Origin of the sequence: Xanthomonas sp. WHRI 6108, assembly GCF_040202385.2 — a bacterium.
GTDB lineage: Bacteria > Pseudomonadota > Gammaproteobacteria > Xanthomonadales > Xanthomonadaceae > Xanthomonas > Xanthomonas arboricola.
Window position 1 is genome coordinate 3891095 of the sequence record NZ_CP168198.1, and the last position, 115343, is coordinate 4006437.

Genomic DNA, 115343 nt, shown 5'->3' on the forward strand with positions numbered 1-115343 from the left:
CCAGCGTATCGATCGGGCCGCGATCGGCCGCCAGCGCATCGTTGATGGCGGTCTGCGGGCCGCTGCCGAAGCGGCTGGCGGCGACGTAATCGGTGGTCAGCGTGCCGGCATCGACGATGGTCGGGGTCAGGGTGACGCCGAGCTTGCCGTCGCCGACCGCGAACTCGGCCTGGACCGGCATTTCGATATCGTCCAGGCGACCCAAACCGTCTTCGCCATCGCGCGAGCGGTACAACGCGCCGCCGGCGAGGTTGTCGCTGTTTTCCGACTGCACCGCACGCAACTCGTCGAGCACGCCGTTGCCGCTGCCGAGCGGCGGCAACGCCTGTGCGGCGGGCTTGGTCAGACGTGGACCGGCGTCTGCGGCGATCGGTGCGACTGCGCGCGCGGCAAGCAGCCCGTCGCCGCGCGACGAACCGCGCATGCGGCCGCTGGAGACCGGCAGCATGGCGGGCGCAGCGCCGGCGCTGACCGGCGGCGACAACGTATCGCCGCCGTTGTCGGCAGACCCACCGACCGGCGCGGCAGTGGCGAACCGTGCAGAGCCCGGCGACGCTGCAGCCGGTGCAACCGGTGCAACCGCCACGTCGCCATAGGCGCTACCGGCATCCATGCGCTCGGACAACACCGCCGGCGAGCGCGGCATGCCGCCGGTCATGCCGGAAAACGGATTGAGCGGGCGGCTGGAGGACGCGACCGCGGACGGACCGCGCGCGGACGGCAGGCCATTGTCCAGTTGCCCGGCCTGACGCTGCTGGGCGGCCAGCGAGGCACGGAAATACTGCTCGGCCTTGCGGTTCTTGCCGGCGCTGCGATACACGCGGCCGGCCGCGGCCAGTACCTCCGGCGACTCCGGTGCCTGCGCCAGCGCGCGTTGCAGGTAATGCTCGGCATTGCGCAGGTCCGACTGCGCGGCCGCGCTGTTGGCGGCGGCAGTGAGCGTGTCCAGGTCGTCGGGATGACGCTGCAGGATCTGCTGGTAGATCGCCAGCGCCTGACGCTGGTCGCCGGAGGCGGCATACAGCCGCGCGAGCGCGGCCTGCGCATCGCGACTGTCCGGTTGCTGGGCCAGGATCGGCGACAGCGCGTCGTAGGCGCCTTCCAGGTTGCCGAGTTCGCGCAGCGCATCCACCTGGCGCAGCGTGTAGGCGCTGCGCAGGCGTTGATAACGACGCAGCTGTTCCGGGGTCAGGGTGGTGGCCTGCAACTGGCGCAGCACCGCCGACAGTTCGGCGTCCTGGTGCGCGCGCAGCAGCACGCCGGCATATTGCAGGCGATCTTCGCTGCGCACCGTGGCGCCGGTGACCAGGCGCTGGGCCAGGGTCAGCGCGCGCGTGGCGTTGCCGGCATCGGCATGCGCGCCGGCCAGTGCGGCCAGCAACTGCGGGTCGTCGAGCTGATTGCCCAGCGCGGTTTCGGTGCGCGCCAGCAACTGCTGCGCGTCGCCCGGCCGGCCCTGCTCCACCAGCAAGCGTGCCTGACGCGCCTGCAGTTCGATCCAGGCGGTGGTGCGCAGCTGGGCCATTTCCGGCGTGCGCGAGGCGACCGGAATGCGCTCCAGGCTGTCGTAGGCGCCCTGCCAGTCGCCGCTTTCCTGCGCCAGCAAGGCGTTGGCCTGCAGCGCTTCGGGTTGGTCGCCATGCACGGCGAGCAGGCCATCCATCACGCTGCGGGCCTGGTCGGGGCGGCCGGCCTGTTGGTACAGGCGGGCCAGATCCAGACGGATCCAGGCATCGCCCGGGCGCTCGACCATCGCCGCTTCCAGCTCGGTCTGCGCGCTGACCGCATCGCCGGCTTCCAGCGCCTGGCGGGCGCGCGCGCGCTGCACGTTGGAACGCAGCAGGGCTTGCCCGCCGGCTTTGGCACGCTCTGCGGCAGGCAGGCGATTGAATACGTCGCTGGCTTCCTGCATGCGGCCCTGGCGGCTGTACAAACCGACCAGGCCCTGCAGCGCGCCGGCATTGTCGGCGTCGTGCGACAGCGCCTTGCGGTAGCTGGCCTCGGCGGCGGCCGGGTCGCTGGCGGCCTGCAAGCCGCCCAGCGCCACCTGCGCGGCCGGCTCGTTGGGCAGCAGCTGCACCGCCTGCTCCACCAGCTGGCGCGCCTGGGCCAGATCGCCACGTGTGCGTGCGGCCTCGGCCTGCTGCAGCTGCAGCCAGTAGCGCGCGCTATCCAGCGCACCTTTCCATTTGCCGTTATTCGCCGCGGCCGGGCGCAGCAGCTCCTGCGCTTCGGCAAAGCGCTGCTGACGCAGGCGCACCGAGCCCAGGCCGCCGAGCGCTTCCGGATCACGCGCACGTGCGCGCAACACCTGCATGAAGCGTTGTTCGGCAGCGCCCAGATTGTTGGCGCCCAGCGCACGGAAGCCTTCGCCCAGCAGCACGCCATTGGGGTCGGCCGGCGCGGCGGCGGCGGCGCTGCGTTGTTCGCGCAGCTGGCCGAGTTTGGCGGTGACTTCCGCATCGGCCGGGGTGCCGGCCAGGAATGCCTGGTACAGCGGCGCATCGGCCATGCCGGCGTTGAGCCACAACAGCGCCTGGCGCCAGCTGGTGCGCGCCGGCCCGCCGACATCGGCGCGTTGCGCCAGCGTGCGCAGCTGCGCGATGCCGTCGCGGCGGGTGGGTTCGCGGTAACTCAGCACCTGCGCCAGCGCCAGTTGCACGGACGGGTTGCCCGGTTCGCTGGATTGCAGGCGTTGCAGGCCGTCGCGCGCACGCTCCCAGCCGGTGGGGGTGCCGGCCAGCGACTGGTAGTACTCCAGCGCCAACGCCGGCGGCGGCGGCTTGCCGGCGAACAGCGCTTCGTAATTGCGCGCGGCTTCCACATAGCGCCCGGCCGCGGCGGCGCGGCGTGCGTTGCGCAGGTTCGGATCTTCGCCGGCAGCGCTGCTGCCACGGGCGCCGATCGCCACGCGCAGGCGCTGTGCCTGCGGCGATTGCGGGTGTGCGGCGTCGAGTTGCTGCAGGCGCTTGCGTGCTTCGGATTGACGGCCCTGCGCCAGATCGATCTGCGCCAGGCCGAGCAAGGCGTCGGGCTGATCCGGATCGACGCCGAGCAGCTTGCGCCAGGTGTCGGCGGCCAGATCGTCGCGGCCCTGGTCGTGCCAGTAATTGCCCTGCCCGACCAGTTGCTGGGTGGCGCTGGTCTGCGCCTGCACCGGCGAGGCGAGCAGGCACAGGTCGATCATGCCGACGAGGTACAGCGGGGTCAGTTTTTTGCGGAGCATGCAGGCGTTCTCCAGGCGGGCAGCAGGCGCCCGTCTGCGGCAAAGCGGTAGCGGTTCTCAAGCCAGCCCTGTCCGAACAGGGCCAGCGTGCGTTCGAAGTACGGCAGCGCAGCGGCTGCGGCTTGCGCGGCTGCGGGAACGCGCTGCGCCTGCGCCTTGAGCAGCGCGGGCTGGCCCATCGCACTCAGGTAGGGCAGCAGCGCGGCAGAAAACCCGACCGGCAATGCGCCGCTGCCCACGCCGCGCGCGGTGTCGATCTTTTCCGCAAACGGGGTCTGTGCGGCGAGCAGGTCGGCCGGGCCGGACAGGTCGCGCAGCAAGCCGCTGCGCAGCGGCTCGCCGGCATCGAGCATGCCGGCCCACAGATACACGCGGATCGCGTCGTAGCTGCCGACGTTGCCGCGCTTCGGATCGGGGCTGAAGCGCTCGCCATCCCATACCGTCCAGTCCGGCGCAAAGCCCACCGGCGCGCTCTCGCGCAACACGCGCGCGGCATTGCTGGCGATCGCCGCCCACGGCCCCTTGGGGTCGGCGTTGGCGCAGCGCCGCAGCACCTGGATCGGCAGGTAGCTGGGATTGAGCGTCCAGCGCTGCTTCTCGGCAAAGCCGGTGCGGCCGGGCAGCAACATCGCGCCCAGGCCCGGCAGCGTGGCCACTTCCTGCTGGCGCATCAGTTGCAGGATCTGCTGGCCGGCCTTGCCGTAACCGGGCCGGCTCCACAGCCGGCCGGCTTCCAGCAGCGCGTAGGCAATCCACAGCTCGCCATCGCTGGCGGTATTGGCATCGAGCACGCGCCAGCTGCCGCTGCCATCGCGCCCCCACAACCACGCCGGCAGGTTCAGGTCCGGGCGGCCGCCGCACAGATTGTGGCGGGTCCAGCCCAGCACCTTCTCGAACAACACCTGGTCGTTGTTGACCAGGGCGAAGAACAGCGCATACGACTGACCTTCGGAGGTCGAGCGCTGGTCCGGATTGAGGAAATCCACCACCCGCCCGTCGGGCTGGATGTGCTTGTCGACGAAGGCATTCCACAGCGGCCACGGCCCGCATTGGCCAGCCGCCGCCGCTGCGCGCGTGGGCAGCAGCGCGGCCAGGCCGGCCAGCGCACCGGCGCGCAGCAGGCTGCGGCGTGTCATCGCTGCGGCGCTGTCGTGCGCGCTCATGCGCTGCCGCCGTCGGCGAGCCGCTCGGCGGCATGCCGGCGCAGCAGCACGCGCGCGGCCAGCGCCAGCAACAGCGCCAGCAGCACCACGGTCAACGCCAGCCACACCGGGTGGTGCGAGAAGTACCAGCGCAACCAGGTCGGGAGCGGCAGATGGCCGACGTAGTAGGTCTGGTTGCCGACCAGGCTGATGACCTTTTTCTGCTGCAGCAACACCACGCTGCCCTGGAAGTCCTTGAGCAGGGTCGGGTCGAACCAGGCATCGAACAGCCGGCTCATGTTGGCCGGGTCTTCGCTCTGGAACGCGACCACGCTGCGGCCGGACTTCAACGGCGATTCGAATCCCATCAACAGCACATCGTCCGGCTGCGGTTGCAGGGCGATTTCCGCGGTGGTCGGCAGGTCGGTGCGGCGCGCGTCGAAGGACAGGAAGCCGGGCAGCTTTTCCAGCACCCAATCGGTCAGCGCAAAGCGGGTCGCCTGCCCGTCCTGGCCCACCGGCAGCTGTGCGCGCCACTGCTTGAACAGCGGCTGCGACTGCGCACTGCCGAGCAGCAACAGATCGCGGTCGGCGTGTTGCTGCACCGCGCCGGCGCCGACGATCTGCGCATGCAGCGCCGGATACCCGGTGGAGGCGCCGAAGCGGCCAAGCAGGGTCAGCACATTGCTCAGGTCCTGGTCGCCCGGATTGTCGGGCAGCACGATGGTGGATTCGGACAGATCGGCCAGGCGCGTGAACGGGTAACCGGCATTGGCGAACGCGGCCAGGTTCGGCATTGCCATGTAGTGGTGGAAGCCGCTCAGGTCGATGCTGGAATCGGCATCGATGGCGCCGGACACGTCCGGGAAGGTGTTCTTGCACTCTTCACCCTGCGGGCGATCGAAGAAGAAGTGGAAGCGCAACTGGCTGTTGGCCGAGAACGCACCCACCGGCAATGTCAGATCCTGATGCACCGGCATGCTGCCGCGTGCGCCCAGGCTGTTCCACCAGCGCCTCGGGGTGGACTCGGCGAACGGGCGGCCGGTCAGCGGCAGCGTGGTCACGAACGACTCGTTGATGCTGACGTTGAGCGCAGACTTGTTATCCACGTCCGGCACCGTGTAGCGGTATTTCAGCGCGACCGGAATGCCGTCGCGCTCCCACACGAACAGGTCCGGCGGCAACTGCAGGCCGATCCGGATCAGGTCCGGATGATAGCCGCTGACATTGAGCTGGCCGGGCTGGGTCACCAGATCGCCGAAGCGCACCGGATGCTCGCTGGACACCCACTTGGGCGCGTCGTACGGCTGACGCGGCGCCGGCGCGCTGATCTCGCCGATGCGGGCGACCGCCCCGGTCAACGGCGCGCGCAAGGCCAGCGCGGTGGCGGCGCGTTGCAGGTCTTCGCTGTTGCGGCCGAGCACCAGCAGCAGCTTGCCGTTGGGATCGGTCGGGTTGACCACCACTGCCACGGTCGGGCCACGGATATCGGCCACGCCACTGTCGGCGGTGGCGAACTGCTCAGGCAGCGTGCTGGGCGTGGCGAACACCACTGCGTTGCCGGTGGCCGGCAGCGCTTCGGTCGAGGCCGGGAACAGCGCGCCGCGGTAGCCGGCCAGGGCGCCGAACCACGAGGCGACCACGCCGGCCGCCTGCAGCGTGGCGTTGTCCGGGCGCTGCGGAAAGTAGAACGGCAATTCCAGCCGGCGCGTGTCGCGCACATCGAAGAACGGCACCGGCAACAACGCCAGGTTATTGGCCAGCGCCAGCGGCGTGGTGGTCAGCGACAGGCTGGTGGCCGCGTCCACATTCGCCCACAGGCTGCTGTGGTCCGGGTCTTCGCACTCGCGCGTGTAATGGCCGATCAACTGCAGGTTGAGCTGGTTGTAATCGGTGACCAGGCGCGGGTCGATCGGCAGATCGGCCGAGAGCAGCTTGCCGGCATTGGCCTTGTCGGCGGGCAAGGTGCCCACGGTGACGCCATTGATGGTGACCTTCAGATGCGACAGGTCCGGCAGCAGCGCGGGCGAATAGCTGTATTTGAGGTTGAGCGTGGCGGCGGTGACGATCTCGTCGCTGCGCACGCTGAAGGGCACGCCGGCACTGCCCTGCACGCCGCGCAAGGTGATCTCGTAGTCGATGCCGAGCTCGCGCAGGCTGGAGGTGCGGGTGCTGCCGGCCGGCATCGCTGCCGGTGCGGGCGGCGCGCTCGCGGCGGTGCCGTCCTGCCCGGTCGGCGTGGTCGTCGCCGTTGCCGGCACGGCCTGCTGCGCCTGCGCCAGGCCGGTCAGCAGGGTGAGCACACAGGTCAACACGGCCGGGGACATTCGCATCGGTGGCTTCTTGGCAGGGAAAAGGGAAACGGCAGGCGTCACGCTCACGACTCCAGATCCAGCGCGCGCGCCGGGCGGAAGCCCTGACGCGCACTGAGCGCGATATGCCCGCCCAGGCGTCCGAAGCCGCGCGCGCTGGCGGCCAGCACCTGGCCCAGCGAGCGCCAGAACGCATCGCGGTCGTGCTGGCCCCATTGCGACAGCCAGATGTCGGCGCGCGCAAAGGTCGAGGCCACCAGCCAGCGCTCCTGTTCCATCGACATCGCGGTGAACTGCACGCTGACCTGGCCGTCGCGGTCCTGCCGCACCACCGCCGGCAAGGTCTGCTCCACGCCGCGATGACTGAGGCCGATCTGCACCGGCAACCCCGGCTCGATCGGCTGCGGCTGGGCGAGCCTGATCGCCATGCCGCCGGTGGAAAAATTCAGCGAGCGACTGGGCAGCACGCTGCCATCGGGCAGATACAGATTGACCGGGACATCCAGCGGCACGCGATGGGCGCTGCGCACCTGGCGGGTTTCGCTGGCGGTGGCGATGGTGGCGCCCAGCAGCACCATGTTGTAAAGCGTCCAGGCCAGGTTGAACCAGATCGTCTGCTGCTCGCCGCTGCCGCCGACATAGATCAGGCGCAGCACGCCGGCAGCCACACCGGCCAGGTTGAGCAACAGCAGGAACAGGTATGGCTTGGCGATTTGCGCATCGAAATAACTGCGCGCCACCAGCCCGCCCTTGGGCGTGACATTGAACTTGCCCAGCTTGGGGTTGAGCAGCGCGACCAGGGTGGGACGGAAGATGTACCAGGCCAGCGTGGTCTCGTAGACCTCATTCCACAGCAGATGGCGGAAGCGGCTCTGCACCCGCAGGTTGGTCAGATTGGCCTGCAGGATGTGCGGCAACGCATAGGCCAGGATCATCAACGCCGAGGCCTGGATCACGTGCGCGCCGAAGAACAGATAGGCCAGCGGCGCAGTGAGGTAGATGATGCGCGGCAAGCCGTAGAAGAAGTGCAGCATCGCATTGAGGTAGCACAGCCGCTGCGAGAGCCTGAGCCCGCGCCCCAGCAGCGGATTGTCGATGCGCGCGATCTGCGCCATGCCGCGCGCCCAGCGGATGCGTTGCGCCACATGGCCGGACAGGCTCTCGGTGGCCAGGCCTGCAGCCTGCGGCACCGCCAGGTAGGCGGTGCGATAACCGCGACGCTGCAATTTGAGCGCGGTGTGGGCGTCCTCGGTGACGGTTTCCACCGCCACCCCGCCGACCTCTTCCAGCGCGCTGCGCTTGATCACCGCGCAGGAGCCGCAGAAGAAGGTCGCATTCCACTGGTCGTTGCCATCCTGCAGCAGGCCGTAAAACAGCTCGCCTTCGTTGGGCACCTTGCCATGCGTGCCCAGGTTGCGTTCGAACGGGTCGGGCGAGAAGAAATAGTGCGGCATCTGCACCAGGGCCAGCCTGGTGTCGCGCAGGAACCAGCCCATCGCCACCTGCAGGAAACTGCGGGTGGGAATGTGGTCGCAGTCGAAGATCGCCACGTACTCGCCGCTGCACTTCTTCAGCGCGGCATTGATGTTGCCCGCCTTGGCGTGCGCGTTGTTGGTGCGGGTGACGTAGTTGATGCCGACCTCGGCACAGAAGTCGCGGAACGCGTCGCGGCGGCCGTCATCGAGCAGATGGATGGTGATCTTGCCGGCCGGCCAATCGATCACGCTGGCCGCCAGCACGGTGGTGCGCACCACCGACAATGGCTCGTTGTAGGTGGGAATGAACACGTCCACGCTCGGCCACAAGGCTTGGTCGGCCGGCAACGGCACCGGCTTGCGATCGAGCGGCCACAACACCTGGAAATAGCCCAGCACCAGGATCACGAACGCATACAGCTCCGCGCCCAGCAGGCCCAGGCCCAGGATGAAATCCACCGCGCTGCCCACACCCATGGTCTGGGTCGTGCGCCACCAGATGTAGCGGCACGACACCGCCAGCGACATGCCCATCATCGTCAGGATCACCACCCGCCCGCCGCGCTTGCGCACCGCCAGCGCAACGGCGAACAGCACCCCGGAGAACACCAGTTGCTGGATGACATCCATCGGCACGGCGACCACGAACACCAGCAGCAAGCCGCCCAACAACCACAGCGCCCAGGTCGCCAGCATGGGCAGCGGTGATCCGGAACGGCGGCTGGCAGCAGTCATCAGATAATCCTTCAAGTGTGGCGGCGTGCGGCAAAACGAGGCGAAACGGGCGAGCGCAGCGGCGCTTGCCGAAGGTCACGCGGTGGTGCTGATCAACGCGAGCGCAGTCGCTGCAGCGGGCTTTGCGTCGCGCTGGGCGCATCGGCCTGCAACAGCCGCTGGAACAAGCACTCCAGCGGCGTCTGCGCCTGGCGCTCGCCCGGCTGCGCTGCAGGCGCTGCAGGCTCGTCGAGCTGGCGCAATTTGCGTAGCGGCGCGAGCGCATCGAGCGGCGTGCCTGCCGTCTCTTCGGCAGGCACGGACCGGTGCGCCGCCGGCACTGCCTGCATGGCGATCGAAACGCTCGGCGCTGATGCGGCAGGCGCCAGCAGCGGCGCTGGCGTCTGCACGGTGTCCGCCGCAGCGGGGGCCTGTTCGACCGCTGCCGGGACCGGCGTTTGCGTCACTTCCGGCCTGCGCGACGGCAGCTGGGTGTGGGCGAAATCCTGATAGCCCGCGCTCGCCGGCGTCCCCAACCGCGCGAACAGGCCGGACACATCGTCGTGCCCGGAGGTTGCCTTGTTGTTCTTCGGTGCCATCACACTCCCCTTGCCCGACTTCAGCCGTTCATGCCGTCCGCAGCAACACGAAGTTGCGCAGATCGACGCTGTCGCCTGGCGCGGTCTGCACCGCCAGGCCTGCCAGCATCCCCAGTTGCTGGAACCATCCTTCGTACACGCCCTGCAGGAACCCATCGCTCCATGCCGTGCCATCCAGCGCTGTACTCAATGGCGCACCGGCGTGCTGGATCCGTACGTGGTCGGCGTGGTCGTGCATCGCGCACTGGCCCCAATCACAGCGCTCCCACACGGCGTTGGCGGCCTGCTGCATCTCGTCCAGGGTCGTGCAGTGCGCCAGCCGGTGCTCGCGCGCGAAGCGCCGGCCGATGCGCGCCATCAACGGGGCCAGATCGTCCTCGGGCAACTCGGCGCCGAACTCGGCGGCCATCGCACGCACAAAGCCCAGCCATTGCCGGGAGCAGCTGCGCGCTCGGTACAGCGACAATGGGTCGGGTGCAGTCATTCGGGCATCGCGTGGGGAGGAGGCCGTCCGTCAACGTCGCGTGCATCAAACGTGAAGTACGCGTGATGCCAATGTTAACGAACCCATGCGGACAATTGAGCGCTGCATCGCATTTTTTTGGCCATTCCCTGACAGGGCCGCCAAATCCCGGCACAAGCTGCCGCTACACGTCAGTCACTGCCGCGCGTGGTCACCTGATTCCGGCATCGGCGGCAGGCCGAATACATCGCGCAGATAGCGCAGATAACCGGCGTCCTCGCACATGCTCTTGCCCGGCGAGTCGCTGAGCTTTGCCACCGGCTGCCCATTGCAGCGGACCATCTTGATCACGATCTGCAGCGGCGTCGGCCCCAGGTCGTTGGTGAGGCTGGTGCCGACCCCGAACGCCAGCCGGCAACGCGTATGGAAGTGTGCGTACAGCCGCATCACCTTGTCGATATTGAGGCCATCGCTGAACACCAGCACCTTGGTGGCGGGGTCGATGCGGTGTGCCTGCAGGTGGGCGATGACGCGCTCGCCCCATTCGAACGGGTCGCCCGAATCATGCCGCATGCCGTCGAACAGCTTGCAGAAGTACAGATCGAAGTCGCGCAGGAACGCATCCAGCCCCACCACATCGGACAGGGCGATGCCCAGATCGCCGCGGTACTCGCGCGCCCACGATTCCAGCGCCGCCACCTGCGAGTCGCGCAACCGCGGCCCCAGTGCCTGGAACGCCTGCAGGTACTCGTGCGCCATCGTGCCCAGCGGGGTCAGGCCGTAATGCTTGGCGAAATACACATTGCTGGTGCCGACGAACTGCTCGCCCAGGCCATCGCGCAGCAACGGCAGCAACTCGCCGTGCCAGTGCCGCGAATAGCGCCGCCGGGTGCCGTAATCGGCGATCTTGCAGCCGGCCGGCATGCTGCGCAGGCTGCTCACCTTCTCGCGCAGGCGGCGACGGCCTTCTTCGTAATCCGGCTCGGAGGTGTTGCGGAACCACACCTCGTTGATGATCGCCAGCAACGGCACTTCGAACAGGATGGTGTGCAGCCACGGGCCGCGGATGGTCAGCTCGATCTCGCCCGGATGGGTGGTCGATGCCGACAGCTGCAGATACTTGCGGTCCAGATGGAACAGCGCCAGGAAGTCGGCAAAATCCGGCTTAATGAAGCGCAGGCCACGCAGATAGGCCACCTCGTCTTCGCGCAGCCGCAGCCGGCACAGCGCATCGATCTCACGCGAGATCTCGTCGATGAACTGGGCGAGATCCACGCCGGGCGTGCGGCACTTGAAGCGGTAGTCGACCTGTGCGGCCGGATGCTGATGCAGCACCGCCTGCATCATGGTGAATTTGTACAGATCGGTGTCGAGCAGCGAATGGATGATCATGCCGCCGGATTATGCCCGCAGCGGCGATCGCGCTGCGTGCAAGCCGCCGATGCGTCCGAGAGGCGATGCGCTGCACGGCGGCAGTGCGCTTCGCCCCGGCAAGTCACCTCGGCAATTGCGCTTGGCATCCTCTTGTTGCCAGGCGCCATCGCTCAGCGCGCCAGCACCTGCTGCGCTGGTTTGCCCTGCACGGTGAAGTCGCTGTCGCCCGGGCCACCGGCCTTGGGGTCGGTATACCAGCACCACAGCGCGATACCTTCCACGCCGTGCGCCTGCAGCACCTTGCGCCACTGCTGCAACACCTGCAGCTGCAGGCGGGTGTCCACTGCAGCGGCGCGTTGCTCCGGGCTCTCCCAGGGCGCGGCCAGGCTACCGCGTGCAGAACGCAGTCCCAGCTCCGCCACCCACACCGGCTTGCCCACGCGCTGGCCAAGTTGCTGCAGGCGCTGCGCGGCGGCATCCATCTCGGCCGTGCGCGCGGCAGCCGCTTCGGACAGCCGCGGATACAGGCTGGTCCCCACCGCATCGAACAAGGACCAGTAACGGAAGCTTTCGGCGTGCTCCATGCCGTCGGCCACATACAGCAGCTTGCCGTGGTAGACCTTGCGCACTTCCGCCACCAGACCAGGCCACTGCGGCGCGTCCTGCAGCTTGCGCAGTTCGGTGCCGATCACCAACGCTTCCGCATGCTCGTCTTCGGCCAGCTTGGCCAAGGGCAGCAATGCGTTCTGATACGCGGCAAACCAGGCTGCCTGGTCGGTGGGCGCGGTGTCGCCGGCCCAATGCCCGGGAATCCACACATGCACCTTGAGCGTGGCCTGCAGGCCGGCGTGGTGGCTCTGCCGCAACGCCGCGCGCATGGCCTCCACGCTGCTGTCGCTGCCCAGCACCGGGTCGTTCGCCTGCGGGTTGGCCTGCCACACAAACGCAACCAGCAAGGCCTTGCTGGCGCCGGTCTTGGCCAGCGCATCCAGCGACTGTCCCGCCGCCTCGCTCTCCCACGGCGCATTGGCCGAGACCTTGACGTTGGCGCCCATCCACGTCGATGCATCGGCGTTGCAGCCATTGACCAGCATGCACGCCCCGACCAGAAACGCGGTACTCAGAACGCGTTTGAACATGCGGCGGATGCCTTGGTGGTGGACGCGGTCGTGGTGTGCGCGCAGTCCATTGCACCGATGACCGCAGTGTTCTTGTCCGGCTGCACGATTGCAGCAGTGGTGGGCGCGCTGACGCCGGACGCGGGCTGCGTGGGCGCGGCCACGTCCGCGGCAGTCGCCACGGTGGGCTGCGCCTGCACGGCATCCGCTGCCGGCGTCGCCGCGCCGGTCGGCAACGACACCGGCGCGCTCACGACCACCGCCTCGCCCTGCAGCAAGGACTGCGCATCGGCAGGCGCCGCACGCATCCAGCTGCCCCAGCCCTGCGGCTGTACCCAGGCCGCACCGATCAGGCCCAGCAACAGCAGGCCGGCGGCCTGACTGCGCTGGTCGGCATGCAGCGCGCGCAGCAGCAACGCTGCCGGCACCCACAGCAGCAGCAAGGCATCAAACCCGGCCCAGCCGAAGGCGAACGACAATGCCGCCGCACAGATCACGGTGCCGGCACTGGCCAGCACGCCGCGCGTGAGCGCACTGCTGCGGCTACGGGCCAGCAACGCCAGCACCGGGAAGCAGACCACCGCCGCCACGCCCCAACGCACGGCCGGCGACCAGCCTTGCGCATGCTCGGCCAGCGGCAACGGCAGCGGATGCGCGCCCTGCCCGATGCTGGACAGCGTCGGCCACGGGGCGTTGAACACGGTCAGATTGACGTAGGCCCACATGCCGACCAGAAACGCGAACGGCAGATAGCACACCAGGTAGAACGAACCCGGCGCCTTGCGCAGCATCTGCGGCGGCATCACCAGCAGCAGCCACGGTGCCACCATCGTCGACAGCGCCAGTGTCTGCAGATCCAGGCACAGCAGGATGCACAACCAGCCGGCGATGCGCAGATAGGTGAAGGCCTCTACCGGCGTCTGCAGGCGGCGCAAGGTGCGGCACAAGCCGTAGAACGCCAGCAGACCCACCGCCTGGCTTCCGCCTGCGGCGATCGGCAGCAGGAACAGCGGATTGCAGCCCACCAGCAGGGTCAAACCACTGGCCCAGCCGCGCCCGAACACGCCGGCCAGATCGCGCCACAGCAGCGACAGGAACAACGCGTTGGCGGCAACCGCCAGGAACGGCCAGACCTGGAACGGCAGGTTCCAGCTGTCCAGCCCCAGATTGATCGCCCACGACAACAGACCGGTTGCCGGCAAGCCGGCTGCTGGTGCGATTGCCGGTGCAGCGGAGCCGACCGACTGCAGCAGCAGCGGCTGGCTCAGCAGCGACAGGGCCACCACGGCAACCAGAAACGCCGGCAGCCCGCTTTGACGGCGCGGAACCGCCGACTCACTCTTCGAGTGCGGCGCGGCGCTCGTTTTCCGAATGCTTGCTGATGCCATGAGTGGTCTTCTCCCAATAGAACGGATTGTGGATCAGCTGCCAGAGCCCCTTGTACGCGGCGATCGACTGCAACACCCAATAAAAGGGCACAGTCAACGCGTAGGGCGCCAGCTTGAAGTAGTCGCGTTTGAACGCAGCCACCAGCGTGATGTAGATGAAGAACGCATTGGCCAACAGCAGATTGACCAACGACACGGTCGCCAGCCACGGCGGGAAGAAGCGCTCGAACGCGGTTGTCCCGGTGACTGCCCAGACCACATACAGCGCCCACAGCACCGGCACGCCCAACGCGGTGAAAAAGCCGCCACCAATGAAGAACTGGAAGCCCCAGAAGCCCTTGAACCCGGTGCTGCGATACAGGTGCACCGGGTCACGCATGTGCACCAGCCAGGTCTGCATGTAGCCCTTGAGCCAGCGCGAACGCTGCCGGATCCAGTTGGGAATGCTGACGTTGGCTTCTTCGAACGTGGTGGAGTTGACCACGTTGACGCGGTAGCCGTTCTGGATCAGCCGCACGCCCAGGTCGGCGTCTTCGGTGACGTTGTACGGGTCCCAGGCGCGCACCTGGCGCAACACATCCAGACGGAAGTGGTTGGAGGTGCCGCCCAACGGAATCGGGATGCGCAGGTATTCCAGCGCCGGCAGGTAGAAGTCGAACCAGAGCGTGTACTCCAGCGTGAACATCCGCGTCAGCCAGTTCTCGTCGGCGTTGTAGTAGTTCAGCCGCGCCTGGATGCACGCCACATCCTTGTCGGCCTTGCGGAACGCGGCCACCACGCGCTTGAGCTGATCCGGCTCGGGCTTGTCTTCGGCGTCGTAGATGGTGAGCAGCTCGCCGCGCGCAAAATGCAGCGCGTAGTTGCAGGCCTTGGGCTTGGTCTTGGGCTGCGACGGCGGCACCCGGATGATTTCGAAGAACGCCTCCAGGCCGAGTTTCTTGGCGGCCTCGATGGTGTCGAAATCGTCCGCCTCCAGCACCAGCTTCACGTCGAGCTTGCTGATCGGGTAATCCAGCTTGCGCAGCGCGTTGGCCAGGATCGGCAGGACTTCCGGCTCCTTGTACATCGGCACCAGCACGGTATAGACCGGCAGGTCGTCGTCGCGCAGCGCGGCCACTTCGTCCTCGGTGACCTTGATGTCGATGCGGTGGCGCGAGCCGAACCACACCAGCAACAGCTTCAGTCCGAAGGTCGCCAGAAAGCCCACCGCCACCAGCACGTTGACGGTGATCAGGGCCGGCACCGGGAACAGCACCATCGCGATCACCATCACCGCGGCGATCGCCCACAGCGTGAACTTCTGTCCGCGCGTCACCACCTGGCGCGCCGAGTACGTCGGCGCATGCGATGCGAGCAGGTTCAGCGCGTTGTCGGTGAGCTGCTCGTCGGCATAGCGCTGCAGGCTCCAGATGATGTCGAACTTGGCGGTGCCGACAAAACGCACGTCCTCGCCGTAGTGCGCGCGCGCCCAGGCAAACACTGCCGGGTCCGGATCGGCCACGGCCAGCACCAGCACACCGTCTTCGCGACGCCACGGCAGCAGCAGGCGCTGCGCGTAACTTTCCAGATCGCCCGGGGTGAGCAGTTCCGGATCCGGCGGCTGCTGCACCAGATCGATGAACTCGAGGCCGAAGTGCGCGGCAACGATGGCGTAGAACCGCTGCGCCGGCACGCCGCGCTGGGCCAGGATCACATCGCCCAGGCGCGAGTTCCAGCGTTGCTGCAACGCCAGCGCCGAGCGCAGCTGTTCGTCGGTGATGACGCCTGCCGTGACCAGCGCGCGACCCAACAGACCGCGTTCGCGGCCGATGTCCGGTGCTCGTCCCAGCGCGTCCATTTCGCAGGTGACCGTCATTGTCGTGGCGTCCTTAGAACCGCCACCAGGCGGCCACGAAAGGCCCACCTGCGGCGCCGGTGTTGCGGCCCATCACTGGCTGCTGATATCCCACCTGCCACTGGCTGCCGCCCGGCGCGGTGTACAGCGTGGACAGCTGCAGCTTGGTGAGGTCGTAGTTGGTGCCGGTGGCGACGAAGCCGGAATCGCCAGGTGTCGAGCCAACGACAAACGCGTCGTTACGCCCGTTACCCAGGCCCTGGATCACGTTGACTTCGCCAAGCAGCAACCAGCTCGGGGTCAGGCTCAGGCCGGTGGACGCGTCCACCCGCACTTCGTCGGAAGCGGCACTGCCGCGCAGGCGCACCGCGCCACCCAGATCGACGTAGCCGTTGCGCCCGCCCAGCGTGTAACCACGGCCGCGGCTGTAACGCAGCTCCAGACCGTAGTCGCCCAGGCCGAGCGCGGGGTCGCGCCCAGGATTGTTCGGGTGATAGGTCTTGCTACGGCCATAGGCCGGGATGCTGACCAGGGCCTGCACCGAGCTACGCCAGACATCGTCGGCCGCGCCTGGCAGTGCGTAGCGCAGGCCGATCTCCTGATCGGCAAAGCCGGTGGTACTGCGGCGTGCCCGTCCGGGCGCACCGTTCACCGGTTCGTCGTTGTTGAAACCGACTTCGGTGAAATAGAAATTGCCGATGAAGCTCAGCTTGTCGCTCAGGCCATGCTCGACGTAGACATTGAGCTGGTCCTGGCGGCTGCGTCCGTTGTTGCCGAAATCGCCACGGTGATGGGCATCGTCGAACCAGCCGGTGCCATCGCTATGCAGCGCCTTGACGATCACCAGGGTGTCGCCCTGCGGCTGGGTCCAGGCGCCTGCCACGGCCGTGTCCGGCAAGGCCGCCATCAGGCAGCTCAGCGCGAGCGCCGACAGCGCAGCTACCGGCGCGCGGGAAGCGATGGAATCAAGAGAAGGGGGCGAGACAACCGGACTGGACTGCAGCGCGGCGGCGCACGGCTGACGTCCCCGCAATTGCGGGTCGTTCTGTAAGGACATTGCACGATTCCTGATGGGGGACCCGGAAGGGACAGGAAGCTAGTGATTGATCACACTTCGAGGCGAAACGTATCACACATAAGTCCCGCCACCCATCACTGATTTATCACAAATTTAACGCGAGCGAACTCATCTCTTTCGCAACAATTTCGGTACCTGGGCAACGGCATGGGTCCAGATCGCCAGCCATACGCCCAGCCGGGTGAGCCACCCGCGCCGGCCCGCCTCGAACTTGCGGAAATAGCGCCACAGGCCGCGGTGCTTATGCCATTCGACAAAGAACGGCCGCGAACGACTGGACACGCCACGCACATGCACGACCCGCAGATCGTTGGCCACCGCCACCAGCGCACCGGCCTGGCGTGCCCGCCGGCACAGGTCCAGGTCTTCGGCATGCAGGCGGTAGGCGCCGTCCCAGCCGTCCAGCCGGTCGAACAGGCTGCGTTGCATCAGCATCAAGGCACCGGAAATGGCGTCCACCACCTGCAGGGGCGCAGAGGGATCGGCCGGCACCGCCAGCTGGGCGGCAGCGCGCGGTGCGCGCAGCATGGCGGCAAAATCCGGATCGCGACGGCGCACTGCGGCATCCGGCTGCCCGTCCTCGTCCACCTGCTCCACGCCCAACAGCACCGCCGCATGGCCGGCCGCGCGTGCGCACAGCTGCGCCAAGGTGTCGCGCTCGACCATCAGGTCCGGGTTGATGAACACCAGCCAGGGCGCCTGCGAGTCGCGCGCGCCCTGGTTGCAGGCGCTCGCAAAACCCGGGTTGTCCGGATTGGCGATGAAGTGCAGCCGCGCATCGGCCAAGGCATGCCGCTGCACGACCTCCAGGGTGTCGTCGCTGGAGGCGTTGTCGACCACCCGGATCTCGCTGATGCCCTCGGCCGCGCGCAGCCGCGACAGGCACGCATCGATGGTGCTGCTGCTCTGATAGGTGACGACGACGGCGGCAATCTGGACGGGAGTCATCCGGTCATTATCCGGTGCCGGGGCGGCGCAACGCCATCGTGCGTCTGCCAGCGCCGACATGGCGGCTGGCAGCAGCAACAGGCATACTGCGCGCCCGGAACCGCCCAGCGGTTTTGCGCAGGCGCCGCCCACGGCGCGCCCCACATTTTTAGTGTCGAGATGACGGCCAGCGACCTTTCGGTGTTGCGCTGCCTTTTCATTCCCTGCAGTGCAACCGCCTGATGGCGGGCGCGCCGCAACGACGGCCTGGCAGCGCCGTCCGTGTTGTCGCCGGCGCGCGCGCCGGGTCCGCCGCTTCGGCACCGATCGACTGGTCTATACCACTGACCCGCACCGCATTGCCGGAGCCGGGCGCATGAGCACCTCGCATCAGGTGCATGGCATGAGCCTGGAGCTGGCGCTGCCGGACTGGCCGGTGTTGACCGCCGACGAAATCCGTCGCGTGCTGCAGCACTTTTCCGCTCCCGTCGGTAGCGAACTGATTCGCTGGCATAGCGCCCGCCCGTTTTCCGCCGCCGCCTGCGTGGACACCGCCAGCGGCACGCTCATCGTCAAGCGACATCACCGCAGCGTGCGCAATGTCGCCGCGTTGCGCGAAGAGCACGTCTTCATGGCGCATCTGCGCTGGGCCGGCGCACCGGTGGTCGAGGTGCTGCACGATGCCGCGGGCCGCACCGCCCTGGCCGATGCGGACTGGGTCTACGAAGTGCAGCGCGCAGGATTCGGCCAGGACCTGTATCGGGATGCCTTGTCGTGGACGTCCTTTACCAGCGCCCCGCATGCGGCGGCGGCGGGTGCCGCGCTGGCACGCCTGCACCTGGCAGCGCAGGGGTTCGATGCGCCGCCACGCCGCAGCAGCGTACTGGTGGCCAACCTGGCCCTGTTCGCGCAGGTCGACCCGCTCCGGGCGGTGGAACAGGCCTTGCTGTCGCGCCCCGGCCTGGCCGCCGATTTTCAGGACCGGCCCTGGCGCCGCGACCTGACCGACCACCTGCTGCCCTGGCACGCCCGGGCCTGGTCGGTGCTGTCGGCGCCTGGCGCGCTGCCGCCGCTGTGGACGCATGGCGACTGGCATGCCTCCAACCTGCTGTGGCGCACACACGACGATGGCGACGTCGAGGTCAGCGCGGTGTTCGACTTCGGCCTGTGCGACCGCAGTTTTGCGATGTTCGACCTGGCCACGGCGATCGAACGCAATCTGATCCCATGGTTGAACCTGGATGCGGGGCAGCGCGCGCAGCCGCAGCTGGAGCAGCTCGACGCCTTGCTGGACGGCTACGCCCGGCACTGCGCACTGGGCGCCGCGCAGCTGCGGCAGCTGGCCGCCTTGCTACCGATCGTGCATGCGGATTTTGCCCTGAGCGAGATCGAATACTTCGCCGGCATCACCCGCTCGGCCGACAACGCCGACATCGCCTATCACCGTTACCTGCTCGGCCATGCGGACTGGTTTGCCAGCGCCGATGGCCAGCATCTGCTCGATCACCTGCACGCGCGCGCGCGTCGGTTGCCATGAGCGTTTTTCCTTCTCCTTTTCGAGCCCTGCGCATGCACCTGCCCGCCCCTCTTCACCACCGCCGCCCGCTCGCGCTTGCACTTGCGCTGTGCATCGCCACGCCTGCCCTCGCGCAGCAACAACCCGGTGCCGAGGCGGTCGAACTGGATGCGGTCAACGTGCGTGGCGAACGCGCCGACGCCAGCACGGCCTTGACCGGCTTTGGCGCCACGCGGCTGCTGGATGCGCCGGCCTCGATCGCGGTGATCGAGCGCCAGCAATTGCTCGACCGTCAGGCTCGCGTGCTCAGCGAGGTATTGCGCGCCGATGCCTCCGCCGGCGACGCCTACGCCCCGATCGGCTACTACGAGAATTTCGTCGTGCGTGGCTATTCGCTCAACGCCGCCAACAGTTACCGCATCAATGGCCTGAGCGCGGTGGGCGAGCAATCCATTGCACTGGAAAACAAGCAGCAGGTGCAGATCCTCAAGGGCCTGGCCGGGCTGCAATCGGGTGTCAACGAACCGGCCGGACTGATCGACTACCGCACCAAGCGGCCCGAGCACGTGCGCAGCGTGACCCTGGGCACCGACGAACAAGGTTCGCGCTATGTGGCCGCCGACCTGGGCGACTGGTTCGGCGCCGAGCGCAGCCTGGGCCTGCGCGTCAACGCCGCGCGCGAAGACATCAACAGCTATGTCGACCACGCCGACGGTTATCGCAATTTCCTGTCGCTGGCCGGCGACTGGAAGATCAGCCCGCAGTCGCTGCTGCAGCTGGATGTGGAGTATCAGCATCGGCAGCAACGCTCGGTGCCCGGCTACCAATTGCTCGGTGGCACACAGGTACCGCGCGACATCGATGTGCATCGCCTGCTCGGCTACCAGCCGTGGTCGCGGCCGGTGGAGATGGATTCGCTCAATGCGCAGCTGCGCTACGCCTACCAATTCAACGACAACTGGCGCGCCACCGCTGAAGCGTCGCGCAGCCGCTCGGTGATCAACGATTTCTCTGCGTTCGCCTGGGGCTGTTATGGCGCGATCAGTTGCGCCGACAGCGTCACACCGAACTTCTTCAGCGCGCAAGGCGAGTACGACGTCTACGACTACCGCAGCCCCGACGACACCCGTGTGCACGATCAACTGCGTGCCACGCTGGAAGGCCGTGTACTCACCGGCGCGCTGGATCACCGCCTGAGCATCGGCGGCGACTGGCTACGCCGCACCATCGATCGCTTCGGTTCGGTCAACGAATTCGTCGGCAGCGGCAGCATCGACCGCGACCCCGAAGTGTTTGCACAGACCGACGTCGCCCTGGACCCGAAGCAACGCCGCCTGGACAGCCGCCAACGTGCCCTGGTGGTCGCCGACAGGATTGGACTGGGTTCGCAATGGGAGCTGTCGCTGGGCGCGCGCTATGTGCGCCTGGACGAGCGCAGCTTCGACCGCGATGGCGTGCTGGAGCGACGCACGCGCAAGGACACGCTGCTGCCGCAGGCCGCACTGCTGTTCAAACCGCAGCAGCAGGTATCGCTGTACGCCAGCTACGCCAAGAGCCTGGCCGCCGGCGGTACCGCCCCGTGGTTTGCCGACAACGCCGATGAGATCCTGCCGCCGACCAATGCCTACCAGCTGGAGACCGGCGCAAAATTCGAGCTCGACGGCCTGCGCCTGGGCGCAGCGCTGTTCGACATCCGCCAGGCCTACCAGTTCACCCAGCCGCAGGTCGATGGTGGCCTGCGCTATGTGCAACAGGGCCGCCTGCACAACCGCGGCCTGGAGTTGTCGGCCGATGGCGCGGCCACCGCGCAACTGCGCATCTTCGCCAGCGTTGCCGCCATCCGCGCCCGTGCCGAAGACACCGACATTGCCGAGTACGAAGGCCACCAGGCCATCAACGTGCCCAAGCTACGCGCCAGCCTGCAGGCCGATTACAGCGTGCCCGGCATCGATGGCCTGGCGCTGCTGGCAGGCGCGCAATACAGCGGGCGCAAGTTCGCCGACCGGCTCGGCAACGCCAGCGTGCCGGCCTACACGGTGGCCAACCTGGGCGCGCGTTACGCCACCGCGCTGGGCGGCCTGGCCACCACTTGGCGCTTGAACGTGGACAACGTGTTCGACAAGCGCTACTGGCGCGATAGCGGCGAATACCAGGGTGATGCCTATCTGTTCCCGGGCGCGCCGCGCACGGCGCGTCTGACCGTGCAGGTGGACTTCTAAACGCAGCCGATGCGGCCATGCGATCCGCTGACGTCCGAGCTGCATGGGTTACGCGACAGCGGTGCTGCGCGGGCTGAGTGCGCTGCCGGTATCGGCTGCAGGCGGTGAACGCGCTCGGCCTGCTCGCACGGTCACGTTGAACTGTTCTGCGTCCCAGCCACCGATCCATCGTTCATCAGACATCCTCCCCTTCCATGTCATTGCTCGAATCTGCCGCCGTCGTGATCAACCTGCTCGGTGTCTGGCTGACCGCGCGGCGCATTCGCTGGTGCTGGCCGGTCGGCATCGTGGCGGTGGCGCTGTATGCCTGGCTGTTCTATCAGTGGAAGCTGTACTCGGACATGCTGCTGCAAGGCGTCTACGTGCTGACCCAGCTGTACGGCTGGTGGCAGTGGCAGCGCGGGATGGCCACACAGACACGCATTCGCCCGTTGCCGATGCCGCAGGCGGAGCTGTGGATCTCGCTGTGCATCGGTGCCGTGTTCGCCGCCGCGCTCGGTGCCTACATGCATCACCGCACCGATGCCGCACTGCCGTGGCTGGACGCGGCGTTGGCCAGCTTCAGCCTGGTCGCCAGCGTCTGGGCCGCACGCAAGCGCATCGCCAACTGGATACTGTGGGTCGTGCTCGATTGCGTCTACGTGGGCGTGTTCGTCAGCAAGGGGCTGTATCCCACCGCACTGCTGTATGCAGGCTTCGTGCTGCTGGCGCTGTATGGATGGCGCAGCTGGAAAACCCAACAGCAGCAGAACCCGGCAGGCCTTGCCTGAGCCACCTGCGGTTTGCGGGCGCGTTCTTCTTTACCATCGCCGCATGCACCTCTCTTATCCGCCTGCCTTGCACCTGCGCCGCAGCCACCGTCGGCGGATCGCCGCATGAGCGCGTCGCGCCAACACGCCATCACCGAAATCGTCTCCGCGCAGATCGCCGCCGGCGAATGGGGCCCGGATCAGCGCCTGCCGGTGGAGCGCGAGCTTGCCGAACGCTTCGGTTGCACCCGCATCACCTTGCGTGAGGCCTTGCAGCAACTGGAAGCGCAGGGCCGCATCTACCGCGAGAACCGGCGGGGCTGGTTCGTCAGCGCACCGCGCGTGCGCTACGACCCCACCAGCATCGCCGGTTTCATGCAGTACGTGGCGGCGCAAGGGCGCAAACCGCGCACCGAGCTGTTGAGTGCCACCCGGCAGGCAGCGGGGGCCGCCTACGCGGCCGCACTACGGCTGGAGACGCCATACGACGAAGTCTTCGTGCTGCAACGCCGGCGCTGGATCGACCGCCGCGCGGTGCTGCTGGAAACCAACGTGGTGCTGGCCGCCTGGGCGCCGGGCCTGCTGGAGCACGACCTGGCCGGCTCGCTGTCGAGCGTGTTCAACCAGAAACTCGGGCTGTTCCTGAGCCGCGCGCAATTGTCGATGCATCCGGCCGGGCTGGACGCCGCGCAAGCCCTGTTGCTGCAGTCCACCACCGGCACACCCTGCTTCCGGCTGCAGCGGATCAGCTTCGCCGAAGACGGCCGCGCGGTGGAGCTGGATATCGAATCCTGGCGCCACGATGCGCTGGATGTAGTGGTGCGGACCGAGGCACCGATGCGGTCGGCGCTTTAGCGCCGGGATTCGGGAATCGGGAATCGGGAATCGGGAATCGGGAATCGGGAATCGATGGTGCGCATCCCGCACTGCTTTTTCGGTGCATATGCAGTGTGTCGTTGCGACCTCTCTGCGGTTGACCACATGTCGCAGAAACGACTGAGGTGGCTATGGGTACATGCTCAAAAAGATGATGCAGGCCGCAGCATCTGTGCCCGCCTAACAACTGCATTGTTGTTCGCGTCAGTGGCTCTTGGTCATTCCATCGCCGCTCCCGCCCAACGCAGCGGGCAGGCTCGGCCGCGACACCGCTATGCGTCGAACAGCGTGCGCTGTGGGTCAGGTGGCGGCAGGTCGGCGAGCAGTTGCGCGAGTTGATCGCGTTGCGCACGCAGCGGGTCGTGCATCAGGAAGTTGGCCAGGCGTGCGTGCCAGGCCGGCCAGCGTGTGGCCAGTGCATCCATGTCGCCATCGGCAGGGCGGCCTTCGTGCGGCGAGGCGACAAAGGCGGTGTCGCACAGCACGTTGCGCCATCCCAGGCCAGCCATGCGCAGGCTCAGGTCCACCAGTGCCGCATACCAGGAGCCATAGCTGCTGGCGTCCAGGCCGCCGGCCTTGCGCCGCGCGCTGCCGCGCAGCAGCACCGCGTGGCCGATTGCCGACGGCAGTTCCGGATGCAATGGCGGCATCGCCGCGCACGCAGCGGCGAGCCGCTCCGGCGCGGCAGGCATCGGATTGAGTTCGCCCAGGCGTGGCCAGCTGCAGGCTTCGCCCACATTGCTCCACGGGGTGGCGGTGGCGATCGCCGCATCACGCGCAAAGCAGGCGTCGAGCTGATTCAACCACCCCGGCAGCGGGCAGGCATCCACACCCAGCACCACCACATCGGCATCGCCGCAGCCGCTGAGCATTTCGTCCAGATGGGCCACCTCGCCGAGCATGCGCTGACGACGGGTGTGATGCGCCTGCAGCCGCGTGCGCGCCAACCAGTGCGCGATCACCGCGCGGCCGCGCGGGCCGGCCTGCGCGTCGTCGGCCAACCACACCCGCGTGCCGGCGGGCGTGGCGGCATCCATTGCGCCCAGACAGGCATCCAGGGCCTCGTCGTCGGTGCCGACCGGCACCAGCACGACGGGCAGTGCCGCACTCATTGCGGCTTCTGGCTGGGTTTCAGCGGCTCCATGGCCTTGAACTTCTGGCCGTATTCGTCGGTGAGATTGCGCGCTTCCTGCGGGTTGCGCACGATCGACGGAGTGATCAGCACGATGACTTCGCGGCGAGTGTTGTTTTTGCCCTTGCTCCCGAACAACCCACCGACGACCGGAAGTCTGCTCAGGAACGGCACGCCGTCGCTTGTGTCGGTCGTGCTGTCATCAATCAAACCGGCAAGCATCATGGTGTCGCCACTTTGCACTGCAGCTTCCGTTTTGACTCGACGCGTATTTATGTCGACATTGCAGGCTGCGCTATTGACGGTCGTAGTGGTGGCAGCGGTACACGCTGCCGGACGCGAGCCGGGAGTGCTAATTTCCTGCACGATGTCCAGGAACACCATACCGTCCTTGGTGACACGCGGACGCACCTTCAGGATCACACCGGTATCGATGTATTGCACCGAAGAGAAGCTGCTATCGCTGCCCAGCCCGGTGTTGATCGATGTGGAATTGATGGGGATACGGGAGCCGACGTTGAGCGTGGCTTCGGCATTGTTTCGGACGAAAACCGACGGCGTCTGTAGCAGGCGCACGTTGGTAACACGATCAAGCGCACTGATGACCGCAGCGGCATTCTTTCCAAGAAATGTCCAGCCAAGACCATTGTTGGTAACCGTCCCTGCTATGTCACCCCAGATATTACGGCCAACTGCCGGTGGCAGACCTGCGCCTCCAGTCGCTGTCGCCGCATTCACCGCATTCTCGAAATACCAATTGACGCCGTAGCTGAGGTCACCGGTCAAATTCACCTCAGCCACCTGCGCCTCGATATGCACCTGCATCGGCATCACATCGAGCTTTTCGATGACGTCGCGGATCGAATTCCACGACTGCGGCGTTGAGCGCACCAGCAAGGTGTTGGTTTCGGCCACCGCCGACACGCCGACCTTGTCGCCTTCCACTTCCAGCGTCACCGCGCCATTGCCGTTGCTGCGCGGCGACAGTTGCAGGCTGCCGTTGCCCAGTCCACCGCTGCTGCTTCCACTGCCACTGCTGCCGCCGAAGCTGCTGCCGGAGGAGCTGCCATCGCTGCTTTCGCCGATGCTGCCGCCGGTGGTGCCCGAGCTGCCGCCCATGCTGCTGTCGCGGTTGCCCAGCGCGCCGCCGAGCACGCTGGTTTCCGAGCCCGGGGCCAGCGAGGCGTTGGAGTCGCTGTTGTTGCCGCGCCCACCGAACACTTCCGACAGGCGGTCGGCCAAGTCCTTGGCCTTGATGTACTTCAACTCGTACGAAAACAGCCGCACGCCGCCGCCGGCGCTGTCGATGCGGTCCAGCCATTGCTGGATCTGGTCCAGGTAGCGCGGCTGCGGGGTGATCACCAGCACCGCGTTGGCGTTTTCCAGCGGCATGAAACGGAACATGCCGGCACTGGGCGTCTTGCTCTGTTCGCCGAACACCTTCTCCAGATCGGCCGAGACCTTTTCGGCCTTGCCGGACTGGATCGGGAACACACCCACCGACATGCCCGACAGCCAATCCACATCGAAGATCTGCACGGTGCGCAGGTAGTTTTCCAGCTCGGCGCGGGTGCCCCCCAGGGTGATCACGTTGCGCGAGGGATCGGTGCCGACGATGGCGTTCGGGCGCGCATAGGGCTCGAGCACCTTCTTCATTTCGCTGGCGGAGATGAACTTCAACGGCACCACGCGCACTTCGAAACCGCGCGCGGCAGACGGCGATGCGGTGCTGGGCGCGACGGTGCCGGCCAGCGCCTGGTCGGCCGGCACGATGTTGTAGCGGCCGCCGCTGAACACCATGCGCGCGTTGTTCCAGCCCAGCACCATTTCCAGCAGGTTCAAGGCCTGCGCCGGCGAGACCGGATTGGGCGTGGCCAGGGTCACGGTGCCCTGCACGCCGGGGGCGATGACGTAGTTCTGCCCGAGCATGTCGCCCAGGATCGCCTTGACCACCGCCTGCACCGACTCGCCTTCGAAATTGAAGGTGGCGCTGCCGCTGCTGGCCATGCCCAGCGTCGGTGCCGGCGCGCTCGCCGCGCTCTGATTGATCATGGTGCCGCTGCCACGCCGGATCACCGGGGTGGGCTTGGCGCTGGCATTGCCCTCGGCGCGTTGCTCGGCACCGGTCTGGGTGGCGCCGGCGGCGCCAACTTGCGGGTCCAGGCGCGCGTCGCGGCGCACGTCCGGCGGCGGAGTGGTGGCGCAACCGGCCAGCAGGCCGATCAGCAGGGACACGGGAAACAGGCGCTGCGTCATGCGTTCACTCATTGGGTCTGACCGGGGGTAGAGCCGCTCTGGCGCTGCTGTTGCAGCTGGCGGCGTCGGGCTTCGATACGTTCGCGGATGGCGCGCATCTGATCATCGGAGGGGCGTGGGGCTTCCTGGGCGCCATCGCTGCGCTGCGGCGGCACCGTCGGCGGTGTCTGCCCACCGGGCTGCTGTGGCGGCGTGGTGGGCTGGGTCTGCGGCGGCTGCGTCGGTGCGACCGCGGCGGCATCGGGCGACGGTAATGGCGGGACGGCGCCGGCAGCGCCACGCGCGCCCGCATTGGCGGTGGGCGGTTGCCCGCCCAGGCCGTTGAACACGTGCAGCTCCAGTGTCTGGGTGCCGCCGGGGCCTTCGATGGTTGCGCTGCGCGGCTGCAGGGCGAGCAGGCGCCAGCCCTTGACCGCTTCGCCGCCCAACTGCACCCGCACCGAATCCTGTGGGTCCAGCGTCAGCGTGGCCATCTTGAAGTTGTCCGTCAGCAGCACGCCGGTCAGGCGCACCGTCGAGGCGGCACTGCTGCCGTCGTTGCCGGACAGGAAGAACGGATGCGGCAGGCGGTCTTCGGCGAAGGCCGGATGCGCGGCGATCTCCGAATATTTTTCGAACGCGCCCAGCCGTTCCGGCGCCGGTGCCGGCAGGGTGGGCAGGCGCTGAACCAGGGCCGGGTCGTCCGGCAGCAGCTCCACGCGCTTACCCAGCCCGGCCACGGCCAGCACGCACACCAGCAGCGCCCAGCCGACCACGGTGGCCAGCAGCCAGGTGCGCAGACCGATCATGTCAAGGCGCATTGCTGGCCTCCGCGGCGTCGGGGGCGGCGGGCGCGGCGTCGGTGTTCAACGGCGCGGCGCTGGCGCCGGGGCGCAGGTAGCCGGCCAGTTCGAAGGCGATGTCCAGGCCGTTGCCGCTTTCGTTGGGCGAGAGTTGGTAGCGCTGCGCCATCACGTTGAGGTTGTCCACGAACAGGCGCGGGGTGCCGTTTTCCAGGCTGTACAGCACCGAGGCCAGCTCCGGCGTGCCGCAGCGCAGGCGCACCTGCACCGCGACGCGGGTGAAGCGGTCCTTGCTTTCCGGCTGTAGCGGCGAGCGGTTGCTGATCGCGCAGCTGCGGTTGCCGGGGCTGGCTTCCACCACCGCGCGTTCCAGCCGCTGCACCAGGCCGGCCGATGCCAGTTCGGCCGAGGTTTCCGGCAGGAAGCCCGGGCGGCTTTCCAGGGTCTGGCGCGCCTGGCGTAGCCGTTTGCTGACTTCCGGCGCCTGCTGCAGTTGCACGCGCACGCGCAGCTCGCGCTCGCGCAGCGCTTGCAGGTCGTCCTGCACCGCGATCATCGGCTGGGTGAACCAGGGGTGCACCAGCACCAGATAGGCCACGCCGATCACCAGCAACAGCAGGCCCAAAGCGATCCAGCGATCGCGCTTAACGCTGCGTGGCATCGGCCGCCTCCTTGGCATCGGGGCCGGCCAGTTCGGCGGTGATGGTGAAGCGGTCGACGTTGCGACCGGCATCGCTCTGCAGCACGCCGGTCAGCGAGGGCGTGCGCCACAGTGGCGAGCCTTCCAGGCGCCGCACCAGCGAGGAGGCTTCGTTGCTCAACCCGATCAACTGCAATTGCCCACCTTCGACCGAGAATTTTTCCAGGTAGGTGCCGCCCGGCAGACGCCGGCTCAGCTCGTCCCAGATTTCCACCGAGGTGGGGCGGGTAGCACGTTGCTGCTGAAAGAAGTTGGCCCCTTCGACCAGATCCAGCAATTGCTGGCGTTCGGCGGCGACCTGGCGCGCACGTGCGGCGTTGGCCTGCACCTTGGCACGCAAGTCGTCGGCGGCCTGGCGGCGGTTGTCCAGCAGCAGCCAGCCGGCCACGGCCAGCAGCACCAGTGCGGCGGCGGCCAGCAACAGATTCCAGCGCTGCATCGGGTCGCTGCGCCGCAGCCGTCGTGCCGGCGGCAGCAGGTTCACGCCCAGTGGCAGGCCCTGCGCATCGGCGACATCGATGCCGGACAAGGCGCTGGCCCATGCGTCGGGTACGCCGTCCGGGCCATCGATCAGGCGCCGCGGCACCACCACCAGTTCGGCATCGAGCTGACCGTCTTCGCGCACGTCCAGCACGCGCGCATCGAAGTACACCTGGTCGGCAGTGAACGGGGTTTGCCGATCGATCTCGAAGCGCGCCACATCCTGCAGGCGCGCCGCTGCCGCAGCAGGCAGGCGCAACGGACGACGCAAGGCATGCGCGGCCGGCAGCAGCCAATGCCGCGGCAGGCCTTCCAGCGCGGTCGGCAGCAAGGCATGGACTTCCTGCGGCTGCACAGGCCACGGCAGGCTGGCGATGGTCTCGCTGCTGTGATCGCGCTGACGCAGCAACTGCAATGCCTGCCCATCGGGCTGCAACAACAGCCGCGACGGCGACAGGCCCAACTGCCATTGCCAGCGCTGCGGCAGCCAGGCCAGCAGCGATTGTTGCCACCAACGCCAGAAGCCTCCGGCTCCCGGCATGGCGCGTACGCCGATACGACCCAAGGTGTCCCGCCATGCGGTCATTGCACTGCTGCTCCCTCTTCCCAACGCAACACGGTATATGCAGACCCAGGTAATGCGGACGCACTTGTGGAGACCACCGCCCGCAACACAGCCTCGCGTCCCTGACTCAGTCGCGCCCGGCTCTCGATACTATAAGTGTCCGACCCACCGACCGTCGCCTCGCTGCCCGGCAAACCCGGCGGCGCGTCACGCTGGGCCAGCAGTTGCCGCGCATCCAGGCCCATCGCGGTCAGCACCGGGCCCGGCGCAAAGCGCGCTTCGGGGCGCGAGCGTCCGCTGTACAGGGTGAGGTTGGGCAACAGCTTGCGATACAGCTCGCCATCCATTCCCAGCACCAGGCGCAACTCGCCCAGCGTTTCGAACGGGCCATCCTTGGCGCCGTACGGCAATCCGGCATCGGCATAATCGCGATCTTCCGCGCCGCCGGCGGGCTGGCTCAGCGAATCGCCATCGCGCCAGTCGACGATCGCACCGGCAATGCGCGTATCGCGGCCCTGTTCGCCACCGACCGCGCGTACCAGGCCGGCCAGCAGCGCGGGCTCGGCCATGTTCAAGTCCACCTTGCCGCTTTCGTCGGTAATGCGGATCTCCACCGTGGCATCGTCCATCTGCCAACGATAGCGCCGGCCGTCTGCAAGCCAGCGTGCCTGGGTGTCGGTGCTTTGCAGGCGGGACAGTGCGTATTCCAGCCCGGAGCGCGCGTATTCCTGCGCCTGCGCGCCATTGCGCAGCATGCTGCCCTGCAGCGCTTCCACCCGCGCGGTCAGCGCAAATGCGCCGATCATCGCGGTGAGCAGCGCAATCAGCCACAGCACCAACACCAGCGCGGCACCGCGCATTGCGCTCATTGCCCCGCTCCCGGGTTGCTGGATTGCGGCAAGGCCACCACCAGCGGCGGCCAGGCGGCACCGCCGCTACGGATCTCGATGCGCACCAGCAATGGCAGACGGTCGTGCCATTCCCACTGCGGCAACCATGCGCTCAGGCGGCCGCTCTGCGGATCCATGCCGCGATACCGAAAGCTCACCTGCTGCACGTCTTCGGCGAGTGTTTCCGGCGGCAGCGTGGTGCCCTCTTCGATCGACTTGCCCGATTGCAGCATGGTCAATGCGATCCGCAGCGTGCGCTGTTCACCATCGCCGGCCACCGACAGATCGTGCAGGTACGGCCCGCCGCGGCCCAGGTAATCCGGTACATCGGCGGCAAAACGCAGACGCTGCGGCTCGCCGATGAACAGCATCGGCTGCTGGCTCTGCGGGTCGATGCCCATTGCGATCGGCAGTGCCGCCGCCAGCCGCCGGCGCAGGAATTCTTCCACCGCACGCACGCGTTCGCTGCGCTGGGCGATCGCCTCGCCGCGCTGGCTGACCGCACTGGCCGAGCGCAAGGTGGCAAACGCCAATGCCAGCCCGCCGACCAGCAACATCGTCGCCAGCAACACTTCGATCAAGGTGAAACCGGCACTGCGCGAGCGACTCATGGCGCGCTGCCCGGTTGCGCCGCAGCCACCAGCCGCAAGGTGCGCCACTGCAGGACCTGGTTGGGCTGCTCGCCCCAGCGCACCACCAGGGTCAGCTGCAGCAACGTGTGCGCACCGGGGGATATCGGCGCCTGCGGATTGCGTCGCGGCTCGTCGTACGGGCGCACATCCATCGACCAACGGAAATGCCCGTCTTCGAAGGTGCCTTGCTGCTGCTCGGGCACCAGCGGTTTGTCCATGCCCTGCGCCGCCAGCAACGATTGCGCATGCAGGGTGGCGCGCGTGCTCTCGTCGGCCGCGCGCACCTGACGCGCGGCACCAGATAGCGATCCCAGCAACAGGCTCAACGCCAACGCCAGCAACGCAAAGGCGACGATCACCTCGATCAGCGTGTAACCGCGCTGGCGCTTCATGGCAACGGCGTCCGCAACTGCCCGGAACGCACTTCGCCGGTGATCCAGCCCACGTCCACGCGCCAGGTCGCATCCTTGACGCGCAGATCGATGCGCCCGCCGGTGGAGGCGCCATCGGGGAAGAACTGGATGGCGCCCTGATCCTGTCGCGACTGCACCTGCCGCGCGCCGGTGAAGCGCACCTCCAGCGACGACGGCAGATCGCCGTGGTGGCCGCCGGGTGCTTCCCAGCGGCGCTGCTGCGGATCGATCAGAAACCGCTGCGGCGTGCCGGTGGCAATCGCCTGGGTGCGCGTATAGCGCAGCTGCGAGGCGATCGCCTTGCCTGCGGTGCGCAGGCGCATGCCGTCGATTCCGCCGTTGAGCGCGGCGGCGGCCAATACGCCGGCCATCGCGATCAGGGCGATGACCAGCAACATCTCCAGCAACGAACTGCCACGCGTGCGGGGACGACCAGGGCCGACCACTCCATGCGGATGACGCAACGGCTGACACGCAACGCGCATGGCAAACGGCTTATTGGTACTTGATGTCCGCGTCGTAACTGCTGCCACCGGGACGGCCGTCCTTGCCCAGGCTGATCAGATCGAACGGCTGGCCATCGCCGGGCGCGCGGTATTCGATGGTGTGGCCCCACGGGTCGTTGAGTTCGGCCGGCTTGGCGTACGGGCCCAGCCAGCCGCTGCTGCCGCCGGGCTGGGTCACCAGGTCGTCGAGCTTGCTCGGCAACTTGCCGGTGTCGAGCTGGAAATTCTCGATCTTGCCAGCCAGGGTCTGGATCTGCGATTTGGCCAGGTTGGCCTTGCCGCGATCGGCACCACCGAGCACACGGCTGCCGACCAGGGTCAGCACCGCGCCGATCAGGACGATGACGATGATGATTTCCAGCAGGCTCATGCCGGCCTGGCCTGCACGCGACGGACTACGGGTGATGGAGCGCTTGATCATGAACGATTTCCTTGCACGTCGATGAAAGATGCTGCCGCCAGAAGATGACACAGCGGGCATTGCAATGGTTCCCGCATGGGTGTCGCGCGGTCACCGGAAAGTTGTTGTGAATCCGCCGCCACGTTATCCGATGGCATTGGTCAGGTCATACAGCGGCACCAGCACCGAAATGATGACAAGCCCCACTACCGAGGCCAGCACCAGCGTGATCAACGGCACCAGCGCGGCCAGCGCGCGGTCGATGGCTTGCGCGGTTTCCAGCTCGAAGGTGTCGGCGGTCTTGAGCAGCATCGTGTCCAGGGCGCCCGATTCTTCGCCGACCTGGATCATCTGCAGGGCCAGCCGCGGGAAGCGCTTGCCGCGTGCCAGCGACATCGCCAAGCCATGGCCGTTCTTGACGTCGTCGGCTGCGGCGTCGACATCTTCGACCAGCGCCAGATTGGACATCACATTGCGCGCAATGCCGATCGCCGCCAGCAGCGGCACGCCGTTGCGCAGCAAGGTGCCCAGCGTCCGCGTCAGCCGTGCGGTTTCCAGGCGCGCGATCAGGCTGCCGACCACTTTCTGCCGCAGCAACCACTCGTCCAGCGCGGCACGGAACGCGGCATTGCGGCGCTTGCGATCCAGCCACAGCCCCAGCACGCCCGGCACCACGATCAGCACCACCCACCAGTCGCGCACCAGCAGGCCCACGCTCAACACCGCCTGGGTGAACCACGGCAAGGCCACATCCAGGCTTTCGTACATCTGCGCGAACTGCGGCACCACATAGCCGAGCAGGAACAGCAGCGCGCAGCCGACCACCGCCAGCAGGATCGCCGGATAGATCAGTGCGTTGATCACCTTGCCGCGCAGCGCACGGCTGCGCTCCAGGTAATCGGCCAGGCGCTGCAGCGTGTCCTGCATGCTGCCGCCGGCTTCGCCCGCACGCACCATGTTGATGTAGAGCTTGGAAAACAGCCCGTGCTGGCGTTCCAGTGCCGAGGACAGCGGCGCGCCGCCACGCACGGTGTCACGCACATCGCCGATCACGCGCCGGCTTTTGTCGTCTTCGGGCAGATCCATCAGGATCGACAAGGCGCGATCCAGCGGCTGGCCGGCACCGATCAGCGTGGACAATTGCTGGGTGAACTGCACCAGCGCGGCGTTGTCGAACGGCTTCTTGCGCAACAGCATGCGCAGCGACGGCGAGTCGTTTTCGCCGGTGGCCAGGCGCGTTTCCACCGGCAGGTGGCCCTGCTCCTGCAGGCGCAGCGCAACGTCTGCGTCGCTGGCCGCTTCCATCTGGCCATCGAGCATTTCGCCGTGGGCGTCGAGCGCTTTGTAGCGGTACAGGGGCATCAGGCTGGACGGCTGGGAGTGGGGAATCGGGATTCGGGAATCGGGAAATGCAGGAGCCTGCGCTGCGTTGGCGCCATCTGGCGCACACGCACACGCACGCGTGCGCGACGCATTGCCGGGACCTTGCCCTGCTTATCTTCCGATCCTGAGCATCCGATGCTCGTTGTGGCTCCGTTGCCTCTCACGCATCCTCCGTCACGCGCAGCACTTCTTCGATGGTGGTTTCGCCGCGCAAGGCCTTGGACAGGCCGTCTTCGTACATGGTGCGCATGCCGGCCTTGCGCGCCAGTTGTTCGATCTCGCCCATGCCGGCGCGGCGCATCACCGCGCGCCGCAATTCGTCGTTCATCACCAGGAATTCGACGATGGTGGTGCGGCCCAGGTAACCGGTCGGCGCGGCAGCCGAGGCACGCGGACGATACAGGTAGATCTCGCCGTCCGGTTGCAGCCGGCGCAGGTTGAAGCGTTCGATTTCTTCCGGCGATGCCAGATAACGCTCGGCGTTGGCCAGGTCGAGTTTGCGCACCAGGCGCTGCGCCAGGATGCCGTTGATGGTGGAGGTGAGCAGATAGTCTTCCACGCCCATGTCGAGCAGACGGGTGATGCCGCCGGCCGCGTTGTTGGTATGCAGCGTGGACAGCACCAGATGGCCGGTGAGCGCGGACTGGATCGCGATGCGCGCGGTTTCCAGATCGCGCATTTCGCCGATCATGATGATGTCCGGATCCTGACGCACGATGCTGCGCAGCGCGTTGGCAAAATCCAGCCCGATCTGCGGTTTGGCCTGGATCTGGTTGATGCCTTCGATCTGGTATTCCACCGGGTCCTCGACGGTGATGATCTTCACGTCCGAGGTGTTGAGCTGGCTCAACGCGGTGTACAGCGTGGTGGTCTTGCCCGAACCGGTCGGGCCGGTCACCAGCATGATGCCGTGCGGTTGCTCCAGCACCTTGCGGAACTGCGGCAGAAACTCTTCGGTGAAGCCGAGCTTGTAGAAGTCGAATACCACCGTTTCGCGATCGAGCAGGCGCATCACCACGCTCTCGCCGTGCGCGGTGGGCACGGTGCTGACACGCAGATCCAGCTCCTTGCCCTGCACGCGCAGCATGATGCGGCCGTCCTGCGGCAGCCGGCGTTCGGCGATGTTGAGCTTGGCCATGATCTTGATGCGGCTGATCACCGCGGCGGTGAGCTTGGCCGGCGGGCTTTCGCCTTCCACCAGCACACCGTCCACGCGGTAACGCACCTTGAGCCGGCTCTCGAACGGTTCGATATGGATGTCCGATGCCCGCAGTTCCACCGCGTGCTGGATCACCAGATTGACCAGGCGAATCACCGGCGCTTCGGACGCCAGATCGCGCAGCGCTTCGATATCGTCGCTGCTGTTGGCATCGCCATCGGCGGTTTCCACGATGGTTCCCATCGCGCTGCGGCCCTGGCCGTACCAGCGCTCGATCAGGTCATCGATTTCCGAGCGCAGGCCGACCTGCAGCAACAGCGGGCAGCCGGTCGCAAGCCGCACCGCGTCGATCGCGTAATCGTCATAGGGATCGGCGATCCACAACTCCAGCCGGCCATCGCGTTCGCCGACCGGGCATAGATGAAATTGTTTGAGGAAGCGCAGCGACAGCCCCTGCACCTCCGGCAGCATTTCCGGTGGGGTATCGCCGAGCTGGCGTGCATCCACCAGCGGCAGACCCAGTACATCGGCGCAGGTCTCCGCATGATCGCGTTCGGACACCAGGCCCAGACGGCCCAGCAAGGCCAGCAGGCCCATACCGGATTCGGTCTGCAGCTGGCGCGCGCGCAGCAGATCGGTGTCTTTCAGACGACGGCGTTCAAGCAGCGCTTCGACGATGCGTGTCTCCGCACTGCGATGCTCAATTGGATCGACGGCAACCGCGTTCACACTCGTCTCCACTGGTCCGGCGCCGACTGTAGCAGTTTGCCGCGACGATCAACCGTACGCATCTGAATCGCCCTGAAAAACGATGCCCCCGGTGATTGGCCGGGGGCATCGGTCACACTATGAGACGGCTTACTGTCGTGCGACGAGCGTCAGCTTCGCGTAGTCGGCAGCGCCCACCAACTTGATGTAGTAGGTGCCGGCCTTGGGGGCAGTGAAACGCACGGTTTCGCTGTTGCCCGGGCGGGTCGACTTGGCGTCGTAACTGGTGGCGCTGGGCTCGGCTTCATGGCTGACGTACACCGACACATCGCCGGTGCCGCCATAGGTCATGAAGCTGAGCACGGCACCGGCCTTGGCTTCGAAGCTGTACAGCGTGGAACTGGCGTAAGCACCGCTCAGGCCGGTCAGCGGGGCCTTGTTGGTCAGCGCGATGGCGGTCGGCGCGCAGCTCTCGGTGGCCGGATCGCAGGGCTCCACCAACACCGCTTCCAGCGCGGCCTTGGCATCGACGATGCCGCTGCCGATCGGGGTGCTGGCCGGCGGGGTCACCGGGAAGCGACGGCTGGTCTGCTTGAGCAGGGCTTCCACCGCGGCCGGGGTCAGCGGGCCATCGCCCAGACCGATCGCCGCGCTCTGCACCAGGGCGACGACACCGGCCACGTGCGGCGATGCCATCGAGGTGCCACCCAAGCCCATATAGGTATAGGTGCCCGAGGTCGGCGTGGTCGCACCGGTGTAGCCGGCCTGCCAGATGTAACCGCCCGGATTGCCGTCCACGCTGCCACCGCCGCCCGGGCCGGACAGGTCGACCTTGCTGCCGTAGTTGGAGTAGTAGGTGATGCCGCCGGTGATGCGTGTGGCACCCACGGTGATGGTGTTGTTGCAGCTGGCCGGCGAATGGTTGGCCGCATCCTCGCCGCTGTTGCCGGCCGCCACCACCACGGTGGTGCCGCGCGCGACCGCGCCGTTGATCGCCAGCTGGGTGGCCGAATCGCAGGGCTCGCCGCCACCCAGGCTCATGTTGATCACCTCGGCCGGGTTGGTGTTGGCCGGCACGCCAGCGACCGTGCCGCCGGACGCCCAGACGATCGCATCGGCGATGTCGGAGGTGTAGCCGCCGCAACGGCCGAGCACGCGCACCGGCAGGATGGTCGCCTTCGGCGCCACGCCAGCCATGCCCACGCCGTTATTGGTCGCCTCGGCCACGGTGCCCGAGACGTGGGTGCCGTGCCAGGAGCTTTCCTGTGCCACCGAGCCGTCATAGCAGACGTTGTCGGCCTCTTCCCAGTCGCCGTAATCCAGCGCGCCCGGCACGCGGGCATCGGTGGGACGACGCGAGACTTCGGCATCGGTGATGAAGTCGTAACCCTGCAGCAGGTTGCCGGCAAAGTCGGGATGGCCCGGCAGGATGCCGGTATCCAGCACTGCCACCACCACGCCCGCGCCCTGCGACAGATCCCAAGCGGCCGGCGCATTGATGCCGCCGTTGGGGTTGCTCAGATGCCACTGGTACTGCGCGTACAGCGGGTCATTGGGGACCAGTTGCGGGGTCACGTCGGTGGCGGCGACGCTCTTCTTGATGTCGACCGGGCGCAGCATGCGATCGATCTGCACGTCGGCCACGGACGGGTCGTTCTTGAGCTCGACCACCACCTTGTCCACCTGGGCGGTGGTCAGCGTGCTGGACAGCTTGATCAGGTCCGAGCCGATGCCGAGCTTGCGCACATACGTCGCCTTGGCGGCGGCTGCGCTGCTGCGTGCGCCGGTGCTCGCACCGACACGGCCGACCGCAGCCTGCACCGCGCTCAGCTTGCTGGCGCGATCGGTCGCGGCAGCAGTGTTGTCCTTGTAGCGCACGATCAGGCGGCTACTGAACGCAGCGCCGGCCGATGCTGCCTGGGTCGGTTCCTTGACCAGCAGTTTCGGGGCAGCAGCGAGCGTGCCCGATGCACCGAGCGCCATCATCAGGATGGCGCCGGTCAGCGGGGAGAGACGGAAATTCTTGTCGATCACGGTGAAGTCCTCTTCGTGTTTTTCGTCGATCAGCTGGGAGCGGCTTCCGAACTGCGGCGCAACTGCGGTGCAGCGCGCTGCGTTCGATCAGCCACTCCTGGTAAGGCCATCACTCCATCGAATCCGTTGGCCGGCCCAGCCACGGTCCTTGCCCGCCCCCTCAGGCCTTGCTCTGGCGCGGCGGCGCACATCGGCGCCGCCGCGTGTCATGCGGCAGCGTGTTACCAGCCGAAGCCGGCACCCACACCGATCGAACTGTCGTCACCGCTGAGTGCGCCGCCCACCGTCAGGGTGGCGCGCGGGCTGATCGCACGCTGGTAGCCCACCGACAACGCCGATTCGCCGTTCTGGAAACCGACGCCGGCACCGACGCGGTTCTGCGTGGCGATGCCACCGACGCTGGCGGCCATGTTCAACATCGCCGAGCTCATCGCGCCCTGACGATCCAGGCGACGGTTTTGCCGGCGCAGGCGGTCTTCGATATCGCCCTGGTAGGTCTCGAAGCTGTCGGCCATCGCGTTGTAGCGGCTGTCGGTATAGCTGTTGGCCGCGGCAACGCCGTTGTCCAGCTGGCCCTTGTTGACCGCATCGGTGGCTCGCGTGCCGGCGGCCACATTGGCCACCTGACGCTCACCGCCGACGCTGCCCACCGACACTGTGTTGGCACGATCGGCAACCGACCCCTGACCCAGCGCGACCGCACCTTGCGCACTCGCACGTGCGCCCTGTCCGATCGCCGTGCCGGAGGCCGCACTGACCTGCGCGCCTTCGCCCATCGCCACCGCATTGGTCGCCACCGCGGCAATCTGCGTATTGGCGCCGACCGCGGTGCTGCCATCGGCATTGACGCGTGCGTTGCTGCCGATCGCGGTGTCGTTGGGGCCATGCGCATACGCGCTGCCGCCGATCGCCGTGCCGGTCACGTGATTGGCCACTGCGGCCGTGCCCACGGCGGTGGACGTTGCAGCCGGGGTGATACTGCCGACCACTGCGGCGGTCGGCGTGCCCTGCACGCCTGCGCCGGTATCGGCAACGGCGTTGCCCGACGGGCTCACTGCGCTCGCAGCCACCGCAGGCACCCCTGCAGTGCGCAGCGACAGCGTGCGTGCCGCGGTGCTGGCCGTTGCGGTACCACCGCGTGCATCCAGCTCGGTGACCTTGCTGTCCAACGCGGTCAATGCCGCACCGACATTGTTGTAGCTGGCACCCTGGATCACGTAGGTCGGCGCGACGAACACGCCCTGCGCACCGATCGCCGCACCACCGCCGAGGAAGCTGGCGGCATTACTCAACGACTGGAACAGCTGGCCGCCGTTGATCGCATCGGTACTGGCACCGGCAATCGCACCGTTGCCGACGTTGACGATGCGGCGCGTGGCCGGGCCGCCGCGGCCATCGCCGCTACCCACCGAGACCACGTTGGCATCGTAGGTACGCGAGCCCGAGCCCAACGCCACCGAGTCGGCACCACTGGCACCGGCATTGGCACCCAGCGCCACCGCATTGGCACCGCTCTGGCGCACGAAGGAGTTGTAGCCCAACGCCACACCGTTTTCGCCGATGGAATTGGTCTGCCGGCCCATCGCGGTGCTGTTCACGCCGCTGGCGCTGCTGTCCACACCCATGGCGCTGGCGCCGGTGGCCGAGGCGCGGCTGCCGGAGGCGATCGCCACGCTGCGTGCGCCGCTGGCGGTTGCGCCGGCGCCCGCCGCAGTGGCGCGATCACCGGTTGCGCTGGCCACCCCTTCACCGGTGGTTTGCACCATGCCGTTGGTGGTCTGCACATCGGCCGCCAGGGCATCCAGCTGGCCCTTGTTGACCGCATCGGTCGCCGCCTGGCCGTCGCTGACATTGACGATGCGACGCGTGGCCGGACCGCCGCGGCCATTGCCGCTGCCGATCGACACCGTGTCGGCTTCGTAGGTGCGCGAGCCCGAGCCCAGCGCCACCGAATCGGCACCGGTCGCACCGGCGTTGGCACCGAGGGCCACACCATTGACCGCGCTCTGGCGCACGAATGAGTTGTAGCCCACCGACACCGCGTTCTCGCCGATCACGTTGACCTGACGACCGACACCGGTGCTGTTGATGCCGGTTGCCGATGCATCCACACCGACCACGCTGGCGCCGACCGCATCGGCGCGGCTGCCGCCACCCAGGGCCAGCGTATTGTCGGCAAGGGCCGCCGCGCTCTGACCGAGCGCGGTGGCATTGACGCCGTCGGCATACGAATTCCAGCCGATGGCGGTGGTGTAGTCGGCCGTGGCCCACGCGCCCGCACCGAATGCAGCAGCGCCGGTGCCGGAGGCACGCGCCGGGATGAAGCCGAAGAACGTGCTGCCGCCGACGGCCACGCTTTCTTCGCCGGTGGCTTCGCTGAATTCGCCCACGGCCACTGCACTTGCGCCGGAGGCCAGTGCGGCGGCACCCACGGCGGTGCTGTAGTCGCTGGACGCCACCGCACCATAGCCCAGCGCCGACGACAGCCTGCCGCTGGATTCGCTGTAACCACCGAAGGCGGCGCTGCCGACATTGGAGGCGGTGCTGCGGAAACCGGCCGCGGTGGCCTGGTTGTCCGATGCCACCGCTTCGCTGCCGAGCGCGGTCGCATAGGTCGAAATTGCCTGCGCGCCGGCACCGTTTGCGCTGGCGCCGACATCGCTGGCCAGGGCATTGCTGCCGACGGCGCTGCTGTTTTCGCCGGTGGCCTGGGCGTTGTTGCCCACCGCCGCTGCGCCGGTTCCGCTGGCCAGCGCACTCACGCCAACCGCCGTTGCGTTATCGACCACCGCCTGCGCACCGGCACCCAACGCCGTGGCGCCGGTACCGGTGGCATTGGCGCCCTCGCCTGCGGCCAACGCGTTGTCGCCCTCGACGTAGGCGCCGGCATCGCTGTCATCGCTGCCGCTGGCCTGGAAGTACTTGCTGGTGGATTGTGCGGTTTCGGCAACGGCGTTGAGCTGATCCAGATTCACCGCGTCGGTGCCCTGCGTACCGGCGGCCACGTTGGTGATCTGACGCTCGTTGCCGGCGCTGCCCACCGACACCGCAAAATCGCGATCGGCCACCGAATCGGCACCCAGCGCCACGCTGCCTTCGCCGGTGGATTCGGCAAAATTGCCGAGCGCGGTGCTGTTGAGGCCCGGTGCCCATGCCGCGCCGCCGAGCGCGGTGGAGTAGTCCCCGGAGGCTTCGGTCGGCAACAGGCCGAGCAGGGCGCCACCGACCGACACGCTGTTGTAGCCGCTGGCCACGCTGCCCTGGCCGGCCGCAACGCTGTAGTCGCCGGTTGCGGTGGCATCGCCACCCACGGCCACGGTATTGGAGCCGCTGGCGGTGCTGAAATTGCCCAGCGCGGTGCTGTTGAAACCGGTCGCACTGGAATAGCCGCCTAAGGCGGTGGAGTAGTTGGAGGTGGCCTCGGCACCGAAGCCGAACGCCGCCGCGCTGGTGCCATCGGCCACGCTTTCTGCGCCGACCGCAGTGGCCGACTCGCCACTGGCGCTGGCGAAATAGCCCACCGCGGTGGTTTCGCTGCCATCGGCCACGCTCAGCGTGCCGGCGGCCAGGGAACCATCGCCATACGCACCTGCCGCCGCACCCAGCGCGGTGCTCTGCGCGCCGGCGGCTTCGCTCTCGCCACCCACGGCCACGGCGTAATCGCCGCTGGCCTGACTGAAGGCGCCGTTGGCAATGCTGCCGTAGCCACTGGCAGCGGCGTTGTAGCCGGCTGCATTGGCGTACTGCGCGGTGGCGCTGGCACCGCTGCCGATGGCGACGGCGCCGATCGCAGTGGCCTGGCTGCTGGAACCGAACGCGCTGCTGTAATCGCCGTCCGCAGTGGCGTTGGAGCCGGCTGCGGTGGCGTCCTCGCCCTGCGCATCGGCTGTGCCGGTACCGGTGCCGGCAAACAGACGCGCAGTGGTTTCGGCGGTTTCGCCGACTGCGTTGAGCTGGTCCAGGTTCACCGCATCGGTACCCTCGGTACCGGCGGCGACATTGGTGATCTGGCGCTCGCCACCGACGCTGCCGACCGCCACCGTATTGTCGCGATCGGCAACCGCGCCGGCACCCAGCGCCACGCTGTTGTCGGCGTAGGCCACGCTGTCGGTACCCAGTGCCGTGCTGCCCTGGCCCCACGCCACGCTGGCCACACCCACCGCAGTGGATGCAGCACCGTTGGCAAGGCTTTCATAACCGAGTGCGGTTGCGCCGCGCCCGCTGGCGATACTGCTGGCACCCAGCGCCGTGCTGTTATCGGCGAGCGCCGACGCATCGGAACCTGCCGCAACGCTGTCGGCGCCTTCGGCAATTGCGGTGCCGTCACCGGTGGCGACGAACGTGCGCGCGGTGTTGGCGGCGCCATCGGACACTGCCGTGAGCTGATCCAGATTGACCGCATCGGTGCCTTCGGTACCGGCAGCGACATTGGTGATCTGACGCTCGCCGCCAACCGTGCCCACCGACACCGTGCTGGCGCGATCGGCCACTGCGCCGACGCCGAGCGCAACGCTGTTGTCGACCGCAATCCGCGCGCCGTCGCCGATCGCAATGCTGTCTGCGCCTTCGACGACTGCCTCGGTGCCCAGCGCAATGCTGCGATCGCCATAGCCGACTGACTGCGAACCGATGGCGATTGCACGCCCACCGCCGGCATAGGCGTTGTCGCCGATAGCGACCGAAACGCTGCCGCTGGCGGCCGAGGTGATGCCCACCGCGACGCTGCCCGCACCGTAGGCGGTGCTTTCCGCACCCACTGCGGTGCTGGTGTCGCCCCAGGCCACGCTGGCAAAGCCGAGCGCGGTGGATTCGAGGCCATTGGCGATGCTTTCGAAACCGATCGCGGTACCGCCACGACCATTGGCCACGCTGGTGCCGCCGACTGCAGTGCCATAGAAGCCCGATGCCGTGCTGTCGGCACCCACGGCGGTGGCATAGCGGTCGCTGGCGATACTGTTGAAGCCGAGCGCGGTGGCATTGTTGACATTGGCCACCGCACCACTGCCGACCGCAGTGGTGTTGACCGCTGACGCCAGGCTGCTCGAACCCAGCGCAGTGCTGTAATCCTCGTAAGCCGATGCATTGGAACCGGCCGCAACGCTGTCCACGCCTTCGGCAATCGCGGTGCCATCGCCGGTGGCCACGAACGTGCGTGCGGTGGTGGCGGCGACGTCGGACACGGCGGTGAGCTGATCGAGATTGACCGCATCGCTGCCTTCGGTACCGGCGGCGACGTTGGTGATCTGACGCTCGTCGCCAGCCGCACCCACCGACACGGTGTTGGCGCGCGTGGCCACTGAATTGGCGCCCAAGGCCACCGAGTTGGCGCCGCGTGCGGTGCTGTAGTAACCCAGCGCGGTGCTCAGCTCGCCGCTGGCCCAGGATTCCGGGCCAACTGCCGTGGCACCTTCGCCAGGTGCATAGGCGAAGTAACCCACCGCGGTGGCTTCGGTGCCGGAGGCTTCGCTGAGCGTGCCCACTGCCGTGGTGTAGCTGCCCGATGCGATCGCACCGGCGCCGAGCGCGGTGGAGGCTTCGCCGCTGGCCTGGGTCTGTACGAAGAAGCCCAGACCCGGGATGTAATCGACCGGACCACCGACAGCGGTGCTGCTGGTGCCGCTGGCGCTGGTCTGCGTGCCCACCGCAGTGGCGTAATCGCCCGCCGCATTGGCTACCGCACCGAACGCGGAAGACTGCGTCCCGGCCGCATACGCACCGACGCCGAACGACGAGGCGGCGAAGCCATCGGCATTGGCGCTGGCGCCGACTGCGGTTCCGCCGACGCCGGCACTGGTGGCGCCGGTGGTGACCGGCACGCCGCCGTTGGTGACCAACGGCTCGCCGTCTTCGTCCACGGCAGCGCCGCCCACGGCCACGCTGCCAGGGCCGTTGGCCTGCGCGTTATGGCCGAATGCCGCGCTGTTCTGCCCGGATGCGAGCGCATTGGCGCCGACCGCAGTGGCATTGTCGGCCACCGCATTGGCACCGGTTCCCAGCGCAGTGGTCGCCGTGCCTACAGCATTGGCCGCATCACCGGCAGCCAACGCGCTATCGCCTTCGACATAGGCGCCGACGCTGTCTTCGCCCGGGGTCGCCTTGAAGAACGTGGCCGTGTCTTCGGCCACGTCGGCCACGTCGCGCAACTGCGCCACGTTCACCGCGTCGGTGGCGTTGACGCCGGCGCCGACATTGGTGATGCGGCGCGTGGCCGGGCCGCCGCGCCCATTGCCGCTGCCGACCGACACCACATCGTCTTCGTGGGTGCGCGAGCCTGCGCCCAGCGCCACCGAGTTGGCACCGGTCACGCCGGCGTTTGCACCCAGCGCGACGCCGTTTTCGCCGCTCTGGCGTACGAAGCTGTTGTAGCCGATGGCCACCGCGTTCTCGCCGATCGCATTGGTCTGGCGGCCGATCGCGCTGCTGTTCACGCCGCTGGCGCTGCTGTCGGCACCGCTGGCGAGCGCACCGGTCGCGCTGGCGCGGCTGCCGGCGCCGACGGCGGTGGCATTGGCGGCAGGTGCCGACGCGCCGCGGCCGATCTCGACCGATTGCGCCATTGCAGAAAGGGGGAGTGCGATGCCGGCGCTACCCAGCGCCAGGGCGATCGCGGCAACCAGGCAACGGCTCTGGCGGCGGTCGATGAATGCGGCGGTGCTCACTGCGCCCGGGCTGTCGCCGCTGGCCAATTCCGATGCCACGGCCCACACGCCTAACGATTTGTTCCAGACCTTGCGATAAATCCGATTCATCGACGCACTGCTCCTGAATGTTGGGACTGGTTTTTTGACGAACACCCACCATCGCGAGGCGTTCCAGCCGCTGCGGTTCCCCGTGGTGATTGGCGCCATGGGCCAAATGGCGGTGCGCGGGAAGCTGCACCCTGAGTAGTCAAAAAGTGAACGCTACCCAACCATAGAACTGAGCGAAGTGTTAACAGCGGTCAAATCAGGCGTCAAGTTTTTGACAGAAAGCGAAGCTGAGCGTGCGTTCCATCACACTTCTGCTTGCTTTTATTCGTTTTTTGATAATTCTTTGGAAAACAGCGATCTAGGTCATGTCTTGAGAGACATTTCCAAGCTGAATGCGCATGTCCGCAGCAGACAAAAAAGCCCGCTGGCAGGACGCCAGCAGGCTTGGTTGCGCAAAACCGCGCGCCGAACAGGTCACGAATCGGACCAGCGCTCCCCGCGCCGACGACTCAGCCCATCACGGTCAACGACGAGAGCGGTTTTACCCGCATCACTGCGTCAGGAAACCGACGTCAGCGCCCCCTCGCGCCGCCATGTGTCGGATCACTGGCGCGCCAACAAGCTCACTCCATCGAAGCCGCTGCCGTCGAGACGGATGAAATAGGTCCCGGCACGCGGTGCGGTGAAGCGCACCGTCTGGCTGGTTCCGCTGCGGCTGGACATGCCGTCGTTGTCGGTCGCGCTCGGCGCGCGGCCCAAGGCGACATACAGCGCCGCCTGCCCGCTGCCGCCGAAGCTGATGAAGCTCAGCACCGCACCCGCGTTCGCCTCGAAGGCGAATACACCGGCATCGCCGGCCACATTGGACAAGCCGCGCTCGGGCACGCTGTTGCGCAGCGTCTGGGCATCCAGCTGGCAGCCCAGATCGCCGCTGTCGCAGCGACGCAGTGCACGATCGATCGCCGCGCCGGCATCCACGATGCCGCTGCCGGCCGGCGTGCTCAACGGCAACTGCACCGGAAACGCGCGTGCACTGCGCTTGAGCAGGCGTTCCAGCGCCGCAGGTGTCAGCGGCGGCCTGCCATCGGCGATCAGCGCGCTCTGCACCAGTGCGGCAGTCCCCGCCACGTGCGGCGAGGCCATCGAGGTTCCGGCAAAGCCGGGCCCGATGTAGTCGAATTGGCCGGACGTGGGCGTGGTCTTGCCGGTGTAGCCGGTCTGCCAGATCCAGCTGCCGATCGGGCCGTCGTACAAGGTGTCGGTTGCCAGATCGCGTGCGCCACACCGGGTGCGGCCAGATCGATCAAGCTGCCGAAATTGCTGTAGTACGCCAGGCCGCCGGTCAGGCGGGTGGCCGCCACCGACACCACATTGGCGCAGTTGGCCGGCACCGCACTGGACACATCCGAGCCGTCGTTGCCGGCCGCCACCACCACGGTGGTGCCGCGCGACACCGCACCGTCGATCGCCGCCTGCGTGACCGAATCGCAGGGGCCAAAGCCGCCCAGGCTCATGTTGATGATTTCCGCCGGGTCGCGATTGTCCGGCACGCCCTCCACATGCCCGCCGGACGCCCACACGATGGCATCGCTGATATCCGAGAACGAACCGCCGCAGTGACCGAGCACGCGGACCGGCAGCACCTTGGCCTTGTAGGCCACACCGGCACCGCCAATGCCGTTGCCGGTGGTCTCGGCGATCGTGCCGGCCACGTGGGTGCCATGCCAGGAGCTGTCATGCGCCGCGGAAAAAATGCCGCACTCGCCGTCTTCGGCTTCCCAGTCGCCGCGGTCCAGCGCACCCGCCACGCGCGCATCGGTCGGACGTCGCGACCGGCCGGCATCGGTGATGAAGTCGTAGCCCTGCAGCAGATTGCCGGCCAGATCCGGGTGCGCCGGCAGGATGCCGGTGTCGATCACCGCCACCACCACGCCCTCGCCCTGCGCGGTCTTCCACGCCGCCGGCGCATCGATGCCGCCGACCGGATCGGTGAGATGCCATTGATTGCTCGCCAGCAGTGGATCGTTGGGCAAGCTGCCGCCGCTGCTCTGCAACGGATAGGCGCGTGCATCGATCTGTGCATGTTCCACCGCCGGATCGGCTTGCAGCTCGCGCACCAGGCGGTCGGCGTCGCTGCGGCTGAGTTGCGTGGGCAACCGGATCAACTCTCCGCCCACCGCCAGGGTACGCACATGCGTCGGCGCCGCCTGCGCGCCGCTGCGCGTGGCCGACGCCAGGCGCACTGCCGCGCGTGATGCCGCCGCAGTGATGGTGGCCGTGGACGCGGCGCCGACGGTGCGCGCGCTCACTGTGCCGCTGCGATAGGTGACGATGATGGCGTCGACCGGCGCATCGCGCATGGCCTGCAGCTGTTGCGCGCTGCGTATGCCGGCGTCCGGCGTGGCCGCGTTGGCGATGCCGCCGGCAAGCGACAGCACGGCGCTGCAGGCAATGGCGAGGGTTCGGGAACGATGGGTCTGAATCACGATGACGTCCTCTTCAAGATGAAATGCAAATGAGTGAGCACGCAGCCGCCGCGAGCGCAGCCGCTGCGATGGCAAGACCTGCGCTACCAGCCGAAGCCGGCGCCCAGGCCGATCGACCGGTCGTCACCGCTGACTGCGCCGCCCACCGTCAAGGTGGCGCGCGGGCTGATCGCACGCTGGTAGCCCACCGACAACGCCGATTCGCCGTTCTGGAAACCGACGCCGGCACCGACGCGGTTCTGTGTGGCGATACCACCGACGCTGGCGGCCATGTTCAACATCGCCGAGCTCATCGCGCCCTGACGATCCAGGCGACGGTTCTGCCGACGCAGACGGTCTTCGATATCGCCCTGGTAGGTCTCGAAGCTGTCGGCCATCGCGTTGTAGCGGCTGTCGGTATAGCTGTTGGCCGCGGCAACGCCGTTGTCCAGCTGGCCCTTGTTGACCGCATCGGTGGCACGTGTGCCGGCGGCCACATTGGCCACCTGACGCTCGCCGCCGACGCTGCCCACCGACACCGTGTTGGCACGATCGGCAACCGCCCCCTGACCCAGCGCGACCGCACCTTGTGCACTGGCACGTGCGCCCTGTCCGATCGCCGTGCCGGAGGCCGCACTGACCTGCGCGCCTTCGCCCATCGCCACCGCATTGGTCGCCACCGCGGCAATCTGCGTGTTGGCGCCGACCGCGGTGCTGCCATCGGCATTGACGCGCGCATTGCTGCCGATTGCGGTGTCGTTGGGGCCATGCGCATACGCGCTGCCGCCAATCGCCGTGCCGGTCACGTGGTTGGCCACTGCGGCCGTGCCGACGGCGGTGGACGTTGTGGCCGGGGTGATGCTGCCGACCACTGCTGCGGTGGGCGTGCCTTGGAGCGCGTTGCTTGCAGCAAGCCCGCTCGCCGTTGCGGTGACGGAGGACACCGCGCTGTCGGCCACGCCGTCAATGGCCAGCGATGTCGACTGCAGGCCATCGGCTGTCGCATCCGGGGTAGTGGCGACAATCGAGGCGTCCGCAGCCGGGGCTGGCGCCGTTGCCGCACGCGCTGCAGCCGAACGCGCCGCAGCGCCAGGCGTCGCGGTACCACCACGCGCATCCAGCTCGCTGACCTTGCTGTCCAGCGCAGTCAGCGCCTCGCCCACATTGCGGTAACTGCTGCCCTGGATTACGTAGGTCGGCGCGACGAACACGCCCTGCGCACCGATCGCCGCACCACCGCCGAGGAAGCTGGCGGCATTACTCAACGACTGGAACAGCTGGCCGCCGTTGATCGCATCGGTACTGCCACCGGCAATCGCACCATTGCCGACATTGACGATGCGGCGCGTGGCCGGGCCGCCGCGGCCATTGCCGTTGCCCACCGACACCACGTTGGCCTCGTAGCTGCGCGAACCTGCGCCCAGCGCCACCGAATCGGCACCGCTGGCACCGGCATTGGCACCGAGTGCGACGGCATCACGGCCACCCTCGCGGGTAAACGCGTTGTAGCCCACTGCCAGACTGTTGTTGCCCAACGCATTTGATTGCACGCCCAATGCCACCGCCGCGCTGCCCGTTTCGCCGACGAACACGCCCACGTTGGCATTGCGCCCGATCGCGATCGCATCGGGCGCATCCGCCTTGGCGTTGGTTCCCAGCGCGATATTGTCGCCATAGAGGATCGACGTATTGGCGCCGCTCCCGATCGCGATGCTCCTGCTGGAGGTGGCACGCGCGTCATAGCCGATGCCGATGCCCTCCGCGCCCTCGGCCGATGCCAATGCCCCCAGCGACACCGTGCGCGGAGCGAACGAAGCCGCGCTATGGCCGATCGCCACCGCGTCGGTATTGTTGTCGTTGGAGAACACGTTGGCGTTGTAGCCAAGCGCAACGGCGTAATCGCCGTCGCTGCGCGCACCTGCGCCGATGGCAACGCCACCGACCCGGAACGCACCCGCCGGCCTGAGCGTGGAGCTGATCAGCGACATGCCGCCGAGCGTCACGCTGCGCTCGCCGGCGGCAACCGCCAGACTGCCCACGGCAACACTGCTCTCGCCAAGACTGGAGGCATTGAAGCCCACCGCCGTGGTCATGCTCGCGTCGGCCCGCGCACCAAAACCGAAGGCCGACGCCGCCGTACTGCGCGCGGTCGAGAACGCGCCCACCGCGGTGGCGACATCATCCTGCGCACGTGCGCTGAATCCCGCCGCCATCGATTGCTCGCCGCTGGCCGCTGCCCCCGTGCCGACCGCGGTGGCGAAGCTGCGCGTGGCAATCGCCCCGCTGCCCAGCGCCGCTGCACCGCGCGCCTGGGCCAAGGTGGCCTGTTCCTGCGCGCCGACGATGGAACCCGCCGCATCGAACACCGGCACGGACGCGACGCCACCCACTGCAACGGCCGAGGCATCGGCCGCGCTGGCGTTGCGGCCGACGGCCACGGCATCGCGCCCGAGTGCCAGACTGCCCGAGCCCAGCGCGTTGGCACCATCGCCGATCGCGTTGCTGGCGCTCCCCAACGCCAGCGCATTGAGTCCGTCGACATGGGCAGCGACTTCGTCCGTATCGGTCTTGCCAATGGCCAGCGTGCTGTCGAGACGGTCGGCCACCGCACGCACGCTGTCGAGTTGGGCGACATTGACTGCGTCATTGGCCTCGGTGCCTGCCGCCACGCTGGTGATCTGCCGCGTCAGCCCCGCCTGCACATCGCCAACCGATACCGTATTGCTGCGGTTCGCGTAGGAATGCGCGCCCAGTGCGACGGCGCTGGAGGCAGAGCGGTTCCAGGCATCGTCGACAAAATCGCCCACACGCGCGCCATAGCCGATCGCCACCGCATCGATGCCATTGGTTTCGGAATCTGCACCGATCGCGGTGTTGTTGCCGTTGAACCACGAGGTGCCGGCACGTGCGCCCAACGCGATGCTGTTTTCAGTGTAGGCGGTGCTGTCGTGACCGATCGAGATACCACCATCGCCCATCGCCAAGGCGAAACCACCCAGCGACACCGTGCGTGGCGCGAACGAACCGGCGCTGTGGCCGATCGCCACTGCATCGGTATTGCCTGGCGCATTGGGAAAGATGTTGGAATCGTAGCCAATGGCAATCGCATAATCGGACTGGCTCTGCGCACCGGCGCCGAGCGCGATGCCACCTGTTCCGGTGGCAGCGGTGATCGAGCCGAAGTTGCTGATGCCACCGACCACCACGCTCTGCACGCCACTGGCCAATGCGGTATCGCCCACCGCGATACTGCTGCTGCCTTGGCTGCGCGCCCGGTAACCGAAGGCGGTGGACGTGTCTCCGCTGGCACGCGAACTGTAGCCGCCGGCGGTGGAAAGAAAACCACTGGCCGTGGACAAACCGCCGATCGCGGTGGCGCCGTCGTTGAAGGTCTGTGCGCGATAACCCAGCGCCGCGCTCTGCACGCCAGTGGCGCTGGCGCCGCTGCCAACGGCGCTGGAAAACGGATCCCCAGCCACTGCACCACCGCCGACGGCAGTGGCTCCCACACCGGACGCTTGCGTGGCCTGTTCGCGTTGCCCGATGACAAATCCGGATGCGTCGTAGTCGTAGACCGTTGCCACGCTGCCGACGGCGGTTGCCGATTCCCCTGCGGCTGACACGTTGTGTCCGATCGCGGTGGCGTCGCGCTCCAAGGCCAGGCTTCCGCCGCCGAACGCGCTGGCCCCATCGCCCAGCGCATTACTCGCATTACCCAGGGCCAGCGCATCCTGCCCATCTGCAAACGCCGGTGCATCGGCATCGGCCGCAGGCGTTGCCGCTGCTTGCGCGCTCGCTGTTGCAGGCGCGGCGCTGTCGCTTGTCGCCACATCGGTGTCGCAACGCTGTTGGCCTTGGACGACCGTGCAATGTGCAAGCGTGTCGGCTTGCGTGGTCGTGGCCTGGGCAACTCCAGCCATGCCGGCAAGCGCCAGCAGCAGTGCCGCCGCCAGCCTGCCGCGGGCATGCCCGGCAGACCGATATAACGCTTGATTTCCCGCATCGCGGGCAAGCCTTGCCGTTCGGCGATGAGCACGCTGCTCACCACCGGCATCCAATTGAATTCGCTTCATTACCGACTGACTCCCCATTGGTCTGGCATGTAAAAACCGACCACCGTGCGATTGCATCGCACGGTCCCCCTGAGGTTTATCGAAAACGCACTCGCCCTGCTTCTGCAGCGGCAACTACCCGCGCAAAAGCATCCACGATCAATCCATAAAGTGCTGCAGAAACGCCATGAATCGAAGATTCATAACGTGGTCTGAATCTATTGAAAAACCAAAAGTTCAATTGAGATTGACGTCACACAAGCAGCATCACCAGATACTTCGACTAAATACCTAGTAGTTTTTATAGTTACTTAAAGTAAACCATGTTTCGACCTTCACTAAATGCAGTTCATCGCAACAGTGCCAATGCGACCGCAGGCGTTCGCCCCCATCGGCAACGCATGCAACGTGATGGCGACAAGCCTTGTGCTGGCCGCAGGCAAGGCTGGAAAACCGCGTTTTTCTCGAGTGTCCTGCCGCTGCGCGCGCTGTATGCAAGGACGTAGCTACCATTGGCAGACGTCGCAGGCGAGCCTGGCTCCTTGGGAGCCTGCAGTCGACCCAAACGCGGCCATGCATTTTCTTGCTCATAAAGCACCACGCATCGCCACGCCGCTCGCGGCAACGATCAAAGGACTCGATACCACTGCAGGCCGTCGCACAGATCCGACACCGGAAACGACAACGGCCGTGTGCATCGCTGCACACGGCCGTCCAATGACACGGTTGGTACGGCGCTTCAGCTCACGCCGCACACCTCCCTACCGTCAACCGCACCAGACCCGCGCGTTGCGGAACATGCGCAGCCACGGCGAATCCTCGCCCCAGTCGGCCGGGTGCCAGCTCAGGTTTGCCGTGCGCGGAGTGCGCTCCGGATGCGGCATCAGGATGGTGGCGCGGCCGTCGCTGCTGGTCAGGCCGGTGATGCCGTCCGGCGAGCCGTTCGGATTGAGCGGGTACTGCGATGCCACCGCGCCATCGCCATCGATGAAGCGCAGGGCCACACGGGCAGCCGCCTGATCCACCACGGTGTCGAACTCGGCGCGGCCTTCGCCATGCGCCACCGCCACCGGGATCCGCGAACCGGCCATGCCGCGCAGGAAGATCGACGGCGACTCCACCACTTCCAGCAAGGCGGTGCGCGCTTCGAACTGCTCGCTGCGATTGCGCAAAAAGCGCGGCCAATGCTCGGCACCGGGAATGATGTCCTTGAGCTGGCTGAGCATCTGGCAGCCGTTGCACACACCCAGCGCGAAGGTATCGCTGCGCGCAAAGAACGCGGCGAACGCGTCGCGCAAGGCCGAGCGCTCCATGATCGAGGTAGCCCAGCCACGCCCGGCACCCAGCACGTCGCCGTAGCTGAAGCCGCCGCAGGCGGCAAACCCGGAGAACTGCGCCAGATCCACGCGGCCTTCGATCAGGTCGCTCATGTGCACGTCGAACGCACGGAAACCGGCGCGTTCGAAGTTGTAAGCCATCTCGATCTGCCCGTTGACGCCCTGCTCGCGCAGGATCGCCACCTTGGGCCGCGCACCGGTCGCCACAAACGGCGCGGCCACGTCTTCGGAGGGGTCGAACACCAGCTTCGGACGCAATCCCGGCGCCTGGAAGTCGCGTGCCTGCGCGCGCTCCTCGTCGGCGGTTTCCGGGTTGTCGCGCAATTTCTGCATGGCGTGCGTCACCGACCACCAGGCGTCGAACAAGGCTTCCCAGCGCCACTCGGCCAGCACCCGGCCCTGCCCGCTCACGCGGATACGCGGCGCGCCGGTGGGGCGTGCGATGCGCTGCGCGCACTCGGTCAGCGCATGCCGCTCGACCAAATCGGCAAACGCGGCGCGATCCTCGCTGGCGATCTGCACCACCGCGCCCAGTTCTTCGTTGAACAGGCTGCGGAATGCATCGTCGCCCCAGGCATCGAGGGTGATATCCAGGCCCTGCCGCGAGGCAAACGCCATCTCGCACAGCGCCGCAAACGCACCGCCATCGCTGCGGTCGTGGTACGCCAGCAACAGGCCGCTCTCGCGCGCCGCGCGGATCAGTTCAAAGAAGCTGCGCAGCCGCTGCGCATCGTCCAGATCCGGCACCTCGCCGCCGAACGCCGGCAATGCCGCAGCGTCGGCATACACCTGCGCCAGCACCGAACCGCCCAGGCGCTGCTTGCCGCCGCCCAACCCGATCAACCACAGCTCGCTCTCTTCGTCGCTGCGCAACAACGGCGTCAACTGCGTGCGCACATCGCCGACCGGCGCGAATGCACTGATGATCAGCGAGACCGGTGAAACGCTCTTGTGGGCGATGGGATTGGAGATTGGGGATTGGGAATTCGCAACGGCGGAAGGCTGCGGCGTTTCGCCAATCCCGACTGCCGAATCACCAATCCCAGCGTCAACCCACTGCGCCTGCATCGACAGCGAGTCCTTGCCCACCGGCACGCTCAGTTCGAGTGCCGGGCACAGCTCCATGCCGATCGCGCGCACCGCGTCGTACAGCAGGGCGTCCTCGCCGGCGTGACCGGCGGCGGCCATCCAGTTGGCCGACAGCTTGATGCTGTCCAGCGTCTGCACCGGCGCGGCGCACAGATTGGTGATCGCCTCGCCCACCGCCATGCGCGCCGACGCGGCGGCGTTCAACAACGCCAGCGGGGTGCGCTCGCCGATCGACATCGCCTCGCCGGCGAAGGTGTCGAAACCGGCCAGGGTGATCGCGCAATCGGCCAGCGGCAGCTGCCACGGCCCGATCATCTGCTCGCGCGCGGTCAGGCCGCCCACGCTGCGGTCGCCGATGGTCACCAGAAAGCTCTTGGATGCCACCGTGGGATGCGCCAGCACGCGCAGGCCGGCCTGCTGCAGGTCCAGCGCGGCGGTCTGCAGCACCGGCCACTGCGGCGCCGGCGGATGCACCGCATCGCGATGCATCTTCGGTGCCTTGCCGAAGAGCACATCCATCGGCAGGTCGATCGGGAGCGGGGATTGGGGATTGGGGATTGGGGATTGGTTGGAAGCAACGGCGGACCCGGCAACTGATGAATCGCTTTTGCGAATCTCCAATCCCGGCTCCCCAATCCCGTCCCCAAACACGCCATAGCCAACCACCAGCCGCTCCTCGGCCGTGGCCACGCCGACGGCGGCAAACGGGCAGCGTTCGCGCGCGCAGATGGCGGCGAATTCGTCCAGGCGTGCCTGCGGTACGCCCAGTACGTAGCGCTCCTGCGATTCGTTGCACCACAATTCCAGCGGCGACAGCGAGGGGTCGTCGGTGAGCACGCGGCCCAGGTCGATGATGCCGCCCACGCCGGAGTCGTGCAGCAACTCGGGGATGGCGTTGGACAGGCCGCCCGCGCCCACATCGTGGAACCAGCGGATCGGGTTGTCGCTGCCCAGCGCCACGCAGCGGTCGATGACCTCCTGGCAGCGGCGCTCCATCTCCGGGTTTTCGCGCTGCACGCTGGCGAAATCCAGCGCCTCGGCACTGTCGCCGGCCGCCACCGAGCTGGCCGCACCGCCGCCCAGGCCGATCAGCATCGCCGGGCCGCCCAGCACGATCACCGCATCGCCGGGCTGCAGGCGCAGCTTCTCGACCTGATTGCGATCGATCGCGCCCAGGCCGCCGGCCAGCATGATCGGCTTGTCGTAGGCGCGGGTCAGGCCCTCACCTTCGGCAAGCTCGAAACTGCGGAAATAGCCGAGCAGGTTCGGCCGGCCGAATTCGTTGTTGAACGCGGCGCCGCCGAGCGGGCCGTCGAGCATGATGTCCAGCGCCGGAGCCATGCGCGGGTTCAGCGCGCGCGGCGCCTCCCACGGGTGCGGCAGGGTCGGGATGCGCAGGTGCGACACCGTGAACCCGGTCAGCCCGGCCTTGGGCTTGCCGCCGCGGCCGGTGGCGCCTTCGTCGCGGATCTCGCCACCGGCACCAGTGGCGGCGCCGGGAAACGGCGCGATCGCGGTCGGGTGGTTATGCGTCTCGACCTTGATCGCAAACGCCGACGGCAGCACCGCCTCGGCACGGTACTCGCCACTGGCCGGATCCGGCCGATAGCGCGCGGCCGGCACGCCTTCCACCACCGCCGCGTTGTCGCTGTAGGCCGACAAGGTGTGCTGCGGGGTCTGCTGGTGGGTGTGCTTGATCATGCGGAACAGCGAGCGTTCCTGCGGCTTGCCGTCGATGGTCCAGCTGGCATTGAAGATCTTGTGCCGGCAGTGCTCGGAATTGGCCTGGGCGAACATCATCAGCTCGACATCGGCCGGGTCGCGGCCCAGCTCGGCGAAGCGTTCGCGCAGGTAGTCGATCTCGTCCTGCGCCAGCGCCAGACCGAGGTCGCGGTTGGCCTGTTCCAGCGCCGCCAGCGGCACGCGCTGCAACTGTCCGCGATCGGGCACGTTGAACAGCGCCTCGGCGGCCGCGGCCGAGCCGAGCAGCGACTGCGTCATCGGGTCGTGCAGCAGCTTGGCCACAGCGGCCTGCATCGCTTCGTCGGCCGGCCAGCCGGCCAGATCGATGCGGGTGCCGCGCTCCACGCGCTGGATCGGCTGCCCAGCCCCACGCACCAGCTCGGTGGCCTTGCTCGACCACGGCGACAAGGTGCCCAGACGCGGCACCACATAGCGCGAGGAGGCATCCTCGGCCCGCGGCGTGGGGGCGGCTTCGGCCTGCAGGATCCGCTGCAAGGTGGCCTGGTCGGGCGCTTGCCCGGCCTCGGCGCGGATGAAGTACACGTGCCAGGCGCCGGTGATGCGCAGCGCGGGAACGAGGGTTTGCAGGCGGGTTTCGAGCCGAGCGCGGCGGAACGGCGAAAGGGCGGAAGCGCCCTCGAGGACCATCATGTCCGGGGAACCGTGTCAGAAACGGGGCTGCAGATTGTAACGGAGCTGATGCGTCGGCGCCGGACCCGGCGTGGGTGGGCCGCCGATCCGTGTGGTGATCATTCGCATAGCCCGGGCCGGATTCGGCGCGTTCCGGCCGATGCGGCAACGGCAAAAGCGGATGGCGATGCCAGCAAGGACTGTCGCGCCCACCTGCCTTGGGGCCGGTCTCAGCGCGGTGGCAACGTCCGCAGCGCTAGCCACCACCGGTCCACCGCCGCTCTCACCGCATCAACCGTGCAGCCAGCCCGACCCTGAAACGCAGGAGGCCGGAATGCATGCATTCCGGCCTCCTGATCGATCACACCGACCGCCGCAGCGGCCGGCATCCCGGCGCCGCTGCCGGATACCTCAGCGGCTGCCGCCGGCAGTGCTGACCGCGCGCTTTTCCAGCGCCTCACGCAGCTGCGCCGGCGGCAGGTAGCCACCGAGCTGGGTGCCGTCCGGCGCAAAGATCGCCGGGGTGCCGTTGACGCCCAGACGCTGGCCCAGCGTGTATTCCATCGACACCGGGTTCTTGCAGTCCTTGGCATTCACCGGCTGCCCGGACTTGGCCGCGGTCAGGGCCTGCTTGCGGTCGGCGGCGCACCACACCGCGATCATTTCCTTGTGGTCCTGGCTGCCCAGGCCCATGCGCGGAAACGCCAGATATTCCACCGCGATCCCCTGCTTGTTGAGTTCGCCGATCTCGCTGTGCAGCTTGCGGCAGTAGCCGCATTCCACGTCGGTGAACACTGTCACGGTGTACTTGGGGTTTGCCGGTGCGAACACGATGCGGTCGGCCTTGGGCACGGTCTCCAGCTGCTTGCGGCGGTAGGCCAGCAGGCCCGGGCTGGCAGCGAACTGCTTGTTCTGGATGTCGAACGGCTGCGCCTGGATCAGGTAACGGCCGTCGTCGCTGACGTACAGCACCTGCCCGCCGACCACCACTTCGCGGAAACCGGGAAACGGCGCGGCGCCGATGTAGTCCGGCTTGAAATCCGGATCCAGCGCCTTGAGCGCGACGCTCACACGCTGGTCCACATTGCCCGCAGCGGCGGGGGCAGCGGCGGCGGCTGGCTTGGCGCCGGCATTGCTTGCCGCAGGCTGCGAGGATTGCGCGCAGGCGGTAAGGCTGATTGCGCCCAGTAGCGCGGCGATGGCAAGACGATACATTCACGCATCCAGTGGAATGGGGTGCCTGGATTCTCGCACAGCGCAGATGAAGCCAGGCAGCGAGCAGGACGCTTTGGTTTACCGGCCGAGCCGCTGAATGGGCCACGGCGGGCCGCCGCTGCGCCTGCAGCCGCAGTCAGCCGCGCGGATGATGGGCGGCGTGCAGCTTCTGCAGGTGCTGACGCGCCACCAGGGTGTAGATCTGCGTGGTGGACAGCGAGCTGTGACCGAGCAGCATCTGCAGCGCGCGCAGGTCCGCACCGTGATTGAGCAGATGGGTGGCAAAGCTGTGCCGCAGCCCGTGCGGGCTGACCGTGGCGGGGTCGATCCCGGCCACCGCCGCATAGCGTTTGACCAGCGCCCAGAACTGCTGGCGGCTGGGCGGCTGCCGCGCTGCATCGATGAACAACGGCACCTGCCCGTCCACTGCCGCCACCGCCTTATGGCTGGCCAGCAGCGGGCGTGCCTGGCTCAGATACCGCTCCAGCCAGTGCTGGGATTCCTCGCCCAGCGGGACCAGCCGCTCCTTGCTGCCCTTGCCGGTGACCCGCAGCACGCCCTGGCGCAGATTGACCCCCACCGCCGGCAGGTTGACCAGTTCGCTGACGCGCAGGCCGGCCGCATACATCAGCTCGAGCATTGCGCGGTCGCGCAGGCCCAGCGGCGTGTCGATCTCGGGCGCGGCCAACAGCGCCTCGATCTGCGTTTCGGTCAGCGCCTTGGGCAAGCTACGGGGCAACTTTGGTGGGTCGATCAGCGCCGTCGGGTCGTCGCTGCGTACCCCATCGCGCAGGCACAGCGCGTAGAACGCCCGCAGCGTCGACAATAGCCGCGCTGTGCTGCGTGGGGAGTAATTGGCCTGAGAGCGCCAGCGCAGATAGTCGAACAACGCCGCCCGATCGACACCCAGCAGGCCGCCGCCGGCACCGTCGCGCCAGCGCGCCAGTCCTTCCAGGTCGCGCCGGTAACTGTCCAGGGTCTGCCGTGCCACGCCCTGCTCGGCCCATAACCGATCCAGGAAGCGTTCGATGGCGGCGGCATCGGCGGCCTGCACCGGTGGCAGGTGTTGCGCCAGTTGGCGACGTTCGGCGGGACTGCTGGCTGACATCGCAACAGCATAGAGCGTGACATGCGATTTGCGGCGCGCCGTGTTGGCCAGGCGCGAGATTGGCGGTGCGGCTTGCCTCGAAAAGCCACCCACCACATCGCTCCCGCCTCGACGCACAGGCCCGGCCCGGCGCGGGATTGCCGCAGCGCGACGTTGCCCGATCGGCTGCGCCGGCTATGCTCGCGGCATGACCTCGCCCCCTTCACCGCGCAGCGCGCGACCGCCCGCCCTGGTGGTCTGGCGCCTGCTGGCCCTGTGCTACGACGCCTGGCCGGTCCTGGCACTATGGATGCTGATCTCCGCCGCGTTCACGCTGGGCTTCACGCTTGCCGGGCACCCGGCCCGCGAAAACATCGCCCCCTTCAGCGGCTGGCAATGGCTGTTGTGGCTGTGCTGCTGGATCGCCGCCGGGGTGTACGCCACCGTCAGCTGGCGACGGGGTGGCCAGACCCTGGGCATGCGCCCGTGGCGGCTGTCGCTGGTCGGGCCGCAAGCCACCTGGCGCGCGCTCTGGGTCCGCTATGCCGTCGGCACGCTGTCGCTGGCCTTGGCTGGCGCAGGATTCTGGTGGGCCTGGCTGGACCGCGACCGCCTGGCCTGGCACGACCGCGCCAGTGGTACCCGGCTGCAGCGCACGCCCAAGCGCTGAAACGACCAGACCGCCCTCTTGCCGATCTCGACGGCAGGCGACAACGGAGTGCGACCGTCATGCGAACCACCCACCAGGCAACTGCTCGCGTGCAGGCAGTTAACTGCGGCGAACCGAGACGGGTGTGGACTCAATGCCCGCGTGCTGAGGGGCGCTCGATCAGCCACTGCACGGCATAGCCAACCAGATACAGCGCCACCAGAAATGGCGGAACCAATAGCAGATAGCTGTGCACCCAGGGCATATCGGTCAACCAGGCGTCAGCACCCATGGCATCAAGCACAGTCAGCTGTGGTGTCAGCGGCAACTGCAGCAATACAAAATGGCCCTTGGGGTCGCCACCAGCGTCGCTGGCCGCCCACACGCATAGAGCAGTTCCAGCGACGTATAGCAGGCAAAGCACGGTTCCGAATACGCTGAACCGACGCATCGGCGTCAGCTACTGCGCCGTCGGAACAGCCATGCCGACACGCCCAGCATCACCATCGGCGGCAGCGCGTAGGCGATGCGGTAATCCAGCTTGAGTGCGCCGGCCATGCGGCCGAAGAACAGCTGCAGCAGCCAGAACCCCAGCGCGAACAGGATGCCCAGGAACAGCCGCTTGCCCAGGCCGCCGCTACGCAGCGAACCGAACGAGAACGGAATCGCCGCCAGGCACAGCGCCAGGACGTTGAGCGGATAGAACCAACGGCTCCAGTACTGGTCTTCGTAGTCGCGCGCGTCCAGGCCGTTGCGGCGGCGATACTCGATGCTCTGTTCCAGATCGCGCGCGGACAGGTTGCGCGGCTTGGCCAGACCAGCCGCCAGCGCCGCCGGGCTGAGCTGGGATTGCCACGGCAGCTCGGGGAAGGTTTCGCGCTGCACCGAGCGTTCCTGGAAGGTGTCGCGGCGCACCTGGCGCAGCGTCCAGGTCCCGTTGCGGTTCTCGGCCAGTGCCGCATAGGTCAGCTGCTGCATGCGGCCGCTGGCATCGAGGTGGTACAGCCGCACATCGTGCAGGTCCAGCGCGGTGCCGCCGCCATCGAGCAGCTTTTCTTCGCCGCTGAGCGCATTGAGGAAGGTGTCGCCCTCGCGCGCCCACAGGCCGGAATAGCGCGAGCCGGCCATGTTGCTGTTGTAGCGGGCGCTGGTCTTGAGGGTATCGGCCTGGTTCTGTGCCCACGGCCCCACCGTCTCGCCACTGATCACCATGGTGGCGGTCAGCAGCGCCATGGCCGCCACCACCGAGGCCGACATACGCTTGCGCGACACGCCGAGCGCGCGCAGCGCGGTGAGCTCGGACGTTGCCGCCAGCTGGCCCAGGCCCATCAAGGCGCCGATCACCGCCGCGGTGGGAAACAAGGTGTAGGCCCGGCGCGGCACGGTATAGGCCACGTAGGCCACCGCATGGCCAAAGCTGTAGCTGCCCTGGCCGATGCTTTTGGCCTCGCTGGCAAAGGCGTTGACCAGGTCCAGGCCCAGCAGCACCGCCCACGTCAGCAGCACGGTGAACAACACCGCACGCCCGATGTACCAGTCATGCACCCGCGGCATCAGCCTCATGCGCGCACCCTCGGCCGACGCACGCGGCCATCGCGCGCATACGCCCAGATCGCCACCGCCAGCAGCGGCAGGGTCAGCCACCACAGACCGAGCGCGGCCGGCGTCTTGCCATTGGCGATCCACTGGGTGCCGACGATCATCAGATTGGTGCCCAACATGTACGCCAGGAAGGCCAGCATGATCCGGCCATACCGCTGCTGCCGCGGCGCGCTGCGCGACAGCGGCAGGGTCAGCAGCGCGAAGGCCAGCGCCAGTAGTGGCGGCGCCAGGCGCTCATGCAGCTGCGCGCGCGCGGCCGGGCGCTGGTCCGACAGCAGCTGCGTGGTCCACATCACTTCCGGATCGTTGGCATCGTGCACCTGGGTCCGGTCGGGCAAGGCCACATCGTTGCTGGCGAACTTCATCAGGCGGTAGTCCAGGGTGTTGCCGGCGGCCGGGCCTTCGATGCGATAACCGTCCTCCAGGCGCAGATATCGGTCGGCCTTGCCTTCGAAGAACATCGCGCCGCGGTCGGCGGTGACCACATCGATGCGGTCGTCCTTCTGGCGCTGCATGAAGACCTTGCCCAGGCCCTTGCCGTCGGCCGAGATCGTGGTCAGGTACACCACGCCGCCACCGGACAACGGGGTGAACTTGCCCGACTCCAGGCCGGCCATCACGATGCTGCGGTTGGCGTCTTCCAGCATGGTCTCGGCGGTGCGGCTGGCCCAGGGGCCCAGCCACAGCGAGCACAGCCCGATCACCACCACCACCGGCACCACCAGCATCAGCATCGGCCGCAGCAGGCGCCGCGGGCCCACACCGATGGCGGTGATGACGGCCATTTCTGAATCGCGGTACAGCCGCGCCAGTGCCAATAACAGCCCCAGCATCAGCGCCAGCGGCAGGATGATCGGCAGATACGCAACGAACTGCAGGCCCACCTGAGACAGCAGCAAGCGAGCAGGGATGCGGCCGTCGGCGATATTGCCGAGGATATCCACCAGCACACCGCCGACGCTGACGACCAGCAGCACGATCAAGGTGGCCAGGAAGCTCTGGGTGAAATCGCTAAGCAGGTATCGATCGAGCTTCGGCATGGGGTGGGCTTGTTTTAAACTCTCGGATTCGTTCGCGGCGGCGCCAGCCTAGTCCGGTTGGCGTAAACAGCCCGCGATTGTACGGATTTGCCTACGGAATCTGATCAATGGCCCTGCAATTCACCCTGAACCAAGACGCGCCGGCAAGCGCCGCCGTCGACTGCATCGTGGTTGGCGTGTTCGCCGACAAGACCCTGTCGCCCGCCGCCCAGGCACTCGATAGCGCCAGCCAGGGCCGTCTGACGGCCCTGGTGGCGCGCGGCGATGTGGCTGCCAAGACCGGCAGCACCAGCCTGCTGCACGACCTGCCCGGCGTCGCCGCCCCGCGCGTGCTGGTGGTCGGCCTGGGCGAAGCCGGCAAGTTCGGCGTGGCGCCGTACCTCAAGGCGGTGGGCGACGCGACCCGCGCGCTGAAGACCGGCCCGGTCGGCACCGCCCTGCTCACCCTGACCGAATTGCCGGTCAAGGCGCGCGACAGCGCCTGGAACATCCGCCAGGCCATCATCGTCAGCGACCACGCCGCTTACCGTTACACCGCCACGCTGGGCAAGAAGAAGGTCGACGAGACCGGCCTGACCACGCTGGCGATCGCCGGCGACGACGCCCGCGCACTGGCCGTGGGCGTGGCCACCGCCGAGGGCGTGGAGTTCGCCCGCGAGCTGGGCAACCTGCCGCCGAACTACTGCACCCCGGCCTATCTGGCCGAGACCGCCGCCGCGTTCGCCGGCAAGTTCCCCGGCGCCGAGGCCGAGATCCTGGACGAGACGCAGATGGAGTCGCTCGGCATGGGCTCGCTGCTGTCGGTGGCGCGTGGCTCGGCCAACCGCCCGCGGCTGATCGTGCTGAAGTGGAACGGCGGCGGCGACGCGCGTCCCTATGTGCTGGTCGGCAAGGGCATCACCTTCGACACCGGCGGCGTCAACCTCAAGACGCAGGGCGGCATCGAGGAAATGAAGTACGACATGTGCGGCGGCGCCAACGTCATCGGCACCTTCGTGGCCACCGTCAAGGCCGAGCTGCCGATCAACCTGGTGGTGGTGGTGCCGGCGGTGGAGAACGCCATCGACGGCAATGCCTACCGCCCCTCCGACGTGATCACCAGCATGTCCGGCAAGACCATCGAGGTCGGCAACACCGACGCCGAAGGCCGCCTGATCCTGTGCGATGCGCTGACCTACGCCGAGCGCTTCAACCCCGAAGCATTGGTGGACGTGGCCACGCTGACCGGCGCCTGCATGGTGGCGCTGGGCCACCAGACCGCCGGCCTGATGAGCAAGCACGACGACCTGGCCAACGAACTGCTGGCCGCCGGCGAGCACGTGTTCGACCGCGCCTGGCGCCTGCCGCTGTGGGACGAGTACCAGGGCCTGCTGGATTCCACCTTCGCCGACGTCTACAACATCGGCGGCCGCTGGGGCGGCGCGATCACCGCCGGCTGCTTCCTGTCGCGCTTTACCGAGAACCAGCGCTGGGCGCATCTGGACATCGCCGGCGTCGCCAGCGACGAAGGCAAGCGCGGCATGGCCACCGGCCGCCCGGTGGGGCTGCTGACCCAGTGGTTGCTGGACCGCGCGGCCTGATGTCGCCACGCGCTGCACTGGCGCTGATTGCCGGCTTCTCCGTTGTGAACGGAGCAGCCAGCGCGGTGCCGGGCTGGACCAACCCCGGCATCGATCTGCTGTGGATCGTCATGCAGATTGTGCTGTTGTTTGTCTGGCTGGCGGCCGACAGCCGCCGGCTCGGCTACCGCCGGCCGGCCTGGATGAATATCGGCATCGTGGCGTTCGCCGTGCTGTTCCTGCCGGTGTATCTGTACCGTTCGCGCCCGCCGGGGCGCCGCCTGCGTGCATTCGGCGGCCTGCTGTTGGCCGTGCTCGGCTTTGCTGCCCTGTTCGTGGCCGCCGGCATGGCCACCGAATTCTTGCTCTCCTCCCGCTTTGTGACCGCCTGATGCCCCGTGCCGACTTCTACCTGATCGCCAAACCGCGCTTCCTCAACGAACCGCTGCGGCTGGTTTGCGAGCTGGCGCGCAAGGCCAACGACGCCAACCTGTCCACGCTGATCCTGGCGCGCGACGCCGCGCAGGCCGAGGCACTGGACGACCTGCTGTGGGCGTTCGACGACGAAGCCTACATCCCGCACCAGATTGCCGGCACCGACGAGGAAGACGAACTGGCGCCGGTGCTGATCGCCGCGCCGGAGTTCGATGCCCCCTCGCGCCCGCTGGTGATCAACCTGCGCGACGACCCCTACCTGGGCGCCTGCGACCGCGTACTGGAAGTCGTCCCGGCCGACCCCGCCGCCCGCGAACCGCTGCGCGAGCGCTGGAAGCAGTACAAGGCCCTGGGCCTGGAACTGACCAAATACGACATGTGAGAGGGCGGGGATTGGGGAGTCGGGATTGGGGATTGGTAAAAGCAACTCTTTTGCGCATCCCAGGGCTGCATCCAATGACGAATCCCCAATAGCCGATCTTCGCTCCACCGCACCACCGCACCACCGCTGATGTTGATGAGTGGATTGCCAGTGCTTCTCGCCGGCCCCATGACGCAACCAATCCCGAATCCCGAACAACGAATCGCCGCCTCTCTATGACCACCCTCGCCTCCAGCTACGAACCCTCTTCCTTCGAATCGCGCCTGTACGCGCAGTGGGAGGCGGCCGGTTATTTCGTGCCGTCCGGCAAGGGTGAGCCGTATACCGTGCTGCTGCCGCCGCCGAATGTGACCGGGACGCTGCACATGGGCCATGCGTTCCAGCAGACACTGATGGACGCGTTGGTGCGTTATCACCGCATGCGCGGCTTCGATACGCTGTGGCAGGTGGGCACCGACCACGCCGGCATCGCCACCGAGATGGTGGTGTCGCGCAACCTGGCCCTGGAAGGCAACGGCGAAACACGCGACTCGCTGGGGCGCGAGGGCTTCATCGCCAAGGTGTGGGAATGGAAGGCCGAGTCCGGCGACACCATCGAGCGCCAGATGCGACGGCTGGGCACCTCCAGCGACTGGTCGCGCAGCACCTTCACCATGGACCTGCAGCCGTCGGCCGCGGTCAACGAAGCCTTCGTGCGCTGGTACGAGCAGGGCCTGATCTATCGCGGCCAGCGCCTGGTCAACTGGGACCCGGTGCTGAAGACCGCGATCTCCGACCTGGAAGTGGAAAACGTCGAAGAAGACGGCTTCCTATGGTCGATCCGCTACCCGCTGGCCGATGGCGTGACCTACGAGCACGTCGAGCACGATGCCGACGGCGTCGAGACGCTGCGCGAAACCCGCGATTACCTGGTGGTCGCCACCACGCGCCCGGAAACAATGCTGGGCGATACCGCAGTGATGGTGCATCCGGAAGATCCGCGCTACGCCACGCTGCACAGCGCCCGCATCGTGCTGCCGCTGACCGGCCGGCAGGTGCCAGTGATCACCGACGATTATGTCGACCGCGCCTTCGGCACCGGCGTGGTCAAGGTCACGCCTGCGCATGACTTCAACGATTACCAGGTGGGCGTGCGACATGACCTGCCGCTGATCAATCTGTTCACCGTCACCGCCACCATCAACGAGAATGCGCCGGAGCGTTATCGCGGCCTGGATCGTTATGACGCACGCAAGCTGGTGCTGTCGGAACTGGAAGACCTGGGCGTATTGGTCGAAACCAAGCCACACAAGCTGCAGGTGCCGCGCGGCGACCGCACCGGCCAGGTGATCGAGCCCTATCTGACCGACCAGTGGTTCGTAAAGATGGACGCGCTGGCCAGGCGCGGCCTGGAGCTGGTCGAAAGCGGCCAGGTCAAGTTCGTGCCGCCGAACTGGATCAACACCTATCGCCACTGGATGGAGAACATCCAGGACTGGTGCATCAGCCGTCAGCTGTGGTGGGGCCATCGCATCCCGGCGTGGTTCGACGAGGCAGGCAAGTGCTATGTCGGCCACGACGAAGCCGAGGTGCGCGCGAAACACGGGCTGGGTGCCGACGTCGCGCTGCACCAGGACAGTGACGTGCTGGAAACCTGGTTCTCCTCGCAACTGTGGCCGTTCTCCACGCTGGGCTGGCCGGATGCGAACGCGATGGCCGAGCGCGGCTTCGAGCGCTACCTGCCGTCGTCGGTGCTGGTCACCGGCTTCGACATCATCTTCTTCTGGGTGGCGCGCATGATCATGGCCACCGACAGCTTCACCGGCCAGGTGCCGTTCCGCGATGTCTACATCACCGGCCTGATCCGCGATGCGCAGGGCCAGAAGATGTCCAAGTCCAAGGGCAACGTGCTCGATCCGCTGGACATCATCGACGGCATCAGCATCGAAGACCTGGTGGCCAAGCGCACCAACGGGCTGATGCAGCCGCGCATGGCCGAGAAGATCGAAAAGGCCACGCGCAAGGAATTCCCGGACGGCATCATCGCCCACGGTGCAGACGCGCTGCGCTTCACCATCGCCGCACTCGCCACGCATGGCCGCGACATCAAGTTCGATCTCGGCCGCGCCGAAGGCTACAAGAATTTCTGCAACAAGCTGTGGAATGCCACGCGCTTTGTGTTGATGAATACCGAGGGCGCGCGCTTTGCCGGCGTGCCGCAGCCGCGCACCGAAGCCGAGCAATGGATTCTGGCGCGCCTGGACAAGGTCACTGCCGAAACCCACGCGCACTACGCCAACTACCGCTTCGATCTGCTCGCGCAATCGCTGTACGAGTTCGCCTGGAATGCGTTCTGCGACTGGTTCGTCGAACTGGCCAAGCCCGCGCTCAATGGCCAGGACAGCGAAGCTGCCGCCAGCACGCGGCACACCCTGCTCTACGTGCTCGAAGCGTTATTGCGCCTGCTGCACCCGCTTACCCCATTCGTCACCGAAGAACTGTGGCAGCAGGTCGCACCGCGCCTGGGCATCACCGCCGCCACGATCTCGTTGCAGGCATTCCCGCAGGCAGGCGATATCGATACCGCCAGCTACGCCGGTGCAGAGGCCGATGTCGAATGGCTGAAGTCGATGGTGTCGGCCCTGCGTCGTGTGCGCAGCGAGTTGAACGTACCGCCGTCCAAACAGGTTCGCCTACTGCTGCAGGCCGGCACTGCCGACGATCGCACCCGTATTGGCCGCTTTGCCTCGCAGCTGTCGTTCCTGCTCAAGCTCGAAGCGATCAACTGGCTCGATGCCGGCCAGGACACTCCGCCGTCGGCCACGGCCATCGTCGGCGAACTGACCCTGCTGGTGCCGCTGGAAGGCCTGGTCGACATGGATGCCGAACGCACGCGCCTGGACAAGGAAATCAAGCGCGTGGAAGCCGAGATCGGCAAGTGCAATGGCAAGCTGGGCAACGCCACCTTCGTGCAGAACGCACCGGCCGTGGTGGTCGAACAGGAGCGTGCGCGCCTGAACGACTGGACCACGCAGCTGACCGGCCTGCGCGAGCAACGCGCCAAGATCTAACGCCGCCAAAACGCACAACGCCCGCAGTGTTGCGGGCGTTGCGGAAACAGATGCAACGCTGCATGCGTTGCATGTGGCAGACGCCTTACAGCTTGCCTGCGCCGGCTTTTGCCTTGACGTCCGCAGCGACCTTGTCGGCCGACAGCAGGCTATAGGTGTACGGCGGGGTCCAACCGATGTTGCTATTCCACGAGCAGGTCAGTGCCTTGCCGTTGAGCAGCGAGCCCTGGTCGCGGTACACGCTGCCGCCGTAATCGGCCGCAATCTTGTCGCAGCTGCTCACCCCACTGATGTCGAACACGTTGCGCTCGGAGAAGATCTTGGACTCCTTGCCCACGCCGTGCGCGTGCGAGAACGGGTAGACCTTATTGCTGGTGCTGCCGACGTGGTAGTTGTTGTACAGGTGCACCTGGCCGAAGCGCACCCGCGGCGCGCGTGCGGAAATGTTCTCGAACAAAGTGTTGTGGATGGTCACCTTGAGCTTGCCGCTGTCGGTGCTGGAGGCGCTGTCGCTGGAGCCGATCAGGTCGTTCTTCTCGTGCGACTTGAACGCCGAGTAGGAAATGGTGACGAAGTTGGCGCCCTTCTTGACGTCCATCGCACCGTCGTGATGCTGCTTGGGGCGTCCGTTGGCGGTGCCGTTCTGATCGTCGGTGCGGCGACCATCGGTGAAGGTGACATGGTCCACCCACACATTGGTCGCACCCTCGACCGTGAGGCCGTCGTACTCGGAATTCCAGTTGCCGGCACTGCCGTCATCCGGGTCCCAGACCGGCTCCGGATCCCATGGATTTTCGATGGTGATGTTGCGGATGATGACGTCGTTGGCCTTGACGTAGAAATAGCCTTCGCGAATTTCCGCGTTGCTGGTGATGCCGATCAGCGTGGTCTTGGTCGGGATGTCCAGCCGCGCGCGGCTCTTCATATCCGAGGTCGTGGTGTACGGCTTGCCCTCGCTGACATCGATGATGCCGCTGATCTTGATGATGCGCCCGTTGCTGCCCACGCTGGCTTTCAGCGCGCTCTTCAGCTCGGCGGCAGTCTTGACCGTGTAGATGTTGGCAGCGGCCGCCTTGGAGCCGCCCTTGGTCCCCCCGTTCTGGGTTGCCCAACCAGTGGTTGCAACTTCCAGTGCAGGATCGGCGCAGGCAACGCCAACGACCAGCAACGACCCGACAAACAGCGACGCGGCGGCCGCCGTTGAAAATTTCGGCTTCATCTTGATGTCTCCCTCGAATGGGTTCGATGCGCCGCGCGGCGGCACACCCCTCGTCTAGCAGGCGCGGAACATACTTTTCATCTCTGTAATGTTCAGTTCCGCGACGCCGATACTAGGAGCATCGCAATGGCTTGTATCTAGCCGATGCATCGATGTGCACGCGCAGTCACGCAAACGGTTGCGGGACACGCAAGAGAAGACAAAACGCTGTAATCAAGACACGTGGAGACAGTCGCGAGGACACTGCAGTGCAGCATGATCTGCAGCGCAGTACAGACGGGCGCGGGTCCAGCACGGTGTGCCACCACGCTCACAGACCTGCATGTTTTTTTTGACGCGCACAGTGACTGCAATGCGATCTATCGTCCTTGAGTGGCATCTCGCATGCGAGGACGCAACTGGTCACGTCACCGAAAAGAAAAAATACAAGATGGCGAAAGAATCACCATGATGTGTGCGAGCACGTCATGCCAGATGGCGGCGCGCGAGCGGCCGACGCACGCGGTGCGTCAGGAACGATGTGCGCCTTGCTGCGATCGATTGCAGTGACGCGCAAGGGCGTTGCTCACGGCATCGGCGATTGCCTGTTTACCCGATCGTCTGCTGTAACGACGAAGCCGCAGCTGCCGTGAGACAGCGCAGTACCGGCGCAATTGTTCGCCCGCGACGCAAGCGCCGGGCGGAATATCTGCGGGTCGTCAGGCCCCTGACCAAGGCAAACGCGCGGCGCCTGTCAGGTGAGTGGCTGACAGTGCCAGCCGAGCGTGCGCGAACGCTCCCATCAGCAACCGCCGATGCCGCTCAGGAAAACCCCTCGAAGGACAACTCGATCGCCATCACCAACGCATCTTCGCGGCCGGTGTTGGAGGGGTAGTAGCGTGGGCGCCGCCCGATTTCATTGAAGCCTTCGGAGTGATACAGCGCAATCGCCGACGGGTTGGACGGGCGCACTTCCAGAAACGCCCGCCGCGCGCCGCGATCGCAAGCGCCCTTGATCAGCGCGCGCAACAGCACCCGGCCATGCCCCTGGGATTGCGCCTCCGGTGCGATGCAGACATTGAGCACGTGCGCTTCGTCGGCGGCGATGCTGATCACCCCGTAGCCAATGACCTGCCCGCCCTGCTCCATCACCCAGCCCGGATAGCCCGCCTGCAGGCAGTCGCGAAAGATGCTGCGCGTCCACGGAAACGGATAGGCGCGGTGTTCGATCTCCATCACTACATCCAGATCGCTCTCGCGCATGGCGCGTAGCGAGGTGGGCAGCGGCACGTTCAACGCGCTCATGCCGGATCCCGACGCCGCCGCAGCGCACGCAGTTGCGGCCACAGCGCGCGCTTGGCCGCCGGGTTGCCGCGCAACTCGGCCAGCGGCCAGGATGCCATCAAGGCCTGGGTATTCGGATCGCCTGGATTGCAGCCGGAGGCGCGCAGCAATGCCATCTGCAGGCGATCGGGCATGCCGACCCGGCTGCGCCGCTGCGGCGCTGCCGATGGCGCAGTCGTGACCGCAGACGGCGCGTCGGCCGGCGCAGCGGGTGCGCTGCGCCGGACCACAGGCGGTGCCGCGGGTGGCGGCATCGACGGCGCGCGCTCCACGCGTGACGGTGCAGCCGCCGCCGGCGCATGCTCGCTCGTCTCGTCAGGCGCCGCCGCGTCCACGGCGTCGCGGTCCAGATACACGGTGTGCCCCAACGCCTGCAGATACGACACCTGCAGATCGGACCACATCGGCTCGGAGGCCAATTGACTCATGGCAGCTCGGGCGTGCGCCGCCAGCGCCGCCACAGCCACATCACCGGGCCGGACAGCGCATACAGCACGCCGATCACCAGCAGCGAACGGGCCAGATCGATCACCAGCAACGCAATCACCACCGTGGCGATCGCCAGCGCCAGGAACGGCACCCGGTCGGCGCGCGGACCACGCGCGCCGCCCTTGAAACTCCAGAACCGGATCCGGCTGACCATCAGCAAGGCCGCCACCACGGTGACCGCCAGCGCCAGGTAACGCAGCTGCTCGCCGTCGAAGCCCAGGCTATCGTCGGCAAAGGCCCAGACGAAGGACATCATCAGGCCGGCGGCCGCCGGGCTGGCCAGGCCGATGAACCAGCGCTTGTCGACCACGCCGACCTGCGTATTGAAACGCGCCAGCCGCAGCGCCGCGCAGGCCGCATACAGAAAGGCGGCCGACCAGCCGACCCGACCCATCACGTTGCTGTCGTACTTCAATGCCGACAGCGACCAGTGGTACATCACCAACGCCGGGGCCATGCCGAAGCTGACCAGGTCGGCCAGCGAGTCGTACTGCACGCCGAATTCGCTGCTGGTATTGGTCAGGCGCGCGACCCGGCCGTCCAGCCCGTCCATCACCGCGGCCACGAACACCGCCATGGCGGCCTGGACGAATTGCCCATTGGCGGCGGCGATGATGGCGTAGAAACCGGAAAACAGCCCGGCGGTGGTGAACAGGTTCGGCAGCAGGTAAATCGTGCGCGAGCGCGGGGGCGGTCTCATCTCATCCATCCGGCAAGTGTAGGGCCTGAGGTCCGTCCGGCGGTAGCGCGCCTGTGCGCCTGCAGCGTCACTTGCCAGCGCGGGCCGCGGATGCTGCAATCGCCGCGGGAATCATCCAGGGGAAGCCACATGCACCTGTCGTCCGGGCTTTGCGCCCTGCTGATGCTGGCCAGCGCCGCCGCCGGCGCGACCGATCTGTATAAATGGAAGGACGCCAAGGGCGTCACCCACTACACCGAAACCCCGCCACCGGCCGGCCAGCGCTACGAAGCGCGCCGGATCGATGCGCGCAGCGGCACCGCCGCCATCGCCGCGCCGGAAACCACCACGCCCGAATCGGCCGACTGCCTGACCGCACGCCGCAACCTGGAACTGCTCAGCGGCAAGGGCGAGGTCACCATGGGCGCCGGCGCCGACGGCAAGCCGGGCACCCCGCTGGACCCGGACGCACGCGCGGCGCAGCGCAATCTCGCCGAGGCGGCGGCCAAGGCCTATTGCAAGCCGGCAGCGAGCGGCAATCCGGCCACCTGAGCCGGCCCGGGACCGGCCACATACCGGTCCCGGCATCCGGCCGATCGGCCGGTGCCCCTGACCGGCAGGGCGCGAGACTGGCAAACTATGGGCTTTCCGCCCAAGCGAAGCCCGATGCGTCTTTCCCAGTTCCACCTGCACACCACCAAGGAAACCCCGGCCGACGCCGAGCTGGTCAGCCACCGTCTGATGCTGCGCGCGGGCATGATCCGCAAGCTGGCCTCCGGGCTGTACACCTGGTCGCCACTGGGTCTGCGCGTGCTGCGCAAGGTCGAGGCCATCGTGCGCGAGGAGATGAATCGCGCCGGGGCGGTGGAAGTGCTGTTCCCCACCATCCAGCCGCGCGAGCTGTGGGACGCCACCGGCCGCTGGGAGAAGTTCGGCGGGCAGTTGCTCAAGATCAAGGATCGCAAGGAGCAGGAGTTCTGCTACAGCCCGACCGCCGAAGAGGCCGCGGCCGAATTCGCGCGCCAGGAGATCAACAGCTACAAGCAGCTGCCGCTGAACTTCTACCAGATCCAGACCAAGTTCCGCGATGAGATCCGCCCGCGCTTCGGGGTGATGCGCGCGCGCGAATTCCTGATGAAGGATGCCTATTCCTTCCATCTCACCGATGCCGACATGGCGCGCGAATACGACAACATGCGCGCGGCCTATACCCGCATCTTCACCCGGCTGGGGCTGGAATTCCGCGCCGTGCAGGCCGACTCCGGCGCCATCGGCGGCGACGCCTCGCAGGAATTCCACGTCATCGCCGCCTCCGGCGAGGACTCGCTGGCGTTCTCCACCGGCTCCGATTACGCCGCCAACGTGGAAACCGCCAGCGCCGCCCTGCCCGCCCCGCGCGCTGCGGCTGGCGAGGCGATGCGCCAGGTCGCAACGCCCACCCAGAAGACCTGCGAAGACGTCGCCCAGTTGCTGGGCATCGCGCTGCAGCGCACCGTCAAGTCGGTGGCGGTGATGACCGAAGCCGGCTTCGTGCTGGTGCTGGTGCGCGGCGATCATGCCGTCAACGAGATCAAGCTTGGCAAGGTCGCCGGCCTGGCTGGTTACCGCCTGGCCAACGAAACCGAAATCCGCGACCACCTCGGCTGCGAGCCGGGCTTCCTGGGTCCGGTCAATACCGCCCGCCCGGTGCGCGTGGTGGCAGATCGCGATGTCGCGGCGCTGGCCGATTTCGTGGTCGGCGCCAATGTGCCCGGCGTGCACCTGGTGGGCGTCAACTGGGGCCGCGACCTGCCGGAACCGGAAACCGTTGCCGATGTGCGCAACGTCATCGACGGCGAACGCGCGGCCGACGGCGGCGAGCTGCGGCTGGCCCGCGGCATCGAGGTGGGGCATGTGTTCCAGCTCGGCAGCCAGTATGCGCAGGCATTGCAGGCCACCGTGATCGACGAGAACGGCAAACCCGCAGTGATGAAGATGGGCTGCTACGGCATCGGCATATCGCGCATCGTGGCCGCGGCGATCGAGCAGAATCACGACGATGCCGGCATCGTCTGGCCCGCGCCGATGGCACCGTGGCAGGTGGTGGTCTGCATCATCAACCCCAAGCAGGATGCGCAGGTGGTTGCCGCCGCTCAGACATTGCTGGACGAATTGCTTGCCGCAGGCATTGAAGCGGCGCTGGACGATCGCGGCCTGCGCCCGGGTGCGATGTTTGCCGATATGGAACTGCTGGGCATTCCGCATCGGGTGGTGGTCTCCGAACGCGGATTGGTCGCCGGTACCTTTGAATATCGTGCCCGTACTGCGGAAGCAGCAGAAAACCTGGATAAGGCCGGATTATTCTCCCGCCTGGGTCGTTGATCAAATCACCCGAAACTACTTCGATTAGATGAACACAATGCGCCGGAGTATTTCGGCGCATTTGTCACCCGGGTTTTCTGACATTATGATGGCCAGCGCTGCCACGGACCGGCATTCTTTTCTCTCTCATCTTCCGGAGTAGTGATGTCGATCGATCTTAGCGGCCTGTCGGCCAAGCAATTGGGTGCCCTGATCAAAAACGCGAAAAAGCAGCAGACCGTGGTTGCCAAGCGCGCCCCGATTGCCAAGGTCCGCACGCAGCTGACCCGCGCGGCAAAAGCCCAGGGTTATTCCATCGAAGAATTGTTTGGCGCCAGCGCCGGTGCGGGCCGTTCGGCTGCCGCTGCCAAGCCGGGTCCGCGCGCCGGCCGTAAGCTGGGCAAGGTTGCGCCGAAATATCGCAACCCCGCCAATCCCCAGGAAGCCTGGACCGGCCGCGGCAAGCAGCCGCGCTGGCTGGCCGAACTGACCGCCGCCGGCAAGAAGGTCGAAGACTTTCTGATCAGCAAGGTCAGCGCCAAGAAGACCCCGGCCAAGAAGGCCGCGCCGCGCAAAGCCGCCACCAAGCGCGCGACCAAGAAGCCCAAGGCGGCTTGATTGTTACCAATAAAAAACGCCGGCAGTGCCGGCGTTTTTTATTGCGCGTTTTCTGCCGGTCATAAATTCTTGCGGGCCGGAATCAACAGATTGCCGAACAGCAATCCGGCCATCAAGGCCATCACGATATTGGTCACCGCCAATAGCGCGGCCTGCCCCACACTGACATCCTGTTGCTGTATCAGGGTCAGAAAGCCGCGCAGGCTGACACTGCCCGGAACCAGCATGATGATGCCGGGCAAACGGATCAATGCCCCGGGTTTTTGTATCACCCGCCCGAACAGATTACCGGCGGCGGTCAATGCCATGGCCGATGCAAAGACACCGGCCGGACCGCCCCAGGCATGCCCGGCATAACGCGCGATGACATACCCGGACATGGCCGCCGCCATGATCCATAAATAATCGCGTCGATTGGCCTTGAACAACACCGCAAACGCATAAGCGGCCACCAGCAGCGAGGCCCATTCCACCCAGCCGGCCTGCGGGCGCAATGCGGCCACCTGCGGGTGCAGGCCGAGCACCTGGGTCAGCGTCACCGCGATCACTGCACCGACGGTGAGCTTGAGCACCGTGGTCACCGCACCGGCCAGCCGCGCCGTGCCCGAGACCCAGTGCTGGCTGGCCAGTTCGTTGAAGGCATTGGTCAACGACATGCCGGGCAGCAGCACCACCAGCGAGGCGATGATCACCGTGTTGAGGTTCAGTGGCCCGACCAGCGAAGCCACCACTGCGGCCACCACCCCGGCCAGCAGGCCGGCCAGCGCCTCGCCGGCTTCCTTGGTCGCCGGCCGCCTGTCGGTGTATTGGGTCAGCAGGCCGATCGACATGCCGATCGCGCCGGCGGTGGCGATATCCAGCCAGGGCAGTTTCCACAGCCCTGCCACGCCGGCGGCGGCCAGCCCGAATGCCAGCACCTGCATGGTCTTGCCGCGCCGATCGACCTCGCGGTCCAGCCGCCGCAGCGCGGTGTGGCCCTGCGCGATGCTCATGCGCCCGTTGGCCACGCCGTCGGCCACGTAATCGGCCACGCTGAGCTTGTAAAGGTCGTTCTCGCCCGGAGCCAGCCGGATCACCCGGGTGATGTCGCTGGAGCCGATGGCCTTGGTCGGGTCGCTGAAGCTCAAAATGATCCCGGTGGGATTGGACCAGGGCTCGCAGTCCAGGCCCAGCTTGTGCGACAGCCCGACCACGGCGGCCTCCAGGCGCTGCGCCGTGGTGCCGTAGGAATGCAGGCGTCCGGCGATTTCCGAAACAAAGGCGACGCGCTGGGCATAGGTGGCGCTGGCGGACGGTTGGACGACGGTGGCAGCGGACATGCGTGGCGGGTCGGATCGGAGAAACGCCGTCTGGCGAGACCGTCAGTGTATGCCGCAGCGCACCTGGCCGGCGCGCCGATTGTCTGTGCCGGGACCGCAGCGGCGAAGCGTCCCCATCATTCGCTCACGCCGGGCGCGGTATGCTGGCGCCACGGACAGGCCACCCATGATCAAAGCGCAACCTCCACGCATCGAACAAGACTCGCAGGATCACGCACAGGTCCGCCTTGCTGGCAGTTGGGTCCTGGCGACCGCGTTGCCCCAGGCCGAGCTGCTGCAGGCCGTGCCCGAAGGGATCCGGCGCATCGACGCGCGCGGCATCGGGCAACTGGACTCGGCCGGGGTGCTGCAGCTGCTGCGCTTCGCCAGCCGCATGGGCCTGAAGGAAGACGCGATCGACTTCCGCGATGAGCACCAGGCGCTGGTGTGCACCATCGAGGAACTCAACGACGAACGCCCCAAGCCCAAACGCGACTACGGCTTCGTCGCCGCGCTGGACCGTCTGGGCCGCACCACCCACGGCGTCGGCCAGGGCATTCTGGAGCTGAACAGCTTTCTGGGCGAGAACCTGGTCAAGATCGCGCGGCTGATCCACGAGCCGCGGCGCTTCCGCCTGACCTCCACCGTGCACCACATGGAGCAGGTCGGCCTGGATGCGGTGCCGCTGGTGGTGCTGCTGTCGTATCTGGTCGGCGCGGTGATCGCATTCCTGGGCTCGACCATCCTGCGCGACTTCGGCGCGGAGATTTACGTGGTGGAGCTGGTGTCGATCGCCTTCCTGCGCGAATTCGCGGTGCTGCTGACCGCCATCGTGCTGGCCGGGCGCACCGCCAGTGCGTTTACCGCGCAGATCGGTGCGATGAAATCGCGCGAGGAAGTGGACGCGATCCGCACCCTGGGCCTGGACCCGATCGACCTGCTGGTGATTCCGCGCCTGCTTGCGCTGATCTTCACCCTGCCGCTGCTGACCTTCATCGCGATGATCGCCGGCCTGGCCGGTGGCGTCACCGTGGGCGCATTCGATCTGGATATCCCGCCGCAGATGTACCTGGCGCGCATGCACGACACCATCCAGCTGCGGCATTTCCTGGTCGGCCTATCCAAGGCGCCGCTGTTTGCGCTGGTGATCGGCCTGATCGGCTGCCTGGAAGGCCTGAAGGTCAGCGGCACCGCGCAGTCGGTTGGCGAACGCACCACCTCCTCGGTGGTGCAGACGATTTCCTTGGTCATCATCCTCGACGCGGTCGCCGCGCTGTGGTTCATGAAGATGGGGTGGTGATGAGGCTGGGATTCGACATTCGGAATTCGGGATTCGTGCAAGGCAGGAGCGCAGCTGGCGCCCTGACACTCGGGAGAACTGTGCTGTGACCAATCCCGAATCCCAAATCCCCAATCCCGGCACAGAGACCGACGCCGACGACGACCAGCTGGCGATTTCGGTGCGCGGGCTGACCAATCGCTTCGGCAGCCAGGTCGTGCATGAGGACCTGGATTTGGACGTGCGTCGCGGCGAGATCCTGGGCGTGGTCGGCGGCTCGGGCACCGGCAAGTCGGTGCTGATGCGCAGCATCCTGGGCCTGCGCGAGCCCGACGCCGGCAGCATCCAGGTGTTGGGTGCGGACGCACGCTCGGGCCGTTTCGCCGACCGCCAGCACATCACCCGCAATACCGGGGTGCTGTTTCAGGACGGCGCGCTGTTCTCGTCGATGACCGTCGGCGAAAACGTGCAGGTCCCGCTGAAGGAACATCACGGCGAATTTCCCGAGCGCTGGTATTTCGAGCTGGCGCTGCTGAAGATCAAGCTGGCCGGCCTGCCGGCCGATGCGCTGGACAAGCTGCCCTCGCAATTGTCCGGTGGCATGCGCAAGCGCGCCGGCCTGGCGCGGGCGCTGGCGCTGGATCCGCCGCTGCTGTTTCTGGACGAGCCCACCGCCGGGCTGGACCCGATCGGCGCGGCCGCCTTCGACCGGTTGATCCGCACCCTGCAACAGGCGCTGGGCCTGACCGTGTTCCTGATCACGCATGACCTGGATACGCTGTACGCCATCTGCGACCGCATCGCGGTGCTGGCCGATCGCAAGGTGATCGCCAACGCGCCGCTGGCCGAAGTCGAGCAGATCGACCACCCCTGGATCCAGGAATATTTCCACGGTCCGCGCGCCCGCGCCGCGCGCGCGGCCAAGACCGACTCCACCGAGACCGCCTGAGCATGGAAACCAAAGCCAATTACGTCCTGATCGGCGCCTTCACCATCGTGGCGGGCCTGGCCCTGCTGCTGTTCGGGCTATGGGCCGCGAAATACTCCTCCGACCGTACCTGGCAGCAATACCGGGTGGTGTTCCGCGAGGCGGTGACCGGCCTGTCGGTCGGCAGCCCGGTGCAATACAACGGCATCGCGGTCGGCTCGATCACCGAGCTGACGCTGGCACCAAACGACCCGCGCCAGGTGGTCGCGCACGTGCGGGTGAACTCCACCACGCCGATCAAGAGCGATACGCGCGCCAAGCTGGCCATCACCAGCCTGACCGGCCCGTCGATCATCCAGCTCTCCGGCGGCACGCCCGAGGCACCGTCGCTGACCACCATCGACAAGAGCGATGCGCCGATCATCCAGACCACGCCATCGGCATTGCAGAACATCACCGACACCGCCAACCGCATCGTCGAACGCATGGACCAGATGCTCTCGGACAAGAACGTGGCCAGCATCACCGCCACCTTGCAGAATCTGGAAAAGATCAGCGGCGGCATCGCCGACCGCGACGAAGGCATGCAGGCGCTGATCGTCAGCGCGCGCGATGCCGCACGCAATCTGGACACCACCCTGACCACCACCAACGGCACCATCAAGCGACTGGACCAGAACCTGGTGCAGCAGCTGCCGGGCATCCTGGAAAAGCTCGATGCCACCCTGGTCAAGCTGGATTCGGCCGCCGGCAACGCCGACAACATCCTTGGCGAGAACCGCGCGGCCATCAATAGTTTTGCCAACGACGGACTGGGCCAGCTCGGGCCCACGCTGACCGAATTGCGCGGCCTGATCCGCGACCTGCGCCGGGTCAGCGACAAACTGGACAACAACCCTGCGCGCTACCTGCTCGGCCGCGACGCACCCAAGGAGTTCGAACCGAAATGACTGCCATGCGCCTGTTGCGTCCCATGTTGTGCGTCTCGTTGCTGGCGCTGGGCGGCTGCTCGGTGTTGACCGGCGGCGACAAGAAGCCGGCCACCATTTACGCACCTAATGTGCGGATCGCGCCGAACCCGTCCTGGCCGCAGGTGAGCTGGCAGCTGTCGGTGTCCAAGCCCAGCGCCGCGCGGGTGATCGACAGCCCGCGCATCAACGTGCGCCCGACCCCTGGTGAGTTGCAGGTCTATCACGGCGCAGGCTGGGCGCAGCCGGCCACCGATATGCTGGAAGACAGCGTGGTCCGCGCGTTCGAGGACTCCGGCAAGATCGCCGCCGTCGCCCGTATCGGCACCGGCATCCGCTCCGACTACAAGCTGGCGATCGACCTGCGCCGCTTCGAGTCCGATTACGCCGGCCAGTCGCTGCCCTCAGCCACCATCGAACTCAATGCCAAACTGCTGCACGCCGCCGATCAGCGCGTGGTGGCTTCGCGCACCTTCCTGGTCGCACGCCCGTCCAGCGGCACCGACACGGCTGCGGTGGCAGCGGCATTCGAACAGGCGATGACGCAGGTCACCACCGAACTGGTCGGCTGGACCTTGGTCACCGGCCAGCAGGACAGCCAAAGCCTGCCGCGTCCGCTGTCACCGCGACAGCCGAACTAGCGTTGGGGAGCACGCGGCGCAATCTGACGAAAGGTCAGATTGATGCGCTCGCCGATGGGCTTCGCGGTGCGCGGCAATGCATGCTTGTAGTGGCGCTGGGTCTCGCCTGCCATCAGCAGCAGATCGCCGTGCCCCAATTCCAGCGTCTGCTTCAACGCAGCATCGTCGCGATGCTTGAATGCAAAGCGCCGCGTCGCGCCCAGGCTTACCGAGGCGATCAATGGTCGCGCTCCCAACTCCGGCTCGTCGTCGCTATGCCAGCCCATCGCATCGTTGCCGCTGCGGTAACGGTTGGCCAGCACGCTGTTGAACGGCGCCCCGGTTTCGGCCTGCAGGCGTGCGCGTAGAGGTTGCAATACCTCAAGCCACGGCTGCGGCGCGAACTGCGTGCCCGAGTAGCGATAGCTGGCGTCCGGATCGCCCATCCAGCTGCTCAGACGCGGCGAATCCACCGTCCGCCCGAACATGCGGATACGGTGTACTTCCCATTGCACCTGCGTCAGCAGCGCCTGCAGCAGCGCATCGGCCTGCGCGCGCGGCAACCAGCCGCGACACCAGGCGATCTCCGCTTGCGGCAATGCCACCCGAATCTTCATGCATCAAACGCTAGCACGCGCCCACTGAGTGGAGGCTGCGCGGCGCGGATGAATCGATCCGATTTGCCGCCGTCACATCGAATCCCGGAAAATGCGCGGCAGCCATCGAGCCAACGGGAGCGGAGCAATGTCGGAAGCAGGAGTCGGCGCAAATGCGCCAGAGACGGTCGAGCGCGACGTGATGGAGTACGACGTCGTCACCGTCGGCGCCGGTCCGGCCGGGCTGGCCTTTGCGATCCGGCTCAAGCAGCTCGATCCGGCCATCAGCGTCTGCGTGATCGAAAAATCCAGCACCATCGGTGCGCATATCCTGTCCGGCGCGGTGATCGAGCCGGGCCCGCTGGATGCCTTGCTGCCGGGCTGGCGCGACAACCCGCCGCCGATCTGCGTGGCTGCCACCGACGACGAATTCTGGTTTCTCGGCAAGGACAGCGCGCGCAAGTTCCCGGTGGTGCCGCCGGGCATGCGCAACCACGGCAATTTCATCGTCAGCCTGGGCGCAATGTGCGCCTGGCTGGCGCCGCAGGCCGAAGCGCTGGGTGTGGAGATCTACCCCGGCTTCGCCGCCGCCGAAACCCTGCACGACGACAACGGCCAGGTCATCGGCGTGCGTATCGGCGACATGGGCGTGGCCAAGGACGGTTCGCACAAGCCCGGTTACACCGCCGGCATCGATATCCGTGCCAAGGTCACCGTGCTGGCCGAGGGCGCGCGCGGGCATCTGACCAAGCGCCTGCTCAAACGCTTCGACCTCACCGCCGATGCCGACCCGCAGGGCTATTCGATCGGTATCAAGGAGCTGTGGCAGGTACCGGAAGGGCGCGTCAGTCCCGGCAAGATCGTGCACACACTGGGCTGGCCGGCCGACAACCGCACCTACGGCGGCAGCTTCCTGTATCACCTGGACAACAACCAGATCGCGCTCGGTTACGTGAGCGGGCTGGACTACAGCGACCCGAAGTACCAGCCGTGGGAAGCCTTCCAGCAATGGAAGAACCACGCGCTGATCAAGCCATTGCTGGAAGGCGGCAGCATCCTCTCGGCCGGCGCGCGCGCCATCGTCACCGGCGGCTGGCAGTCGCTGCCGAAGGTGGAAATGCCCGGTGCCCTGCTGATCGGCGACACCGCCGGCCTGCTCAACGTGCCCAAGATCAAGGGCACCCATCAGGCGATCCGCAGCGGCATGCTGGCCGCCGAACATCTGGTGCAATCGCAGCTGGCGCCGCAAGGCTTCGACGCGAAACTGCGCGCGTCCGATGCGATGGCCGAGTTGAAGCAGGTGCGCAACATCAAGCCCGGTTTCAAGAAGGGCCTGTGGTTCGGCCTGCTCAATGCCGCCTGGGAAACCGCGCTCAAGGGCGCCTCGCCATGGACGCTGAAGAACAAACCCGACTGGTCGGCATTGCACAAGATCGGCGATTACGAGCAACCCAACCGCGACTACGGCACGCGCGAGCTCGCCCCGCGCGACCGCCTTCAGGCGGTCTACTTCGCTGCCACCGAGCACGACGAAGACCAGCCCGTGCATCTGAAGGTGCTCGACACCGACGTCTGCGCCACCCGCTGCGTACAGGAGTACGACAACCCCTGCACCCGCTTCTGCCCGGCCAACGTCTACGAAATGGTCGCAGACACCGGCAGCCCCTCCGGCAAGCGCCTGCAGATCAACGCCGCCAACTGCGTGCACTGCAAGACCTGCGACATCAAGGACCCGTACGAGATCATCACCTGGGTCACCCCGGAGGGTGGTTCGGGCCCGAACTACCAAAATCTATAAATAAAAAAAGGCGCTCATATGGCGCCTTTTTTCAGACCCAATAATCTGTACAGATTATTTAACAGGGTCAAGCTCCAGCGTTGGCTGTCCGAAATCAGAAAACCAGCTAACACCTTCCTGTACGAGGTCAACCTTGAGCTTACGTCCATCTAAACGCGATTCTAGTGGGAACTGCACAGTGACGGACGCTGCGTTACCTGGCGCAATGTCGGGCAAGGACGTACGCGAAAAATCTCTTACCATCCCTTCTGCGCTACCGCCAGGGCCAAGAATCTGAACCCCTAAATTAACAGGCGGATTGCTAGCCCCTGAAAGTGCCGCAACGCCATGGTTTTCCACTTTCACCACAAAACTGACAGACCCAGAGGCTGTGTCAACCTTGGGCTGAGACTCAAGCGTTAACTTCACACCAACTTGATCTGCTGTAAGTCTTATAATTTCCTGAGCAGCAATAGGCTTTGCAGGTTCAGAAGATTTCGCAGCAGCAGTGGAATTTTTAGAAACCTCGGGTGCATTTGACTCATTCTTACTGCATGCCACCGTCATCATCGCCATCGCGATAGACAGCGTAAATATATATGAGCGTTTCATCATTTGACCTAAAAGTGGTTAATTAAAATGATCGTGAAGAATTCACCAAGAAAATTGGTGCTACTGGCACATACTACACTGCAAACGCCCGCTTGAATTGACCTCCTACACGATACTCGACACCTGTTCTCTCTCGAAGGTCAAGCTCACTTACCCCATCCGCCGCCTCCACCAGCACCAGCCCGCGATCGGTGACGTCGAATACCGCCAGGTCGGTGATGATGCGATCGACCACGCCGACGCCGGTCAATGGCAGGTCGCATTCGCGTAGAATCTTGTGGCTGCCGTCCTTGGCGACGTGTTCCATCAGCACGACAACGCGCTTGACGCCGGCCACCAGGTCCATCGCGCCGCCCATGCCCTTGACCATCTTGCCAGGCACCATCCAGTTGGCCAGGTCGCCGCGCTCGGTCACCTGCATCGCACCGAGAATCGCCAGATCGATGTGCCCGCCGCGGATCATCGCAAACGAGTCGTGGCTACCGAAATAACTGGCGCCGGCACGCGCGGTCACTGTCTGCTTGCCGGCGTTGATCAGGTCCGCATCCACCTCGTCCTCGCTAGGAAACGGACCGATGCCGAGCAGGCCGTTCTCCGATTGCAGCCACACGTCCACGCCATCGGGAATGTGGTTGGCCACCAGCGTCGGCAGACCGATACCCAGGTTGACGTAGGCACCATCGGTCAATTCACGCGCCGCACGTGCGGCCATCTGGTCTCTGGTCCAGGCCATCAGTGCTGTCCTTCGCGCACGGTGCGCTGTTCGATGCGTTTTTCCGGGGTGGCGTTGAGCACCAGCCGGTCGACATAGATGCCGGGCAGATGCACCTGGTCCGGATCGATCGTGCCCACCTCCACGATCTCCTCGACCTCGGCGACGCAGACGCGACCGGCCATGGCGCAGGCCGGGTTGAAGTTGCGCGCGGTCTTGCGGAACACCAGATTGCCGGCCGTGTCCGCACGCCAGGCCTTGACCAGCGCGACGTCGGCCTGCAGTGCGGTTTCCATCACGTACTGCTTGCCGTCGAATTGCCGGGTTTCCTTGCCCTGGGCGACGATGGTGCCGTAGCCGGTTGCGGTATAGAACGCGGGAATCCCCGCACCGCCCGCGCGCAGGCGTTCGGCCAGCGTGCCTTGCGGGTTGAACTCCAGCTCCAGTTCGCCGGCCAGGTACTGCCGCTCGAATTCCTTGTTCTCGCCCACGTAGGACGAAATCATCTTGCGGATCTGCCGGGTGGCCAATAATTGACCCAGCCCGAATCCATCGACGCCTGCGTTGTTGGAGATCACGGTCAATCCGCTGACCCCGCTCGCGCGCACTGCCGCGATCAGCGCTTCCGGGATTCCGCACAATCCGAAGCCGCCGACCGCCAGGGTCTGGCCATCGGCCAGCACCCCATACAGCGCCGCCCCGGCATCGGCATAGCGTTTGCCGCTTGCCGCACCACGTCCACCATTGCTCATCACCGCCCTCGCCTCGCTGATGTGAAGCGGCCATTCTAGCCGCTGACTGTTCCCTGTCCCCGATCGCAATTCCGCCACACCCAAGACACGGCACAGCCGCTAAACTCGGAATTCCCCCATCCCAGGAATTGCCCATGACGCTACCCGCCTTCAAGGCCTACGACATCCGCGGCCGCGTGCCGGATGAACTCAACGAGGACTTGGCGCGCCGCATCGGCGTGGCATTGGCGGCGCAGCTGGAGCAAGGGCCCGTGGTCCTGGGCCACGACGTGCGCCTGGCCAGCCCTGGCCTGCAGGAGGCGCTCTCGGCCGGCCTGCGCGCCAGCGGCCGCGAAGTGATCGACATTGGCCTGTGCGGCACCGAGGAGGTTTATTTCCAGACCGATTACCTCAAGGCGGCCGGCGGCGTGATGGTTACCGCCAGCCATAACCCGATGGACTACAACGGCATGAAGCTGGTCCGCGAGCAGGCGCGACCGATTAGCTCCGACACCGGCCTGTTCGCGATCCGCGACACCGTCGCTGCCGATACCGCCGCACCCGGCGAGCCAACCGCAAGCGAGCAGAGCCGCACCGACAAGACCGCCTACCTGGAGCATCTGCTCAGCTACGTGGACCGCAGCACGCTCAAGCCGCTCAAGCTGGTGGTCAACGCCGGCAACGGTGGCGCCGGCCTGATCGTCGACCTGCTTGCACCGCAGCTGCCGTTCGAGTTCATCCGCGTCTTCCACGAACCCGATGGCAACTTTCCCAACGGCATCCCCAACCCGCTGCTGCCGGAGAACCGCGACGCCACCGCCAGGGCGGTCAAGGAACACGGCGCCGACTTCGGTATCGCCTGGGACGGCGACTTCGATCGCTGCTTCTTCTTCGACCACACCGGCCGCTTCATCGAAGGCTATTACCTGGTTGGCCTGCTGGCCCAGGCGATCCTGGCCAAGCAGCCGGGTGGCAAAGTCGTGCATGACCCGCGCCTGACCTGGAACACCGTCGAGATGGTCGAGGACGCCGGCGGCATCCCGGTGCTGTGCAAGAGCGGCCATGCCTTCATCAAGGAAAAGATGCGCAGCGAAAACGCCGTGTATGGCGGCGAGATGAGCGCGCACCACTATTTCCGCGAGTTCGCCTATGCCGACTCCGGCATGATCCCGTGGTTGTTGATCGCCGAGCTGGTGTCGCAGTCGGGTCGTTCGCTGGCGGATCTGGTCGAGGCGCGCATGCAGAAATTCCCCTGCAGCGGCGAGATCAACTTCAAGGTGGACGATGCCAAGGCAGCGGTTGTCCGCGTGATGGATCACTACGGCGATCAGTCGCCGGAACTGGACTACACCGATGGCATCAGTGCCGACTTCGGCCAATGGCGTTTCAACCTGCGCAGCTCCAACACCGAGCCGCTGCTGCGTCTGAACGTGGAAACGCGCGGCGACGCCGCCCTGCTGGAAACGCGCACACAGGAAATTTCCAACCTGCTGCGCGGCTGATTCACTCCCTCTCCCACCTTATAGACGCACTTTGGAGTTTCCCCCGCCCATGAGCGACGTCCTACCTATCATCCTATCCGGCGGTTCCGGCACGCGCCTGTGGCCGTTGTCGCGCGAATCGTATCCCAAGCAGTTCCTGCCGCTGGTCGGCGAGCACAGCATGCTGCAGGCCACCTGGCTGCGTTCCGCCCCGGTGGCGGCGCATGCCCCCATCGTGGTGGCCAACGAAGAACACCGCTTCATGGCCGCTGAGCAGTTGCAACAGTTGGGCGTGAAGCCGTCGGCCATCCTGCTCGAGCCCAAGGGCCGCAATACCGCACCGGCCATCGCCGTTGCTGCACTGGAAGCGACTCGCGACGGTAGCGATCCGCTGCTGCTGGTGCTGCCGTCCGATCACGTGATTCAGGATGAAGCGGCATTCCAGGCCGCGGTCACCTTGGCGGCGACTGCGGCCGAACAAGGCAAGCTGGTCACCTTCGGCATCAAGCCCACCGCGCCCGAAACCGGCTACGGCTATATCAAGGCAAGCGCGGGTACCGGCGTCAGCGCCGTCGAACGCTTCGTCGAAAAGCCCGACCTGGCCACCGCGCAAGGCTATCTGGCCAGCGGCGAGTATTACTGGAACAGCGGCATGTTCCTGTTCCGTGCCTCGCGCTATCTGGAAGAACTGCGCAAGTTCCAGCCCGCCATCGCCGATGCGTGCCAGAAGGCGTGGGAAGGCGGCAAGCGCGACGCCGACTTCACCCGTCTGGACAAGGATGCGTTCGCCTCCAGCCCGTCGGATTCGATCGACTATGCGGTGATGGAAAAGACCGCCGATGCAGTGGTGGTGCCGCTGGATGCCGGCTGGAACGATGTCGGTTCGTGGTCGTCGCTGCTGGACGTGTCCAAGCAGGACGCCGACGGCAACGCGCATCATGGCGACGTGATCCAGGTCGACTGCCGCAACACCTACGCCTACGGCTCGCGCTTGATTGCCATGGTCGGCCTAGAAGACGTGGTCGTCGTCGAGACGCCGGACGCCGTGCTGGTCGGTCATCGCGATCGCATCCAGGAGGTCAAGGATGTGGTCGGCCAGATCAAGACGGCTGGCCGTTCAGAGGCCACCTGGCATCGCAAGGTCTATCGCCCGTGGGGCGCCTACGATTCGATCGACATGGGCCAGCGCCACCAGGTCAAGCGCATCACCGTCAAACCCGGTGCGGTGCTGAGCCTGCAGATGCACCACCATCGCGCCGAACACTGGATCGTGGTGAGCGGAACCGCCGAAGTCACCCGTGGCGACGAGGTGCTGCTGCTGACCGAAAACCAGAGTACCTACATCCCACTGGGCGTGACCCATCGCCTACGCAATCCGGGTAAGTTGCCATTGGAGCTGATCGAAGTGCAGTCCGGCAGCTACCTGGGCGAAGACGACATCGTGCGTTTCGAAGACACCTACGGGCGCGCCTGATCGGTCGCTTGCAGGACTTTGCAACACATACGCAAACAGCCGGGGATTCCCGGCTGTTTGTTTTTGCGGCCTGCATGGATCGGCGGAACTATCGCCACCGCCCGGAGTCGCCGATTTACTGTCTGGCAGCGGCGATTTCGGCAATCACGCGCTGCAGGCCGAGCTGCCAGTCCGGCAACACGATGTCGAAGTCGCGCTGCAGTTTGTCGATCGACAGCCGCGAGTACGCCGGCCGCGTTGCGGGCGTCGGATAGTCGGCGGTCGTGATCGGCACCACGCGCGGTGCGCGCGACAACAGGCCTGCGCTGACAGCTTGCTGGAAGATCGCCTCGGCAAAGCCATGCCAGCTGGTCTGCCCTGCCGCCGTGAGGTGCCAGGTACCCGACGTGTCGGGTGTGCGTTGGCGCAGCAACTGCGCAGTGACATCGGCAATCAGGGCGGCCGGTGTCGGTGTTCCGACCTGATCGGCCACCACCCGCAGCTCATCGCGCTCGGCACCGACACGCAACATGGTGCGCAGGAAATTCGCGCCGTGCGAGGCATACACCCATGCCGTGCGCAGGATCAGATGCTGCGCACCCGAAGCACGGATGGCCTCCTCGCCAGCAAGCTTGGTCTCGCCATACACACCCAGCGGCGAGGTGTGCGCATCCTCCGGATACGGCGCGGCGCCCTGACCGTCGAAGACGTAGTCGGTCGAGTAATGCACCAGCGGTACGTCGTTGGATGCACACCATGCGGCGATGACGCCGGGCGAGGTCGCATTGGCGCGCAATGCGCCGTCGCGGTCCTGCTCGGCGCGATCCACTGCGGTATAGGCGGCGGCATTGACGACGCGGCTCGGGCCGATCCGCTCCAGCAAGGACGTCAGCGTCTGCGGTGCGTCGAAGTCCGCCACCTCGCAGGCACTGCCATCAGGCAACTGCCCGCTGCGCGTGGTGGCCTGTACTGCACCATCGGCTGCCAGTGCGCGCAGCAGCTCGGTGCCGACCTGCCCGTTCGCTCCAAAGACCAATGTGGTCACGGGGTAAACACCGGCAAGCGATCGACCGCCACGTCACCCAGGAACGGCGCGTCGGCATCCTTGGCAGACAGCAACGGATCGCTGATCGGCCAATCGATCCCGATCGCAGCGTCGTCCCAGCGCACGCCGGCATCGGCTTCCTTGACATAGACGTCGGTGCACAGGTAACTGAACACTGCACGTTCGGACAACACTGCAAAGCCGTGCGCGAAGCCTTCCGGAATCCAGAACTGCTTCTTGTTCTCCGCGCTCAGCACCACAGCCGCCCATTGACCGAAGTTGGGCGAGCCGTGGCGCACATCGACGGCGACGTCATAGACCTCGCCCTCCAGCACGCTGACCAACTTGCCCTGCGGACGCGGCCATTGGTAGTGCAGACCACGCAGCACGCCCTTGGCGGAGGTGGACACGTTGCTCTGCACGAATTGCGTCGGCAAGCCGTGCTGACCAAAGCGTTCGGCATTCCATGTTTCAAAAAAATAGCCGCGCGCATCGCCGAACACCGCCGGTTCGAGGACGACGCAGCCAGGCAACGCCGTTTTGATCACTTTCAAGGGACAACCCCTCGACTCGCTAATTCGTATAAATATTTACCATAGTCATTCTTCAACAACGGCGCCGCCAGACGCTCCAGCTGCTCGGCATCGATCCAGCCCTGACCAAATGCGATTTCTTCCGGGCAGCACACCTGCAGGCCCTGGCGCATCTGGATGGTCTCGATGAAATTGGCCGCTTCGTGCAATGACTGATGCGTGCCGGTATCCAGCCATGCATACCCACGCCCCAACGGCTCCAGGTGCAGATTGCCGGCATCGAGATAGCAGCGATTGAGATCGGTGATCTCCAGCTCGCCGCGCGGCGAAGGCTTCAACGCAGCCGCGTAGTCGCTGGCCTTGCCGTCATAGAAATACAAGCCGGTGACGGCGTAGTTGGAACGGGGCTTTTCCGGCTTTTCGGCAATATCGATGACCTTGCCTTGCTGATCGAATTCGGCAACGCCGTAGCGCTCCGGGTCGTTGACCCAGTAACCGAAGACGGTTGCACCCTGCTCACGCGCATCGGCGCGGCGCAAGGTATCGGTCAGGCCATGCCCATGGAAGATATTGTCGCCCAACACCAGGCAACTCGGCTTGCCGTCGACAAACTCGCGGCCGATCAGATAGGCCTGCGCCAGACCATCGGGGCTGGGCTGCACGGCATACTGGATATTGACGCCCCACTGGGAACCATCGCCCAGCAGCGTCTGGAACAGCGCCTGCTCGTGCGGCGTGTTGATGATCAGGATGTCGCGGATACCCGCGAGCATCAGCACGCTCAGCGGGTAGTAGATCATCGGCTTGTCGTACACCGGCAACAGCTGCTTGCTGACGCCCTTGGTGATCGGATACAGGCGCGTGCCGGAGCCGCCCGCCAGAATGATGCCTTTACGTTGTGTCATCAGGTATGTCCTGTTGAGGCCCGCACACGCTTACATGCGCGGGCTCTTGCCTAAGGGCTCGCGTTAGGCCGCGGCGCCGATCCGTTCCAGCCGATAGCTGCCATCCAGCACGCCCTGCACCCAGGCCTGGTTGGTCAGGTACCACTCCACCGTCTGCGCGATGCCTTGCTCGAAGGTATAGGCCGGCTCCCAGCCCAACTCGTTCTTCAACTTGGAGGCATCGATCGCGTAGCGACGGTCGTGTCCGGGGCGGTCGGTGACATGGGTGATCTGGCTCGCGCGCGGTTTGCCATCCTCACGCGGGCGATGCTGATCCAGCAGCGCACAGATCGCCTGCACGACCTCGATGTTCTGGCGCTCGGAGTTGCCGCCCACGTTGTAGGTCTCACCGACCTGGCCCTTGGCCAGCACGGTGCGGATCGCCTCGCAGTGGTCGCTGACGAACAGCCAGTCGCGTACCTGCTTGCCATCGCCGTACACCGGCAACGGCTCGCCGGCCAGCGCCTTGGCGATCACCAGCGGAATGAGCTTTTCCGGGAAATGGTATGGGCCGTAGTTGTTCGAGCAGTTGGTGGTCAGCACCGGCAGCCCGTAGGTGTGGTGGAACGCACGTACCAAATGATCCGAGGCGGCCTTGGATGCCGAGTACGGGGAATTGGGCGCATACGGCGTGGTCTCGGTGAACTTGCCGGTCTCGCCCAGCGTGCCATAGACCTCGTCGGTGGACACATGCAGGAACCGGAAGGCCTCGCGACGCGCATCCGGCAGTGCTTTCCAGTAGTCGCGCACGGCCTCGAGCAAGGCCAGGGTACCGACGACGTTGGTCTGGACGAACGCGCCAGGGCCTTCGATCGAGCGATCCACATGGCTTTCGGCAGCGAAGTTCAGCACTGCGCCCGGCTGATGTTCCTGGAGCAGACGGGTCACGAGCGCGCCGTCGCCGATGTCGCCCTTAACGAAGACATGGTCGGCATTGCCTTCCAGCGAGGCCAGCGTGTTCAGGTTCCCCGCATAGGTGAGCGCATCGAGATTGATCACGCGGATCCCGCGTGCAACTGCTTCAAGAACAAAGTTTCCGCCGATAAAGCCGGCACCGCCGGTTACTAGCCAAGTCGCCACTGTCTATTCCTCCTGGTCGCGCGCACCGCGCTGCGTTTCAAACCACACAGGATATACGGTCCCTGACGAGATCGGGCTTAAGCGACACTCCGCTGAGGCGTCGAAGTGCCGCACTGCAGCATCCATACCCCATCGCATGGTGCCACTGCTTGGTTAGAATGGCTCCACTCCCGAGCTTGCCGCCGCGGCCGGGCCTTCCCGCAACAGCTGAAGGATCTCGTACACGATGAAAATCCTCGTCGCCTACAAGCGCGTGGTGGACTACAACGTCCGCATTCAGGTCAAGCCCGATGGTTCCGGTGTGGTCACCGATGGCGTCAAGCTCTCGCCCAACCCGTTCGACGAAATCGCCCTGGAAGAGGCGTTGCGCCTACGCGACGCCGGCATCGCCACCGAGGTGGTGGTCGCCACCCTGGCCCCGGCCGATGCAGCCGCGCACCTGCGCAACGGGCTTGCGATGGGCGCCAACCGCGCCATCCACGTGGTCACCGACGCGGCAATTCAGCCCTTGACCGCCGCGCGCACCCTGCTCAAGCTAGTCGAGAAGGAACAGCCGGACCTGGTCATCCTGGGCAAGCAGGCGATCGACGACGACGCCAACCAGACCGGCCAGATGCTGGCCACCTTGTGGGGTCGCCCGCAGGCGACCTTCGCCGGCAAGCTGGTGGTCGCCGTTGGCAAGGCCACGGTGACCCGCGAAGTCGATGCCGGCCTGGAAACGCTGGAAGTGGACCTGCCGGCGGTGGTGACTACCGATCTGCGCTTGAACGAGCCGCGCTTCATCAAGTTGCCGGACATCATGAAAGCCAAGAGCAAGCCGCTGGAAACGCTGGCCTTTGCCGATCTCGGTGTCGATGCGCATGACAGTCTCAGCACCACCCACTACGCCGCGCCGTCCAAGCGCAGCCGCGGCGTGATGGTCAAGGACGCCGCCGAGCTGGTGGCCGCACTCAAGCAGAAGGGGTTGCTGTAATGGCCAAGGTTCTCATCGTTGCCGAACATCTCAACGGCCAGCTCAATGCGGCCACTGCCAAGACCCTCAGCGCCGCGCTGGCGGTGTCGGCCGAGTCCATCGACATCGTCGTGCTGGCGGCTGATCCGGCCGCGGTTGCGGCGCAGGCCGCGCAGCTGGCGGGTGTTGCTCGCGTGCTGACGGTGGCAAACGCCGCCAACGAACATGCCATCGCGCAGGTGCTGGGGCCGCAGATCGCCCAGCTCGCCGGCCAGGGCTACACCCATGTATTCGGCCCCTCGACCACGTTCGGCAAGGACCTGATGCCGGTGGTTGCCGCGCTGCTGGGTGTCAACCAGGTCTCCGACCTGATGGCGGTCGAAGATGCCTACACCTTCAAGCGCCCGATCTACGCCGGCAACGCGATCATCACGGTGAAAGCGCCGGGCGACCAGGTCGTGGTCGCCACCGTGCGCAGCGCCTCCTGGCCGGAAGCGGCAGCCGGCGGCAGTGCGACGGTCGAAGCGGTCACCGTCGATGCCGCGCTGCCCACCCATACCCGCTTCGTCGGCCTGGCCGCAGGCAGCTCCGACCGCCCGGACCTGCAGAGCGCCAAGCGTGTGGTCTCCGGCGGCCGCGGCGTCGGCTCGGCCGAGAACTTCCAGCACATCTACAGCCTGGCCGACAAACTCGGCGCCGCTGTGGGCGCTTCGCGCGCCGCCGTGGACGCCGGCTACGTACCGAACGAGCTGCAGGTCGGCCAGACCGGCAAGATCATCGCCCCCGAGCTGTACGTGGCGATCGGCATCAGCGGGGCGATCCAGCATCTGACCGGCATCAAGGACGCCGGCACGATCGTGGCGATCAACAAGGACCCTGAATCGCCGATCTTCGAGATTGCGGATATCGGACTAACAGGGGATTTGTTCAAAATTCTACCAGAGCTCGAATCTGAACTAAGCTAGTGCCCCATTTTCGGGCGGCCGAGTAGCCGCCTTGATTCATACTTCAGGATATCCATGACTACGCCCATCCCCGTCAATGCCCTCGACCGCCACATTGGCCCAATCGCCCAGCAACTCGAAGAGGCTGCTGCCCAGGCTATCGGCAGCGGTTATTACGTGCTTGGCCCGAGCGTCAAAGCGTTTGAAAAGGAATTCGCTCAATGGTGCGGAGCTGGCGATTGTGTCAGTGTCGCCAATGGCACCGAGGCGCTCGAACTGGGTTTGCGTAGCTTAGGGGTCAGTGAAGGAAAACGGGTGGGCGTAGTCGCCAATGCCGCCATGTATGGGACGACTGCGGTGCTTGCGTGTGGGGCTGAACCAGTTTTTATCGACATTGAGCCAGTCACTTGCACCATGTCACCAGCTGCGCTTGAGGCTGAGCTAGCCAAGGGCAAAATCGACGTCGTCATTGTTACCCATCTCTATGGAAAGTTAGCCGATATGGCTGCTTTCACAAAGTTAGCAAAAGAGCATAACTTTGCCATTTTCGAGGACTGCGCACAGGCGCATGGCGCAAGCGATGCCCAGGGGCGCAAGGCCGGCACTTTCGGAAAGGCCGCCAGCTTCAGCTTCTACCCCACTAAGAATCTGGGTGCGCTAGGCGATGGCGGTGCCGTCACTACTAACGACCCCTCCATCGCCGACAAACTCCGCAAATTGCGCCAATACGGCTGGACAGCAAAGTACCGCAATGAACTGCTGGGCGGCCGCAACAGCCGCCTCGATGAAATCCAGGCAGCCTTCCTGCGAGTAATGCTGCCATTGCTCGACGGCTGGAACTCCCGCCGCCGTGACATTGCCAACCGCTATTCGCGCGAGATCAAACACTCCGACATCGTGGTACCTCCGGTGGGTGGCGAGGATTTTGTGGCCCATCTCTATGTAGTGCACACCAGCAATCGTGCAGGGCTACAGCAGCACCTCGCCGATGCTAGCGTGAACAGCGAGGTGCATTACCCTACCCCCGATTACCGGCAGCCCCTGTTCGCAGGGCGCTTTGACGGCATTGCGCTCAAGGCCACGGACCATTCGTGCTCACACGTGGTAACTCTGCCTTGCTTTCCGGAGCTTACTGACGCAGAAGTGTCCCGAGTCATCGAGGCCTGTAACTCGTGGTAAAGCCGCGCTACTCGGTAGTGATCCCCGTTTACAAGAACGAGGGATCCATTCCAGCATTACTTTTGGCTCTGGATAAACTGGCCAGCGACCTCGAAGCGCCACTTGAGGTGGTCTTTGTCGTCGATGGAAGCCCCGATGCCAGTTTTGCTCTTCTGGAACAAGGCCTCCCCACAATGGCCTTCCAGGCACGTTTGATACTACTGTCACGCAACTTCGGCGCGTTCGCGGCAATCCGCTGCGGACTCTCCGAGGCCGCCGGCGAGTACATTGGCGTCATGGCAGCCGACCTGCAAGAGCCGCCGTCGCTCATGCGCGAATTTTTCGCCGCGCTGGCTACGAAACCGCTAGACGTCGTCTTTGGCAAACGTGTCGGCCGTGTCGATCCAGGCCTCAGCAAGCTCGCTTCCACCATTTTCTGGGGAGCATACCGGCGTCTGGTCCAACGCGATGTACCTCGTGGTGGTGTGGATGTGTTTGCCTTGACGGCACCATTCCGTGACCGCCTCGTCGCGCTAGGGGAAGCTAATAGCAGCCTCCTGGGTCTCTTATTCTGGCTGGGCGGTCGTCGCGAGTTCATCGGTTACGCGCGCCTCCAACGTGAACACGGCAAGAGTGCATGGACCTTGAAAAAGAAGGTCACCTATCTACTCGACAGCGTATTCGCTTTCTCCGACCTGCCAGTACGCATTTTGATGGGTGCAGGCATGCTGGGACTCGGCGTGGCGGTGCTTCTAGGCCTGGCGGTGCTTATAGCTCGTTTCGCAGGCAGCTATGAAGTGCCAGGTTATTCCATGTCAATGCTCGCAATCCTCTTCTTCGGCGCGCTCAATACCTTGGGCATCGGCATTGTTGGCAATTACGCGTGGCGTGCCTATGAAAATACCAAACAGCGCCCTCTCGACATTGTTTCCCTGCAACTCGATTTTCCCGGAAAACAACAATGAACTTTTATGTGCATGAAAAAGGACTTTGCGAATCGACGGCCATCGGCGATGGCACGCGAATCTGGGCGTTTGCCCACGTGCTACCAGGCGCACGCCTAGGCGCTGGTTGCAATATCTGCGACGGAGTATTCATCGAGAATGACGTCGTTGTCGGCGACAACGTTACGGTGAAATGTGGCGTCCAACTGTGGGACGGAATCACCCTTGAGAACGACGTATTTGTTGGCCCCAATGCTACGTTCACCAACGATCTCCGCCCCAGGAGCAAGATATATCCTGAGACGTTTCTTCGCACGGTGGTCGAGGTAGGTGCATCGATCGGTGCAAACGCTACGATCCTGCCTGGCATCCGCATCGGCCGCAACGCGATGGTTGGCGCTGGTGCAGTCGTTACGCGCTCGGTTCCCCCTAATGCCATCGTAGTGGGCAATCCTGCCAAGATCGTGGGTTATTCCAATACCGGCACCGTCGCGGTGGACAAGCTGCAACCCCAAGGAACGAAGACAGGTATCCATCCGTCGTCTGTTCGCGGAGTACAGATGCACACGTTCAATGCCATCGCTGACATGCGCGGCAGCCTGTCCGTCGGTGAATTTGAAAAAGAGATTCCATTTGCGCCAAAACGTTACTTCCTTGTTTATGCCGTACCCACTGCGGAAACCCGCGGCGAGCACGCGCACTTGGAATGCCACCAGTTCCTTATCGCGGTGAAGGGCTCGGTGCACGTTGTGGCCGACGACGGCAGACAACGCGAGCAGTTCGTACTCGACAAGCCAAACTTCGGCCTATACCTGCCGCCCATGACGTGGGGCATTCAATACAAATACTCCGAGGACGCGGTGCTGCTCGTATTCGCATCGCATTTCTACGACTCGGCAGATTACATCCGCGAGTACGGCGCTTTCATCGAACAGGTGCGTGACAAACACGCATGAGCATGTTGGTCCTGCAACGGGCAATGGAGCTAGTGAGAAAATCTAGCTTCGTTCGCTTCCTCATCTCGGGAGGCATCAATACAGTTGCCACCTACGCTGCGTATCTCGCACTCCTCCAGGCCACCTCTTATAAGGTGGCTTACACCGTTGCGTACTTAATCGGCATAGTCATCTCCTTTTGCATCAATCGCCTCTTTGTCTTCCAGACGCACCGTGGGTGGCGCTCACTGGTGATGTTTCCGTTTGTTTACCTTGCCCAATACTTGGTTAGTCTGACTGTTGTATTTCTATGGGTGGAATATCTCGAACTGCCATCAACCCTCGCACCGCTCATGGCAATAATAGCCACTATTCCAATGACGTTTGCATTGTCGCGCTTTGTTTTCGGCAAAAGTGCTCTGAGCAACAGGATGCCTAACAGCCGACCGGCATCTTGCAGGGTTCGTCGCCGAGATCGAAATAACGCGTAAATCTAATCTCTGTCCTGTATTCCATCCGTGCTCTGAGGCAGCTACCCTACTGAAGAAAAGATTAAAAAATTGGCCTTCAGGAGCTGCCGATTCACCACTTGCAGATCCGAGAGCGCAAAAAGGCTAGTCACCCCTAAAGCATTCTTGGCGAGCGACGATGGCGGACCTAGTTATATCCACACTGCCGCTGGCTATCAAAAATGTATATGACCTACGCCAGCTTACTGCTCAAAATGCGCCTTCCCGAGCGCGTCCATTCTGCCTCCTATGACGTGAATGGTCGAAGGCCGGCGGCAAAAAACGCGGTCTCTCAGGCACGCAATTCTTCGCTTTAGTTCGCATTGTATAGCCGCGGTCTCCAAACACGTGATCATCTTCTGACATTATCCCTACGTTAAGCCCGAGAAGAACTGGGAAGTTCGGTTTTTGGTAGACAGGCGAATCACGGGGCAAACTCAGCTTGCGACATACTGCCGATCAACGAACACCTGGGGCATAATTGTTATCGACCATCTGGTTTTCGCTCTTCTCCTGAGTATCGTGGAGCGACAGAAAGCAGCGCACGTTGGGACTTATCCCGAAACTGCCGTTGAACGACTAAATGAATGAGTTGTAGTGAGGTTTGCCGGGTGGAATAATCCATTGCCTGCTTTGTCGTAAGCTCAGGGAGCTATCATCATGGAGATGAACTTGCCGCCATTATCTAGAAGCGCTGTGGAAGGTCACGTCAGTGGCGCAAGCGTTCCGCCACTGACACCACTTCTTACCCCCAGAGGTTTTGACTCACTTCGATGGCTACACTTTCATTGGTAATTTGTCATGATGATCTGAACCCGAAGCAGGATACGTTAAACAAGGCGTCGACGACAAAATCCATCTCTCAGACTTGATTGAGGACAAGTCAGCACCATGCACTCCAGACTATGTGCAGCGACCCTCGTGCGTGCACGGAAGCTTGCATCTTAGTCGAGACCAACTCGACAGCACAGCCGATATGCATTTACGGTTGGAACTATAGCCTTTCCTTGCGCAACAGTCCTAACGTCAACCCAAACCTTGGTTGACCTGCGTAGATGCGATCTTTTTTTAACTCACCGATGTGATGGTGCAACATCATTGCTCGGGCCTGGTATTAGCAGCTGACCGGATTTGTTCGAAGCCGGCTCGGGCTTGGCGACTCCCAACGCCTAATGGTCAACAAGACTGCCTACGAGCGTCTCGCGCTGTGTGGGACCTAATTTTTTGTCGGCATGTCCTTCAGCTTGGTCTTGTCTAAACTTAGGTGGACGAATAGTTGCTTGCATCGCCGATTCTTTTCCTCAAGCTGACGCAGCCGGTGTAATTCGGCCATGCCTAGCCCGCCGCACTCCTTTCGCCGCGTGTAGAACGTGGCTTGACTGATGTCCATCTTGCGGTAGCCCCACCCCCCTCGACCGTCGTGCAGGTCTCGGCATGCGTTAGGGCGAGCGCGATTTGCTCTTAGATAAACTTCGAAGTCTTTATGGCAACGAGCCTCCTTGGAGGTAAGCGTAGCCGAATTTTTAATTTTTCGCCTTTCCGAATTTATAATTAACTACTTGACTCAACCAAAAATTACTGAGAATCGCAAGAATAAGCCAATTTCGAAAAGAAAACACCCAGTCGCCTTGAATCAACACTTCCACCAGGCAGCTCGGCAGGGACGGTGACTTTTGACAAAGAAAATAATACAGGAACTGGCCTAACCGTTGCAGGTAGCTCAAGGCTATAGCTAGAACCAGGGCTCAACTCGACCTTCGAGGGGGCCAACAGCACTCCGGTTATTTTCATTTCCCTCCTCTCAAAATTGCTCGGAAGAAATAGAGAAATTATCAGAGGACAGCTGCATTGAGACAACCGAATCCCAGCGGACTGACTTATCCAACGCCCATCACTCTCTGGCTCATACCATCCACCACTATAGCCTAAAGCGGAAATTTTACATTCATCTTCAATCTTTTGAGAGAATACTGAAAGCTTATTAAAAAATAACGACTCACGCCCTTTTAGCGCGTCATTAAGTGGCGCCTGGAGCAACTTAGCATTTCTCTCGTCAATGTCACCTCCGAGGAGAAGATTATTCATTTCCTGAAATGCCTGAGCTCTATAGGGAGCGGCACGCCACTCGCGGTAGTTAGTTAGTAGAAGGCCAGCAACGATCACTCCGCAGTATGCCAAAGACAATATCTTCCAACCAAATCTCTCTTTTCGACTGACACCATTTATAATGGCGTAAACCACTAGCCAAATCAACGCAACAGGCAGCAGTAGAAAGTCCATGAAATATCTTGATGCAATTACCGAGGTAATGCCTGCTCCACCTCTCGCCAAACAAATAGATACTGAAGCAAAGATTGCATAAGCACTTAAATAAAGAGGGAAGGCAAGCTCAACTATCCGACGCCTAGCTAAAGTGGTGATAAGGATCGCACCCAAAATACCAATCAAGCCCGCCCCCAAGAATGTTAGCGCAATAACTGGAATATTGTAAAAGGACAAAGACTCCGCACCAATTAAGGACGACCCAAGAGCTGCAAGTACTAATCCAATCAAATCCCCAGCTGCCGGCATAGTATTTTTAGTTGAGGAGCTGGCCGCCGAAGACTGACCTAGCAAAATGTAGCCAGAAATACTGACAATTAGCGCAAAGCCCACAATTGCAGAGCGCCTTAATAGAATCTTACCGGAAGCCAGACAATCACAAGACCAAATGATAAACTGAACACTAAAAAAAGCGGCAACAAAAGCGTAGGACCAGCCCATTCCAAAAATAAGAACAATAACTGGCCCTAATATGCAAAGAAAAAGAAGGTTCCATGATGCAGCCTGCTTTTTTTGCAACTGAGAGGCCGAAAGAAAAAAGCAAATAATTAAGAAGTTTTTGAGCCAAAGTCCGAGACCTAGATCTAGGGTTAAGACCTCAAAACCAGCAAGCGAAAAGAAAATTGCTCCAGATAGGATTATTGCAGCATAAACATATGCCGGACGATATACCAATCTCATTTCAGAAAGCAGCATCCTTAGGGCGCCGAACGCTACTAAAAAAGAGGACACCGCAATTAAGTATCCAGTTAAACGATTTGCCAACAATGGATCTAGAGCAAAAAGCTTTACATTCAGCCCAAGAATCGCTTGAAAAACGAAACCCCGGTGTGATCCTTGATTCCAGTACTCGTGAAATGTTATCCGCCCCGAGCGCCAGTCGTACCATTGATGCAGCAGCCGCAGAGAATCCATATATACTGCATCTGGATGCACCTTAAAAATATAAAACTGATGAAAAAAAAGAAACAAAATTGAAACAAAAAATATTCCAGTCGTCAGCCCCAACGGACTGGAAATAAACGTCCTTAAATTTTTTTTCATGAAAATTCATTCCCATTGGTTCGCGGCAATTCATTAGCGAACACATGAAATACCGTCTCACTGGAAAAATTTTTCAAGATAAAAGCTTGTCCAGCCTCAGATCTAGCTAACCACTCCGCATCTTCCTCAAGCAGTTCTAAAATAAGTTCTGCGAAAGTTGCGGCATCGTTGGCCTCATAAATAAATGACGCCGCATCAGATAGCCCCTGCAACCCTGTTGTGCTTGTAACCATAGGTAGGCCATGCCTCATGGCCTCGAGTACTTTGCCTTTCATCCCGCCACCAAAACGTAGCGGAGCTACCGCTACGCGCGCCTTTTTATAAAACTGCTCCAATGTAAGATCGCTAATGAAACCAGTGACAGTGATCTGAGAGTTAGCGAGCGCCTTTACGCGCTCGGTAGGATTAGAGCCAGCGAGCGTCACTCGCACACCGGGGCGCTGTGCGCGCACTAGGGGCATAACATTATGCACCAACCATTCGGCGGCATCTGCATTAGGCGGATGACCAAATCCGGCAACAAATAAAATGTCCTGACGCGACGCTAGGTTTTCCTGTGCTCCCACAGTGACACCGTCGTAAGCATAAAGAGGTACTGTGCGGATAGCTGCCTTGATTTCACGCCCCGAGGCCCACTGTTTTACATACGCAGTCTCAAGCTCAGATGGATAGTAGATGCCATCCATCTGAGTCCAGAGCGTCTCTTCAATCGAGCGGAAACGATTTAGTTCTGCCTCTACTGCCGTAGAGGGCTCGACCTTCATCTGTTCCGCAAGGCGTAAGTGATGGATATCATGCCCATAGTACAGACGTCGTGCCTTGCTGTGAGCAATGACTCCATCAATGAAACCAATGCTGACATGTGGCCGACTGAATATCACCGCATCAATATTAGCGCCGTTTTCAGTGATCCACTTATCAAAACCACCCACGTATTCGCCGCCGTACATTACATCCACACCTGCATCCTGCAGTGGGCGCGCGTAGTGGGCATCGTGCCACATATTCTCTGGCCAAAACTTTACTGAATAGCCCTTGACCACCAGCAGGAGTAGCAGTTGATACATCGCACGCGACCCCGCGTCACGATCGGGCTGCGGAATGTAGTGGTCAATGACCAATATCACCTTTTTCAGGTGGCTACGGTCGCGAGCCAGGAACGGCCGATCAGCGTTATCTAGATGATCACGCTCAAGTGTGTCCTTCCAGCGCTCACGGAACTTTCTCTGATTTTCAATCTGAAAAGCTTTGATGCCGCCACCCGTATCGGTGCCGTGCGAAATCCCTTCATAGTGAACGACGACAGAGCGTGGCTCGTACACGACTTTACGCCCTGAAGCACGTACCTTGAAGGCCAAGTCGGTATCTTCGAAATAAGCGGGCAGGTACAGCTCATCAAAACCACCGAAAGAATCGAACAGCGCCTTCTCGATCATGATCGATGCACCAGAAATATAATCCACTTCCCGCGTGTAGTTGTAGATGCTACGGGATGGGTCGTCCAAACGACCATAGTTCCACGCACTTGCATCTTTCCAGACGATGCCGCCAGCTTCTTGCAAACGCCCATCTGGGTAAATCAGCTTAGATCCCACTAAACCGCACTCAGGCCACGATTTTGCCGTATTGACCAAGGCATCCAGCCAACCCTCGGTTACTTCCGTATCGTTGTTAAGGAAGTAGATATAACGGCCTTTCGCTAGCGACGCGGCTTGATTGCATGAGCGCAAAAATCCCAAATTAACTGGATTTTCCGAGTACCGCAGACCTGGGACCTGACCCAGCAAACTGATCTTTTTATCGCCAGATGCATCTTCTACGACTATAACCTCCACCGGTATATCAGGGAGATTGGTGTGAATTGACTTGACACAGGCAGCGGTATGATCGAGCCGGCCGTATGCGGGAATAATGATGCTTACTTCAGGCACCTCGACCGTCTGGAAAGAAATGCCTTCAAGTAATTGCGCAGGATCGTCCTGGGTATGCGTCAGCAATCCCTCAGGCGGCGTTGGAGACACCACGTCGCGCTGCATAATAAAACGCTTTAAAGGAGTGCGCACCACATCTAGTAGCGGCGATTGCGCCCAAGGCTTGCCACGGACGGATGCAGCAACGGCATTCCAATCCCCGCGCATGATCCGCATTGCGAAGCGCAACGGCTTTGTCATCCGCCACGACTGCGAAGCGACCACCGCATCGTAAGCCTCCTGAGCCAGCACAACCTGGTTTTCGAGTGCCCCTATGCGCTTTTCAGCGGCCATCAGCTCCGAAGACTGCTGCCTAGCAAAGAGCACCTCCTCTTCCATCCTGCGCTGCATTTCAAGTGCAGCCACTTCGCGCTCCGCCGCGACTTTCTCGCGCTGCGCCGCTGTATTCTCGAATTCTATAATGGCTCTCTCACGCTGCATCACTGCATTCCTTTCTATAGACTTCCCTACCTCCATGACTTCCAGCAGTTTCCTCAGCCTCGCCATATCGGATTGCAGCGCGTCATCATGACGCTGCAGCAATTCGAGGCGCGCTAATGCATCCATCTCACCAGCCAGCGCATGCCGGAGTTCCGTCTCGGCGGTCTCCGCACGGAGCAGCAATTGCGCGCGTTGGTTTTCTGCCTCGGCTGATCGAGCTTTGGCTGCCTCCATCTCGGCGATAGCTCGCTGCTCTTTACGCTTCAGCAAACCATATTCACGGCGAAGCGTGACGAGTTCCAGCAAGTAAGCGCCTAAGGTTGCCGTCTCAAGATTTCCATTCTGGTCCGCCTGCAGGATGATCTCATCCAAGCTCTTAGCGGCATGCTGGACCTGTTCATCTAAGCCAGTCGCCCAGTGCGCAACCTCCTCGTGCTCAGCTACCAATTCGGCGTGACGCGCCCTATTTTCTATAAGTTCTTTATCGAGACCCTTTGCCCAGGCAGCAACTTTACCGTGCTCAGCAAGCAGAGCGTCATGGTGGGCTAGAAGATCATTGAGTTGCTCTCGCACCTCTCTGGCTTCAATCAACGAAGTGACCAATGGTCCCTCTACTGTCGAAGTCGCCGTAACAGGCATTTTCGCCTCAGCCAGCACTTGATGCTCAAGCGCAGCCGACGTACCAGACGCGGCGCGCTGAAAACGGCGTTCCAATGCTATATAGCGCTCGATATCTGAAGCAGAAGGCGCGAGCATGCCTCCGCACTCGCGCATCGCGTCGGTAATGAAATTCATGAGATATAGGTGTCGCTCCTCGTAAGGACGCGCCACGCTCACACAAGAAGACACTACCTCCAACAGACCCCTAAAGACTAGATAACCTAATGAGACAGGCTCAGCACTACGCCACTCCAAGTCTATGAAGCAAAGAGATCCATCTGCTTTCTCCATTAGGTTGTGGGGCACGAGATCGATAACGTCGCCCGGCAACAACATTTCCGCATTGTAATCGGAGTTAATCAACGCATCCGGATCCAGGTCCACATGACGTGCAACTGCCTCCAGCCAACGCCGTAGCCATGGACCTGCGCCACCAATCTGCCATCCATCATGCAACAGCGTTTCATATAACGATTCGGTCAGGGCACGACCTGAGATGTAACGCTCATCCTTCGGAGCACATAAAAATCCGTCGACTTCGCGCACCTGGTCAGGCACAAGGAAGCGACGACTCACCCAAGATTCTTTGTCGCGCAATTCGAAACGCGTCACTTTTGCGAATGGCCTATCTCGCTCCGTAGATAAGTGATACCCGGCCACGTCGCGATTTTCCGATCCAAACGGCGCATCAGTTGGTTGCACATGAGCGACGAAAAGAAAGGAATTGGCCATTTCCGGCAGCAACCCATTGCGAGCGACCACATTCCAGACCCGATCGACCGCAAACAGTGGAGGTCGTCCAATTTGAGGATCGCGCGTCACTGAAGCAGCAGCGAGTGCAGCACCGTTATCGAATCCGGTTGCAGCCTCTCCATCTTTGGAAAACCAGATCGATGTAGGAAGCTTGTAATCCGGAAAGGGCAACGCAAGTGCGACATCGGCAAAACCTGCGAAGCGCATCATTCCTTCGAGCTGTCGACGTCCGTAGGTTCGTGCCCCGCTACCTGCATAAATCTCCTCCAAACCGAGCATCGGCCGACCTAGGTGGTCTTCTGGCGCACCAGCGAAGTATTTCAGACCAATCTGATTTTCAATGGCGACCAACAACACACCGCTGGGTTTAAGCAGCTTGCGAGCGCAAGCGAGCCAGTGAGCTGCCGCGTCGGGCCGATCCGAGAAGCGTTCGGCGTATTCAAGAACCCCGATCAATGTTATGGCATCGAACCTGGCTTCGGTCGAAAAAGCCTCAAGGTTATCAACAACCAGATGAACATTGGCAAGGTCCTCACAGCGCTTTTTCGCTACTCGCGCACGACGCGGAGCAGGTTCTAGCGCCACCACGGTACTAGCAGTTTCGCCCAGATAGCGCGTGATTGCCCCACACCCTGCACCTATCTCTAACACGTCGCCTCGAAGCAGCTCGGACACCGGTCTAAGCAGATTTGCTCGACGTGGACTGAAGTAGTACTTAGTCGGCCAATCGGTAATACACTCGGTCAATTCGAGAGACTGAACACTTCGGTCTGCACATCCAGCAACTAGTCGATAGAGATTATCTTCAACAGCGTCGCCGTCCGAATAGGACCACTTAGCCCCTTGCCTGGCAGGAAGCCAGCAATTAGTTTTTTCATCGAACCTATAAGAACCAAGGCTGGTGGAGGGATCGAAAATCCGCGTCATAGAAATTTCAAATTAGCTCGAAGGTCGGTGATCCCGATGAAGGGAAGAGTCGTCTCGACACACAAATGAATTGCATCATAGCGCCGATCGTGAGGAACAACCTCGCCATTTGTTTCACGACTAGCCAGCCCCACTGAAATAAAGTAATCGCCAGCTGCACAATTCAGCTTCATATGGCAAAGCGCGATACCGCTCTTTCCTTCTTCCGCAAAATTACCTTCCACTGCCGCCATTTCGGTATTTGTTCCATAGACCGTTAATCCTTCCTTGGTTTTTAAAGTAATGCCTAAGATAGGCCGGACAAGATCAGCAGAGCAGCGATAGCGCAAATATAAATCGATTTCTGCTCCCGCAGGCAAGCTCGGAGGAAAGGGTTGTCCTTGCGAGAACAGCGCAAAGTCCAACAGCTCTGCCTTACCATCACCCCAGCGATGCTCGTAGGGATTGAACGCGGGGCGCAAGGCAAACAACGCTTCCTCTCTATCACCGAAGGCCGAATCCAGCTGAGCCAATTGCTCATCAAGCTGCGAGCCAAGTGTGGCTACCGCCTGGGGCGAAACTGGCGCCGCCACTGATTTCTGCCGGCCATACAGCAGATCCAGATACATGTTCACAACAGGGCGAGGTGCGCCGTCTTCGAGCTTCTGCCCATGATCGATGAGGATAGCTCGATCACAGTGAGTAACTACCTGCTCAGTTGAATGAGTTACGAGTAAAATTGAAGTTCCACGCTCTCGCAAAGATTTCAAGCGAGCAAAACACTTTGCCTGAAAGCGTGCATCGCCAACAGCCAATGCTTCATCGACTATCAGCACGTCGGGGTCAATCTGGGCTTGCACGGCAAATGCCAGGCGGACGGTCATTCCGCTGGAATAAGTGCGGACAGGCTGATTGACAAAATCGCCAATGTCGGCAAATGCCAGAATCGCATCAAGCTTGGTGTCGACTTCCTGACGAGATAAGCCTAAAAGAGATGCATTGAGATAGACATTTTCAAGCCCGGTAAACTCGGGGTTGAAGCCGGACCCAAGTTCAAGCAGCGCCGCCACACGCCCATCTACCGATGCCGTCCCAGTGGTTGGCGTCACTGTGCCCGCAATAATCTGCAACAACGTGGATTTTCCCGAGCCATTGCGTCCAATAAGCGCAACACATTCACCACGCTGCACCTGCAACGACACTCCATGCAGTGCCCAAAATTCTTTGAAGTAGCGGCGTTCACGCATTGGCACAAATTTGCCCAAGGCCGAAACCGCCATTTGCTTAAACCGGTCTGATGGTTCCGCGTATATTTCGTAGCGCTTGCTGACCTGATCGACGGTGATAACTGAATTTTCAAAGGACATCGGCGAACCCCTTGCGCGTCGCCTTAAAACCCGACCAGCCCAACCACGAAATGAGTAAGGACACCAGCAGATATAGCAAGACGTGCTCCACCGATGGCAGTTTATCCCAGAGCAGCGCGTCACGGCCGGTCTCAACGACAAAGGTCAAGGGATTGAGCATTTGAAGCCACTGATATTCCTGCGGCAGACTACTGCGCGGGTAGAAAATGGGCGCCAAGAATACCAAAGCCGTTGTGAGCACCATCATAATTTGCTGCGCATCGCGAAAGTAAACACCCAACGCAGAAACAAACCAGGTAACTCCTGCAACCATTGGAAGAAACAACAGCATGACAATCGGGAAAAACAATGCCGTAGCGGAGATCGAAGCACCAGTAAGTAGCATGGCGACAAGTAATACAAGAAAGCTGATCACCGCGTGAAACATTGACGTGCCCACAACTACCCAGGGAAGAACCTCGAGGGGGAAAATTACTTTCTTCACATAATTTGGGTTAGAAGTGATAAGCACGGGTGCTCGACTCAGACACTCAGAAAACAAATTTCCAAAGATCAAGCCCGAAAACAATACAACGGCAAAATGTGTATCGCCCGCACCCGCTCCCGACCAACGTGACTTAAAGATATAGCCGAAGACAAAAGAGTAGATAGCTAACATAAGCAGCGGGTTCAGAAACGCCCAGAGCGAGCCCCCAATAGATCCGCGATATTTTCCAGCAATGTCGCGCTTACAGAGCTCCCACACCAGGCGGCGGTGACGCGAAAGTGAAGCATACGGGGCAACTGGGCTTGAGCCCGTATGGAGAGAACTGCTTAATTGATTTGAACGTATCATCGCAACGCTTTATCCAGATCACTTCGCAAATCCCCCACATCCTCAACCCCCACGCTCAAACGCACCAGCGAATCGCTGATGCCAAGCTGGTCGCGGCGGGCCACCGGGATGGAGGCATGCGTCATGACGGCGGGATGGTTGACCAGGCTTTCGACGCCGCCGAGCGATTCGGCCAGGGTAAACAGTTCGGTCTTCTCGCAAAAACGTTTGGCCGCCTCGAAGCCGCCCTTGAGCACGATCGAGACGATGCCGCCGAAGCCGGACATCTGGCGCTGCGCCAGTGCGTGCTGCGGGTGCGAGGCCAGGCCGGGGTAGATCACCTTTTCGATCGCGGGGTGGGTTTCCAGCCATTGCGCCAGCGCCAGGGCGTTCTCGCAATGTGCGCGCATGCGCAGCGGCAAGGTCTTGAGGCCGCGCAAGGCGAGGAAACTGTCGAACGGCCCCTGCACGCCGCCGATGGAGTTCTGCAGGAAGGCCAGTTGCTCGGCCAGTTCGGCGTTGTCGCCGACCACCGCGATGCCGCCGACCATGTCCGAGTGGCCGTTGAGGTACTTGGTGGCCGAGTGCACCACGATGTCGGCGCCCAGGCCGAGCGGGCGTTGCAGCATCGGCGAGGCGAAGGTGTTGTCGACCACGATCAGCAGCCCGTGCTTGCGCGCGATCGCGGCGATGGCGGCGATATCGACCAGCTTGAGCATCGGGTTGGTCGGGGTTTCGATCCACACCATCTTGGTGTCGGGACGGATCGCGGCTTCGAAGGCGGCCGCATCGGTCAGGTCGACGAAGCTGAAATCCAGGCCGGCGGTGCGGCGACGCACCCGCTCGAACAGGCGGAAGGTGCCGCCATACAGGTCGTCCATCGCCACCACGTGGCTGCCGGCGTCCAGCAGCTCCATCACCGTGGAGGTGGCGGCCATGCCGGAGGCGAACGCGAACGCACGCGTGCCGCCTTCCAGCGACGCGACGCAGCGCTCATACGCAAAGCGCGTGGGGTTGTGGGTACGCGAATACTCGAAGCCCTGATGCTCGCCCGGGCTGGACTGCGCATAGGTGGACGTCGCGTAGATCGGCGGCATCACCGCCCCGGTGCTGGGGTCCGGCGACTGCCCTCCATGGATCGCCAACGTAGCGAGCGAGAGTTCGCGCTCGCCATCGTGGCTGGGTGTGGTGCGATTGGACATGGAGGTTCCCGGAAAAAGTGGCGGATTGTAGCAAGCAGGTCTGAATGGCCGGTGCCGCGCGTCCCATCCGGGCGCGCGGCCAGCTGCGGTCACTGCACGCGGCGGCGCAGGTAGTTGAGCAGGTCGATGCGGGTGATCAGGCCGAGGAACTGGTTGCCGTCCATGACGATGGCGACCTGGCCGCGGTCGAACACCGGCAGCAGCGCCTCGATCGGCGAGGCGACATCCAGGCGATCGAGCTTGCTGACCATGGCAGTGGAGATCGGGTCGCGGAAGCGTGCCTCGTCGCCGTACACATGCAGCAGCACGTCGCTCTCGTCGACGATGCCGACCAACTCCCCGTCATCGATGACCGGCAGCTGCGAGACGTCGTACAGCTTCATGCGCTGGTAGGCAGTGGTCAGCAGGTCCTTCGGCCCGACCACCACGGTGTCGCGCTTGTTGTACGGGCGCAGGATCAGGTCGCGCAGGTCGCCGTGCTGCGGGCGCTCCAGGAAGCCGTTGTCCAGCATCCAGTAGTCGTTGTACATCTTGGACAGGTACTTGTTGCCGGTATCGCAGACGAATACCAGCACGCGCTTGGGCGTGGTCTGCTCACGGCAATACTTCAGCGCAGCGGCCAGCAGGGTGCCGGTGGACGAGCCGCCGAGGATGCCCTCCTTGGCCAGCAGCTCGCGCGCGGTGTGGAAGCTTTCCGCGTCGGTGATCGAATAGGCCTTCTTGACTCGCGAAAAATCGGAAATGTCCGGCAGGAAGTCCTCGCCGATGCCTTCGACCAGCCAGCTGCCGGATTTCTCGCTGACCGCGCCCTCTTCGATGTACTGGGTCAGGATCGAGCCGACCGGGTCGGCCAGCACCAGCTCGGTGTGCGGCGAGGCAGTGGCGAAGGCGCGCGACAGGCCGGTCATGGTGCCGGAGCTGCCGCAGCCGAACACGATCGCATCCAGATCGTTGTCCATCTGCGCCAGGATCTCAGGGCCGGTGCCGAATTCGTGCGCGGCCGGGTTATCCGGGTTGCCGAACTGGTTGATGAAGTAGGCGCCCGGGGTCTCGGTGGCGATCTTGGCGGCCAGGTCCTGGTAGTACTCCGGGTGGCCCTTGGCCACGTCCGACCGGGTCAGCACCACCTGGGCGCCCATGGCCTTGAGGTTGAAGATCTTCTCGCGACTCATCTTGTCCGGTACCACCAGGATCAACCGGTAGCCCTTCTGCTGGGCGACCAGTGCCAGACCCAGGCCGGTGTTGCCGGCGGTGCCTTCGACCAGGGTCGCGCCCGGGGTGAGGTCGCCACGCTGTTCGGCCGCCTCGATCATCGACAGGCCGATGCGGTCCTTGATCGATCCGCCGGGGTTGGCCGCCTCCAGCTTGAGGAACAGCTCGCAGACGCCGGTGTCCAGGTGCTGTGCCTTGACGATCGGCGTGTTGCCGATCAGTTCGAGTACGGAGGAATGGATCGCCATCGGAATATCGTCACTGCGTCGCGCGGGGCTTGGCCGCCCATTATCCGACGAACGGCTGGGGAATGCTCATTCAGACTGGAACCGATCGCGCCGGCCCGTGAACGGGCGGGCTCAGCCAGCGCTGCGCCGCTACCACCGGCATGAGTGCGCGGCCGCCAGGCGGGCATCGCGCCCTGCCGCCAGGCGCGTGACACGGGTTGCGCAAATAAAGACGCGGACGGTGGCAAGCCGACGAGGAGGCCGCCACCGCCCGCGGCGGTGAACTTGTTCTAGCGGTGGGGAAGGATCAGTGGGTGAGCTGGTCGTACATCCGGGTGAGCTTTTCTTTCGCCTGCAACTTCTCGCGCTTCATCTGGCCCAAGGTCACGTCGTCGATGGGGAGCACCCCGAGTTCGGCATCCATGCATTTCTTGTTCAAGAGCTTGTGGCGTTGGTACAGCTGCTTGAACTCGGGATCGGACTTGACCAATGCGTCGATTTCGGTCTGCGGTTGCCCTTCGAACATGGCGTTACCTCCTTCACTTGAAACACTTAAAACAAGAACGCCCCGGCCGCGGGCGGCACGGGGCGCTGCTTGGGGATGGAAGACTCGCGGATCACAATGGCAAGCGCACTGGCGGAACCAAAAAGCTGTCCACCGAATTGCATTGATGCGTGCCCTTGCGTCACTGGCCCGGCCCTCCGTACTTCCAGGCAGCGGAGTGCTGCCCGGGAGTACGACCCTACGCCGGTCGCGGAGGGGGTTCAAGGCCAGAACGGCTGCTTTTGCCGTTCCCTGCCTCAATCAGTGACCGCGGTTCAACCGGGCGTCATGCCCGGGTTAAAAGACCTTAACTTCCAACCACTTGCATTACGGCGCGACAACCACCTCGGCAGCGCGCGTCTTGCTGGCGGCGGCCTTGGTGCCATTGACCTGCAGCCGTGCGCTGGCGACACCGGCAGCCACCAAGGCGTCGCGCACCGCTTCGGCCCGCTTCTTGGCGGTGGCCGCATCGCTGTCGTAGCCGACGATGCTGACCCGGCCTTTCTTGCCGATGTTCAGATACTCGGCCAGTGCCTTGGCCTGCCCCGCGGCATCGCCGGACAGCGCGGCCTTGCCACCGAAGGCGCCACTACCCAGCGAAAACACTTCGCCGCGGCTGTCGAACTTGGCGGACGGCAACTTGGCCCCGGCCACCAGCTCGGCTTCTTCATGCGCCAGTTGCACCGCTTTCTGCTGGGCCGCATTGAGCTTGGCGGTCTGCTTGCCGGCCACGCTGGTCAGCGCCAGCTCGGCGTCCTGACGGGCCAGGGTCTCCTGTTCGGCCGCCTGCCGCATGCGCTCGGCCTCTTCGGCCTGGATCTGCGCCTGCACGCGCAGACGCTCGGCTTCCTGGCGCGCGCGCGAGGCGTCGCGGCGGCTGGCTTCGATCAGCAGGTCGTTGCGGGTACCTTCCAGCCGATCCAGCTCGCGCCGCGCCAGTGCGGTGCGGGCGGTGAGTTCGGCGATTTCGACCCGGCGGTCGGCCAAAAACACCAGCTCGTCGCGGTCGCGCCGCTTGGCCTCGGCCAGCGCCGCCACGCTCTGCTGCGCCTGCAGCCGCTCGAAGCGGGCCAGTTCATTGGTCTGCGGGTCGTTCTGCAGCGCGGCCAGGCGCCGGTTGAGCGCGTCGGCCTGCGGGTCGTCCTTGGCCGCCATTGCCAGCGACGGCAGGGTGCCCAGGCTCAGTACGCCCAGATAGAGAAGCGGACGCAGTTTCATCGGCCGGCCTCCCCGGTGTTGAGGCTGTTCTGCAGTTGCGCCACTTCCTTGCGCCGCTGTTCCAGCTGGGCGGTGACCACCGCCTCTTCGCTGCGCGCCTTGGCCAGATCGGCGTCGGCCGCTGCGCGCAAGGCGATCTGTGGCACCTGCTTGCGCTGGCGCTTGTCCAGTTGAGCCTGCTGGGCCTGCATCAGTTCCTGGCGGGCCAGATTGACCAGATCGGGTGCGTACTGGTCGGCATCGGCCTGGGTGGCGCGTTGCACCGCCTGTTCGGCGGCGGTGAGCTCCGGTGCCACCTGGGCGGCAGCAGGAGAGGAAAGAACCATGAAACAGGCGATGCCATACAGGGATCGCCGCAAGTATGCGAAGCTAGCCGTCATTAGGGGAGCCGTAGCGAGAAGTCTCGAGCACGGCCATTGTCGGAAGCCTGCGGCGGACTTGCAACGAGACGCTGCCGTTTGTTGGGGAACCATTGCGCATGGATATCGGCTACTTCCTGAAGCTGATGACCGAAAAGAATGCCTCGGACATGTTCTTGACCACCGGCGCACCGGTGTACATCAAGATCGAAGGCAAGCTCTACCCGCTCGGCAATACGGGGTTGCCGCCGGGAATGGTCAAGAAAATCGCTTATTCATTGATGGACGAAGGCCAGGTACCGCAGTTCGAGCGCGAGCTGGAGCTCAACATGGCCATCGCCCTGTCCGACGCCGGGCGCTTCCGCGTGAACGTGTTCAAGCAGCGCGGCGAGGTGGGCATGGTGATCCGCGCCATCCGCAGCCGGATCCCCAGCATCGAAGAGCTCAACCTGCCGCAGGTGCTCAAGGACGTCATCATGACCCCGCGCGGGCTGGTGCTGGTGGTCGGCTCGACCGGCTCGGGCAAGTCGACCTCGCTGGCCTCGATGATCGACCACCGCAACAGCACCACCACCGGGCACATCCTCACCATCGAGGACCCGATCGAATATCTGCACAAGCACAAGATGTCGATCGTGAACCAGCGCGAGGTGGGCCTGGACACGCACGCCTTCCAGAGCGCGCTGAAGAACGCGATGCGCGAGGCGCCGGACGTGATCCTGATCGGCGAGATCCTGGATGCCGAGACGATGGAGGCGGCGATCGCCTTCGCCGAGACCGGCCACCTGTGCCTGGCGACGCTGCACTCCAACAATGCCGACCAGACCATCGAGCGCATCCTCAATTTCTTCCCCGAGAGCGCGCACAAGAACGTGCTGATGAACCTGGCGCTGAACCTGCGCGCCGTGGTGTCGCTGCGCCTGGTCAAGGGCGTGGACGGACGCCGCCGGCCGGCGACCGAAGTGCTGCTCAACACGCCGATGATCCGCGACCTGCTGCGCCGTGGCCAGGTGCACGAGGTCAAGCAGGCGATGGAGGAATCGCTTGAAGAAGGCATGCAGACCTTCGACCAATGCCTGTTCCGCATGGTCAAGTCCGGCGAAATCGAGCAGGAGGAAGCGCTGCGCGCGGCCGACTCGCGCGATGGCCTGGCGCTGAAGTTCCGCCTGTCCGAGGGCGGTTCCGGCGAGCACGACCCGTACGCGGATTACGAAACGGCAGCAGCGCCGAAGATCAGCCACGGCTTTATCTGATCATCGGCAGGCGCGCGGTGTTGCCGCGCACCTGCCCGGCGCGGCGGATTGCGCAGGGCCGTTGCCGGCGTACGAGCGGTGCGCACGGTTGGGACAGCGCAGCGGCTAGCTCCGATCAACCCATGAGTGCCGCCGAGCGCGGCCGGTGCCCAGTGCGCGGAGATAGCGCGCCCGCCTGCGTGCCGCCCAGCCAGCCGACAACCGCTCGCTACCGGTACCTGCCCTGCCGGGGCTGCGATTCAACGCGGATGTGCCCCCGCACCAGGCAAAGGCCTGCCGCCGATCAGGCCGGCACCGCGTCGGCCTGCATTTCCGGCCGCGCCGCCGCGAATGCCGGCAATGCCAGGCAGGCCTGTTCGATACGTTCCAGGATCGGATACGCCACCAGATCGACGTCGAAACGGCGCGCGTTGTAGAGCTGCGGGATCAGCAGGCAATCGGCCAGGCCCGGCGTGTCGCCGTGGCAGAACGTGCCGGTATGCGGATCACCGGACAACTGCGCTTCCAGCGCCGCAAAACCGCGCTGCATCCAGTGCCGCGTCCATTGCTGGCGCTGCGCGGCATCCAGCTGCCATTCGCGCTCGAAAAACTGGGTGACGCGCAGGTTGTTGAGCGGATGCACGTCGCAGGCGATCACCTGCGCCAGGGCGCGCACGCGGGCGCGCGCGGCCGGCGCGGCGGGCAGCAGCCGTGCGCTGTCCGGGAACGCCTCTTCCAGATACTCCAGGATCGCCAGCGACTGCGGAATCACCACCGCGCCGTGCCGCAACGTGGGCACCAGTTCCTGCGGGTTGAGCTGCGCGTAGGCTGGTGCATGCTGCTCGCCGCCGTCGCGCACCAGATGCACCGGATGCGCGAGGTAGGCCAGTGCCTTCAGGTGCAGGCCGATGCGCACGCGATACGCGGCGCTGGAGCGCCAGTACGAGAACAGTTCCAGTGGCGCGCTCATGCCCGGCCTCGCAGGCAGTGTTGTGCAGACGCCCTTGCCGATGTCATGGCAGCGGCTGACGTTCGACCCGCTGTTCGATCGCACCGAAGATGCTGGCGCCATCGGCAGCGAACATCTCGATCCGCACCACGTCGCCGAAGGACAGGAACGGCGTGCTCGGGGTGCCGTCGCGCAGGGTTTCCACCACGCGCTGCTCGGCAAAGCACGAGGCGCCCAGCGTGGTGTCCTGGTTGGCGATGGTGCCGGAGCCGACGATGGTGCCGGCCGAGAGCGGCCGCGTCCTGGCCGCGTGGGCGATCAGCTGGGCGAAGTCGAACTGCATGTCGTTGCCGGCTTCCGGAGCGCCGAACCAGGCGCCATTGACGTGGGTGACCAGCGGCAGGTGCACCTTGTTGTCGCGCCATGCCTCGTCCAGTTCATCCACGGTGACGAACACCGGCGACAGCGCCGAGCGCGGTTTGGATTGCACGAAGCCAAAGCCCTTGGCGAGCTCGGCCGGGATCAGATTGCGCAGCGACACGTCGTTGACCAGGCCGACCAGCTGGATATGCGCGGCGGCCTGCTCGGGCGAGGCGCCCATCGGCACATCGTCGGTGATCACCACCAGCTCGGCTTCCAGATCGATGCCGTGGTCTTCGCTGATCACCTTGATGGCATCGCGCGGGCCGTAGAACCCGGCGCTGGTGGCCTGGTACATCAGCGGGTCGGTGTAGAAGCTTTCCGGCACCTCGGCATTGCGCGCACGGCGCACGCGCTCCACGTGCGGCAGGTAGGCGCTGCCGTCGACGAACTCGTAGGCGCGCGGCAACGGTGCGGCCAGCGCCTGCAGATCCAGATCGAACACGCCATCGGCGCTGCCCTCGTTGAGCGAGGCCGACAAGGCATTCAGGCGCGGCGCGACATTGCTCCAGTCTTCCAGCGCGCGCTGCAGCGTGGGCGCGATGCCGGTGGCGCGGACCGCGGTGCGCAGGTCGCGCGCGACCACGATCAGGCAGCCATCGCGGCCGCCCTCCTTCAGGGAACCTAGCTTCATGACCGTCCTGTGCTGTGGCTGATCGGTCGATTGTACGGCCTGTTGCAACAGTGGTTGCAACTGAAACAACTGACCCGTAGCCCAACCGATGAACTCGCCTTTTGTGCAGCGCGCCAAACGCGCGTACACTGGCGCGGTCTGCATGCGGCCGTCCGTTTCCCTTAGGGACAGCCGGCGAGGCCAGGATCGATCGATCCGCTCGCCCGCCCCACCCGACGCCTTTCGTGGTGCCGACAAACCCATCGCGTCTTGATTGGGTTGTTCCACCATCTCGCAGCGCGGTTCACGGGAACGCTCCGAGCCTCACTTTTTTGCATCTGCAATGCGTTTGCGCTCCGGGCCTGGCCTGGCGGCGACGCTTTACTTGGAGCTTCCTGATGTCTTTTGAATCCCTGGGCCTGGCGCCCTTCCTGCTGCGCGCGTTGGCCGAGCAGGGCTACGAAACCCCCACTGCGATCCAGCAGCAGGCCATCCCGCTGGTGTTGGCAGGGCATGACCTGCTGGCCGGCGCACAGACCGGTACCGGCAAGACCGCCGCGTTCGGCCTGCCGTTGCTGCAGCACCTGGGCACCTCGCCGCAGCCGGTCAACGGCCCGCGCAAGCCGCGCGCGCTGATCCTGACCCCCACCCGCGAGCTGGCCACCCAGGTGCACGACAGCCTGCGCGGTTACAGCAAGTACCTGCGCATCCCGAGCGCGGTGATCTACGGCGGCGTGGGCATGGGCAACCAGCTCGACACCCTGCGTCGCGGCGTGGACCTGCTGATCGCCTGCCCGGGCCGGCTGATCGACCATATCGAGCGCCGCAGCGTGGATCTGTCCGGTATCGAAGTGCTGATCCTGGACGAAGCCGATCGCATGCTCGACATGGGCTTCCTGCCGTCGATCAAGCGCATCCTGACCAAGCTGCCGCGCCAGGACCGTCAGACCCTGCTGTTCTCGGCGACGTTCGAAGAGAACATCAAGCAGCTGGCGCTGGAGTTCATGCGCAACCCGATGCAGATCCAGGTCACCCCGAGCAACACCGTGGCCGAGAGCATCACCCACCGCGTGCACCCGGTCGATGGCGCGCGCAAGCGCGACCTGCTGCTGCACCTGCTGGCGCAGGACAGCCGCGAGCAGACCCTGGTGTTCGCCCGCACCAAGCACGGCAGCGACAAGCTGGCGCTGTTCCTGGAAAAGTCCGGCATCAAGACCGCGGCGATCCATGGCAACAAGAGCCAGGGCCAACGCATGCGCGCGCTGAGCGACTTCAAGGCCGGCCGCGTGACCGTGCTGGTGGCCACCGATATCGCCGCGCGCGGCATCGACATCGACCAGCTGCCCAAGGTCATCAACTACGACCTGCCGATGGTGGCCGAGGATTACGTGCACCGCATCGGCCGCACCGGCCGTAACGGTTCCACCGGCGAGGCGATCTCGCTGGTGGCGCAGGACGAAGCCAAGCTGCTGCGCCAGATCGTGCGCATGCTGGGCCGCGACGTGGAAATCCGCGACGTGCCGGGTTACGAGCCGCAGACCCCGATCCGTTGGGGCAACAGCGCGCCGGGCCGTGCCGAGCAGCCGGGTGGCGATCGCGCCCCGCGCAAGAGCCACGCCCGTCGTCCGCATGGCGATGCACCGCGTCAGGCGCATGCGCATGCCGGCCCGAAGAAGCCGGGCGGCCAGCGCAGCAGCGGTCCGCGTCAGGCCGGTGTTGCCGCCGGTGCCGGCGCAGGCCGTCGCGATGGTGGCCGTGGCGGTCAGCGTCCGGGCGGCACGCGCTGACGCCGGAGCGCCGGTACGACCGGCGCCCAGGTCTGCGTTGAACTGAAAGAAAAAGCCGCCCTTCGGGGCGGCTTTTTTGTGCGCGTCGTGCAGCCGATGCACGCTGGGGTGCGAACAGGACTGCGCGTAGACCCCCAACGCAGCCCGTCACATCCCTAGCCTTCGATCAGCGCCGTATTGCGATCGATCGCCTCGCGATACCGATCCAGCACCGCGGCGGTCTGCACGATGTAGGCGCTCAGATCCTCCCAGCGCCGGTCTTCCAGCGCTTCGCGGATGCCGGGCAAGGTCTTGACCTCGTATCCGGTGGCCAGGCCGGGCGCGTAGATCAGGTTCCGGTACCACGGCCGCCCCGGCAGACCGCCTTCGGCCAGCAGGGTCTGGTCGATGCGCTGCAGCGAGGCATTGAGCTTGCCGCGCACACGTGCATCCAACCCGCCGCCGCGCGATGCCAGCGCATCGTCATAGCGCCTGGCGCTGGTTTGTAGGCGGGTAGTGGCCTGATCCAGTGCGGCAAAGTCGATCTGCGGCACTGCGGCTTTCGGCTCGGGGGCGCGTTGCGGCCGGTTCGGGTTATCGATGGCGGCATAGGCACCGGCCTGCAACAACTCGGCCTGGGTGCGGGCGGCAGTGCGGTCGCTGTCGGCCTGCTGCTTGAGCTCCTGCGCGTAGCCGGCCACCGCATCGGCGAAGTCGCCGAAGCGTTGCGGCAACACCGGCGCGTTGGCGACGCGCAGCACCGTGCGGCCGACCGTCTGCGACAGCAGCGGCAGATAGCTGAAATCCGGGTCGATATAGCGCGCGAAATAATCGTAGGAGTCGTACAGCGAGTGATAGACACCGCTGCCGCCGCCCTGCCCGCCATAGCCCAGATCCAGCGTGGTCAGCCCCAGATGCTGCAGGAACGGGCTGTAGTCGCTGCCCGAGCCCAGCGCCTTCAGCGGCACGTCGCCGCCGGCCGCGAGCTGCTTGGCAATGTCTTTTTGCGCCGGCTTGGCGGTGGGCGCCAGCGCATCGATGCGGGCACGGGCACGTTGCCGTTCGAGCACGCTCACGCCGCTG

85 protein-coding genes and 1 pseudogene (2 of these 86 running past the window's edge) are annotated in these 115343 nt (G+C 64.9%); 27 read left to right on the forward strand and 59 right to left on the reverse strand.

Translation table 11 applies throughout. The features are described 5' to 3' along the window. The 12 genes from ABQ039_RS16290 to ABQ039_RS16345 form a co-directional block, all read right to left on the reverse strand. A protein-coding gene (locus ABQ039_RS16290) for a cellulose synthase subunit BcsC-related outer membrane protein (protein WP_349778330.1) crosses the window boundary here: on the reverse strand, positions 1-3226 show its 5' portion. Its footprint begins 1319 nt before the window's first position; 3226 of the gene's 4545 nt are visible here — the first part of the coding sequence; the start codon lies at positions 3224-3226; the stop codon falls past the left edge of the window. After that, positions 3208-4389, reverse strand: a complete 1182-nt coding sequence (bcsZ, locus tag ABQ039_RS16295; RefSeq protein WP_260297863.1) for a cellulose synthase complex periplasmic endoglucanase BcsZ — start codon at positions 4387-4389, stop codon at positions 3208-3210. Before bcsZ ends, ABQ039_RS16290 begins: the two co-directional genes overlap by 19 nt. Further along, on the reverse strand, positions 4386-6701 hold the full coding sequence (gene bcsB, locus ABQ039_RS16300; protein ID WP_349778331.1) for a cellulose biosynthesis cyclic di-GMP-binding regulatory protein BcsB: 2316 nt from the start codon (positions 6699-6701) through the stop codon (positions 4386-4388). The genes bcsZ and bcsB overlap by 4 nt, the downstream gene beginning before the upstream one ends. 44 nt (positions 6702-6745) lie before the next feature. After that, on the reverse strand, positions 6746-8890 hold the full coding sequence (bcsA, locus tag ABQ039_RS16305) for a UDP-forming cellulose synthase catalytic subunit (RefSeq protein ID WP_349778332.1): 2145 nt from the start codon (positions 8888-8890) through the stop codon (positions 6746-6748). 92 nt (positions 8891-8982) lie between these two features. After that, positions 8983-9468 carry a hypothetical protein gene (locus ABQ039_RS16310; RefSeq protein ID WP_349778333.1) on the reverse strand — a complete coding sequence of 162 codons (486 nt, stop codon included), beginning with the start codon at positions 9466-9468 and terminating at the stop codon, positions 8983-8985. A 28-nt stretch (positions 9469-9496) separates the two neighbouring features. Next, positions 9497-9952, reverse strand: a complete 456-nt coding sequence (gene bcsD, locus ABQ039_RS16315) for a cellulose biosynthesis protein BcsD (protein WP_065032844.1) — start codon at positions 9950-9952, stop codon at positions 9497-9499. 174 nt (positions 9953-10126) lie between these two features. After that, the gene (gene pncB / locus ABQ039_RS16320; RefSeq protein ID WP_104575359.1) at positions 10127-11323 is read right to left on the reverse strand and encodes a nicotinate phosphoribosyltransferase; all 1197 of its coding nucleotides are present in this window, start codon (positions 11321-11323) and stop codon (positions 10127-10129) included. 152 nt (positions 11324-11475) lie between these two features. Then, positions 11476-12444, reverse strand: a complete 969-nt coding sequence (locus ABQ039_RS16325) for a glycosidase-like protein (protein WP_126966652.1) — start codon at positions 12442-12444, stop codon at positions 11476-11478. After that, complete coding sequence (locus ABQ039_RS16330) at positions 12426-13709, reverse strand: hypothetical protein (protein WP_184433498.1); 1284 nt, start codon at positions 13707-13709, stop codon at positions 12426-12428. The genes ABQ039_RS16325 and ABQ039_RS16330 overlap by 19 nt, the downstream gene beginning before the upstream one ends. A gap of 49 nt (positions 13710-13758) precedes the next feature. After that, entirely contained in the window at positions 13759-15666 is a 1908-nt protein-coding gene (locus ABQ039_RS16335) for a glycosyltransferase family 2 protein (protein WP_184433495.1), read from the reverse strand. Between the two features lie 13 nt (positions 15667-15679). After that, positions 15680-16702, reverse strand: a complete 1023-nt coding sequence (locus ABQ039_RS16340) for a hypothetical protein (protein WP_184433492.1) — start codon at positions 16700-16702, stop codon at positions 15680-15682. A gap of 129 nt (positions 16703-16831) precedes the next feature. Then, complete coding sequence (locus ABQ039_RS16345) at positions 16832-17671, reverse strand: glycosyltransferase family 2 protein (RefSeq protein ID WP_102580770.1); 840 nt, start codon at positions 17669-17671, stop codon at positions 16832-16834. A 355-nt stretch (positions 17672-18026) separates the two neighbouring features. Here ABQ039_RS16345 and ABQ039_RS16350 point away from each other — a divergent pair, with 355 nt between their 5' ends. From ABQ039_RS16350 to ABQ039_RS16365, 4 genes are all read left to right on the forward strand, one after another. Then, the gene (locus ABQ039_RS16350; protein ID WP_349778334.1) at positions 18027-19187 is read left to right on the forward strand and encodes a phosphotransferase; all 1161 of its coding nucleotides are present in this window, start codon (positions 18027-18029) and stop codon (positions 19185-19187) included. 32 nt (positions 19188-19219) lie between these two features. Continuing rightward, positions 19220-21385, forward strand: a complete 2166-nt coding sequence (locus ABQ039_RS16355) for a TonB-dependent receptor (RefSeq protein WP_349778335.1) — start codon at positions 19220-19222, stop codon at positions 21383-21385. Positions 21386-21579: 194 nt separating this feature from the next. Beyond that, positions 21580-22155 carry a nicotinamide riboside transporter PnuC gene (gene pnuC, locus ABQ039_RS16360; RefSeq protein ID WP_024939109.1) on the forward strand — a complete coding sequence of 192 codons (576 nt, stop codon included), beginning with the start codon at positions 21580-21582 and terminating at the stop codon, positions 22153-22155. 105 nt (positions 22156-22260) lie between these two features. Then, the gene (locus tag ABQ039_RS16365; RefSeq protein ID WP_349778336.1) at positions 22261-22989 is read left to right on the forward strand and encodes a UTRA domain-containing protein; all 729 of its coding nucleotides are present in this window, start codon (positions 22261-22263) and stop codon (positions 22987-22989) included. 293 nt (positions 22990-23282) lie between these two features. On the opposite strand, the gene ABQ039_RS16370 is transcribed toward ABQ039_RS16365, so the two are convergent. The 19 genes and pseudogenes from ABQ039_RS16370 to xerD form a co-directional block, all read right to left on the reverse strand. Next, positions 23283-24122 carry a glycosyltransferase gene (locus ABQ039_RS16370; protein ID WP_179465203.1) on the reverse strand — a complete coding sequence of 280 codons (840 nt, stop codon included), beginning with the start codon at positions 24120-24122 and terminating at the stop codon, positions 23283-23285. Continuing rightward, a complete protein-coding gene (gene gspD, locus ABQ039_RS16375) occupies positions 24119-26410 on the reverse strand; it encodes a type II secretion system secretin GspD (protein ID WP_102251267.1) in 2292 nt (763 codons plus the stop codon). The genes ABQ039_RS16370 and gspD overlap by 4 nt, the downstream gene beginning before the upstream one ends. Beyond that, positions 26407-27198 carry a type II secretion system protein XpsN gene (gene xpsN / locus ABQ039_RS16380; protein WP_065032854.1) on the reverse strand — a complete coding sequence of 264 codons (792 nt, stop codon included), beginning with the start codon at positions 27196-27198 and terminating at the stop codon, positions 26407-26409. Before xpsN ends, gspD begins: the two co-directional genes overlap by 4 nt. Next, entirely contained in the window at positions 27188-27841 is a 654-nt protein-coding gene (gene gspM / locus ABQ039_RS16385; protein WP_016901906.1) for a type II secretion system protein GspM, read from the reverse strand. The genes xpsN and gspM overlap by 11 nt, the downstream gene beginning before the upstream one ends. Beyond that, entirely contained in the window at positions 27825-28946 is a 1122-nt protein-coding gene (locus ABQ039_RS16390) for a PilN domain-containing protein (protein WP_039518936.1), read from the reverse strand. Before ABQ039_RS16390 ends, gspM begins: the two co-directional genes overlap by 17 nt. Further along, positions 28943-29794 (reverse strand): type II secretion system minor pseudopilin GspK, encoded by an 852-nt coding sequence (locus tag ABQ039_RS16395; RefSeq protein WP_349778337.1) that lies wholly within the window; start codon positions 29792-29794, stop codon positions 28943-28945. The genes ABQ039_RS16390 and ABQ039_RS16395 overlap by 4 nt, the downstream gene beginning before the upstream one ends. Further along, positions 29791-30426, reverse strand: coding sequence for a type II secretion system protein J (locus tag ABQ039_RS16400; RefSeq protein ID WP_016901925.1), 636 nt, complete (start codon positions 30424-30426; stop codon positions 29791-29793). The genes ABQ039_RS16395 and ABQ039_RS16400 overlap by 4 nt, the downstream gene beginning before the upstream one ends. Next, positions 30423-30839 (reverse strand): prepilin-type N-terminal cleavage/methylation domain-containing protein, encoded by a 417-nt coding sequence (locus tag ABQ039_RS16405; protein ID WP_024939116.1) that lies wholly within the window; start codon positions 30837-30839, stop codon positions 30423-30425. The genes ABQ039_RS16400 and ABQ039_RS16405 overlap by 4 nt, the downstream gene beginning before the upstream one ends. Beyond that, positions 30836-31345, reverse strand: a complete 510-nt coding sequence (locus ABQ039_RS16410) for a GspH/FimT family pseudopilin (protein ID WP_349778338.1) — start codon at positions 31343-31345, stop codon at positions 30836-30838. The genes ABQ039_RS16405 and ABQ039_RS16410 overlap by 4 nt, the downstream gene beginning before the upstream one ends. A 10-nt stretch (positions 31346-31355) precedes the next feature. Continuing rightward, positions 31356-31787, reverse strand: a complete 432-nt coding sequence (gspG, locus tag ABQ039_RS16415) for a type II secretion system major pseudopilin GspG (protein ID WP_024939118.1) — start codon at positions 31785-31787, stop codon at positions 31356-31358. 123 nt (positions 31788-31910) lie between these two features. Continuing rightward, positions 31911-33128, reverse strand: coding sequence for a type II secretion system F family protein (locus ABQ039_RS16420; RefSeq protein ID WP_047129329.1), 1218 nt, complete (start codon positions 33126-33128; stop codon positions 31911-31913). 181 nt (positions 33129-33309) lie between these two features. After that, positions 33310-35037, reverse strand: coding sequence for a type II secretion system ATPase GspE (gene gspE, locus ABQ039_RS16425; RefSeq protein ID WP_029218997.1), 1728 nt, complete (start codon positions 35035-35037; stop codon positions 33310-33312). Positions 35038-35166: 129 nt separating this feature from the next. Next, positions 35167-37050: a diffusible signal factor-reguated S8 family serine peptidase gene (locus ABQ039_RS16430; RefSeq protein WP_016901936.1), complete on the reverse strand. Its 1884-nt coding sequence runs from the start codon at positions 37048-37050 to the stop codon at positions 35167-35169. A 221-nt stretch (positions 37051-37271) separates the two neighbouring features. Beyond that, positions 37272-43799, reverse strand: a complete 6528-nt coding sequence (locus ABQ039_RS16435) for an ESPR-type extended signal peptide-containing protein (RefSeq protein WP_349778339.1) — start codon at positions 43797-43799, stop codon at positions 37272-37274. 543 nt (positions 43800-44342) lie between these two features. Continuing rightward, positions 44343-46225: pseudogene (locus ABQ039_RS16440) on the reverse strand (S8 family peptidase). A gap of 83 nt (positions 46226-46308) precedes the next feature. Beyond that, the gene (locus ABQ039_RS16445; RefSeq protein ID WP_349778340.1) at positions 46309-50277 is read right to left on the reverse strand and encodes a YadA-like family protein; all 3969 of its coding nucleotides are present in this window, start codon (positions 50275-50277) and stop codon (positions 46309-46311) included. Positions 50278-51023: 746 nt separating this feature from the next. After that, the gene (gene purL / locus ABQ039_RS16450) at positions 51024-55076 is read right to left on the reverse strand and encodes a phosphoribosylformylglycinamidine synthase (protein WP_349778341.1); all 4053 of its coding nucleotides are present in this window, start codon (positions 55074-55076) and stop codon (positions 51024-51026) included. Between the two features lie 390 nt (positions 55077-55466). Further along, complete coding sequence (locus ABQ039_RS16455; RefSeq protein WP_016902881.1) at positions 55467-56270, reverse strand: DsbC family protein; 804 nt, start codon at positions 56268-56270, stop codon at positions 55467-55469. A 136-nt stretch (positions 56271-56406) separates the two neighbouring features. Continuing rightward, the gene (gene xerD, locus ABQ039_RS16460; RefSeq protein ID WP_016902882.1) at positions 56407-57378 is read right to left on the reverse strand and encodes a site-specific tyrosine recombinase XerD; all 972 of its coding nucleotides are present in this window, start codon (positions 57376-57378) and stop codon (positions 56407-56409) included. A 187-nt stretch (positions 57379-57565) separates the two neighbouring features. Between xerD and ABQ039_RS16465 the strand changes: the two genes are divergently transcribed. Further along, entirely contained in the window at positions 57566-58027 is a 462-nt protein-coding gene (locus ABQ039_RS16465; protein ID WP_054592486.1) for an RDD family protein, read from the forward strand. Positions 58028-58157: 130 nt separating this feature from the next. Here the strand turns inward: ABQ039_RS16465 and ABQ039_RS16470 are convergent, their stop codons facing one another. The 3 genes from ABQ039_RS16470 to lptF are packed head-to-tail and all read right to left on the reverse strand — an operon-like array spanning position 58158 to position 60648. Further along, a complete protein-coding gene (locus ABQ039_RS16470) occupies positions 58158-58457 on the reverse strand; it encodes a hypothetical protein (protein WP_167709717.1) in 300 nt (99 codons plus the stop codon). 5 nt (positions 58458-58462) lie between these two features. Next, a complete protein-coding gene (gene lptG / locus ABQ039_RS16475) occupies positions 58463-59569 on the reverse strand; it encodes an LPS export ABC transporter permease LptG (protein WP_024939127.1) in 1107 nt (368 codons plus the stop codon). Further along, positions 59566-60648: an LPS export ABC transporter permease LptF gene (gene lptF, locus ABQ039_RS16480; RefSeq protein ID WP_349778342.1), complete on the reverse strand. Its 1083-nt coding sequence runs from the start codon at positions 60646-60648 to the stop codon at positions 59566-59568. The genes lptG and lptF overlap by 4 nt, the downstream gene beginning before the upstream one ends. 107 nt (positions 60649-60755) lie before the next feature. Here lptF and ABQ039_RS16485 point away from each other — a divergent pair, with 107 nt between their 5' ends. The 4 genes from ABQ039_RS16485 (at position 60756) to ABQ039_RS16500 (ending at position 66074) form a co-directional block, all read left to right on the forward strand. Further along, a complete protein-coding gene (locus tag ABQ039_RS16485; RefSeq protein WP_102251257.1) occupies positions 60756-62228 on the forward strand; it encodes a leucyl aminopeptidase in 1473 nt (490 codons plus the stop codon). Further along, positions 62228-62599: a hypothetical protein gene (locus ABQ039_RS16490; protein WP_024939130.1), complete on the forward strand. Its 372-nt coding sequence runs from the start codon at positions 62228-62230 to the stop codon at positions 62597-62599. Before ABQ039_RS16485 ends, ABQ039_RS16490 begins: the two co-directional genes overlap by 1 nt. Further along, a complete protein-coding gene (locus ABQ039_RS16495) occupies positions 62599-63024 on the forward strand; it encodes a DNA polymerase III subunit chi (protein WP_016902887.1) in 426 nt (141 codons plus the stop codon). The genes ABQ039_RS16490 and ABQ039_RS16495 overlap by 1 nt, the downstream gene beginning before the upstream one ends. Before the next feature lie 215 nt (positions 63025-63239). Then, positions 63240-66074: a valine--tRNA ligase gene (locus ABQ039_RS16500; RefSeq protein WP_349778343.1), complete on the forward strand. Its 2835-nt coding sequence runs from the start codon at positions 63240-63242 to the stop codon at positions 66072-66074. Positions 66075-66159: 85 nt separating this feature from the next. Here the strand turns inward: ABQ039_RS16500 and ABQ039_RS16505 are convergent, their stop codons facing one another. The 4 genes from ABQ039_RS16505 to pssA form a co-directional block, all read right to left on the reverse strand. Continuing rightward, positions 66160-67293 carry a pectate lyase gene (locus ABQ039_RS16505; protein WP_024939132.1) on the reverse strand — a complete coding sequence of 378 codons (1134 nt, stop codon included), beginning with the start codon at positions 67291-67293 and terminating at the stop codon, positions 66160-66162. 801 nt (positions 67294-68094) lie between these two features. Next, positions 68095-68577 carry a ribosomal protein S18-alanine N-acetyltransferase gene (gene rimI / locus ABQ039_RS16510; protein ID WP_024939133.1) on the reverse strand — a complete coding sequence of 161 codons (483 nt, stop codon included), beginning with the start codon at positions 68575-68577 and terminating at the stop codon, positions 68095-68097. Continuing rightward, positions 68574-69044 (reverse strand): alanine acetyltransferase, encoded by a 471-nt coding sequence (locus tag ABQ039_RS16515; RefSeq protein ID WP_046344356.1) that lies wholly within the window; start codon positions 69042-69044, stop codon positions 68574-68576. Before ABQ039_RS16515 ends, rimI begins: the two co-directional genes overlap by 4 nt. Beyond that, positions 69041-69814 carry a CDP-diacylglycerol--serine O-phosphatidyltransferase gene (pssA, locus tag ABQ039_RS16520; protein WP_016902892.1) on the reverse strand — a complete coding sequence of 258 codons (774 nt, stop codon included), beginning with the start codon at positions 69812-69814 and terminating at the stop codon, positions 69041-69043. Before pssA ends, ABQ039_RS16515 begins: the two co-directional genes overlap by 4 nt. A 120-nt stretch (positions 69815-69934) precedes the next feature. Here pssA and ABQ039_RS16525 point away from each other — a divergent pair, with 120 nt between their 5' ends. From ABQ039_RS16525 to ABQ039_RS16535, 3 genes are all read left to right on the forward strand, one after another. After that, positions 69935-70336 carry a DUF4124 domain-containing protein gene (locus ABQ039_RS16525; protein WP_024939135.1) on the forward strand — a complete coding sequence of 134 codons (402 nt, stop codon included), beginning with the start codon at positions 69935-69937 and terminating at the stop codon, positions 70334-70336. A gap of 114 nt (positions 70337-70450) precedes the next feature. Continuing rightward, positions 70451-72145 (forward strand): proline--tRNA ligase, encoded by a 1695-nt coding sequence (locus tag ABQ039_RS16530; protein WP_349778344.1) that lies wholly within the window; start codon positions 70451-70453, stop codon positions 72143-72145. 144 nt (positions 72146-72289) lie between these two features. Next, positions 72290-72742, forward strand: coding sequence for an H-NS family nucleoid-associated regulatory protein (locus tag ABQ039_RS16535; protein ID WP_102251252.1), 453 nt, complete (start codon positions 72290-72292; stop codon positions 72740-72742). Between the two features lie 59 nt (positions 72743-72801). Here ABQ039_RS16535 and ABQ039_RS16540 read toward each other — a convergent pair whose 3' ends face one another. Beyond that, positions 72802-74061: a threonine/serine exporter ThrE family protein gene (locus tag ABQ039_RS16540; RefSeq protein WP_024938335.1), complete on the reverse strand. Its 1260-nt coding sequence runs from the start codon at positions 74059-74061 to the stop codon at positions 72802-72804. A 49-nt stretch (positions 74062-74110) separates the two neighbouring features. Between ABQ039_RS16540 and ABQ039_RS16545 the strand changes: the two genes are divergently transcribed. The 4 genes from ABQ039_RS16545 to ABQ039_RS16560 all read left to right on the forward strand — a co-directional run bounded on the left by ABQ039_RS16545 (position 74111) and on the right by ABQ039_RS16560 (position 77856). Then, on the forward strand, positions 74111-75340 hold the full coding sequence (locus tag ABQ039_RS16545; RefSeq protein WP_372358572.1) for an MlaE family ABC transporter permease: 1230 nt from the start codon (positions 74111-74113) through the stop codon (positions 75338-75340). An 85-nt stretch (positions 75341-75425) separates the two neighbouring features. Beyond that, the gene (locus ABQ039_RS16550) at positions 75426-76268 is read left to right on the forward strand and encodes an ABC transporter ATP-binding protein (RefSeq protein WP_054592900.1); all 843 of its coding nucleotides are present in this window, start codon (positions 75426-75428) and stop codon (positions 76266-76268) included. Between the two features lie 2 nt (positions 76269-76270). Further along, positions 76271-77197 (forward strand): MlaD family protein, encoded by a 927-nt coding sequence (locus ABQ039_RS16555; RefSeq protein WP_011035876.1) that lies wholly within the window; start codon positions 76271-76273, stop codon positions 77195-77197. Continuing rightward, complete coding sequence (locus tag ABQ039_RS16560) at positions 77194-77856, forward strand: ABC-type transport auxiliary lipoprotein family protein (protein WP_104575397.1); 663 nt, start codon at positions 77194-77196, stop codon at positions 77854-77856. The genes ABQ039_RS16555 and ABQ039_RS16560 overlap by 4 nt, the downstream gene beginning before the upstream one ends. Here the strand turns inward: ABQ039_RS16560 and ABQ039_RS16565 are convergent. Continuing rightward, the gene (locus ABQ039_RS16565; protein ID WP_184611379.1) at positions 77853-78452 is read right to left on the reverse strand and encodes an alpha-ketoglutarate-dependent dioxygenase AlkB; all 600 of its coding nucleotides are present in this window, start codon (positions 78450-78452) and stop codon (positions 77853-77855) included. The genes ABQ039_RS16560 and ABQ039_RS16565 overlap by 4 nt on opposite strands. 127 nt (positions 78453-78579) lie before the next feature. Here ABQ039_RS16565 and ABQ039_RS16570 point away from each other — a divergent pair, with 127 nt between their 5' ends. Next, the gene (locus ABQ039_RS16570) at positions 78580-80229 is read left to right on the forward strand and encodes an electron transfer flavoprotein-ubiquinone oxidoreductase (RefSeq protein WP_024938340.1); all 1650 of its coding nucleotides are present in this window, start codon (positions 78580-78582) and stop codon (positions 80227-80229) included. A gap of 54 nt (positions 80230-80283) precedes the next feature. Here ABQ039_RS16570 and ABQ039_RS16575 read toward each other — a convergent pair whose 3' ends face one another. The 3 genes from ABQ039_RS16575 to ABQ039_RS16585 all read right to left on the reverse strand — a co-directional run bounded on the left by ABQ039_RS16575 (position 80284) and on the right by ABQ039_RS16585 (position 82284). Beyond that, positions 80284-80820 carry a hypothetical protein gene (locus ABQ039_RS16575; protein WP_184519504.1) on the reverse strand — a complete coding sequence of 179 codons (537 nt, stop codon included), beginning with the start codon at positions 80818-80820 and terminating at the stop codon, positions 80284-80286. A 73-nt stretch (positions 80821-80893) separates the two neighbouring features. Continuing rightward, positions 80894-81553: a CoA transferase subunit B gene (locus tag ABQ039_RS16580; protein WP_179465187.1), complete on the reverse strand. Its 660-nt coding sequence runs from the start codon at positions 81551-81553 to the stop codon at positions 80894-80896. Further along, complete coding sequence (locus ABQ039_RS16585) at positions 81553-82284, reverse strand: CoA transferase subunit A (RefSeq protein ID WP_349778345.1); 732 nt, start codon at positions 82282-82284, stop codon at positions 81553-81555. The genes ABQ039_RS16580 and ABQ039_RS16585 overlap by 1 nt, the downstream gene beginning before the upstream one ends. Before the next feature lie 134 nt (positions 82285-82418). Here ABQ039_RS16585 and ABQ039_RS16590 point away from each other — a divergent pair, with 134 nt between their 5' ends. Continuing rightward, positions 82419-83765 carry a phosphomannomutase gene (locus tag ABQ039_RS16590; RefSeq protein ID WP_349778346.1) on the forward strand — a complete coding sequence of 449 codons (1347 nt, stop codon included), beginning with the start codon at positions 82419-82421 and terminating at the stop codon, positions 83763-83765. Between the two features lie 49 nt (positions 83766-83814). Further along, positions 83815-85218, forward strand: a complete 1404-nt coding sequence (locus tag ABQ039_RS16595; protein ID WP_102251245.1) for a mannose-1-phosphate guanylyltransferase/mannose-6-phosphate isomerase — start codon at positions 83815-83817, stop codon at positions 85216-85218. A 115-nt stretch (positions 85219-85333) separates the two neighbouring features. Here ABQ039_RS16595 and rfbD read toward each other — a convergent pair whose 3' ends face one another. From rfbD to rfbB, 4 genes are all read right to left on the reverse strand, one after another. Then, entirely contained in the window at positions 85334-86242 is a 909-nt protein-coding gene (gene rfbD / locus ABQ039_RS16600; RefSeq protein ID WP_184519498.1) for a dTDP-4-dehydrorhamnose reductase, read from the reverse strand. Then, the gene (gene rfbC / locus ABQ039_RS16605; protein ID WP_184519495.1) at positions 86239-86796 is read right to left on the reverse strand and encodes a dTDP-4-dehydrorhamnose 3,5-epimerase; all 558 of its coding nucleotides are present in this window, start codon (positions 86794-86796) and stop codon (positions 86239-86241) included. The genes rfbD and rfbC overlap by 4 nt, the downstream gene beginning before the upstream one ends. Next, on the reverse strand, positions 86793-87680 hold the full coding sequence (gene rfbA, locus ABQ039_RS16610) for a glucose-1-phosphate thymidylyltransferase RfbA (protein ID WP_179465182.1): 888 nt from the start codon (positions 87678-87680) through the stop codon (positions 86793-86795). The genes rfbC and rfbA overlap by 4 nt, the downstream gene beginning before the upstream one ends. Positions 87681-87743: 63 nt before the next feature. After that, entirely contained in the window at positions 87744-88799 is a 1056-nt protein-coding gene (gene rfbB / locus ABQ039_RS16615) for a dTDP-glucose 4,6-dehydratase (RefSeq protein WP_184519493.1), read from the reverse strand. A gap of 226 nt (positions 88800-89025) precedes the next feature. Here rfbB and ABQ039_RS16620 point away from each other — a divergent pair, with 226 nt between their 5' ends. The 6 genes from ABQ039_RS16620 to ABQ039_RS16645 are packed head-to-tail and all read left to right on the forward strand — an operon-like array spanning position 89026 to position 94223. After that, positions 89026-89772 (forward strand): electron transfer flavoprotein subunit beta/FixA family protein, encoded by a 747-nt coding sequence (locus tag ABQ039_RS16620; RefSeq protein WP_184519490.1) that lies wholly within the window; start codon positions 89026-89028, stop codon positions 89770-89772. Then, on the forward strand, positions 89772-90716 hold the full coding sequence (locus tag ABQ039_RS16625) for an electron transfer flavoprotein subunit alpha/FixB family protein (RefSeq protein ID WP_184519487.1): 945 nt from the start codon (positions 89772-89774) through the stop codon (positions 90714-90716). Before ABQ039_RS16620 ends, ABQ039_RS16625 begins: the two co-directional genes overlap by 1 nt. A 54-nt stretch (positions 90717-90770) precedes the next feature. Beyond that, the gene (locus tag ABQ039_RS16630; RefSeq protein WP_184519484.1) at positions 90771-91874 is read left to right on the forward strand and encodes a DegT/DnrJ/EryC1/StrS aminotransferase family protein; all 1104 of its coding nucleotides are present in this window, start codon (positions 90771-90773) and stop codon (positions 91872-91874) included. Further along, positions 91868-92818, forward strand: coding sequence for a glycosyltransferase (locus tag ABQ039_RS16635; RefSeq protein WP_184519481.1), 951 nt, complete (start codon positions 91868-91870; stop codon positions 92816-92818). The genes ABQ039_RS16630 and ABQ039_RS16635 overlap by 7 nt, the downstream gene beginning before the upstream one ends. Beyond that, the gene (locus tag ABQ039_RS16640) at positions 92815-93753 is read left to right on the forward strand and encodes a WxcM-like domain-containing protein (protein WP_184519478.1); all 939 of its coding nucleotides are present in this window, start codon (positions 92815-92817) and stop codon (positions 93751-93753) included. The genes ABQ039_RS16635 and ABQ039_RS16640 overlap by 4 nt, the downstream gene beginning before the upstream one ends. Before the next feature lie 23 nt (positions 93754-93776). Further along, the gene (locus ABQ039_RS16645; protein WP_184519716.1) at positions 93777-94223 is read left to right on the forward strand and encodes a GtrA family protein; all 447 of its coding nucleotides are present in this window, start codon (positions 93777-93779) and stop codon (positions 94221-94223) included. A 1593-nt stretch (positions 94224-95816) separates the two neighbouring features. On the opposite strand, the gene ABQ039_RS16650 is transcribed toward ABQ039_RS16645, so the two are convergent. From ABQ039_RS16650 to ABQ039_RS16690, 9 genes are all read right to left on the reverse strand, one after another. Further along, positions 95817-97607 (reverse strand): hypothetical protein, encoded by a 1791-nt coding sequence (locus tag ABQ039_RS16650; RefSeq protein WP_184519475.1) that lies wholly within the window; start codon positions 97605-97607, stop codon positions 95817-95819. Beyond that, positions 97604-102106 (reverse strand): glycosyltransferase, encoded by a 4503-nt coding sequence (locus tag ABQ039_RS16655; protein ID WP_349778347.1) that lies wholly within the window; start codon positions 102104-102106, stop codon positions 97604-97606. The genes ABQ039_RS16650 and ABQ039_RS16655 overlap by 4 nt, the downstream gene beginning before the upstream one ends. A gap of 248 nt (positions 102107-102354) precedes the next feature. Next, positions 102355-103704 (reverse strand): ABC transporter ATP-binding protein, encoded by a 1350-nt coding sequence (locus ABQ039_RS16660; protein WP_184519468.1) that lies wholly within the window; start codon positions 103702-103704, stop codon positions 102355-102357. Further along, complete coding sequence (locus ABQ039_RS16665; protein WP_349783176.1) at positions 103694-104449, reverse strand: ABC transporter permease; 756 nt, start codon at positions 104447-104449, stop codon at positions 103694-103696. Before ABQ039_RS16665 ends, ABQ039_RS16660 begins: the two co-directional genes overlap by 11 nt. Positions 104450-104535: 86 nt before the next feature. Next, the gene (locus tag ABQ039_RS16670; protein WP_349778348.1) at positions 104536-105720 is read right to left on the reverse strand and encodes a cystathionine gamma-synthase; all 1185 of its coding nucleotides are present in this window, start codon (positions 105718-105720) and stop codon (positions 104536-104538) included. Positions 105721-105809: 89 nt separating this feature from the next. Then, positions 105810-107180, reverse strand: a complete 1371-nt coding sequence (locus tag ABQ039_RS16675; protein WP_349778349.1) for a pyridoxal-phosphate dependent enzyme — start codon at positions 107178-107180, stop codon at positions 105810-105812. A gap of 286 nt (positions 107181-107466) precedes the next feature. Next, complete coding sequence (locus ABQ039_RS16680) at positions 107467-107685, reverse strand: YdcH family protein (RefSeq protein WP_002814034.1); 219 nt, start codon at positions 107683-107685, stop codon at positions 107467-107469. Positions 107686-108030: 345 nt separating this feature from the next. Further along, the gene (locus ABQ039_RS16685) at positions 108031-108921 is read right to left on the reverse strand and encodes a hypothetical protein (protein WP_184519464.1); all 891 of its coding nucleotides are present in this window, start codon (positions 108919-108921) and stop codon (positions 108031-108033) included. Next, positions 108918-109301 carry a DUF4398 domain-containing protein gene (locus ABQ039_RS16690; RefSeq protein WP_039525328.1) on the reverse strand — a complete coding sequence of 128 codons (384 nt, stop codon included), beginning with the start codon at positions 109299-109301 and terminating at the stop codon, positions 108918-108920. The genes ABQ039_RS16685 and ABQ039_RS16690 overlap by 4 nt, the downstream gene beginning before the upstream one ends. A 98-nt stretch (positions 109302-109399) precedes the next feature. On the opposite strand from ABQ039_RS16690, the gene ABQ039_RS16695 reads away from it, so the two are divergent. Continuing rightward, positions 109400-110533 carry a PilT/PilU family type 4a pilus ATPase gene (locus ABQ039_RS16695; protein WP_016900968.1) on the forward strand — a complete coding sequence of 378 codons (1134 nt, stop codon included), beginning with the start codon at positions 109400-109402 and terminating at the stop codon, positions 110531-110533. A gap of 283 nt (positions 110534-110816) precedes the next feature. Here the strand turns inward: ABQ039_RS16695 and maiA are convergent, their stop codons facing one another. Together maiA and ABQ039_RS16705 are read right to left on the reverse strand one after the other, a co-directional pair. Beyond that, positions 110817-111482 carry a maleylacetoacetate isomerase gene (gene maiA, locus ABQ039_RS16700; protein ID WP_349778350.1) on the reverse strand — a complete coding sequence of 222 codons (666 nt, stop codon included), beginning with the start codon at positions 111480-111482 and terminating at the stop codon, positions 110817-110819. 43 nt (positions 111483-111525) lie between these two features. Continuing rightward, complete coding sequence (locus tag ABQ039_RS16705) at positions 111526-112584, reverse strand: fumarylacetoacetate hydrolase family protein (RefSeq protein ID WP_349778406.1); 1059 nt, start codon at positions 112582-112584, stop codon at positions 111526-111528. A gap of 308 nt (positions 112585-112892) precedes the next feature. Here ABQ039_RS16705 and ABQ039_RS16710 point away from each other — a divergent pair, with 308 nt between their 5' ends. Further along, positions 112893-114281 (forward strand): DEAD/DEAH box helicase, encoded by a 1389-nt coding sequence (locus ABQ039_RS16710; protein ID WP_104649381.1) that lies wholly within the window; start codon positions 112893-112895, stop codon positions 114279-114281. A 155-nt stretch (positions 114282-114436) separates the two neighbouring features. On the opposite strand, the gene ABQ039_RS16715 is transcribed toward ABQ039_RS16710, so the two are convergent. Further along, positions 114437-115343, reverse strand: the final stretch of a protein-coding gene (locus ABQ039_RS16715) for a transferrin receptor-like dimerization domain-containing protein (protein WP_349778351.1). 1379 nt of this gene lie beyond the right edge of the window; 907 of the gene's 2286 nt are visible here — the last part of the coding sequence; its start codon lies beyond the right edge, outside the window; the stop codon is at positions 114437-114439.

Bases quoted from the DNA above. Each gene is read 5' to 3' on its own strand.
- bcsZ (WP_260297863.1), bottom strand. From the start codon at position 4,389: ATGAGCGCGCACGACAGCGCCGCAGCGATGACACGCCGCAGCCTGCTG.
- bcsB (WP_349778331.1), bottom strand. From the start codon at position 6,701: ATGCGAATGTCCCCGGCCGTGTTGACCTGTGTGCTCACCCTGCTGACC.
- bcsA (WP_349778332.1), bottom strand. From the start codon at position 8,890: ATGACTGCTGCCAGCCGCCGTTCCGGATCACCGCTGCCCATGCTGGCG.
- ABQ039_RS16310 (WP_349778333.1), bottom strand. From the start codon at position 9,468: ATGGCACCGAAGAACAACAAGGCAACCTCCGGGCACGACGATGTGTCC.
- bcsD (WP_065032844.1), bottom strand. From the start codon at position 9,952: ATGACTGCACCCGACCCATTGTCGCTGTACCGAGCGCGCAGCTGCTCC.
- pncB (WP_104575359.1), bottom strand. From the start codon at position 11,323: ATGATCATCCATTCGCTGCTCGACACCGATCTGTACAAATTCACCATG.
- ABQ039_RS16325 (WP_126966652.1), bottom strand. From the start codon at position 12,444: ATGTTCAAACGCGTTCTGAGTACCGCGTTTCTGGTCGGGGCGTGCATG.
- ABQ039_RS16335 (WP_184433495.1), bottom strand. From the start codon at position 15,666: ATGACGGTCACCTGCGAAATGGACGCGCTGGGACGAGCACCGGACATC.
- ABQ039_RS16340 (WP_184433492.1), bottom strand. From the start codon at position 16,702: ATGTCCTTACAGAACGACCCGCAATTGCGGGGACGTCAGCCGTGCGCC.
- ABQ039_RS16345 (WP_102580770.1), bottom strand. From the start codon at position 17,671: ATGACTCCCGTCCAGATTGCCGCCGTCGTCGTCACCTATCAGAGCAGC.
- ABQ039_RS16350 (WP_349778334.1), top strand. From the start codon at position 18,027: ATGAGCACCTCGCATCAGGTGCATGGCATGAGCCTGGAGCTGGCGCTG.
- ABQ039_RS16355 (WP_349778335.1), top strand. From the start codon at position 19,220: ATGCACCTGCCCGCCCCTCTTCACCACCGCCGCCCGCTCGCGCTTGCA.
- pnuC (WP_024939109.1), top strand. From the start codon at position 21,580: ATGTCATTGCTCGAATCTGCCGCCGTCGTGATCAACCTGCTCGGTGTC.
- ABQ039_RS16365 (WP_349778336.1), top strand. From the start codon at position 22,261: ATGAGCGCGTCGCGCCAACACGCCATCACCGAAATCGTCTCCGCGCAG.
- ABQ039_RS16370 (WP_179465203.1), bottom strand. From the start codon at position 24,122: ATGAGTGCGGCACTGCCCGTCGTGCTGGTGCCGGTCGGCACCGACGAC.
- gspD (WP_102251267.1), bottom strand. From the start codon at position 26,410: ATGAGTGAACGCATGACGCAGCGCCTGTTTCCCGTGTCCCTGCTGATC.
- xpsN (WP_065032854.1), bottom strand. From the start codon at position 27,198: ATGCGCCTTGACATGATCGGTCTGCGCACCTGGCTGCTGGCCACCGTG.
- gspM (WP_016901906.1), bottom strand. From the start codon at position 27,841: ATGCCACGCAGCGTTAAGCGCGATCGCTGGATCGCTTTGGGCCTGCTG.
- ABQ039_RS16390 (WP_039518936.1), bottom strand. From the start codon at position 28,946: ATGACCGCATGGCGGGACACCTTGGGTCGTATCGGCGTACGCGCCATG.
- ABQ039_RS16395 (WP_349778337.1), bottom strand. From the start codon at position 29,794: ATGAGCGCAATGCGCGGTGCCGCGCTGGTGTTGGTGCTGTGGCTGATT.
- ABQ039_RS16400 (WP_016901925.1), bottom strand. From the start codon at position 30,426: ATGAGTCGCTCGCGCAGTGCCGGTTTCACCTTGATCGAAGTGTTGCTG.
- ABQ039_RS16405 (WP_024939116.1), bottom strand. From the start codon at position 30,839: ATGAAGCGCCAGCGCGGTTACACGCTGATCGAGGTGATCGTCGCCTTT.
- ABQ039_RS16410 (WP_349778338.1), bottom strand. From the start codon at position 31,345: ATGCGCGTTGCGTGTCAGCCGTTGCGTCATCCGCATGGAGTGGTCGGC.
- gspG (WP_024939118.1), bottom strand. From the start codon at position 31,787: ATGATCAAGCGCTCCATCACCCGTAGTCCGTCGCGTGCAGGCCAGGCC.
- ABQ039_RS16420 (WP_047129329.1), bottom strand. From the start codon at position 33,128: ATGCCCCTGTACCGCTACAAAGCGCTCGACGCCCACGGCGAAATGCTC.
- ABQ039_RS16435 (WP_349778339.1), bottom strand. From the start codon at position 43,799: ATGAATCGGATTTATCGCAAGGTCTGGAACAAATCGTTAGGCGTGTGG.
- ABQ039_RS16445 (WP_349778340.1), bottom strand. From the start codon at position 50,277: ATGAAGCGAATTCAATTGGATGCCGGTGGTGAGCAGCGTGCTCATCGC.
- purL (WP_349778341.1), bottom strand. From the start codon at position 55,076: ATGATGGTCCTCGAGGGCGCTTCCGCCCTTTCGCCGTTCCGCCGCGCT.
- ABQ039_RS16455 (WP_016902881.1), bottom strand. From the start codon at position 56,270: ATGTATCGTCTTGCCATCGCCGCGCTACTGGGCGCAATCAGCCTTACC.
- xerD (WP_016902882.1), bottom strand. From the start codon at position 57,378: ATGTCAGCCAGCAGTCCCGCCGAACGTCGCCAACTGGCGCAACACCTG.
- ABQ039_RS16465 (WP_054592486.1), top strand. From the start codon at position 57,566: ATGACCTCGCCCCCTTCACCGCGCAGCGCGCGACCGCCCGCCCTGGTG.
- ABQ039_RS16470 (WP_167709717.1), bottom strand. From the start codon at position 58,457: ATGCGTCGGTTCAGCGTATTCGGAACCGTGCTTTGCCTGCTATACGTC.
- lptG (WP_024939127.1), bottom strand. From the start codon at position 59,569: ATGAGGCTGATGCCGCGGGTGCATGACTGGTACATCGGGCGTGCGGTG.
- lptF (WP_349778342.1), bottom strand. From the start codon at position 60,648: ATGCCGAAGCTCGATCGATACCTGCTTAGCGATTTCACCCAGAGCTTC.
- ABQ039_RS16485 (WP_102251257.1), top strand. From the start codon at position 60,756: ATGGCCCTGCAATTCACCCTGAACCAAGACGCGCCGGCAAGCGCCGCC.
- ABQ039_RS16490 (WP_024939130.1), top strand. From the start codon at position 62,228: ATGTCGCCACGCGCTGCACTGGCGCTGATTGCCGGCTTCTCCGTTGTG.
- ABQ039_RS16495 (WP_016902887.1), top strand. From the start codon at position 62,599: ATGCCCCGTGCCGACTTCTACCTGATCGCCAAACCGCGCTTCCTCAAC.
- ABQ039_RS16500 (WP_349778343.1), top strand. From the start codon at position 63,240: ATGACCACCCTCGCCTCCAGCTACGAACCCTCTTCCTTCGAATCGCGC.
- ABQ039_RS16505 (WP_024939132.1), bottom strand. From the start codon at position 67,293: ATGAAGCCGAAATTTTCAACGGCGGCCGCCGCGTCGCTGTTTGTCGGG.
- rimI (WP_024939133.1), bottom strand. From the start codon at position 68,577: ATGAGCGCGTTGAACGTGCCGCTGCCCACCTCGCTACGCGCCATGCGC.
- ABQ039_RS16515 (WP_046344356.1), bottom strand. From the start codon at position 69,044: ATGAGTCAATTGGCCTCCGAGCCGATGTGGTCCGATCTGCAGGTGTCG.
- pssA (WP_016902892.1), bottom strand. From the start codon at position 69,814: ATGGATGAGATGAGACCGCCCCCGCGCTCGCGCACGATTTACCTGCTG.
- ABQ039_RS16525 (WP_024939135.1), top strand. From the start codon at position 69,935: ATGCACCTGTCGTCCGGGCTTTGCGCCCTGCTGATGCTGGCCAGCGCC.
- ABQ039_RS16530 (WP_349778344.1), top strand. From the start codon at position 70,451: ATGCGTCTTTCCCAGTTCCACCTGCACACCACCAAGGAAACCCCGGCC.
- ABQ039_RS16535 (WP_102251252.1), top strand. From the start codon at position 72,290: ATGTCGATCGATCTTAGCGGCCTGTCGGCCAAGCAATTGGGTGCCCTG.
- ABQ039_RS16540 (WP_024938335.1), bottom strand. From the start codon at position 74,061: ATGTCCGCTGCCACCGTCGTCCAACCGTCCGCCAGCGCCACCTATGCC.
- ABQ039_RS16545 (WP_372358572.1), top strand. From the start codon at position 74,111: ATGCCGCAGCGCACCTGGCCGGCGCGCCGATTGTCTGTGCCGGGACCG.
- ABQ039_RS16555 (WP_011035876.1), top strand. From the start codon at position 76,271: ATGGAAACCAAAGCCAATTACGTCCTGATCGGCGCCTTCACCATCGTG.
- ABQ039_RS16560 (WP_104575397.1), top strand. From the start codon at position 77,194: ATGACTGCCATGCGCCTGTTGCGTCCCATGTTGTGCGTCTCGTTGCTG.
- ABQ039_RS16565 (WP_184611379.1), bottom strand. From the start codon at position 78,452: ATGAAGATTCGGGTGGCATTGCCGCAAGCGGAGATCGCCTGGTGTCGC.
- ABQ039_RS16570 (WP_024938340.1), top strand. From the start codon at position 78,580: ATGTCGGAAGCAGGAGTCGGCGCAAATGCGCCAGAGACGGTCGAGCGC.
- ABQ039_RS16575 (WP_184519504.1), bottom strand. From the start codon at position 80,820: ATGAAACGCTCATATATATTTACGCTGTCTATCGCGATGGCGATGATG.
- ABQ039_RS16580 (WP_179465187.1), bottom strand. From the start codon at position 81,553: ATGGCCTGGACCAGAGACCAGATGGCCGCACGTGCGGCGCGTGAATTG.
- ABQ039_RS16585 (WP_349778345.1), bottom strand. From the start codon at position 82,284: ATGAGCAATGGTGGACGTGGTGCGGCAAGCGGCAAACGCTATGCCGAT.
- ABQ039_RS16590 (WP_349778346.1), top strand. From the start codon at position 82,419: ATGACGCTACCCGCCTTCAAGGCCTACGACATCCGCGGCCGCGTGCCG.
- ABQ039_RS16595 (WP_102251245.1), top strand. From the start codon at position 83,815: ATGAGCGACGTCCTACCTATCATCCTATCCGGCGGTTCCGGCACGCGC.
- rfbA (WP_179465182.1), bottom strand. From the start codon at position 87,680: ATGACACAACGTAAAGGCATCATTCTGGCGGGCGGCTCCGGCACGCGC.
- ABQ039_RS16620 (WP_184519490.1), top strand. From the start codon at position 89,026: ATGAAAATCCTCGTCGCCTACAAGCGCGTGGTGGACTACAACGTCCGC.
- ABQ039_RS16625 (WP_184519487.1), top strand. From the start codon at position 89,772: ATGGCCAAGGTTCTCATCGTTGCCGAACATCTCAACGGCCAGCTCAAT.
- ABQ039_RS16630 (WP_184519484.1), top strand. From the start codon at position 90,771: ATGACTACGCCCATCCCCGTCAATGCCCTCGACCGCCACATTGGCCCA.
- ABQ039_RS16640 (WP_184519478.1), top strand. From the start codon at position 92,815: ATGAACTTTTATGTGCATGAAAAAGGACTTTGCGAATCGACGGCCATC.
- ABQ039_RS16645 (WP_184519716.1), top strand. From the start codon at position 93,777: ATGGAGCTAGTGAGAAAATCTAGCTTCGTTCGCTTCCTCATCTCGGGA.
- ABQ039_RS16650 (WP_184519475.1), bottom strand. From the start codon at position 97,607: ATGAAAAAAAATTTAAGGACGTTTATTTCCAGTCCGTTGGGGCTGACG.
- ABQ039_RS16660 (WP_184519468.1), bottom strand. From the start codon at position 103,704: ATGTCCTTTGAAAATTCAGTTATCACCGTCGATCAGGTCAGCAAGCGC.
- ABQ039_RS16670 (WP_349778348.1), bottom strand. From the start codon at position 105,720: ATGTCCAATCGCACCACACCCAGCCACGATGGCGAGCGCGAACTCTCG.
- ABQ039_RS16675 (WP_349778349.1), bottom strand. From the start codon at position 107,180: ATGGCGATCCATTCCTCCGTACTCGAACTGATCGGCAACACGCCGATC.
- ABQ039_RS16680 (WP_002814034.1), bottom strand. From the start codon at position 107,685: ATGTTCGAAGGGCAACCGCAGACCGAAATCGACGCATTGGTCAAGTCC.
- ABQ039_RS16685 (WP_184519464.1), bottom strand. From the start codon at position 108,921: ATGAAACTGCGTCCGCTTCTCTATCTGGGCGTACTGAGCCTGGGCACC.
- ABQ039_RS16690 (WP_039525328.1), bottom strand. From the start codon at position 109,301: ATGACGGCTAGCTTCGCATACTTGCGGCGATCCCTGTATGGCATCGCC.
- ABQ039_RS16695 (WP_016900968.1), top strand. From the start codon at position 109,400: ATGGATATCGGCTACTTCCTGAAGCTGATGACCGAAAAGAATGCCTCG.
- maiA (WP_349778350.1), bottom strand. From the start codon at position 111,482: ATGAGCGCGCCACTGGAACTGTTCTCGTACTGGCGCTCCAGCGCCGCG.
- ABQ039_RS16710 (WP_104649381.1), top strand. From the start codon at position 112,893: ATGTCTTTTGAATCCCTGGGCCTGGCGCCCTTCCTGCTGCGCGCGTTG.